This window comes from Marinospirillum perlucidum (assembly GCF_003336805.1).
Lineage (GTDB): Bacteria > Pseudomonadota > Gammaproteobacteria > Pseudomonadales > Halomonadaceae > Marinospirillum > Marinospirillum perlucidum.
The window spans coordinates 401,927-517,269 of the sequence record NZ_QFWJ01000002.1 but is presented as its reverse complement, the minus strand read 5'-3'; the positions used below and the strand labels follow the sequence as shown (position 1 = coordinate 517,269).

The window sequence follows — 115,343 nt, the reverse complement described above, 5'->3', positions numbered from 1 at the left end:
CTAACACCGCAAAACCGGCTGATCGTCCACACCAGCCCCGAGGTCGAAACGGATCAAACCACCACCTGGGTGCCCACTGAATACCGGCTGCAGCAACCCCTGAGCCAGGAGGAGGCCAGCCTGCCAGAAGCTCCGGCTGACCTGCAACTGCAGCTGCCCGAACCCAACCCCTATTTGCCCCGCAATCTGGAGCTTTTAGAGGGAGAGAATCAAACCCGGCCCCAACGCCTGGATACCTCTGCAGGCATACAGGTCTGGCACGGTCTGGATACCAGTTTCGGATTACCCAAGGCCCGTATTCATATCAGCCTGCAGAACCCCCAGGTGCCCGGAGATCTCAATCAACAGCTGCTCAGCCAGCTGGCTGCTCGCTGGCTGGAGGACGAACTGAATACCAAAGGCTATCCGGCACGCCTGGCCGGTCTCAATTACCAGGTGTATGGCCACAGCAAGGGCATTACTCTGGTACTGGGCGGCTATTCCTCAGAACAACAGCGACTGGCCCAAGAACTGGTTACCTCACTACTCACAGGTCAGGTGACAGACGACCAATACCAACGCCTCAGCCAAAGCCTGGAACAGCAACTGCATAATCTGAGCCGCCAGCGCTTGTCCCAGCAACTGGTTCGCCAGCTTTTCCGCAACACCACCAGCCCCAGTTGGACACCCGAAGAGCAGCTAAACAACCTGCAGCAACTCAACAGCCAGGATCTCAAGCATTTTCTGGAGGATTTTACCCAGCAACTGCATTTGCAGGTTCTGGCCTGGGGTAATATCTCCCGCGAACAAACCGGCACCCTGATGCAAATGCTGGATCAGCAACTAGAACCCCGTATCGCCGAGGAACAACTGGAAGATCGTCAGGTTCGTCAGGTGCCGGCCGGCTACTGGAGTCAGGAGCTACACCTGGTGCATAACGACCGGGGCCTGCTTTTCTATATTCAAGGCAGGAATGCCAGCCTGGAAGAGGAAGCCCGCCTGCGTCTGATTAACCAACTGCAAGCCGCCGCTTTTTTCCATGAGCTACGTACCCAGCAACAACTGGGCTATGCGGTTTACAGTCACTTCTTGCCGCTACAGACTCTGCCTGGACTCTTCTACTATATCCAGTCGCCTGCAACAGCTGCCAGCGACCTAGCCTCAGCCATTGAAGCCTTTCTGCGCAGTGATCTGAGGCGGCTGGAAGATCTTTCCGAGCAGGACTTTAGCCAGCATCAACAAAGCCTGGTCAGTCGCCTGACCGAAAAAGACAAGCGACTGGCTCAGCGAGTCGAGGGTTTCTGGAGGGAAATCGGCCTGAAGCGACTGGAATTCGATCGCCAGCAGGCTCTGGCCGAAGTGGTTCAGCAACTATCCCAGGAAGAGATCATCGACTACTACATCCAGATGATGAATGTGGAGATGGGCTTCTACCTCCTGGGCAGCTCGCCGGATCGCCATGAAGGCCTCCTACCCGGCCGTGATGCCAAACCGGATAGCTGGCCCCTTCAGTAGGCTTCCATAAACTGCAGCGGCAGAATGGATTCCACATAAAGCTGCAGCTCCTGGAGAAGAAACATCTGTTGCTCATCCAGGGGCTGCTGGCTCATCTGAATCAATTCCTGCTGCAAGCCCTCCAGTGTCAGGCTGGAGAGTTGGGGTGAATTCATCTTCTGCCAGCGAAATTCATCCCAGCGTTCCCTTTCCGACGAAGTCAGGGTCTCCGGCCAGTTTCTGGCCCGATAGCGAAACAGCATCTCATCCAACCGCGGGTCTTCAAACCCCGGCTGTAGCTCACCCATTTCCTCGGGATGGCTGGCTCGAATCTGGGCCAGCAGCTGCTTGTCGTGATTGGAAAAGAAGGGGCCGGAATAAAGCTGCAGGTCAGGGTCCTGACTCTGCCCCTCGGTACGCGGCTGAAAAACGGCCTGAACCTTTTCTGTCAGGTCACCCAGGGCAACCAGCGCCTGCCAGTGGGCTTCATTCACTGCCAGGTCCATGCCCACACGGTTGGCCAGATGAGGCTCCATCGCCTTGGCGGGCAGAAGAACCGGGCAGCGATTGATGTGTACCACCTTCAGGGGAACACGAGCCAAGCCCTGTGCTTCCAATTCGGCAGCGGGGGTAAAAATTCTTTCCTGCAGCTGCTCACTGGTCAGGTCTGCCAGGGGAGCCGGATCAGCCGAGAGATCAAAAACAATGACGCCATTGGGATTGGTGGGATGCTTGGCCAAGGGCAATACCAAGGCAGCACAGCCCCGGCTGGCTGGATAGCGGCTGGAAATATGCAACAGCGGCTTGGGGTTTTCCAACTGCAACAGAGGGCTGACCTGATGCTTGCTACGCAGCTGCAACAGGTGGTCAAACAAACGCGGCTGCTTGTCTTTCAGCAGGCGTGCCAGAGCAATGGTTGCTCGAACATCAGCCAGGGCATCATGGGCAGCATCGCCATGTTGGATACCATTGGCGGCAGTCAAATCCTCCAGGCGAAAACTGGGCACCCCCTCTTCTTTCATCGGCCAGTTAATGCCTTCAGGGCGCAGGGCATAGGTTGCCCGAACCAGATCTATCAAATCCCAGCGTGAATTGCCGTTTTGCCACTCCCGCGCATAGGGATCAAAAAAATTACGATAAAAGAGATGGCGACTGACTTCATCATCAAAGCGCAGGGAGTTGTAGCCCAAGGAGCAGGTACCCGGCTGGCTCATCAGCTCCTGAATACGCTGGGCAAATTCCGCTTCCGGCAGCCCGTGACGGCTGGCTTCCTGCGGGGTAATACCGGTTACCAGCAAAGCCTGGGGGTGAGGCAGGTAGTCATCGGCCGGCTGGCAGTAAAACATTTGCGGTTCGCCGATTTCATTGAAATCCTGATCAGTGCGTATGGCGGCAAACTGGCAGGGGCGATCACGACGCGGATCGGCACCAAAGGTTTCATAATCGTGCCATAGGAAGGTCGTGTCTTGAGCCTTGGAAGTCATTTTCTACCCTGGTTAATTGGATACTTTGGAGAACTCCTCTTCTGGAAAGGTCACGTTGATTTCCAGTACCGAGATCATATCATGCTGATTAAAATCCACCTGCACCTGGTCGCTGCTGACACTGATATAGCGTCTAACCACATCGACAAGATCCTGCTGCATCCGGGGCAGGAATTCCGGCTGACTCCTGAAACTGCGTTCATGGGCCAACAGGATTTTCAGCCTTTCCTTGGCCGCACTGGCGGATGCAGGTGCGCCCCGCTGGAAAAAACCGGTCAGTTTCATTTCCGTCCTCCAAACATGCGGCTAAAAAAGCCCTGCTTTTCAGGTTCTACGAATTTAAGCGGGCACTCTTCACCCAGCAATCGGGAGACTGCATCCTGATAGGCAATACTCGCCGCTGCGGTGGTTTCGTGAATCACCGGAACCCCTTGATTGGATGCTTTGAGAATCGATTCGGATTCAGGAATCACGCCCACCAGGGGAACCGCCAGGATATCCTGCACATCCTCCAGCGACAGCATCTCGCCTTCCACCACTCGCTGGGTGTTATAACGTGTCAGCAAGAGATGTTCAGCCACTTTGCCACCATTCTTGGCTGCCTGGGTTTTGGCCTGCAGCAGGCCGATGACCCTATCCGTATCTCTGACCGATGAGATTTCCGGGTTGGTGACCAGGATAGCCTCATCGGCAAAATACATGGCCAACTGAGCGCCGCGCTCAATCCCCGCAGGCGAATCACAGAGAATATAATCAAAATCCAGGGTCAGGGCCTGCAGCACCTGCTCGACTCCTTCCAGGGTCAGGGCATCCTTGTCGCGGGTTTGCGAGGCAGGCAGGAGGAAGAGATCATCGGCGCGCTTATCACGGATCAAGGCCTGATGCAGACTGGCTTCTCCCTGAATCACATTGATCAGGTCATAAACCACGCGTCTTTCACAGCCCAGCATCAAATCCAGATTGCGCAGTCCCACATCAAAATCAATCATGACGGTTTTGTAGCCACGCAATGCCAAACCCGTGCCCAGGGAAGCGCAGGTGGTGGTTTTCCCCACGCCGCCCTTGCCGGAGGTAATTACAATAATCTTGGCCAAGTTACTGTCCTTCTTTTTATTGCCGGGACCCTCAAAGCAGATATCAGCCTGCTGGAGTCAATTGACGATACAGGAGTCTTTCCTTCTCCAGCCAGATGGTTACGGCACCCTCTCCGGCTTGAGAATCTCCATTGAAATTGGTTTGATAACTGCCAGCAATGGCGACCAGCTCAGCAGCCAGCTGCAGGGTAAAAATCCGCGCTTGACGATCTCCGTGGATACCGGCCAGAGCCCGCCCACGTAAGGGACCATAAATATGAATCTGGCCGCTGGCCAGGACTTCCGCGCCCGGATTAACACCGCCCAGAATCACCAGATCGCCCTTATCCTGGATGATTTGCTGACCGCTGCGCACGGTTCCTTCGTGCACCTGAGTACGCGCCAGTTCTTCCTGGTTGGCTGCATTGGCAGGCCGTTCCTGGGTATTCAAGGCCATCAGCCCCAACTGTTTGGCGAGGGTCTGCTGCTGGGGGTCAGAAGAACGCACGGCCAGCAGGCGGATATTCAGGCGTTCACATTCACTCTGGAATCCGGCCAGATCAAAGGCCTCCTGCAAATGCCCCAGCTCAATCACCAGAGGAGCCTTACCCAACAGGGCCGAGCCTTCCTGCAAGCGTTTTTCCAGTGCCTTGATCAGCACAGGCACCTGAGCAGTCATGGGCTGCAGCAGAGTCGCAGGCAGGGAGGTGCCTCTCAATTTCAGAGGCAGGGTTACCAGATTCAATCTGGGTTGTGCTGCATCAGCCATAAAACCTCTCCTGACGTGCGACTCTGATTTGCATAAGACTCCTCTATAAAATACTTCACCCTCTGGCGAGAGGCCAATATTTACAGGATTTTTTGTAGGCCACCCTGACCTTCCAGGGCAGCAATTTCTTCCGTCTCCAGCCACTGTTGACTGTCGATGCCCTGCATTTCGGCCAATGCCTGAAGGGCGTGAGCCCAACTGCAGCGGTTAGCCAGTAGTAAACCACTGACATCCAGAGTACCGCCCCGGTTGATATAGCCCAGCGCCCGTGTGGCTTGAGGCCCCAGATCCAGAGGGCGCAGTTGACCCAGAATTGCTTCCGGGCGGGTATGGCAGAGGAAAAGTCGTTTTTCCACCGCAGCAGGAAAGAGGGACTCGACCACGGCAGCAGGAGCCAGGTAATCGGCTTCACGCTGATCACGCGGCTGACGGAAGCGAGCCGGTTCCTGCAAATACACCAGAGAGGCATCCTGCCCCTTGGCTTGCAACCGCTCCCAGGCTTGCCAAGCCTGCTGCAACTGATAAGCACCGATCGCCACCAGTTGCAGGGGTGCCGTGGCTTCCCCGGCCACCAGCAGTCCACCGTCACGAGCCAGCTGCCCGGCCTGTTCGGGAGTCAGCAGTTGGGGCAGGGCGCGCTTGGGAATCACCAGATTAGCAATCTGGCCCTGGTGTTGGTAAACCTCCAAGAGGGCTTCAGCCGCAGAAGCAGCATCCGCCGGAAAGATCACACGGGCAACATCGGCCATTTCACCCAGCAGGGCCTCGGCCAAAGTAGGGTCCTGGTGTGACTGTTCATTTTTACCGTTTTCCCACAGGTGGGAGCTGGAAATCACCGGCAAGGAACGCCAACCCGGCTGCTCACCCTGCTCCAGCTGATGACGCGAAAAGATGATTTCCTGACGCAGGGCACCCAGCATTTTGACGGCAAAGGCTTCATAAGAGACCACCAGATTCAGGCCGCCCTTATTGGCCAATGCCGCGCTGACAACGGCCTCTTCGTTCAAGGCGGTGATCACCGCACCATCCAGGGCTTCATCCTGGGATATTTCCGGTGAAGCCACCCGATGCTTGAGCTTGGCCAGGGTCAGTTTCATATTATTGCTGGAGATTTCATCCGGATTACCCACCCGGACCCGCAGATGTGGGTTGGCCTTGACCAGCGCACAGAAGGCCACGTCCACGGCTTCCATGGGAGAAGCCTTCGTTTGCGAATCCAACTGCGGCGTGGCCGGTATCACAGGCCTTTCTACCTGACGGGCAGCCAGGGGGTGATCCCTTTCCAGTGGCCGCTGCTGTTTTTCATGCTGCTTGAAAACCTGTGCGGCTTTGTGAAGGACTTCAGGCTTCACCCAAAGGCGCGCAGCCCCTTCATTAAAGAGGCGTAGGGAATCGGCATCCTTAGAAGGATTGCCTGGCAACGGAGTACCATGCGCCCGATTGGTGCCTGCACCGGGAAAACCATAACCCTTGGGCGCTTCGGCAATAATATAAGGCAGGCGCGCCGGATACTGGGCCTCACCCTGGGCAATCGCTGCCGCTTCATCATCCAGCCACAGCTCACCCATAATGATGCCCCAGGCAAAAGCGGCCGGATCGCGCCCATCAATGATACTGGGCTGAAAACCATGATGACTCAAATGAGTGGCAAACCAGTCGGCTCCACCTTCCATCACCAGGGTAGAACGCTGATCGATGCGCCGCCCATTGGCAATCATGATCGGCACCACACTGCCGGAATCCTCGGCACGCCACCAAAGGGGAGCCCAGTCACTGCCTCTCTGCTCTTCAAAAGCTCCATCGGACAAGAAAGTCACCAGACGCTCATTTTTTTCACTGGCATGCACATATTGCAGCGCAGTAAAGCCCAGATAACCGCCTTCACTGACAGCCCCGGCCGTATTGACGTTCATGTGGCTACCCAGCGGCGAAGCCGGACGCCCGTCATCCGTCAGAGCATAGGAATAAAAATCCTGAACAAAACGGCTGAGCACTTCTGAATTCCATTCGGGATAGGCTTCGGCATGGCGTTTTTTCTGGTTGCCCAGCAAGAGATTGATGCTGTCGATTGCAGCGACACAATGGCCCTGCTCCATCAGCCAACTACGGGTAAAACCGGTCAACTGATTAGCCAGCATATAGCCCACATAGGCTGGCACCATATTCAGGGAGCCACCTGTGTGCCCCTGGGGGTCCTTCTTGAAATCTTCAGCAGCCAGCGGCTGACCGTCAATGTCGACCCTGCGCGCATAGGTCGCATGCACCACCAGCCAGAGACCCGCGTTAACCAACTGGTCAGCGGCCTTGAGTGCTTCCAGCAGTTCCTTGGAGGAGCCTCCCCGCTGTTCCAGCAAATCCAGCAATTCGGCAATCCGCACCTGGGTTTGCGGCTGATGAACCACCACACCCTGCCCCTCGGCCCAGGCAGCAAAATCAGGATTAGCAGCTCTTAATCTTGCGGCTTCCTGCTCGATATGAGACAGGTCTTCGGGGTGGTTCTGGAAACCCTTGGTCATAAAAACTCCTTGAAAGGCGACAACTTATACTGCGCGACCGGCGGTCTCATCTGTTAGAATGAGGAGTTTTCCCGTCGGGGCAGTTGATTTTTCTTCTAGTCTATTCGTCCTGATTCAGCTTTGCACCTGCTGGCGGAAAGACAACTGACTGAAAAACCGATTTTTATTTTTTATACTTCTTGGTAGCAAGGGCAATCTCAAGTCATGAATTCGCTGTTAGTCCGTATAGCACCGCGCTTTTTCAAACCCACGCTGGCTCATCACAAGCGTAGTATCCGCTTGATGGCCCTGGAAAGGCTGGATTTGAATGACCCTGCCCAACAACAGGAAGCCCTGGCCTGGTTGCAAAAAGAAACCGACGCCTCACTGTTGGAAAAAGCCCTGCCCCAATTTCCCGATCTGCAACCACTGATCGAGCTTTTGCATGACCAGCAACGACTGAGCGCAGAACTGGAAAAAACACTGGTTGCTTTTCTTGGCCAGCAACTGAGCCGTTGGACCCAGCTACAAGAAGAGCAACAGCAGCTTCTCAACAGCCTTCGTCATCCGCAACTGCTGCGCCAATTGATTCAGGAAGCAAAAGCGCTGGAAGTACGCCAGGCTGCCCTCCAGCAATTGGATACCGAAGAAGAGCTATGGCTGGAAATCGCCCTGAGCAACAGCCTGGCCAAGATTCGTCAGGAAGCTGCCCAAGCCATCGTTTCCGAAGCGGCCCTGGAAACCCTGGTCAAGGAAGCCACCGGTGACAAGCGGGTACAACGTCTGGCCCGCGACAAACTCAATGCCCTCAAGGCCAAGGAGCAAGAACTCCAGGATGCCTTGGAACAAAAACAGCGCCTTAGCGAACAACTGGCCCAACTACTGAAAAGCCAGGAACAACAGCTCTTTGCCGCCCGCCTGGAACACCTGCAACGCCAGTGGCAAGATTTGGCCGACTTTACTGCCGCCGACAGCCTGGAAGCAGAATTCAATCGCCTACTGAAACTGGCCCAGGAAGAGGCCCAACGTCTGGCTGCAGAAGAAGCAGAGCGCCAGCGCCAGGAACACGCCCGCCAGCAGGCCGCCGAACTCCAGGAAAAACTGCTGGAAGATCTGCAACAACTGGCAGAAGAAGCCCGCAACGCGGCACCCGACGCCATGGATACTCGAAGCAATCGGGAAGCACTCCAGGAGCGCTGGGAAACCAGCCTGCAGGCCCACCCAGCATCCAAGGCACAGAAAAAGAACTGGCAGACCGCCCTGCAGTTCCTGCAGGAGGTCGAAGCGGCTTGTGAGCGTCTGAGCGAACACCGGCCAGACCTACAGCTTCTTTTGATCGAGCCTGACTGGTCCTCTCAACAGTTGGCTGCAGCCCAGAAACTTCAGCAGAAAATTGCCTGGCCTGCATCGCTAGCGGTCAGCACGGAACTGCAACAGCTTGAGGAACGCCTGCGTCAGGCCCGCCCTCAGGCAGTCAAACCGCGTGAAGCCACCCAGCAACTGGATAGCCAGGCAATTGAAGCCGAATTGAATGAACTCCAGTCGCTGCTGGATGCCGGAAAAACCCGCCCGGCCCAGAAACTCCTGCAAAAACTGCAAGGGCAGCTGGATGCGGTTTCCGAAAAACAGCGCCAACCCTTTGCCCCCCGGCTGAAAAAACTGGCCGCTTTAACGGCAGAACTTAAAGATTGGCAAGGCTTTGTGGCCGCGCCCAAACGCGAAAGCCTGTGCGAGCAGATGGAACAACTGGCTGAAGACCAGAGCATGGAACCCCAGGCCAAGGCCGACCGTATCCAGGCCCTGCAACAGGAGTGGCGTGAACTTGGCTCGGCTGCAGCCAGCAAAGAACTCTGGCAACGCTTCAAGCAGGCTGCCGATCAAGCTTATGAACCCTGCAAAGCCTGGTTTGCCGAACAGGCGCAACAACGCCAGTACAACCAGCAGCAACGCCGCATCATCTGTGAAGAACTGGAAGAACTCAGCCGGGGAGAGCAGCTACTCCAGCTGGATGAAAAGGCACTCGATCAGCTACTGACCAAAATTCACGATGAATGGCACCGCTTCACCCCCGTCAATCGGGCGGATGGCAAGCGCCTGGCAGAACGCTTCCAGCAGGCACTGCAACCCATCAAGGATCAACTGCATCAGCTACGCCAGAAAAATGCCGATGCCAAGCGTCAACTGATTGAAGAAGCCCGACAGCTGCTGGAAGAAGACAACCTCCAGGCCGCCACCCAAAAAAGCAAACAACTGCAGCAGGACTGGCGTCAGCAAGGCCGCGCCCCCGGCAGCCTGGAACACCAACTCTGGAAAGAATTCCGCGCCGCCTGCGATCAGCTCTTCAACAAGCGTGATCAAGAGCGAACTCACCAGCAGCAGGCGCGTCAGGAGCAGTTCCAAGCGGCCCAGCAGCAACTGGAGAGCGCACAGAACCACCTGCAAGCTGGCGAACTGGAAGCAGCCAACCGGCTTTATCAGGAACTGAAACGCATCACTTCCGTACCTCGTGAGGAAAAAGCCACCTGGGAAGAAAACCTCGCCCAGTTCGCCGGGCAACTGCAAGAGCGCAAGCAACAGCAGAAAAATCAGGCCCTGCAGGAACAACTCGCCTCCCGCTGGGAAGCCCTGCCCCAGGATCAGGCAATCACTGACCCAGAATTAGCCCGCAAGCTGGCTATTAATATGGAGACCCTGGCAGGTATCCCGGTGCCTGAAGTCGATCAGGCCCTGAAGATGCAGCTACAGGTGGAAAGGCTCAATGCCGGTATCAAAGGTGAAGCCACGGCCAGTGATCGCCAGGAAGAAGCGCAGGAACTACTCAAGGATTGGGAAGAGAAAATCCAAAGCCGTCAGGGTCAGGAAGCCGAGCGCTTTATTACTGCGCTGCAAAGCCTTTTGCAATAAAAAAAGCAGGCCGGATGGCCTGCTTAAAAAAACAACGAATGATCACCGGGTGATCAGTGCATGAACTGACCACCGTTCGCGGAAATATTGGAGCCGGTGATAAAGCTCGCCTTCTCGTCGGCCAAAAAGACCACGATACGCGCAATATCTTCTGGCTCACCAAAGCGACCCACCGGAATCTGGGCCTTGATGCCCTCACGAATTTCTTCCTTGATCTTCATGATCATGTCCGTGGCGATATAGCCAGGAGAAATAGTATTAACGGTAATGCCCTTCTTGGCGGTTTCCTGAGCCAGCGCCTTGGTAAAGCCATGCATCCCGGCCTTGGCTGCCGAGTAGTTGGTCTGCCCCATCTGGCCTTTTTCAGCATTGATTGAAGAGATATTGATAATACGGCCATAACCTTCGGCCAGCATGTCGTCCAGGCAGTTTTTAGAGGTGTTATAAACACTGTCCAGATTGGTTCTCAAAACGGCATGCCACTTATCCACATCCAGTTTCTTCAGCATACCATCCGCAGTGACACCGGCATTATTGACCAGAACAGAAACCTTGCCAAAATTTTCACGGATTTCAGCCAGGCTGCGACCCACTGAATCAAAATCCGCCACATCGGCATAGCTGATGCCCAGGTCATAACCGGCTTTCTTCTGCTCTTCCTGCCAGGCCTTGGCTTTTTCTTCATTGGAATAACCGGCGACCACCTGATAGCCAGCATCGGCCAGCGCACGACAAATGCCCGTACCTATACCGCCGGTACCACCAGTAACCCAAGCTACTTGCTTATCCATAATTTTCTCCCTCTAGTGTGTTGTACTACTCAAAATTCGGCACTTAGGCCGTTACACAGACGCCCTTTCTTTTCTTTTTGGTCTAGGGCTTATCGTTATTATCCTGTGCCTTAATGACATTAACTTTAAGCCACAGGCTACAGATTAGGCCACTGATTTAAAACAATCTTTAGTAGTGTCTTGACAGGCTCTCAGGAATCGATATAATACGCGCCATCTGATGCGGGGTGGAGCAGCCTGGTAGCTCGTCGGGCTCATAACCCGAAGGTCGTCGGTTCAAATCCGGCCCCCGCTACCAAGATTCTAGAAGGCGAATCAACAACCAAGTTGATTCGCCTTTTTTCGTTTTAGTGTCTATAGACAGAAGCTTTATTGCAACCCAGAGCCAAGATTCTGAAAGTCTCAGCATTTGGCAGAAAAATTATGATGCTGAAATAACCCGCAAAGACCCGGAAGGGTTGTCAGGTTCATTTCCTCGTTAAAAATTACTTAGCACTGTCTACTCTGCCATGAGAGTAGACAGTGCAGATACTATCCCTTAAAGATATGGTCTCGATGATACGCAAGATAGTGCTCATGATCGCTCGTTATCTTTAACCTAGAGTTTTTCTTAACCCCAAGAAGATCAAGAACCTGACGCTCAATAGCGTTAGAGATCAAAATTTTTCCCTTGCCATCAAACGAAATCCAACCTTGATCAAATAGCCGATCTAGGTTTGGAACGAGCAAGAGCCCGTTATAGATATCAAGGCGCTCACGAGGATCTGAGCCTGACCATGGTTTGATATGGGATGCGACCAGCATACTTAGAACATTACAACCAGTCACAGCACAACCTCCCCAGTACTTGATCAGGCGCTTTCTAAACGCGCCCTGGCCAATCCGAGCGAAAGTTAATTGCTCTTTTTCAGTGACCTCAATATTTGGATTCTCAATAATATCGGCGAGATCTCTCTCAACTGACCTTTCTATCGGTACAGTTCCTGTCCCCTCTGTATCATAATCCCACAGCGTAATAACAGCATTACCCCAGTCGGGGGGTGCCTTTACCTCATCGATAATTCGGACACCAAGCTCGCTAGAACATTTTGAAAGCGATTTAGCCAAGTGTACGTTAGCGGAATAGTGGCGACCTGATCCTCGCCCCCCTTCACCGTATTCGTCCACCACCTCCTGGTAAACATCTGGATAACGGCGAGCAAAAAGGTTCACGAAGTGCTTTGTAGTAAAACGATATCCATCAAGGTCTGGCAGCACACCAGCAATGACATTTTGTTCGATCTGTTTCATGCGCATCCTCTCGAAAACAAACCATCAAGTAGCTACCTCAGGCAAGGTTTCAAATTCAGTTAACCGTACGAGATGCTTCTCCTTCTAACGCTTGCAGCATGCCCGCCTACGGAATGGAGCCTAAGGCACAATGTAGTAGACGTTGCCGGGCATGCACTGGTTACACGAAAATCACCACTGGTCCCGCCGCCATTGTTTTTCGGACAAAGCCTCTTCTAGATTGGGCTCTTTCCCCGTACCATCATTTAGGCTCACTATAGTGGCAATGCTCATCGTACCCACCGGTTGCGACTCGTCCGCTTTACGGCTACTCATGAGATGGTGAAGGACTGTTCTCTCAATTCCTGTGGGAAGGTCAGCTTTTACACGCCGCAATATTGGTCTAATGGTATCTAGTACTTCCTGACCATACCCAATGGCTTCTTCGCGGGACGGAATTTTACCTTTATGAACCACCTCGTTTCGAAACTTTATCTGTTTTTGCCGGAGTAGCGGCGGGCTCTCGGAAAAATATTTCAGATAAAGAAAAACAAAGGCTCCAAGTTGACGCTCTGACTGAGACGAAACCATTTTCCAAGATTCAGTGATTGCGCTTTCTTCTAATCCATCTTGAAAAAGGGCGGCCTTAATAAAGAATTCGTAGAACCGTTCGAGGCTTGAGGTAAATGAGGCAACAGCCTCTCGGTAGTAACCGTCAAGAATTGCGTAAGCTCCTAAATCAAAAAGCACCTCGAACTTCTGCTCTTGCAATACCGTTACTGTGGTATGGCCTTTTTCACAGGTGAACTCATAACGCCCGTCGTCTCTAAGCTCTACGTACTTAGGATAAGGCGGATGACTGTTGGCACCCTCACCAAAGGTGCACTTCATGCAAGTAAAAGGTAATCTCAAGTCAGAAACTCCAAATTTTCAGGCGCCCCGCCGTGTAACGCCTCACATCAGCCGACCAAAATGTGAAATGTGATGAGCGATTGTGGCAAGCTGAAAGCAGCCACAAACAAGCAGCGCATTTTGGGTAGGACTGGATGTGATTGTTATGCATGATTATTTTCTGATTGGTATTGATGACATCTGCAACTTATCACTTATACCCAGCTCTGCAAGCCTAGCCACCAATGATTCCTTATGTTGCTCTTCAATATGAGGGCCTAAGTTAACCGAATGAATCAATTTAGGAAGAAAATCTGATAGACCTCTGTAACCAATTGCATTTGCACCAAAAGCGAAAGGAGTGTACTGGGTTATGCCATTTGGATGATCATACAAATAATCAGATCCAGACCATGTTTTGTTAATTGGTATATGTGTAAACAGTCTGTACTCGCCCTCACCATGAAATGATGGATGCTTATGCGACATCAAGAAATCACTAACGGAATAATATATAAGCGACCGCAGCATGGAGCGTTCTAAGTCATCCACTGCTTCCAAATATGCATCAATAACTTGATTGCCAAGTATCTGCAAGCAATCACAGCGATCACCTTGATAACAGACTTTCACAAATCCTGTTTCATAGGCTCCCGCATTGGGTATAAAGTGCCCAAAACAATCCGAAGCCACAGCCAATAGTTTACTATTGAATCTTATTTCTACCCCCGCTGCATTATCACCGTATAATCTCCACATATTCGCATCATCGTGATAGATCGAGAAGCAGGTAGCCATAACTATTTTATTTCTAACGGATGATACGCAATCTTGTGCTTTATCATTGTTTACAGAATTACCCAGCAAGTTATTGATGTCTTGGCGTATTATGCTGGGGAATTCTTTGTACAAAGGATGCTCTATTTCCAAATTATCAGCGCCATCGTTCAGTGCATTAATGGCATACAATAGCTCACTTTTATCATTCATTTTTCTAATATCTGTGAGCCACATAATACAATTTTCAAAGATTTTTATTGCCACTTCACTAGAGCAATAGTGTGACAATCTATCTGGCTGTAGACTTTGATGATTTCTTCTGGCTGCATTAAATGAGTTTTCCATTGCCATATAAAATGGCAAGCCTTGTTGTCTGTCCCTAAATACTTTCAGGGCTTTTTTGTATGGATTAATACTCATATCTATTAGATTTGAATTACGTTACCGTTCACGCATAACATTTTTATTCATAAGCACCCCTCGTTATTTTTAACCTATCGAAGGTGGCATCTGTTCTTAATGCATTGATTTTTTGCTATTAATTTAGCACAAACCTGCTGACTATTTGCCTGTAAAACTGTGCATGCACCCCCTCCTTGTTTGCTTTGCTCACTATCTCCGTAGCTGCTTTTTCAACCCATTGAGTACCTTGGTCTTTTTGGATTTCTCTCCGATCTTTTGCGCATTTCTGGCAGACAAGGTGTGCTGGCTTAGGTTTCTGCTTTTACGCTACCGCCCGAGGGAAGGGGTCAGGGAGGGCCTCGCATCCTGCGGTGGTGGCTGGTTTTTGATGTTTATTATTCCTTTCTATCAAACCCCTCTAAGGCCAGCAAGTAAATCCCGGGCATGGTGGCTTTTGCTTGATTTCCCGCAAGGTTTCGAGATACTGTATATTTGAACAGTGTCTATGTTTTTGGAGATCAGCAGCATGCATGTCAGTTATGTGAGTGAGTCGGGTGACTTCCCGGAAATGCCCTTGCCGCTTTACCTGGAGCGGGTGGCGGCGGGCTTTCCCTCGCCTGCCCAGGATTATGTCGAGCGGGCTTTGGATTTGAATCAGCTACTGGTTAAACATCCAGCATCTACTTTTTTTGTCCGTGCCGAAGGGGATTCCATGGTTGAGGCGGGAATCTTCCCTGATGATCTGCTGGTGGTGGATCGTTCCCTGAATCCTGCTGATGGCGATACGGTGATTGCCGGTTTTAACGGTGAGCTGACGGTCAAGCAGTTGCAGTTGCGCCCTGTGCCGCGCCTTTTGCCTTGCAACCATCGTTATTCGCCCATTGATATTCCCGAAGGCAGTGACTTGGAGATTCTCGGGGTGGTGACCAATGTTATCCACCACATGAGGAAGTAGCCCATGCCGGTGTTTGCCCTGGTGGATTGCAATAATTTCTATGCTTCCTGTGAAAAGCTCTTTCGCCCTGATTTGAAAAACAAGCCGGTGGTGGTGCTTTCCAATAACGATGGCTGTGTGGTGGCGCGCTCGCCGGAAGCCAAGGCTCTGGGTATCAAGATGGCGGTGCCGGTGTTTCAGATTCGGGAGGAACTGGACCGTCATGGCGTGGTGACCTTTTCATCCAATTATGCTTTGTATGCGGATATCTCCCAGCGGGTGATGTCGATTCTGGAAGACCTGGCCCCCAGGGTGGAGGTCTATTCCATTGATGAGGCCTTTCTGGATTTAACCGGTATGCCTGCCAACCCGTCTTTGGAAGGCTTCGGTCAGTTGTTGAGGGCCACCGTCGGCCAGTGGACCGGGATTTCCGTCTGTGTGGGAATTGCCCCGACCAAGACCCTGGCCAAACTGGCCAATCACGCCGCCAAGGCCTGGCCTGCAACAGGCGGGGTGGTGGATTTGACCCGCAAGGAAAGACAGCGCAAGCTGCTGGCCCTTCTGCCGGTGGATGAAGTCTGGGGAATCGGGCGGCGTTTAAAGGCACGCCTGCAAAAGCAGGGCATACACACGGCCCTGGATCTGGCCGATGCTGATCCTCATCAAATACGTCGGCAGTTTTCCGTGGTGGTGGAGAAAACCGTCAGGGAATTGAATGGCACCGCCTGTCTGGGTCTGGAAGAAACCCCGGCGACTAAAAAAGAGATTGTCTGCTCGCGCTCCTTTGGTGAAAGAATCACGGATTTTCAGGCCATGCGCGAAGCGATTAGTGAATATGCCACCCGTGGAGCGGAAAAGCTGCGCGGTGAGCAGCGAACCGCCAAGCAGCTAACGGTATTTATCCGCACCAGCCAGTTTAATAGCCGTGAAGCCCAATACAGCAATGCCGCCACGCTGGAGCTGGTGATTCCCACGGATGATACCCGCAGCCTGATCGAAGCGGCTCATCGGGGCCTGAAAAGCATCTGGAAGGACGGCTATTGCTATGCCAAGGGCGGTATTCTGCTGACCGATTTTTATGATCCCTACACTTTTCAGCCGGAGTTGTTTGATGAAGCCAGGGATAACCCCAAAACCCGGCAACTGATGCAAACCCTGGATCAAATCAACCAGAAGGGCCTGGGGCGGGTTTTCTTTGCCGCCCAGGGCATCCAAAAAGGCTGGAGCATGAAGCGCGATTATCTGTCACCCGCCTATACTACTCGCTGGAGTGATCTACCCAGAGTAAAGTAGTTGTCTGCTTTCCAACCGCTTCTACACAAGGAGGTTTTATGTATATCAAATCCAGAGATCAACAATCCCTTGATCGTGCCTATTTTAATAAGCGGATTCACAGGCTCTACAAGAAGGGTTCAATCCATTTTTACGCCGTTCCCTCCACCCCCAGGTGGCTGCTCACTACCTTTCTGCAACTCGCTGAAATGACTTATGAAGCCTCGTTTAATGAAGATGATTTCAAATACTGGCTGGATACTGCCAAAAGCTTGTATGTGACCGTAGCATCCGACCCCGACAAGAGCTTTCCTGAATTAACCAGAGAGGCGTTGGAACAAGTAAAGGCTGATGTTCATCCAGAAGACGAGGATTACCAGTGCGTTCATATATTACATCATAAAGATGACCTTCCTGAGATAGAGGATTGTGACGACAGCTTCAAAATAGTTTGTGAGCTTTTTCAAGAAGATAGTATTCAACACAGCATGGCTTACTGCCCTACCGGAAAAAACACCGTCTATATGCTGATTACTTCTGTTTAGGAAACCGGCTAACTGGTTACTCCCTGTAGCAGCCTAGGGAGCGAAGATTGCAAGAATCCTGTTCAAGACAACTCTTCTTGCATTGAGCACCCGGACTTTGCAGGCTGGCTGAAGACGGAGGTTTCCAGGTAAAAGGCATCAAAGCCTGCGACCTCTGCAAGGCCCTTTATATTCAGCAATTCCAAATGACAATTTCCAGTGTTTAACAAACCCTCTTGCCGGAAGTCTTGCAAGGTGCGATTGATATGCACGCTGGTCAGCCCAAGAGCGTCTGCCAGAATATTCTGGGTCAGAGGTAAAGACAGATGCTTTTCAACAAGCGCATTGGTACGCCCTAGGCGATGGGCAAGCTCTACCAGAAAGTGGGCCAATTTCTCCCGAGCCGTACGACGACCGAGATTCACCAACCTTTCCAGAAGAATCGCCTGATCCCGGGCAATAATCATGAACATGAGATTGCAGAGTGTCAGTGAGCTGGCAAAGATAGAATCCAGATGCTGCCTGGGAAAGGAACAAAGAACAGCATCCGTGAGCAAGACGACGCTGGTGATGCGCGTCTGAAAGGCAAATTCCCTGAGGCCAATAATATCCCCCGGTACAAACACATCCAGCACCTGGCGGCTGCCGTCCTCCATATCGCGAAAGGAGCAGGCCCAGCCTTTATTTAAAGTAAAAAAACTATCGGACTTATCACCCTGCTGCCACAGGATGGCGTTCTTGCTCCACTCTTGGGGACCTTTCTCCAATGAAAGTAAGAGTTGCTGGTCTTTGTCATCAATGTTTGTGTAAGACTGGAAGTGTTTGATGATGCAACTATCGGCTGGCTGCTCACTCATTACTGGTCCTCATAAGATTGCGCCCTGATTTTTTTCTTGTTGGCGGGGGGGGCAAGGTCCTTACGTTTGCCATCACTTAACCTAGGTTATCTGTCCTTGAAAAACTGCGTGTTAGGGTGCTTTAAAAACACCCAACACGAGGACTTAGAATAATGCAACCGATGACGGATTACTATCCAACCCGGGAGCACTTCATTGAAGAGCGCTTCCCCAGGAAAGAGCCGGTCATTCATTTGGATTCACAAGAGCGTGCCAATGGCCCTCTCAGTGAAGAGGAATTACAGGATTACGAACGCAACGGATTTCTCTCTTTTGAGGGCTACTTTTCTTCCGAGGCAGTCGCGCCTTTCTTTGATGAGCTGGATGACATCGAAAGGGACTCGGCCATGTGTGCCCGAGACCAGGTGATCATGGACCCGAACCAGAAAAAGGTTCGCTCTGTTTTCGATATGCATAAGCTATCCAGCGCCTTTGATCGCATGACTCGCCACCCCCACCTGCTGGCCATGGTTCAGCAACTCCTGGGTAGTGATGTCTATATCCACCAGTCTCGTATCAATGATAAGTCGGGTTTCTGTGGCAAGGGTTTCGAATGGCACTCGGATTTCGAGACCTGGCACAGCGAGGATGGCATGCCTGCCATGAGAGCGGTGAGTGCCTCTATTATGCTCACCGACAACAATGCCTTTAACGGCCCCTTGATGTTGATTCCCGGATCACATCAGGCCTTTATTCCCTGTCCGGGCGAGACACCTGACAATAACTGGACTCAATCCCTGCGCAAGCAGATGGTGGGTGTCCCCTCCCGTGAGGACATTGCTGATCTGGCCAATAGCGGCGGTATTAAGCAGCCAACGGGGCCTGCAGGATCGCTCCTCTTGTTTGAGTGCAACACCCTGCACGCATCCAATGCCAATATGTCGCCTTGGCCCAGATCCAATCTTTTCTTTGTCTACAACAGTGTCGAGAACCGCATGAATAAGCCTTTTTCCGGAAAGGCACCCCGGCCAAGCTTTCTGGCAACCCGGGATAATCCGCCCCCTCTGAAGGCCCACTGCGGCGAAGAACAAGGGGAAACTTTGTTGATTTCTTAAAAAGGAGGTCAGGTTTCACGCAAACCCATCGTTTTGCGAATTCAGTAATCACGATTCATTTCACTATGTTTTTGTAAGGAGATCAGTATGAACTCCATGACAGCAAACAAAAATCTTCTAAGAGCCATGACGCTGGCCGGTGTAACCTCAGCATTGACGCTATCACTGCCCGCCAGTGCACAGATTAAAGACAAGCCGGATGGCAGTTGGGTATCGCTAAGCGGCCAGGTCGCTTCCCACACGCCCAGCGCCTTCACCCTGGATTTTGGAGAGGGCGTCGTCCAAGTCGAAACTGACGACTGGGACTCGATCGGCGATGTCTGGTCTCTTAGCGAGGGTGATCAGGTCACGGTTTACGGTCGTGTTGATGACGGCCTTTACCAAAACAAGAAGATAGAAGCGGGCGGCGTCTACATCGAAGATCGGGATACGCTGGTCACGGCACCTTCTGCAGCGGATGAAGAAGATGCCTTGCCCCCTGTTCACAGCTATCTAGCCGTGCCTGCGGATTATGATGTTCAGGTTGCTGGCACTGTTACCTCGGTAACGGGACGCGAATTCACGATCGATACCGGCGCAAGGATGATCTCGGTCGACACCCTGCAGATGGGCTACAACCCACTGGATGACAAGGGGGTCGTCAGAGTTGAAGAAGGTGATTTTGTCAGCGTTTCAGGGGACCTTGACCTGAACGTGTTCGATGAGAACGAAATTTCCGCTGAAGCCATTATTTCCTTTGATTAAAACCTGATCGGGTGGCAACTGGGCAACACGATTGATCAAGCGTCAAACGCGCCCAGTGCCGCCGAACCCCTTGCTCCAACTCAAATCCCAACCGGCTTGCTACTCCTCGCTCTTTTATTCATCAAGATGGGAAGTCCTGTTGACCCGTTGAAATATCAAATGACGAGTCCACCTAGTCATTAGCAAACCAAAAATCTGCTTAGGAAACCTCTGATTAACTATTGCGCTGCGACCCACATGGATGTGGGAAGTGCAGCGATTCATCAGGAGTGAATCCTGCCTTATGCTGTGTTGATCAGAGGCTCCTTGGAAGCCAAAATATATGGAGTGTTTCATGAGCGAACCGATCAACGAACTGGAAGTTCAGACGCGCGACCTGCTGACTAGCGAGATCAAGAACCATCGCTCCTGGTTTACAGGCTTGGGCATTGTCTTCTTACTACTGGGTGTGGCGGCAGTGACCTTTCCCTGGGTGGCCACCCTCTCTGTGGATATAATCCTCGGCACCCTGTTAATGATCGCTGGCTTGGCTCAAATCTTCCATTCTTTTTCCATACCCCGCTGGCGAGGCACCCTGCTCAGCCTGGGCTTGTCGGGTTTAGGCCTACTCACGGGTATCCTGATGCTGCTGTTTCCTCTGGCAGGGGTTGTCACCCTGACCCTGCTGGTCACGGTTTTTTTCCTTCTATCGGGAACGGCAAAAACCTTTTTTGCATTTCGGATCAGGCCCGCCGTTGGTTGGGGCTGGACTCTGGTGAGCGGCTTGAGTTCACTGGGCCTGGCACTACTCATCCTGTTTCAATTTAATGAGGTGCTTCCCTGGGTGCTCGGCTTACTCCTGGGGATTGATCTTATTATTAGCTCCGTGTGGATGCTGGCTCTGGCCAGCAGTGCCAAGAAGGGGTGAGCCTATGTCCGATTCCTCAGCCAAAAAAGAAACACGCCCCAGGCAGCAGGGCCCAGACACCGAACAGCCGCCTTCTTTTGATCATGAGGCGATATCCCAGCCGCGCTATCGCCGCAGCCAGGCTGAAACCTGCGTTACCGATGTCTCCCGCAACGCTGCGGAAAAAGGCGAGCAGCCCTATACGGTCTGGTCTTCAGAACGTGCTTTTATTCTTTCGACTGCTGCAGCCGGGGTCGGCCTGGGTAATCTTTGGCGTTTCCCCACCCTGGTTGGAGAAAATGGCGGGGGCAGCTTTTTACTCTGTTATGTGATTGCCGTTGTTTTTGTCTCCGTCCCCTTTGCAGCCATAGAGATAGCGGCAGGACGCCGGGCACATGGTTCCACCCTGGCCAGTTTTGGTGGCCTGGGTCGGGGAATGGCACTGATCGGGCTGGCCATCGTGCTGCTGACGCTGATGATTGATAGCTATTATTTTGTGGTCAGCGGCTGGACACTGGGCTATGCCGTGGAAGCGACTCTGGGTGCTGTGCCTGCTTTTGAAACCTTCACCAGTGGTTACGCTTCCATTATCTACTTTCTAATTACCTGCGCCCTGGTCACTCTGGTGCTTTTTTTCGGGATCAGCGGGATAGAGCAGTTTGCACGCGTCATGATGCCTGCTTTGGTTCTAGTCCTGTTGGGGCTTGCTATTTTTGCGCTCAACACGGGGGATGCCCTTCAAGCAGCAGAATTTCTGTTCAACCCCGATTTATCCCAACTTAACGATGATACGGTCTGGCGAGCAGCCTTTGGGCAGGCCTTCTATTCCTTGACCATCGGCCAGGGTTATCTCATCACCTACGGCAGCTATCTTCCTCGCCGGGTTAACGTGGCCCGCTCGGTATTATCCATTGCCACGATTAATTCGATGGTAGCTATACTGGCTGGCCTGGCCATTTTCCCTCTGCTTTTTGCTGCAAATCTGGACCCCACCGGCGGTAGTGACCTGGCCTTCACCGCGCTTCCGGAAGCCTTTGCCAACCAGGGTTGGGGCCGGGTTTTAGCACCCATCTTTTTCTGGTTATTTTTCCTGGCTGCTTTTTCTTCCTGTATCGGCGGCGCCAAGGTCGTTACTGCCGCTATTCGCGAACAGATCTCGCGTTCAGGTTCCAGACTGGCTGTACTCCTGGGACTGGGAGCCATTGCTCTTCTGGGCCTGCCTTCCGCCTTCTCTTACAGTGCTTTGAACTGGCAAATCAACGGCCTGCCGGTGCTTGATTTTGTTGACCGTACCCTGGGCACCAATGCTGTGCTGGGTTTGGCTTTGCTGTCGATCTCGGCTCTAGCCTGGTCCTTGCCCGTGGAACTCTGGCAACGCCAGCTGGGTCTGAGAACCCCTTGGCTCGCCGATTTGATCGTATGGCTTTCAAGATGCCTGCCCTTGGCATTACTGCTGGTTGGGGCCCTGCAGTGGGTTTGATGAACCCGCAGTTTCGCAGCAAAAGAAGCTGTTCAGGTTGAAAAATACTGCGATTACCGAGGATCACTGCCCCCTTCAAAGAGTGGCTTTATTTTTCCTGCAAACTCCAGCCTCCATCCCAGTCAGGGGCCGGGGGCTGGTCTTCCAAAAGGTCCAGCCTTTCCAGGTAAAGCGCATAGAGGCGTATCTGGGGCTGCTCCTTAGCAAGCCGCGCAAAGGCCTTGCGTGCTTCTTGCAAACGAGCACTGCGGAAATAAATCAGGGCCTGATCCAGCGCTTCTATTTCGGCCTCCTGTTGGGAGGTCGCTTCCGATCTCAGGCAGAGCGGCTGATAAACCCGAACCAGATCTCTCTTGCCCTTGACCCTGACCAAATCCAATTCACGCCATAAAAAGTGTTCTGCAGCCAATTCCTGTGTTCGTTGGCCCACCACCAGGGGCACTTGATAGTATTTGGTGGCCCCTTCCAGCCGTGAGCCTAGATTAACGGCATCCCCCAGCACGGTATAGGAACGGCGGTATTCCGATCCCATATCACCAACATTCATCAAGCCGCTGTTGATGCCGATACCGACTTCAATCTGCGGCCAGCCTTCCGCGATAAAAGTCTGATTGAGTTCACGGGTGGTATCCAGAATCTGCAAACCTGCTTTAATGGCGTTGACAGCATGCTCAGCGTCTTTAAGCGGAGCGCCCCAGAAGGCCATGACCAGATCACCGATGTACTTATCAATGGTGCCCCGGTGCTGAAAAATATCCCGCGTAATAGGGGTAAAATAGCGATTGAGCAGGTGTTTTAGCTGGTTGGCTTCCAGGTTTTCAGAAAGCGCCGTAAACCCACGGATATCCGAAAAAAGTACGGTTAGCTCGCGTGATCGCCCTTCAAAGCTGAAAGCATCCGGGTGCTGGCTCATTTCCTCGACCAGCGAAGGCGGAACATATTGGCCAAACATATTGACCAAACGCCGCCGGTTCACTGTTTCCACGAAAAAGCCCCAGGTAAAATTGAAAACGGCCAGCAGCAAAATCATCAACAGGGGGATTGCCAGTGCCAGGACGATTCCTTCAACGGCCCAGAGCCAGCTAACTAGAAGTGTCACGGCTAGCGCACTCAACAAGGCCGACACCACCTGCCCCCAGGGGGATAACCAGGGTAGCAGTAATGCCAGCAGCAACCCGGTTGAACCGGCTAGCAACCAGTTAGCGCCGACAGCCCAGGAAGGCTCGGTCAGAAACTGTTCATCCAGCATGGCTGCAATCAGATTGGCGTGCACCTCCACACCGGGATATACCGAATCCACGGGCGTTGCCCGTAAATCAAACAGACCGGGGGCGGTTGTTCCCACCAGGACCAGCGCACCGGAGAGCGGTGAATCTTCAACTTTACCGGCTAGCAGCTTCCAGGCCGGGACATAGGGAAAACTACCCGCCCCACCACGAAAAGGGATAAGCAACTGACCCGAGCCATCTGTGGGCAAACGCAGACTGCCGCCCAGTTCCAGCGAATCCAACTGCTCTTCACCACCCACGCGCTCGGTGTGCAGTTGTAGTCGCTCAATCAACAGGTATTGGCGCACCATTTCCAACGACAAAGAGGGATAGAGCTGGTCCTCATAACGGGTTACCAGCGGGGCTCGACGCACGACCCCATCACTATCGGTCGCCAGACTAAAAAAACCGCTGCCGATGGCTGCCTCGGCCAATTGGGGTAAAGGTGCGGTATATCCGGCCATGGAAGGCAAAGCCAAATTTTCTATCCGGCCAGGATTTTGTAAATTCAGGGCAGAGGGTAGGGTACCGCTGTGACTGGGGTTCTGGTGACTGAAGATATAGCCGAGAACCACCTCATGATCCGCCAGGGTTTGCGCCAGCAGCCGATCACCGTCATAACGGGGAGCCAGAGCCTGCAATTGTGATCTGAAATCCTGGCTTAACGCAGGTGCTGTTGAATCCAGCTGCTGCTGAATGGCTTCAACCGGGTTGCGTTCAGCTTCGGCAAAGAGCACATCAAACCCGATGATGACTGCGCCTGCTGCATCCATGGCCTTGATCAGTTCTGCGATCTTGCTTCGCGACCAGGGCCAGTGACCCTCTCGCTTCAGCGATTCTTCATCAATATCAACAATAACGATCGGCGTTGTGGCTGTTCCCGGAGAAGCTGGCAGATGCAGCTGCATGCGAAAGTCATAAGTCAGAAGTTCCAGGCGTTCATAGAGACGATCCAGCAGTGGCAGCCAACCGGATTGTGCCAGCATTAAAAATGCACCCAGCAGGAGCCCCAGCAGACTGGCCAGGCGACGGGAAGTAACCGGGTTCAGCATCGGCAAGCTGGGTGTTATTTATTGCGTCCGGGTGGTTCCCGGCCTTCCAGTCCTGGCGGGGTGTCGTTTTCACGGCCAGGTGGGTCCATAGCGCGTCCGGGTGCAGGGTTACCCAAGTCAGGCGCAACATCCGGATTGACTCCCGCAGCAGGCCGATGGCTGCGTCCCGGAGACGACTGCTTCTCCAATCCGGGTGGACGGCCGCTTTCCTGGAAGGCTCGGTTAAAGCTGGCGGGTAAATCTCGCGCATCAATGCTCTGGGGAGCTTGCCCCAGGGCTGCAATCCGGGCTGAATTATGGGTTTCTCCAACACCGAACTCGGCTACCCCGTATTCATTTTCCAGATACAGCTGGCCGGTCAACCCGCGTACATACAGGTTTTGCCCCGCTTGGGTGAAGGCGTAAAACGAAGTCCCCCTCACTCCGATGGTTCCGGCACGGCTTTCAATACGATAACGCTCACCACCGACTGCACCGGTGATGGTTCTCAGTCCTCCTTCGACCAAACGCTTGATATTACTTTCCTCGGCCGCTGTCTCCTCATCTTCACCGGCGTAGTGAAAAGCTTCGATCACTAGTTCACTACCTGCGGATAAGGAGAAAATCTCGCCATCGTTCATGCGTAGCTGCATGCGGGCTTCTTCTGTCGTTCTCAGGGTGTCTCCGAGGTAAACAGGAGAACGCCGCTGCAGATCTCTGGGTGTTTGATCCGGTTGTTGAGCAGTTGCCCCGGCGCTGGCTGCCAGAACCCGGCCAACCTGTGTGGGTTCAGCCACAGCCAGTTGGGCACCTGCCAAAAGGCTGACCACTAGCAACCACAGGCCGGTTCGCTTGATGCTTTGTAATAATCGGTTAGACATGACTTAAAATCCTCTCTGAATGCCTACCCATAGCTGTGTTCGCCGGTAAGCGTAAAAATCGATATTGGAAGCATTGTTGAGCTGCTCAAGTTTTACTTCCAACTCCCAGGCATTCCAGGGCTTGTAGTGGCCGGCCAGACTCAGACGTTGCAGTTCATCCTGGCGGGTGCGTGCAAATGCCCAATGCTCTTCCTGGTAATTCGAGCGGGTCGTGGCCAAGGCCAGGCTTCCTCCCAAGTCTTCCGCTACCCGGTAGCTGATCCGGCTGCTGAATTCCAGATAGTCACGCCCCAGATACTCGTAACCGCCGGTTTCTGCTTGAGTACGACCCCACAGGGGACCCAGGCGCAACTGCCAGCGGGTAGCCAATTGAAACTCCATCTTCATCCCCACCAGGCGACCGCGAAGATCGCGTTCACCCGTGCCACCGTAATCCACCCGATTCATTCGTCCCATGACCAGCAAGCTGGTCGTCTCTTCTACCGGTTTGCGGTAATTAACGCCCAAGGCAAGACGGGTCAGGTCGTTGCCATCATTCCGACTGCTTCTTTGAAAACTGGCGGGAAAAACCAGACGGCCTCCACCGGTAAAAAAAACGGGGGCCAGGGTTAATTCCAGGCCGGTTTCGTTGAAGCTGCTTTTTTGCCGGTGAAGTTTGCGGTTCACTTCGGCGGCTAAAAAAAAGCCACGCTCCCCGGTTGTTACCTGATAATGCTTAACCCCTGCATAAAGGTTGGAGAAATAATCACTTTCCGGGTCCGGCAAGACTTCATTGCTTGCTTGCGGGCTTTGTTGCAAGGCTTCATTATCACTGGTCAAGGCACCGACATTGGAGTCATAACCCAGGTTCCAGCCCAGATAACGATTTGTTGTGCTGCTTCTGACCAGCGTTGCCTCTTCCTGTTCACGCAGGTCGAGCTCGACCAGGTAGCGACGAATACTCTCGAGCATTCGGGGTGACGGGGGCGGGTCCGCCTCAAGAAGCTGCCGGAAGTGCTCACGGGCCAAAGACCAGTTTTGCAATTCCAGGTGTGTCTGGGCCAATTCCATTCTCGGTGCGCTAGCCTGGGGATTGACGATTAGAATCCGCTCAAAGGCAAAAAGAGCCTGATAGAGTTGACCGGATTTCAGGGCGGCCCGGCCGAATGCCTGATCAAATTCGGGATCGCCTGCTTTCGAATCCAGATACCGGCTGCCCAGCAAAAAGGCTTCCTGATACTCTTGTTCAGCATTCAAGCGTTGCATTTCACTCACCACCCCAGCAGCCTGCAAGCTCAGGGGAGCAATACCCAGTAAGAAGACCAAAATGACCAACCCTTTCACGAATAAAGAATGCATAGGCTCCTTGTTGGTTTGGCTTTCATCCATTTAAAGGCTAGGCAGCAGCATGATGCAAAGCAATTTATTAGCAATAAAGTTACAAATTTTATAGCCATTAACATTTAGCAACTCGGTCCAGCGACCAGGGAGCTCTTTTTTATCCCGGTTGAAGAGCCATTTTTATTGCGCCATTTGCAAGCCTTCGCTTCATAAATGCACCTTTATGATGCATTTTGCTTCACCGGACCTGACCCTCTTCAGCCTATCCCGAGCCTGCCATGAACTTCTTCAGGCCTGCAGGCATCGTTTCTCCAGGAGGTTTTTGCTCTTTCTGGTACGGGGCTTGCAATATTCACAGGGCATCACGAGTATTTCTGGTTAGGATGCTGAACAATTTAATGCAATAGAGCGCTAGGGTTCCGGGTCTGTGATCAGGCTGGCTGGTCCGAGAGCACTCAACCTTCTTGCGGAAGGTCACACGGCGGGACAAAAGCCCGGGAGGTTACTGGCACTGGCCAGGAATACTCCTCTAACTGTGACCAACCCGAAGGGGGTTAAAGCATGAAAAAGCTCTTATCTTCTCTATCCGTCCTGGCACTCAGTGCCTCTGTCCTTTCCTCTCCTGTTCATGCACGAACCGATTTCAGCATCTGCTGGTCCATTTATGCCGGTTGGATGCCCTGGGGTTATGCCCAGGAACAAGGCATCGTGCAAAAGTGGGCCGACAAATACGACATCAATATCGATGTTGTCCAGATCAACGATTACATCGAATCCATCAACCAGTATTCCCTGGGCCAGTTTGACGGCTGCACCATGACCAACATGGATGCCCTGACCATTCCTGCTGCCGGTGGTGTGGATTCCACCGCCATGATCGTCGGGGATTTCTCCAACGGTAATGATGGCGTCCTGCTGAAGGGTGAAGACGAACTGGAAGCCATTCGCGGCCAGGAGGTCAATCTGGTCGAACTGAGTGTTTCCCACTACCTGCTGGCTCGTGGCCTGGAAAGCGTAGGCATGAGCGAAAGGGATATCACCGTGGTGAACACCTCGGATGCCGATCTGGTCGCCGCAGCCTCCACACCTTCCGTGACCGCAGTCACCACCTGGAATCCGCTGCTGAACGAGATCCTGTCCATGCCGGAGACCAACCTGGTATTTGATTCCTCGCAGATCCCTGGTGAGATTATCGACCTGCTGGTGGTGAATACCGAAACCCTGGAAGCCTACCCCGAACTGGGGAAAGCCCTGGCCGGTGCCTGGTATGAAACCATGAGCCTGATGAGTTCCGGTGGCGAAGCCGAAGCCGCAGCACGTACCTGGATGGCTGAAGCCTCGGGCACCGACCTGGAAGGCTATGAACTGCAACTGGGTAGCACCGAGATGTTCTATCAGGCCGGTGAAGCGGTCGATTTCACCCTGAGTGAACAACTGCCCGAAACCATGCGTAAGGTCGCCGGTTTCTCCTTCCAGCATGGTCTTCTCGGCGAAGGTGCACCCGATGCCGGTTTTATCGGTATCGAAACTCCCGCCGGTCTCGTGGGTAGCAGCAACAATGTTCAACTGCGCTTCAACCCCGAGTTCATGCAACTGGCTGCTGACGGCGAACTCTAATGAAACGCCTGCTCAATCAACAGCCTTCCACGGCCGGTCGTATGCTCCTGAGCAGTTTGCCCTTTTTGGTCCTGCTGCTGATCTATCTGGTGGCATCCGACCTGCGCCTGGAAGCCAATCCCAGTGATAAGCTCTTGCCGTCTTTCACTCAGATGGGGGAAGCCATCCAGCGCATGGCTTTCGAGCCCAATCGCCGAACCGGAGAATATCTCTTTTGGGTCGACACCTTCAGCAGCCTGCAACGTCTGCTGCTGGGTGTGCTGATTGCTGCTTCCTTCGGCTTGTTGATTGGGCTTTTGACCGGCGCCCTGCCTCTGGTGGGCGCCAGTTTTTCTCCGGTCCTGACGGTGATTTCCCTGATTCCGCCCCTGGCTTTACTGCCGGTGCTCTTTATTGTCTTCGGGCTGGGTGAGGTGGCCAAGGTCGCGCTGATTGCCATCGGCATCACGCCCTTTATCGCCCGGGATATGCAAAAGCGAACCCTGGAAATCCCCCGGGAACAGCTGATCAAGGCCCAGACCCTGGGTGGCAATACCAGCCAGGTTCTGATTCGGGTACTGCTGCCGCAGCTAACCCCTCGCCTGCTGGATGCGGTGCGCCTGTCGCTGGGTACCGGTTGGCTTTTCCTGATTGCTGCCGAAGCCATCGCCTCCACTGAAGGCCTGGGCTATCGCATCTTTCTGGTCCGTCGCTATATGTCCATGGATGTCATCCTGCCCTATGTGGCCTGGATTACCTTTCTGGCATTCCTGCTCGACTGGCTGCTGGTCAGCGTCAATCGCAAACTCTTCCCCTGGCATGGTCACGGAGGTGGCGCATGATTGAAGTACGCAACCTCTGGAAAAACTATGGAGACAAGGTGGTTCTGGAAGGCATTAACGCCCGGGTTGAGGAGGGTGAATTCATTACCCTGGTGGGTGCTTCCGGGTGTGGCAAGAGCACCTTTCTCAAAATGCTGCTGGGTACGGAAACACCCAGTCGCGGGCAACTGCTAATGGATGGCCAGGCCATCAAGGCCGAGCCGGATCGTGACCGGGGCATCGTTTTTCAGCAGTATTCCGTCTTTCCCCACATGACGGTGCTGGACAATGTCATTGCCGCTGAAGGCTTCAAGCAACCCGGCTTTACCGGCCTGCTCTGGGGCAAAAAACGCCGAGAGGCAAGGAAAAAAGCCCAGGTTCTTCTGGAAAAGGTCGGTCTGAGTGCTTCGGCGCAACTCTACCCCCACCAGCTATCCGGGGGCATGCGCCAGCGTCTGGCCATCGCCCAGGCCTTGTTGGGCAAGCCACGCATCCTTCTGCTCGATGAACCCTTCGGTGCCCTGGACCCGGGCATTCGCAAGGATATGCACGAGCTGGTTCTGGATCTCTGGCGTACCGAAAAGCTGACCGTTTTCATGGTCACCCATGATCTGGAAGAAGGCTTTTATCTGGGCACCCGCCTCTGGGTTTTTGACAAGCTGCGTCAGGACCCCCAGGCACCCGATGCCTATGGTGCGGGCATTACCTACGATCTGCCGGTGGGTCAGCCGGATCCCAAAGAACTGGAAACCATTGAAGAAAATCTCAAGGGGTCTACCCATGATTAAATCGATCGAATACACCACGGAAATCAGCCCGGGTGGCCACTGGTCCCTGCGTATGGCCAGAGGCACCTGTTTGCGCCTGACCGATCTTCACGGCAGTGCCAACCTGGGCATGCTCTTTTACAACCCCGAGAATCTGTTGGAAAGATACAACGCCCCGGACACTCTGAAATGCCAGCATACCTTTCGACTCACTCGCGGGCATTGCCTCTATTCCGATATGGGGCGCATTTTTGCCTCCATCACGGAAGACTCCACTCCCGGCCACGACAGTGTTTGCGGCAATACCTCTGCGGCCCTGACCGAAGAACGCTGGGGCCAGCGGGATTACCAGAAGGATCGCAATGCCTGGCTGCAGAATGGTCAGGATGCCTTTTTGGTGGAGCTGGAAAAATACGGCCTGGGCCTGAAGGATCTGGCCTCCAACCTCAATTTCTTCAGCCTGGTGCGCACCGATGAAGCCGGCAAAATGCAGCTGGACACCAGCGCCAGCCAGGCCGGAGACCAGGTCACTCTACGTTTCGAGATGGATACCCTGGTGCTGCTGCATACCTGCCCCCACCCGCTGGACACCAGTGACAGCTACCCGGCCAGCCCGGTCAAACTGGAACTGGGATTGGCCGAGCCGGTCCAGAAAGACGACTACAACCGCAACTTCCGCCCTGAAAATCAGCGCGGTTTCCAGAACAACGCCCTTTATTATCTCGGACGCTGAGGAGATCACCATGCTAACCACGAGTGAGCGCACCCCGGAAACGGCTGTCTTCAGAAAAACCATCGATTCCGGCGATTACTACCTGGGTCGTATCAAGCAGGGACAAACCCTGAGGATTCTGGATCTGGAAGGCAACCAGGCTGCAGATACCCTCTTCTACAATGCCGAAGATCCCCAGGAACGCTACAGTGCCCAGGATACAGTTCAGGCCCAGCAGGCCGTCTACTTGACGACCGGCAGCCGCCTGCTTTCCAACCGACAAAGACCCCTGCTGGAAATCGTTGCCGACACCTGTGGCCGCCATGACACCCTGGGCGGAGCCTGCGCCACGGAAAGCAACACCGTACGCTACGACCTGGAAAAACGCTGCATGCACGCCTGTCGAGACAGCTGGATGCTGGCCATTGCCGAGCAGCCGGAACTGGGACTGACCAAGGCGGACATCGGCCATAACATCAATTTTTTCATGAATGTGCCCGTCACCCCGGAAGGAGGACTGACTTTCGAGGATGGCATTTCCGGAGCCGGTAAATACGTGGAAATGACCGCCTGCATGGATGTCCTGGTGCTGCTGTCCAACTGCCCCCAGTTGAACAACCCCTGCAATGGCTATAACCCCACACCGGTTGAACTCCTGGTCTGGGATCATTGATTCACGACTTCAGTGGACGACCACTGTCGTAACTTCTGGCCGGGACGACCCGCGCAGAGGATTTTCTTATGTTCTCCAAAGTCTTGATTGCCAACCGCGGCGCTATTGCGGTCAGGCTACTGCGTAGTTTTAAAAAACTGGGTATCCAGGCAGTTGCTGTCTATCACGAGCAGGACAGGGACAGCCTGCATGTACAACTGGCGGATGAAGCCTGGTCACTGGGTGACGCCAGTGCTGCAGACACCTATCTTAATGCTGACAAGCTGCTGCAAATCGCCCAGCAAGCAGGCGCAGAAGCCATCCACCCGGGCTATGGTTTTCTAAGTGAAAACGCTGATTTTGTAGCGGCCTGTGAAGCAGCCGGTATCGTCTTTATCGGGCCCACGCCCCAGCAGATTCTTGATTTTGGTCTCAAGCACCAAGCTCGGGCCCTGGCCGAAAAGGCCCAGGTCCCCCTCCTGCCCGGTTCGGGACTTTTAGCTGACCCGGCTGCAGCCCTGCAGGAAGCCGAACGGATTGGCTACCCGGTAATGCTGAAATCCACAGCCGGTGGCGGCGGTATCGGGATGGAAGTCTGCCGCAGCGCCGGGGAGCTGGAAAAGGCATTTGACCGGGTTCGTCGTCTGAGCAGCAATAACTTCTCTGATGGCAGCCTTTTTCTGGAAAAATTTGTAGAGGCTGCCCGCCATATTGAGGTTCAGGTATTTGGCGATGGTCAGGGCCAGGCCCTGGCGCTGGGTGAAAGAGACTGTTCCAGCCAGCGGCGCAACCAGAAGGTCGTCGAGGAATGTCCTGCACCCGGCCTCACAACTGCTGAGCGCCAGCAGCTACATGAAACCGCAGAGCGACTGTTGGCGGCCGTAAACTACCGCAACGCCGGGACCGTGGAATTTATCTACGATGCCCAGAGCGGTGATTTTTATTTTCTGGAAGTAAACACTCGCCTGCAGGTGGAGCATGGCGTCACCGAAGAAGTCTATGGCGTAGATCTGGTGGAATGGATGCTGCGCCTGGCTGCCGGTGAAGATCTGCAACTGGATCAACGTCGTCAGGCCTTGAACCCCCAGGGCCATGCCCTTCAGGTTCGCCTTTATGCCGAAGATCCCTGGCGTAACTTTCAGCCCTGCCCCGGTTTTTTGAGTGACGTTCATTTTCCACACCAGCCAGGTTTAAGGGTCGACACCTGGATCGAAGCTGGTCTGGAAATCCCCTCACTTTTTGATCCCATGTTGGCCAAGGTGATCCAGAAGGGAGAGAATCGTGACCAGGCTCTGGCCTTGCTACTTCAGGCCTTGCAAGCCACACGTCTTTACGGCACGGAAACCAATCTGGACTACCTGCAGGCCCTGCTGCAAGACCCCTGCCTGCAAGCCGGTCAGGTCACCACCGCTTATCTGAACGAGTTTACTTACCAGCCCCAACGTCTGGATGTGCTTCAGGCCGGAACCCTGACCACTCTGCAGGATTATCCCGGCCGCCAGGGTTATTGGGATGTGGGTGTTCCCCCTTCCGGGCCTTTTGACCACTACTCTTTCCGCCTGGGCAACCGGCTTCTGGGCAACCCGGAAACAGCCACCGGGCTGGAAATCACCCTCCAGGGCCCAACCCTGGCTGTTTCCACCGCCTTAGCCGTCGCGGTGACCGGGGCCCAGGTCGAGGTTCTGGTGAATGATCAGCCTCGCTCCTGCTGGGAAATCATCCAATTGCAGGCCGGGGATCGACTCAGCATTGGCCGCATCGAAACCGGCAGTCGCAGCTACCTGTGTGTCGCTGGCGGCCTGGATTGCCCCGAGTACCTGGGCTCCAGCAGCACCTTTACGCTGGGCCAATTTGGTGGCCACAATGGCCGCGCCCTGCGTACCGGCGATGTCTTGCGGTTGAAAAACCCAGGCGCAGAACCACCGGAAAAAAAGGTGCCCGAAGCACTGCGACCCCAGGTGGGTCACGAATGGCGCATCCGGGTAATTTCCGGCCCTCATGGTGCCCCGGATTATTTCACCGACGAGGACATCCAGACCTTTTTTGCCAGCGACTGGGAGGTTCACTACAACTCCAGCCGCACCGGCATTCGTCTGCTCGGCCCCAAACCCCAATGGGCCCGCCCCGATGGCGGTGAGGCAGGCATGCATCCTTCCAACATCCACGATAATGCCTATGCCTATGGCAGTATCGATTTTACCGGCGATATGCCGGTCATTCTGGGACCGGATGGCCCCTCGCTGGGCGGTTTTGTCTGCCCCGCCACGGTGATCACGGCGGATCTGTGGAAGCTGGGTCAGTTGCGGGCCGGAGATCGTCTGCGTTTCCAACCGGTGAGCCTAGAAACCGCTGAACAACTGGAAAAAGCGCAAAAGACAGCCATCACCCAGTTGCAACCTCAAGAAGTCAACTGGTCAGAGACCCAGGATCTTTCGCCCCTGCTGGCCGAATTCCCGGCCGAGGAATTCCGTGATCGCATCCTGGTGCGCGCAGCGGGTGATCACTTCCTGCTGGTGGAATATGGTGAGCAGGAGCTGGATTTGCGGCTGCGCTTTCGTGCCCATGCACTGATGCAAGCACTGCAGCAAGCGGCCTTGCCGGGTATTCGCGAGCTGACCCCCGGCGTGCGCTCCCTGCAGATCCATTTTGATCCTCTGGTGCTGCCACGTGAGCAACTGCTTGAACAACTGCGTCTAACGGAAAAACGCCTGGCCAGCGAACTGGAACATCTGGCCGTGCCTTCACGCACTGTCTGGCTGCCTCTTTCCTGGGATGATGAAGCCTGTCGGCTGGCCATCGAAAAATACAGTCAACTGGTGCGCAAGAATGCGCCCTGGTGCCCGAGCAATCTGGAGTTCATTCGCCGCATTAACGGCCTGGAAAGCCTGGACGAGGTCAAACGCATCCTTTTCGAGGCCTCCTACCTGGTCATGGGCCTGGGCGATGTTTACCTGGGCGCGCCGCTTTCCACACCGCTGGACCCCAGACATCGTCTGGTCACTACCAAATACAACCCGGCACGCACCTGGACGGCGGAAAACTCCGTAGGCATCGGTGGTTCCTACCTCTGTGTCTACGGCATGGAAGGACCCGGCGGCTATCAATTTGTTGGTCGTACCCTGCAGATGTGGAACCGCTATCGCCAGACACGCGAATTCAGCCAGCCCTGGCTGCTGCGCTTTTTCGACCAGCTGCGCTTTTATGAAGTCAGCCATGATGAACTGCAACAGATCCGCAAGGATTTTCCCCAGGGGCGCTACCCACTGAAGATCGAAGAGGGTTCTTTCAGCCTGGCAGATTACCAGGCCTTCCTGGAACAAGAAGCAACGGGCATCCAGGCCTTTACCCAAAAAAGGCAGCAGGCCTTTGATGAAGAACTGGCCCGCTGGCATGCCGATGGCCAGTTCAACTTTGCCGAAGAAGAAGCCGAACCACCCACGCAGGAGGAAGACTGGCCGGAAGGCAGCCTGCTGGCCGATAGTCCTGTTGCTGGCAGTGTCTGGGAACTCTTGAAGCAACCCGGTGACGAGGTTCGGGCCGGGGAAACCCTGATGCTTCTGGAATCCATGAAAATGGAGATTCCCGTGATAGCTGCTGAAGCCGGAATTCTACTGGAACACCGGGTTCAGCCCGGTAGCCGGGTTTCCCCCGGTCAGATCACCAGTATTCTGCAACCCCTGGAAAACCAAGGAGAGCCAAGATGACTAAAAGTCTGACAACCCGAGGCTGGACCCTGCAGGACTGGCAAAATGCCCAGCAGCAAGGCCAGGGGCTGGAGCGGGTGCAAAACCTGTTGAGCTACCTACGCGAAGAACAACAGCAATCAAGCGACCCGGCTTGGCTGTATCTGGCGCCGGAAGAAGCTGTGGAGCAGCAATGGCAAGCGATCGAACAAAGAAAAGCTGCCGGTGAGACCCTGCCGTTATTCGGTGTTCCCTTTGCCATCAAGGATAATATTGATGCGGCTGGCTGGCCCACGACCGCTGCCTGTCCGGCGTTTGCCTATGAAGCAGAAGAGGATGCCGCCGTCGTGGCTGAACTGAAACAGGCCGGTGCCCTGGTCATCGGCAAGACCAATCTGGATCAGTTCGCGACCGGCCTGGTGGGCACCCGTTCTCCCTATGGTGCGGTTCCCAATAGCTTTAATCCGGATTATGTCTCCGGGGGTTCCAGCTCCGGTTCAGCTTCTGTGGTTGCCCGTGGACTGGTTCCCTTTGCCCTGGGAACGGATACCGCCGGTTCCGGCCGGGTGCCAGCAGCCTTCAATAACCTGGTCGGACTCAAACCCACCCGTGGCTGGCTCTCAACCCGCGGGGTGGTGCCCGCCTGCAGAAGTCTGGATTGTGTCTCGGTTTTTGCCCTCACCGTTGAGGATGCCCTGGTGATCACACGTCTGGCGGGTGGCAAACAACCCGACCCCCAGGATCCCTGGTCCAGAGCCCATCCGCAAACCACCCCGGTCGCCTTGCCTGCGCGCCCTCGCCTGGCCATCCCCGACCAGCTGGAGTTTTTTGGCGATCAACAGATGCAGGCTGCCTTCGCCCAAGCTCGTCAGGAGTTGGAGAAACTGGCCGATCTGGTGGAAATTGATTTCTCTGCTTTCAGTGAATTGGCAGCACTTCTTTATCAGGGCCCCTGGGTTGCAGAAAGAACCCATGCCCTGGGTGAACTCCTGGATCAGCCGGAAAAGCTGGACCCCAGCATTTACACCATCATCGCCCAGGGCCGTAATATCTCCGCGGTTGAGTGCTTTGATGGTGAGTACCGGCGCCAGCAGTTAAGCCGTCAAATTCAGCAGCAGCTGCAGCAGGTGGATGCTCTGGTCGTGCCCACCTCGCCCACCCTAAGAACCCTGGAAGAAATGCAGCAGGAACCGCTGGTGTATAACAGTCAGTTTGGCACCTACACCAATTTCACCAATCTGGCTGATCTCAGCGCTCTGGCGCTACCCGCTGGCTTTCGTGAAGATGGTTTGCCGCTGGGGATCACGCTGATATCCACGGCCTGGCAGGACACTGCCCTGGCTGAATTTGGTCAGCGTTGGCAGAGCCATTTGGCCCTGCCCCTGGGGGCTACCGGCCAGCCTTTCCCTGCTCAGCCTCAGGCGCTGAAACCTGTTGCCCCCGAGGCTGTACGTCTGGCCGTAGTAGGTGCTCACCTGACCGGTATGCCTTTGAACTTCCAGTTAAGCAGTCGGGCAGCCCGTCTGGTGGAAACCACGGAAACATCCGCCGAATACCGCCTTTATGCCCTGGCCGGCACCCAACCACCCAAGCCCGGTCTGGTCAAGGTTGATGAAGGGGGAGCCGCAATTCAGGTAGAAGTCTGGGATCTGCCCAAAGCTCTGTTCGGTGCTTTTGTGGAGGAAGTGCCTGCGCCCCTGGGCATCGGCAATCTGACACTGAAAGATGGTCGTCAGGTGAAGGGCTTTATTTGCGAGCCCCAGGCCTTGGAAGAGGCTACGGACATTACCGAATACGGCGGCTGGCGAGCCTATATGCAGAGTCAGACCTAGCCAGCAAAACCCTGCGAATCGAGGAGGCAACCAGCAGCAAGGCTTCAGGCTTTGCTGCTTGACTTGGTGACCACAAAAGGATGAACTGAGCTGACGACCCGAGGAAAAAACATGTTCAGATTAATTTTTGCTCTCGTGATTTTATCCCTGTTCACTCCTGCCAGTCCGGCTTCATCAGGGACTTCAACCAACCCGCTAAGCCCTGACGAAGTAGCGACCCTGGTTGCCAGTATCAATCAAAAGCGCCAGGAGGGCGGTCATTGTGGAAGCCGGGGAGCTTTTGAACCGCAACCCGCCTCAGCCTTGACCCCTTGCTGACTGCAGCAGCTCAAAAGCATTCCAATGACCAAAGGGCTCATGCAACCCTGAGTCACCAGGGGTCGGATGGCTCCAGTTTTGATCAGCGCATCAGCCGCGAAGGCTATCAATGGCAAGCCGCCAGGGAGAATCTGGGTGGCGGCTATTTTGCCAGTGAAGAAGCCCTGGTTCAGGCCTGGATGGATAGCGATGGCCACTGCGCCAACCTCTTGGCTGGAGATGTCACTGAGATGGGGATTGCTGCCAGCCGCAAGGAGGATGGCAGTGGCTACTGGACGCTCAAACTGGCCCGGCCGTTGAACTGAGTCAGATCAAGAGGGCCTTTTGACGCTAAAGCTGGTAGTCAGACCGGCATAGCTGGCACCGCCCAGGCGCGCCAGGGGATTGATTTTCTCGGGGTCGATCAGGTAGCGCCCCTTGTCCTGATCTTCTTGAATGGCATCATCTTCCACATGCATTCGCAGCAGCTCAGCATAGATAATCGCCTGTTTGGCTGGTCCCAGGTAGTGGACTTCGTAAAAACGGGCATGAAATGCAACAGGAACATCGGCCAGACGTGGCAGAGGGCAACCGGGAAAATCCACCAGCTTTTGGCCTTCTAAAAGATTCAGTTCACTCTCCCCATAATCCAGCGTAGCGGCGCTGGCTGTCACCGCTTCGGCTTGAGAAACACTGGGCAGGTGTATGACAAACTCCTGACCTTCAAGAATATTGTGACGGGTATCCTTGGGTTCTTCCGCTGCCTTTTTACCGATCGAGAGCATTACCAGAGGGGGATCGGAACAGAGGGCATTAAAAAAGGAAAAAGGAGCCAGGTTGTAGGAAGGCTCTTCACTGGTGGACCCGGCGTTGGCCGTCAATACCCAAGCAATCGGGCGGGGGATGATGGTCTGGGTCATCAGATGATAGCGGGTATTGGGCTTCAGAGGTGAGAGTTCAATTTCCACAATAGCTCCTCGTCGGCATCAAAAAGGCAGGTTTCGGCCTTGCAAACTTTCCCCCCAAGCTGGCGACACAGCAGCTCAGCGGGATTGCAAGGCAGCCTGCAAGCGAGCAAAGCGCTCGGGGATTTCGTAGGTCAGGTAGGTGGTGGTATCCGGCCAGCCGCGATGAACCAGGACGCGAACCCCGCCCTGTTGCCATTCAAATTCCACCGGCCCTTCTGCGCGACGACCGCTCACACTATCCCAGTCGCCCAGGTCGTCCTGCACCTGTTCGGCGATTTCCCGAACCTGCTCAGTGTCATCCTGGGAGCGGAAAGTAATCTCGGCAATGGCAAACATCTGGTCTTCGGGCGTATAGCCTACAGCCATTTCTGTTGCTCCGGTCCACCAGGGTGCAGGGTTGTAAAGATCATAGGGGTAGGCGCTGACTTCTCTAACCACTTCGACACCGGCAGCCTTGATGGCTTCGCGCAGTTCGCTTCTTTCCGCGTTTTGCAGGGAAAGGCCAAAGAAATCCACAGCCTGGGTGACAGTAACCTGGTGCATCCAGGCTAGCTGATTATCCGGCAACTCAACCTGCAACCAGACACCTTGACGACCGACCAGGGTTACCTTTTCGCCGCGGGGCAGTTGGGTCACCAGAGCCGCATCACCCTGGGGAGCGGCACGGACATTAGCGACAGGGACGGCCACCATCCAGACATTGGAAGCAAAAACCGGGGAAGACAGGGAAAACAAAGCCATAGCCAGCAGTAGATGTACCAGCGCCAGCTGGCGACTGCACTTATACAAAATTTGGCCAGCTAAAGAAAAACCGGCCTGCCTTGGATTCCCATTCATTGATCCTGTCCACCCACTTAATTCTTGTGCAGAAGTGCCAGTTACTTATTTTTCCGGCTGTTTCTGCCCCATTGAATCGGTTATTAGAAAGTCTAACCCTCTGGTCTGTCCCTGAAGAGAGACTGCTAGGATAACCATAGCAGCCAGTAATCCGCAAATACTTAGGTCAATTTATTATACAAGTATTGTAATAGCCACTTTTTATCCCAGGCATCCAGTCAGCAATCCCGTCAGCCTGACATAAAAAAAGCCTGGCAAACGCCAGGCTTTTCCAAATCAAGAACCTGCTGGACGCTAGTCCCAGCTTAACGCACCACCCACCTGATATTCGGTGACGCGTGTCTCAAAAAAGTTCTTTTCTTTGCGCAGATCGATAATTTCCGACATCCAGGGGAAAGGATTGGTCGCGCCGGGGAATTGTTCTTTCAGACCGATCTGAGCCAGACGACGGTTACAGATAAAGTGCAGATACTCTTCCATGATCGCCGCATTCATGCCCAGAACACCACGAGGCATGGTGTCACGTGCATAGGCGATTTCCAGTTCGGTCCCTTCCAGAATCATCTGGGTGACTTCTTCCTGAAATTCCGGTGTCCACAGATGAGGGTTCTCGATCTTGATCTGGTTGATCATGTCGATGCCGAAATTCAGGTGCATGGATTCATCACGCAGAATGTACTGGAACTGTTCAGCCACGCCGGTCATCTTGTTGCGGCGGCCCATGGACAGGATCTGGGAGAAGCCACAATAGAAGAAAACGCCTTCGGTCACCACATAGAAGGCAATCATGTTACGCAGCAGTTCCTGATCGGTTTCCGGTGTGCCCGTCTGGAAAGTGGGCTGGGCAATGGCCTGGGTGTGCTTGAGACTCCAAGCAGATTTGGCCGCCACCGAAGGCACTTCGCGGTACATGTTGAAGACTTCACCTTCATCCATACCCAGGGATTCCACGCAATACTGGTAGGCATGGGTGTGGATGGCTTCTTCAAAGGCTTGGCGCAGCAGATACTGACGGCACTCGGGGTTGGTGATCAGACGATAGATCGCCAGCACCAGATTATTGGCCACCAGGGAATCAGCCGTAGAGAAATAGCCCAGAGAACGCATCACGATCAGACGTTCGTCTTCGGTCAGGCCATCCTGACTTTTCCACAGGGCGATGTCCGCCGTCATGTTAACTTCCTGAGGCATCCAGTGGTTGGCCGTGCCATCCAGGTACTTCTGCCAGGCCCAGTCATACTTGAAGGGCACCAGCTGGTTGAGGTCAGCCCGGGCGTTGATCATCTGTTTGTCATCAACTTCAATCCGCGCGGCGCCCATTTCCAGCTCTTCCAGACCGGCAGCAACATCCAGATCCTTGACTGCTTGGGCAGCGCGGGCGTGCAGATCCCCCTGAGGACGAGGCTGGTACTGCCGGGATTCAGCAGGCGCTTCTTCCACGGCAGGAGCAGGAGCCTCAGCCTGAGGCTGCACCGCTGGCTGAGGTTGTGCAGCAGTCTTTTCTGTTGCTACTGCGGTATCTTCTTCGTAATCGTCCCAACTTAACATGACATCCACCTCGTCTTAATCCGAATTCTTACTGGCAGGCTTCACAGCCCAGATCATCAATATCGCCGCCCCGTGGAACCGACTGGCCGTTGCGCCCTTCCAGGAAGTCATCCAGGCCACGTGGTTCCGGCTGGGGCGCCGGGGCCGGTGTCGGTGCTGCGCTAGAAACGGCATTCAGGTTGCCGCGATCCACGGTGGATTTTTCCACCGAAGTCGCACCCAGCGCTCGCAGGTAATAGGTGGTCTTAAGACCCCGGAACCAGGCCATGCGATAGGTGATATCCAGTTTCTTGCCGGAAACCCCCTTGATATAGAGGTTCAGTGACTGAGCCTGATCGATCCATTTTTGTCGACGGGCTGCAGCATCCACCAGCCATTTTGGCTCCACTTCAAAAGCCGTGGCATAGCGCTGACGGATATCTTCGGGCACCCGTTCGATGGGCTGCAGGGAACCATCGTAGTACTTCAGGTCATTGACCATCACTTCATCCCAAAGCCCTCTTTCTTTTAGATCCTTCACCATATAAGGGTTCACTACCGTGAACTCGCCCGAGAGGTTGGATTTAACGTAGAGGTTCTGGTAAGTCGGCTCAATCGACTGGGAAACACCGCAGATATTGGAAATTGTCGCGGTAGGTGCAATGGCCATGACATTGGAATTGCGCATTCCCTGCTTGATCACCTTCTGACGCAGGGCGTCCCAGTCTTGGGTGCTGGAAGTATCCATTTCCAGATACTTATCACCGCGCTCCTGACGCAGCTTGTCGATGGAATCCAAAGGCAGGATGCCCTGGCTCCACAAGGAGCCTTGATAGGTTTCGTAGCTGCCTCTTTCCGTCGCCAGATCTGAAGAGGCTTCGATAGCAAAGTAGCTCACCAGCTCCATGGAACGGTCAGCGAAGTTCACACCGGCATCCGAGGAGTAAGCAATCCCCTGTTTATAGAGAGCATCCTGGAAGCCCATGATGCCCAGTCCTACAGGACGGTGACGCAGGTTGGAGCGACGCGCCTGGGGAACCGCGTAGTAATTGATATCTACGACGTTATCCAGCATGCGTACCGCTACCCGGACACTCTTCTTGAGCTTGTCGACATCCAGCTCGCCCTGATCGGTAATATGCTGCACCAGGTTGATGGAACCCAGGTTGCACACGGCAATTTCATCTTCACTGGTGTTCAGCGTGATTTCCGTGCACAGGTTGGAAGAGTGAACCACACCCGCATGCTGCTGGGGTGAACGCAGGTTACAAGGGTCCTTGAAGGTGATCCAGGGATGACCTGTTTCAAACAGCATGGATAGCATCTTGCGCCAGAGATCGGCCGCCTTGACGCGTTTGAACAGCTTGATTTCACCAGTACGGGTCTTGTCTTCATAGGCTTCATAAGCTTCTTTGAAGGCAGCGCCAAACAGATCGTGCAGCTCGGGCACATCGTTGGGCGAGAAGAGTGTCCATTCCTGGTCTTCAAATACCCGCTGCATAAACAGGTCGGGTACCCAGTTGGCCGAGTTCATATCGTGCGTACGGCGACGGTCATCACCGGTGTTTTTGCGCAGCTCCAGAAACTCTTCAATATCCAGGTGCCAGGTTTCCAGGTAAGCACAAACAGCGCCCTTACGCTTGCCGCCCTGGTTAACGGCAACCGCCGTATCATTGACCACCTTCAGGAAGGGAACTACACCCTGGCTTTTGCCGTTGGTGCCCTTGATGCGTGAACCCATGGCGCGGATCGGCGTCCAGTCGTTACCCAGACCGCCAGCCCACTTGGACAGCATGGCATTGTCGTGAATGGCGTTATAGATAGCATCCAGATCATCCGGCACCGTGGTCAGATAACAGCTGGAAAGCTGGCTGCGTACCGTACCCGAATTAAACAGGGTCGGTGTGGAGGCCATATAGTCAAACGAGGACAGCAGCTGGTAGAAATCAATGGCTGCACCTTCGCGGTCGTCTTCATTCAAAGCCAGACCCATGGCCACCCGCATGAACATCACCTGAGGCAATTCATAGCGAACTTCTTCATGGTGAATAAAGTAGCGGTCATAGAGGGTTTGCAGGCCCAGATAGGTAAACTGGTTGTCGGCCTGAGGGTTCAGTGCCTGCCCCAGACGGTCCAGGTCAAATTCCGCCAGACGCGGGTCCAGCTGTTCGAACTCAATGCCTTTTTCAATGTAAACCTTGAAGGCTTCCGGATAGAAACGCTTCATGTCTTCCTGAGAAGCTTCTTCAGCCACGCCCAAAAAGGACAGAGCTTCCCGGCGCAGGTTGTCCAGCAACAGACGCGCGGTGACGTAGGTGTAGTCAGGTTCTTTTTCCACCAGGGTACGGGCGGTCATCATCAGGGCAGTGGAAACACCATCCACGGGCACCCCGTCATAAAGGTTTTTGACCGAGTCTTCGACAATCTTCTTGGCATCGACCTGCTGCAGACCGGTGCAGGCTTCCTGAACCAGCATTTCAATGCGACCCAGATCCAGGGGGCGACGCTGGCCATCAGGGTGTTCAACACTGATCGTGGGGTGAGGCTTTACAATACCTTCTTGCTGCGCCGCTCTCAGGCGGGCATGTTCTTCCCGGTAGAGCACATAGGCACGAGCCACTTTTTGTTCACCGGAGCGCATCAGGGCCAGCTCGACCTGATCCTGAATATCTTCAATATGCAGGGTGCCGCCTTCTGGCATGCGGCGCATGAAGGTTTCCATGATCTGCTGGGTCAGCTTGTCCACCAGATCCCGCATACGGCTGGATGCATCGGCACTTTCACCTTCCACTGCAATATAGGCCTTGCGCATGGCAACCGATATTTTGCTGGCATCGAAACCGGCCAGTTCGCCATTGCGTTTGATAACCCTCAGCTTACCGGGCGCGGTTTTTTGTAGATCGCTCGCGGTCGCATCCTCGGCTGTTGCCGCTTGATAATCGCTCGTTTCAGTGCTCATTCTGCCTTGGTCTCTGTCGATGAATAACCCTATAAAAACCCTATATATAGGGCCTCTTTGAAAACGAAGCACAAGATAGTGTTGTTTTGCCGCTTCTGCAAGTGGGTATCCTGTGGACAAAATGTGCAACAAATCCTGCAGCCGATTTTTTGGCTTCAAGGCCCGAAGAAGTTTAGCTTTTTTGTCTTAATGAAATTTTTGTATTAAGTTTTAGGTAGATCATTGAGCAAAATCATCGCCTATGGCCTTTCACCTGGCAGCAATTATGATCCAGGTCTTTCAACCGGCGTCGATTAAGGTATGATGCTAATCAGAACGCCAACTGGGAACTATAAGTGAGAGAGCAAACAGTGGACGCAAACCTATCGCCCCGCATTCTAATTGTTGAAGATGATGCCCGCCTGGCATCGCTGACGAAAGAATATCTTGAAGGCAACGGCTTTCAGATCAGTGTTGAAAGCGATGGTTCCAATGCTGCCGAACGAATTGCCAACGAGAATCCCGACCTGGTTATTCTCGATGTCATGCTTCCCGGCGAAGACGGCTTAAGCATCTGCCGCAAGGTCAAGATGAACAACGAAGTCCCCATCCTGATGCTGACCGCCCGTACTGATGACATGGATCAGGTACTGGGTCTGGAAATGGGAGCGGATGACTATGTCGCCAAACCCGTCCGCCCCCGGGTTCTTCTTGCCCGTATCCGTGCCTTGCTGAGACGCACCGAAACCCAGCCGACAGCCCAACTGGAAACCCAGGAACCAGAAGCTTCACGCCTGGAATTTGGTGATCTGGTCATTGATAGCGCCATGCGCGAAGCCTGGTTGAAAGACGAGAGCATTGATCTGACCAGTGCCGAGTTTGATCTTCTCTGGCTGCTGGCATCCAATGCCGGTCGCGTACTGACCCGTGAAGAAATCTTCACTGCGCTGCGCGGCATCGAATACGACGGCCAGGACCGCTCGATTGATGTGCGGGTTTCCCGTATCCGTCCCAAGGTCGGGGATGACCCCATGCACCCTCGCCGCATCAAGACGGTTCGTAGTAAAGGCTATCTTTTCGTCAAGGAAGTCTAAACCTTGCGCCTGTTTCGCCGACGCCTGGATAATATCTTTCTCAGGGTTTATCTGGGTGTATTTGCTGCCCTGATCAGCATCCTGCTTCTGGGTACGCTGCTGGTCACCCTGGCCAATCAGGTGCGCCTGGAAGCTCATCAGGAAAACCTCTTAAGCGGCCTTTTTGCCAGTCTGACTCAAGAGCAATTCAACACCCCCCAGTCACGTGATCACTGGCTTCAACAATTACGCCAGGAAACAGGGCTGGACCTTCAGCTCGTTCGTGAAAACACACTGGAACTGAGTGGACTGCAAAAAAAACGCCTGAATGAAAGGCGCCTTCTACTGCAAGAACAGCAAAATGGCGATCTCAGGGTTTACTACCCTACCCGCAACCAAGGCTGGCTACTCACCACTGATTTCCAGCAGCTGACTGAACAGCAACTGAGAGCCACTGCACGCCTCTGGTATCACCGCCTGAAGGAAGACAGTGACTTCCAACTACTGCAGGATTACCAATCCCTCTACGCCTATCCTTTGCAGCCTATCGACACCCCTTTTATTGAAGCCCCCGACCTGCAGCAACAAACTTCTGCGCCTGGACAGCTGGTGACCTGGTACCAGGAAAATCCTGCCAGCCTGGTCGGCTACATCCAATTGAATGAAAACCACTGGTTGAAACTAGGACCTGTAGAATTTTTCAATCCCTACCCCTTCCCGCTACTCGGCGGTATTTTCCTGGCTTCCTTTGCTATTCTGGCCATGAGTATCTGGTGGTTCCTGCATGGCTTGGGCGAACGCCTGAGATCTTTGGAAAGAGCCTCCAGTCAACTCGCCGCAGGCAATCTCAAGGCCCGGGTTGCCGAGCAGGAAAAGGATTTTATTGGCAAGCTCGCTGCCGCCTTCAACCACATGGCCGAGCAGATCCAGCGCCTGCTGAGAACCCAGCAGGAAATGATTCATGCGGTTTCCCATGAACTGAGAACACCGGTCGCCCGAATTCGTTTCGGCCTGCAGATGATTGAAGACCTGAGCGAAGAGGAGCGCCCGCATCAGGAACTGGTTCGTCAGGTTCAGGGGATCGACAAGGATATTGATGAGCTGGACACCCTGATTGATGAAATTCTGACCTATGCCCGCCTCGGCCAGGAAAAGCTTCAACTGCAGTTTGTCAATCAGGACGTGGAAGGCTTGCTGGAAGATGTCATCTCCGGTTTTCAGCGGGTTAATCCCGATATGGAACTGCAGCTTTTGATCGAAAACCCCGGCCACTTCACCACTGAAGCAGATCTGGAAGGCCGCTATTTTCAACGCGCTATTCAGAACCTGGTGGGTAATGCCGTTCGCTATGCCCAGGCACGCATCCATATCACCTGCCATCTGGAGGCTGACAATCTGCGCGTGGATGTCGAAGATGACGGCGCCGGCATCCCTGAAGAAGACTGGCAACGTGTCTTCATGCCCTTTTCTCGCCTGGACGACAGTCGTACCCGTAGCTCGGGCGGCTATGGTTTGGGGCTTTCGATTGTGCAGCGGATCATCTATTGGCACCGCGGCAGTGCACTGGTCGATCGCAGCCCTCACCTTGGCGGGGCACGCTTCAGTCTAATCTTCCCCAAATCCCAGGCTGAAAACCTGCCACCTCTGGATATCCCTCCCCAATAGACAGACGCACCACAAAAGAGCCTCGACTGGAAAAAAGCACACTTATAGTGCAATACTTTCTCTAAAGCTGACGGTTAGAAGAGGGTGAATTTCCCCAAGCCTGCTGGACCAACAGGAATTAACCATGTTGGTGCGACTTTTGCATTAAGTTTGCCCAAAACTGCCAAGACGCCCTTTTTCAGAGACTAGCCATTTGAGACCAGCATGAATTCGGCTCCGGAATTGCCACGCCATCTGCTCGAGAATCTGACCACTGCAGTCCTGCTACTGGAGCAGGATTTGCAGCTAATCTACATGAATCCTGCAGCGGAGATGCTCCTGGCAGCCAGTTTGACTCGATTTCGCAATCAACCCATCACCCAGCTTTTCCAGGAACCTGATTCCGGTCTGGATACCCTGGTTCACGCCGCCGACACCGGCCATCCTTACACCAAGCGTGAAGCCCTCTTTCAGCTTCATAACGGCGAAACCATCACCGTGGATTACACGGCATCCCCCATCGCTGAACTGATCAATACCCAGGTCATCCTGGAAGTTTTTCCCCGTGATCGTCAGCTGCGTATTTCCCGTGAAGAAGAGTTGGTTAACAAGCAGGAAACCGTCCGTGCGCTGGTGCGCGGCATGGCCCATGAAATCAAGAATCCACTGGGCGGTATTCGTGGTGCAGCGCAATTACTGGAACGCACTCTGCCCAACCAGGACCTGAAGGATTACACCCAGGTCATTATCAATGAAGCCGACCGCCTGAGAAATCTGGTGGATCGCATGCTCGGCCCCAGACACCTGCCGAGCCTGGAAATGCTCAATATCCATGAAGTGCTGGAAAGGGTCTACACTCTGGCCCAGGCCGAGTTTGGCGAGCAGATCAAGCTGGTTCGCGACTATGATCCCAGTCTGCCGGAATTTCTGGGTGACAAGGAGCAACTGATCCAGGCGGTACTTAATGTGGTACGCAATTCCATGCAAGCCCTGATTGAATCCGGCCAGTCCAACGGCCGCATCCAACTACAAAGCCGGGCCAAGCGCCAGTTCACTCTGGGTGCCGAGCGCCATCGCCTGGTTTGCCAGGTCAAGATTATCGACAACGGCCCGGGCATACCCGAAGGCATGCTGGAAAATATCTTTTATCCCATGGTCAGTGGTCGTGCCGAAGGCACCGGCCTGGGGCTGACCATCGCCCAGGCGGCCCTGCAAAAACACCAGGGATTGATCGAATGCACCAGCCGCCCGGGACACACTGAATTTGTTCTTCTGCTGCCCCTGGATGCCGGGCCTCCGCCAGAAGCGACACCTGAAACAGGAGCTAGCTCATGAGTATCACCAAGGGTCATGTTTGGGTCATCGACGACGACCGCTCCATTCGCTGGGTACTGGAAAAAGCACTGGAGCAGGCCAGCATCCAGGTCACTACCTTTGATCGTGCGGATACGGCTTTAAGGCAACTGGTCCGCCAGGCTCCGGATGTACTGATTACCGACATCCGTATGCCGGGAACCGATGGCCTCGACCTGCTCAAACAAGTCGGCGAACTCTATCCCGCTCTGCCGGTGATCATCATGACCGCCCATTCCGACCTGGAAAGTGCCGTGGCTTCCTACCAGGGGGGTGCTTTCGAGTATCTGCCCAAGCCTTTTGATGTCGATGAAGCCGTTTCTCTGGTGCAAAGAGCCCTGACTCATGCCGAGGAGCAAAAAGCCAAATCGGAGCAGAACAGCAATACCAGCCCGCAAACCCAGGAAAACACCGAGATCATTGGTGAAGCTCCCGCCATGCAGGAGGTATTCCGGGCAATCGGGCGTCTTTCTCATTCCACGATTACCGTTCTGATCAACGGTGAATCCGGTACCGGTAAAGAGCTAGTGGCCCAGGCCCTGCATCAACACAGCCCGCGCTCACGCCATCCTTTTATCGCCCTAAATATGGCGGCCATTCCCAAGGATCTGATTGAGTCGGAACTTTTCGGCCACGAAAAAGGTGCCTTCACCGGGGCCACGGCTCAACGCCAGGGGCGCTTTGAACAGGCCAATGGTGGCACCCTCTTTCTGGATGAAATCGGGGATATGCCTGCTGAAACCCAGACGCGCCTTCTGCGTGTGCTGGCCGATGGCGAGTTCTACCGGGTGGGCGGTCACACCGCAGTCAAGGTGGATGTGCGCATCATCGCCGCTACCCACCAGGATCTGGAACGTCTGGTGGAGGCCGGTGGTTTTCGTGAAGACCTTTTCCACCGTCTGAATGTCATCCGCGTTCACCTGCCTTCACTGAAAGACAGGCGCGAAGACATACCCCGTCTGGCCAAGCATTTCCTGGCCGCAGCAGCCAGTGAACTCAATACCGAAACCAAGCTTCTCAAGCAGGAAACCATCGACTACATGTGTCGGCTGGATTGGCCCGGTAACGTGCGCCAGCTACAAAACACCTGTCGCTGGCTGACCGTCATGGCCTCCGGGCGTGAAGTCCTGGTGGAAGACCTGCCACCGGAACTGCTGGCAAAAACACCCAACCGCATTGCCAGTGACTGGGAAGCCTCGCTCAAATACTGGGCCGAACAGGCACTGATGCGCGGGGAAAGCAATCTACTGGAAAAAGCCATTCCGGCCTTTGAAAGCATCATGATTCATGCTGCCCTCAAGCACACCGGCGGGCGTAAGCGGGATGCGGCCGAGCTGCTGGGCTGGGGCCGTAACACCCTGACCCGCAAGCTGAAGGAACTGGGTATCAAGAGCGCCCAGGATGATGAGGAACACTAGGCGGGGCTTCTACTTGCAAGCAGGGCTCGATCACGGGAAGGTGCTATAATCGGCTGGCACAGAGGAGTTCTCCATGCCGGATATAGCACTTTACCAACCCGAAATTCCGCCCAACACGGGTAACATCATCCGTCTGGCCGCCAATACCGGCTTTCGCCTGCATCTGATCGAACCCCTGGGTTTTGTTCTGGATGACAAGCGTTTACGCCGCGCCGGATTGGATTACCACGAATGGGCCAGCATCACCCTGCACACCAGCATGGAGGATCTGCTCGACAGTGTGCAGCCCGGACGCCTTCTGGCCCTGACCACCAAGGGCAGTCAGCCTTACCACCAGATTGAATACCGTGACGATGACCTCCTCCTGTTTGGCCCGGAAACTCGCGGACTCCCTGCCAGTCTTCTCGACACCCTGCCAGGTGAACAAAAAATCCGTATCCCCATGCTGCCCGGGAGTCGCAGCCTCAATCTATCCAATGCAGCAGCCCTGATCGTCTATGAAGCCTGGCGGCAACTCGACTTCAAGGGTGCCCAGCTGACGGCCAGCCCCAACCAGTAAACAGGACACCCGACCGATCAGCCTGCTAGAATTGTTTTTTTGCAGCCAGTAGCGATTCTGATGAAATCCCTTCTTTCCCGACTTAACGAGCGCCAGCTAGAAGCTGTCCAGCAGGTCACCAGCCCCTTACTGGTGCTTGCCGGTGCCGGTTCCGGTAAAACCAGCGTCATTACCACCAAGATTGCCTATCTGATTCGCAATCAGGGCATGGCCGCGCGCAATATCTGTGCAGTCACCTTCACCAATAAGGCCGCCCGGGAAATGCGTGAAAGGGTCGGGCGCATGCTCAGTCGTGAAGAAGCCAAGGGGCTAACCGTCTCGACCTTCCATTCCCTGGGTCTGGATATTATTCGCAAAGAGGTCAAACACCTGGGTTATAAAAGCGGTTTTTCCCTGTTTGACAGTGAAGATACCAAGGCCTTGCTGCGTGACCTGATGCACAAGGATGCCCAGGTTGATGCGGAGGTGATCAACCAGGTCCAGCATTTGATTTCCAACTGGAAAAACGACCTGCTGGAACCCGGTGTTGCCCTCTCGCATGCCGAAGATGAATCCGAACAGCTGGCTGCCCAGGTGTATGAAAGCTATAACCGCCACCTGCGGGCCTACAACGCTGTTGATTTTGATGACCTGATCCGCCTGCCTGTACTTCTTTTCCAGCAACATCCCGAGGTGCTGGAAAAATGGCAACAGCGTCTGCACTACCTGCTGGTGGATGAATACCAGGACACCAATATCAGCCAGTACCGGCTGGTTAAATACCTGACGGACCTGCGCAAAACCTTTACCGTGGTGGGCGATGACGACCAGTCCATCTATGCTTGGCGAGGTGCCCGCCCGGAAAACCTCAATCAGCTGAGTCAGGATTTTGCCAACCTGAAGATCATCAAACTGGAACAAAATTACCGTTCCACCGGTCGTATTCTCAAGGTCGCCAACCAGCTGATCGCCAATAATCCCCATCTGCACGAAAAAAGCCTTTGGAGTCAGCTGGGTTTTGGCGACCCCATTCAAATTATCGAATGTGCCAGCGAAGATGCCGAAGCCGAGCGTATTGCCGGTGAAATCATGACTCGCAAGCTCAAGGAAAACCGCCACTGGAAGGATTTTGCCATCCTCTATCGCGGCAATTTCCAGGCACGCATTGTTGAAATCAAGCTCCAGGCCCTGCAGATCCCCTACAAAATCAGCGGTGGCACCAGCTTTTTTGCGCGCAATGAAATCAAGGACATCATGGCCTATCTGCGCCTGCTGATTAATCCGGCCGATGACAATGCCTTCTTGCGCATCATCAACATCCCCCGCCGGGAAATCGGGCCAGCCATCCTGGAAAAACTCGCTCTTTATGCCAAGGATCGTGAAACCAGCCTCTTTGCTGCCTGCCATGAAATGGGGCTGGAACAATACCTCAACGAACGCCAGGTCGAGCGCCTGCGTCGTTTTACTCACTGGCTGGACGGCATTATCCGCCGCTGTGAAACCGATGACCCCATCGCAGCCATCAGCGAAATGATCCGTGACATGGATTACGAAGCCTGGCTCTACCAGAATGCCAGCTCACCCACTGTCGCCGAACGCCGCTATGCCAATATCTGGACGTTGCTGGAGTCCCTGGCCGAAACCCTCAAGCGGATGCAGGAAGACAACCCGGATGCCACCATCAAGGAGGCCATCGCACGTCTGGTGTTAAGGGATTTGCTGGAGCAACAGGAAGAGGAAGACGATTCGGACAAGGTTCAGCTTTTAACCCTGCATGCTTCCAAGGGTCTGGAGTTTCCCCAGGTCTTTTTGATGGGCATGGAAGAAGAACTGCTGCCGCATCGTAATTCCATCGAAGCAGACACCATCGAAGAAGAAAGACGCCTGGCTTATGTCGGCATTACCCGGGCCCAGGAAAAACTGACCCTCACCCTGGCTCGCCAGCGTAAAACCTACGGCGAATTGCTCAATTCCACGCCCAGCCGTTTTCTCGATGAACTGCCCGAAGATGACCTGGACTGGCACGGAAAGAAAGGCAGCCCCAAGGAATCGGCAGAAGACAAGCGGCAGAGAAACCAAAGCCGCGCCAGTGCCCTGCGTGAACTGCTGAAAAACTGACGAGCAGGCACAAAAAAACCCTGGGCCAAAGCACCAGGGTTTTTTTAGGGGCGATCAACTTACTGGCTGGCTTCAACCAGGAATTCAACCGCATTCATGATTTCTTCATCGGAAGCGTTGCTGCCACCGCGGGGAGGCATGGCACCCAGGCCATTGATAACACTGGAAGCCAGCTCATCCATGGACTTGTTCAGGCGATCAGACCAGGCCGCAGCATCACCCTTCTTGGGAGCACCTGCAGCGCCAGTGTCATGACAGGCAGCACAAACAGCGGAATAGACTTCATCACCGGAGCGAGCAGGACCGGAAGCCTCAGCAACAGCGGCACCGCCACAATCCATGCCTTCCAGGCAGAGTTCACCGGCTGGCTTCAGACGCTCAGCAATTTCTTCAGCAGAGCCTGTGGTTGCCTGAGCCTGCAGGGCCAGCAAAGCACCCAAACCAAAAACTGCCGCCGCCAGAATGCGGGTAACCTGAATTCTTTGTTTCACTCTCACCACCTCTAGTAGTCTGGATTTCAGGCCAACCGGATACGGCTCGCAAGCCTTTGCCGAGCACAGCCTGTTTGTTTTTACTTCATAACTGAAAATTGGTAGTGGAATTATACCCAAGAAAGCCAGGCTGCGTAACCATTTGTACTAATACCTTAGGCAGGCTGTGACTATTTACCGCAAAGCCGGGCCGGAAAAATCAGTGCAAATTGCGTATTTCACCCGGGGTTTTGCCGTAATAACGTTGAAAGGCATGAGCCAGGGAGCTTTGGCTGGCAAACCCGACTTCCTCGGCAATCACCGACATGGACAAGCGGGTTTCCCTGAGCAGATCCTGGGCTCTTTCCAGACGAGCCTGAGTCAAATACTGGGCAGGCGTGGTGCCTGTTGCCTCGCGAAAAAGGGCATGAAAATGTCCCGGACTGACGCAGGCCACCTCGGCCAGACGGGCAACCGGCAGGGGTTCAGCCAGATGCTGCTGGATATAGACTTCCAGACTGACTAGATCCAGGCGTCCCTTAGGAGCCGGCAAGGCCTTGGGTTGTTCGAAAAGACGCTGATACAAGCTGCCCAAAAACACCTTGGACATGCCTTCCACGGCATCCCGGGATTCCTCCCAAAGACGCTGCTCCTTTTCCAGAAAACCCAACAAGAGGCGCAAGCTGGCATCCGCCGTGAAATAGCGGGGGCGGTCAAACAGTCTTTCCAATTCCTGCTGGGCGGTATGCAGGGGGAAATCCATGACGACATGGTGATTTTTGCCCAAGCCTTCATAGAAATGAATCTCTCCGGCGGGAACCAGGCAGCCGTGCATGGCATCCACCCGTCCACCGTAGCCGGCAATCTCAAATTCGGCACTTCCGGAAAGCGCAATGACCAGCTGATGGTAATCATGGTCATGATGCAGACAACGGGTCGGCAAGGGAAAACTGCGTATTCGGGCTTGCATGTTTTTTACCTGATCGAGGCTGTTATCAGAGTCTGGAACAAAAGCTTCTGAGTTTCAATCAAGACAAACAGGGCTGCGCCAACCAAACTTGTCCACAAGGTTAAAAATAAAACACCGGAGCGACTTTATGTCCTATAGCCATCCTCTCCATCAACAGAATACCAGCGAGCATATGAGTGCTGCCCAGCTGTTGAATCCCGATCTGCAAAACCAGCAGCTGGCCGACATTTTCGCCGATCTCAGCCAGCATTACATGGTTGATGAAGACAGCTTCATGGAAGAACTGGTCAAGGTTCTCGACCATCATCCCGAAGATTTCCAGCGTCTGGCCACGCAAACAGCAGAATTGGTTCGTGAAGTTCGCAGCCAGGGCGATGCCATCGATAGCATTGATCGCCTGCTGCAGCAATACAGCCTGGACACCCAGGAGGGCGTGTTGCTGATGTGCCTGGCCGAAGCCCTGTTGCGCATTCCCGATTCGCGCACTGCCGAGGACCTGATTCGTGACAAGCTATCGATTGCTGACTGGAAACGTCACCTGGGGCAAAGCGATTCCCTGCTGGTCAATGCTTCCACCTGGGGATTGATGCTGACCGGCCGTGTAGTAGGCGTGGACAAGCGTGACAACAAACCGGTTCCTGTGCTTAATCGCCTGGTCAGCCGTCTGGGTGAACCCGTGGTTCGTCAGGTAATGTCCCAGTCCATGAAACTCATGGGCCACCAGTTTGTTCTGGGGCGTACCCTTCCCGAAGCCCTGAAAAACGGCAAGCCCCTGTTCAAAAAAGGCTACACCTACTCCTTTGATATGCTAGGCGAAGCGGCACGTACCGCAGCTGATGCCCAGCGCTACTTTGATGCCTACCTGAATGCCATCGAACTGGTCGGTGAAGCGGATACGGGCATTACCGGTGAAGCACCCGCCCCCTCAGTCTCCATCAAGCTGTCCGCCCTGCATCCGCGTTACGAGCGCGGCAAAAGAGAAAGAATTCTGCAGGAATTGACAGCCAGCCTGAGCAAACTGGTTCAGCGTGCCCGGGAGCTGGATGTTGCTCTGACACTGGATGCCGAAGAAGCGGATCGCCTGGAGCTCTCCCTGGAAGTTTTCGAGCGGGTTTACCGCGATCAGAACAAGGGTTGGGGCAAGCTGGGTCTGGTTGTTCAAGCCTATGCCAAACGTGCACTGCCCACCTTGCATTGGCTGACCCGCCTTTCCCAGGAGCAGGGCGACGAGATCCCGGTACGCCTGGTTAAAGGGGCCTACTGGGACACTGAAATCAAACATGCCCAGGTGCTGGGACTGGGCGGGTATCCCGTTTTCACCCGCAAGGCCAACACCGATGTGGCCTATCTGGCCTGTGCTCGCTTCCTCCTCTCTGAAGCGACTCGTGGCCGGATCTTCCCCCAGTTTGCCACCCACAATGCCCATACCCTGACTTGCCTCTTGGATATGGCCGGTGACCGCCCCATTGAATTCCAACGCCTGTACGGCATGGGTGAAGCTCTTTACAACCAGGCGCTCAAACGTGCACCTCAAGGCACCTACTGCCGTATCTATGCCCCTGTGGGTGCTCACAAGGATCTACTGCCTTATCTGGTCAGACGCCTGCTGGAAAATGGTGCCAACTCTTCCTTTGTTCACCAACTCGTGGATGAGCGCGTACCCGTGGAAGGCCTCTGCCGCCACCCGCTCGAGCAACTGGCCAACAAGAAAACCTATCGCAACCCACAGATACCCCTGCCACTGGATATCTATGGTGCCAACCGTAAAAACTCCAAAGGTGTAAGCTTAATGATCAACAGCCAACTAGAACCGCTTCTGGACTCCATTCACGCCTGGGATCAACATCAGTGGAAGGGAGCACCTCTGCTGGGTTCCCAGCTGGAAGGTGACACCCAACTGACCCAGACCATTACCAGTCCTTTTGATCGCAACCAGCAGGTGGGTGAAATTCAATGGGCCACACCTGAACAAGCCAAGGCAGCACTGGATGTGGCAGAGAAGGCTTTCCATGACTGGAATCAGGTGGCTGTCGAAGAAAGAGCGGCCCTGCTGCGCAAGATCGGCGACACCCTGGAAGACAACCTGCCCGAACTGATGGCTCTGTGTGCCCGGGAAGCCGGTAAGCAACTGGCCGATGGGGTCGCCGAAATCCGTGAAGCCGTGGATTTTTGTCGCTACTACGCCCTCCAGGCAGAAAAACTCTTTGGCGAAACCAGTGTTCTACCCGGACCCACCGGCGAATCCAACGAACTCTATCTGACTGGTCGCGGCATTTTCGTTGCCATCAGCCCCTGGAACTTCCCGGTCGCCATCTTTCTCGGCCAGATCATGGCCGCCACTGTTTCCGGCAACAGTGTAGTCGCCAAGCCAGCTGAACAAACTTCCCTGGTTGCCTGCCGCTGTGTTGAACTCATGTATGAAGCCGGTTTGCCGCGTGATGTCGTGCAGCTCCTGCCCGGTCTGGGCAAGGATCTGGGGCCAGTGCTGACCTCGGACCCACGCGTCACCGGGGTCGCCTTTACCGGTTCCACAGAAACCGCACAGATCATCAACCGCAGCCTGGCTGCCCGTGATAAAGCGCCTCTGGCTGCCCTGGTCGCTGAGACCGGTGGTCAAAACGCCATGATCGTTGATTCCACGGCCTTACCTGAGCAGGTGGTTGCCGATGTAGTGGAATCCTCTTTCACAAGTGCTGGTCAAAGGTGTTCTGCACTGCGTGTACTATATTTGCAGGAAGATATTGCTGACAAAGTCATGGATATCCTTTCTGGAGCCATGCAGGAGCTGAAACTGGGCGATCCTCGTGATCCCGCCACGGACGTTGGCCCGGTGATTGATGAAGCTGCCCGCAACAACCTTCAGGCCCATGTCGAGCGCTTTCGTAGTGAAGGCCGTATCCTGGCAGAAACCCAGGTCCCTGAAGAACTGCAGGCCAAGGGGGTATTTGTTGCTCCAGTGGCTATCCAGTTGAACAGTCTGGATGAGCTGGAAAGAGAACAGTTTGGCCCGATCCTGCATGTTATTCGCTTTAAATCCACGGAGCTGGATGCTGTTATCGACAATATCAATCAGAGCGGCTATGGCCTGACTTTTGGCATCCAGAGCCGTAATGAAAGTTTTGCCGATTACATCGACAGCAAGGTAAGAGTCGGCAATGTTTATGTAAACCGCAACATGATCGGTGCGGTTGTTGGTGTCCAGCCCTTTGGCGGTATGGGGCTATCAGGTACAGGGCCCAAAGCAGGCGGGCCCCACTACCTTCTGCGCTTTGCTACTGAGCGCACACGTACGATCAATACCGCTGCTATAGGTGGCAATGCCAGTTTGCTTGCTCAATCTGACGAGGATGCAAGTGAATAATGGCATTACGTGAATAGCAGTCGTGTTTTTATAGCGCCCTTGTAATGATTACATCGGCGCTTCTTTAAATGGACTACTGCTATTCATTCCATAACGCGTTATACAAAAACAAGCCAAAAGGTGAGTCTATGATTGAAAGCAGTTCCGCAGTCGGCTGGACCTTCATCGTCTATATAGCGGTGATCATGGGTATCGGTTGGATTGCCTACCAAAGAACACAGAATCTTTCTGACTATATTCTGGGTGGCCGCGCTCTGGGTCCCTGGAGTTCAGCGCTTTCCGCCGGTGCATCAGACATGTCCGGCTGGTTGCTTCTGGGTCTGCCCGGTGCTGCCTACGCATCCGGCCTGAGTGCCAGCTGGATTGCTGTAGGCCTTCTGGCCGGGACCTGGTTGAACTGGTTATTTATGGCTCCGCGCCTGCGCCTTTACAGCTTTAAAGCCAGTGACTCCCTGACCCTGCCTGAATTTCTGGAGCAGCGTTTCCGCGACAAGACCAATATGCTGCGCGTGGTCTCTGCCCTGTTTATTCTTCTGTTTTTCCTTTTCTACACCTCTTCCGGTCTGGTTGCTGGTGGCAAGCTCTTTGAAACCGTCTTCAACCTCGACTACAAGCTGGCAGTCGTACTCGGCACCCTGGCTGTAGTCTCCTACACCATGTTCGGTGGTTTTCTGGCGGTCTCCTGGACGGATCTGTTGCAAGGTTTGATGATGGCTGCAGCTCTGGCCATCGTTCCTCTTTGGGCCATGGGCGAACTGGGCGGGATGAATGCCACTTTCTCCAGTATCCGTGACCTCAACCCCAACCTTTTAACCTGGTTCAGTGATGAGACAGGCACTGCCCTTAGCTTTATCGGTATCGTCAGTTCCCTGGCCTGGGGCCTGGGCTACTTTGGTCAGCCTCATATTCTGGCCCGTTTTGCTGCCATCTCTTCTGCCGACCGTATTCCTGCTGCACGTCGTATCGCCGTTTCCTGGACAGCACTGACACTCTTCTGTGCCATGCTGATCGGTCTGATTGGTACCGTTTTCCTGAGTAACGGCCTGGGTGATGGTGAAACCGTCTTTATGGTGATGGTCAACGCCCTCTTCCACCCAGTGATTGCTGGTATCCTGCTGGCAGCCATTCTGGCTGCGGTCATGTCCACTGCCGATTCTCAGCTGCTGGTGTCCTCTTCTGCCCTGACTGAAGACTTCTACAAGTCGATCTTCCGCAAGGATGCCGACCAGAAAGAACTGGTCAAAATCGGTCGCATTGCCGTTATTCTGATTGCCCTGGCGGCCATGCTGCTGGCTCTGAATGATGACAGCACGGTTCTGGATCTGGTCTCCTACGCCTGGGCCGGTTTTGGTGCCACCTTTGGTCCGGTTCTGTTGTTGGCTCTTTTCTGGAAGCGCGCTACAGCACTGGGTGCCATGGCGGGTATCGTCATTGGCGGGGTCACCGTGGTGGTCTGGGCCAATATGACCGGGGGCATCTTCGATCTTTATGAAATCGTACCCGGCTTTATTCTGGCAGCCATTGCCATGATTGTTATGAGCAATATTAGTCCCGAACCCGATGCCGAAATTCTGGAAGAATTCGATGCTGTCGTGGAAGAAGGACGTCGTAAGTAAATAAGTGTCAGGGGTCAGGGATGACCCTTCCTATCAGAAATGCCACAAAATCCTGCATAGCTTTCGCATCTAGCTCCCCTGACAACATTAAATTACTATTTTTAATTAAAACCTGCCTCTGATCTACCTGAAATCAGTGATACCAAAACGCCTAAATACCCCTACCATGGAAGGGCGTATTCGCGGCCCCCGGGCCTTGAGTGGCAATTTGCCCACCAGTCAAGCGCAATGCTAATATTCATCAATTATTAAAATGATTTAACGCTCTATTACATAAATAAAACATAGTTTAAATAAAACAGAGAGTTAGATCTTTATCGAGTGAGTCAAAGGGATGAGTCGGATCAACAGACAGATCTGTTATTGCATGTTTGCTGAAGGTTACCCTGTCAGGCAATGGCTGATCTGTATCTGGCTACCTGGTTTTTTTCTACTGTTATTGGCTCCTTCGCTACCAGCCGAAGAACTTCCCCTACCTGATCAAGTGCGTCCCGGTGCCCAACGTCCCGAAGCGGCAACCCCTCGTATCCCACCCCAGCCGCCCGGTGCTCTGCTGGAAATACCGCCGCTGGTAGAGAGACCCTTTGCCGCTGATGCAGGTGGAAAGGTCCAGGTCGAAAAATTTGTTTTGACCGGTGCCAACAACCACCCAGAAGCGGACATCTGGGTAAGCGAAATGGAAGAACGGCTGGAGACAGCACGTCAGGAAAGGCCCGAGGGCTTCACCATCGGCCAGTTGGAAGCTGCCGCTGCCAGAGTGACCAATTACTACCGTGCACGCGGTCTAATTCTGGCCAAGGCCGTCGTCCCCGTGCAAACGGTTGAGGATGGGCTAGTCACTATCCAGGTGATCGAAGGCAAACTGGGGCAGGTTTTGGGAGAAGGCAATGAACTCTATGCCACTTCCACTTTAACCAAGGCTTTCAGTGATCTGCTTGGAAAGCCGGTTAGCCAGGCAGAAGCCGAATCCGGTCTCTTGATTCTGACCGATTATCCGGGGCTTGCTGCCTTCGGGATGTTTCAACCCGGCAAGGAAGTTGGCGAGGCCGATCTCCTGATACGCGTTCCCAATGAAGATCGCTTCAATGCTGACCTGCGTCTGGATAATCATGGTTCCGAAACCACGGGTGAATTTCGTACCCGCGGTAGTTTCCACTGGAATAATATCACCGGGAATGCTGATCGCCTTTCGACCACCCTGCAGCAAAGCTTCGAGCCGGATAACAGCCGTTACCTGGCCCTTAATTATCAGCTCATCATCAATCGTCTCTACCAGGCTAGAGCGGATATCAGCTACAACACCTTTGATGTTGGCGGAGAATTTGCCAATCTCAATATATCCGGTGAATCCAGTCAGGCGGGGCTTTCGGGCGAGCGCATCTGGATTCGCAGCCGTGAGCGCAATCTATCAACCAGCACCGAACTACGCCTGCGCGAAGCCATTACCGAGCGCAATGGTGAATCCAGTAATCGGGATCGCTTGACCCTGCTTAAATTAAGCGTCAGCTATGACTCCGTGGATACCCGCTTTGGCGGGTTGAATTATGCCGGTCTGGAGGTCAGCCAGGGGTTCAATGATCTTCTGGGAGCCATGGGGGATTCTGCCAGCGCCTACGAGCTGGATCGTGGCGAAAGACCCAGCCGCCAAGCGGGAACACGTAAAAATGGGCAGCTACCCTATGCCGAAGGCGAATTTACCAAAATCCTGGGTTTTTATTCACGCCTGCAGAACCTGACCAGCAACTCCTCCTTGCTGGTACGCACGGAGCTGCAATACTCGCCGGATCTTTTGGTGCCCATGGAACAGTATGCAGTCGGTGGTGCCGATCATTTACGCGGTTTTCCATCATCCTGGACCCTCTATGATTCCGGTGCTCTGCTATCCTTAGAGTATATCCTTCAGGCACCTTTCATCGGCGACATCCAGGCCTACCAGGAATGGCGCTGGCGGGATTTACTGCAGTTTACCTTTTTTTATGATCTGGCCTATGGCGAGAAAAATGACCCCCAACCCAGCGAGATTCAAGGTGCTTACCAATTGGCCAGCCTGGGTTTAGGGGCCCGATTCAATTTACCCAACCAGCTAAGCTCACGCTTGCAGTTGGCTTTTCCGGTAACGGACGAGAGCGATCCCGATGAAGAAGCGAGCAGCCAAGTCTGGCTCGACATCGCCTATCATTTCTGAGCTGCACCGTTTAGCTCCGACCGCCCTGGCCACTGCTCTGCTGGCCCTGGGGGGTACACCCCTGCACGCTGCTCCAACAGGGGGCAAGATCACCGGTGGCCAGGGCAGTATCAACCAAAGCGGATCGACAACAGAAATCCATCAGAACTCCTCGCGTCTTGCTGTGGAGTGGGGCAGTTTTAATGTTGCCGAGAATGAAAGGGTTCACTTCAATCAGCCTTCTTCCAGCTCTTTTGTTTACAACCAGATACTGGATGCCAATGCCAGTGTCGTTCGCGGTCAAATTCAGGCCAACGGCAATGTCATTCTGGTCAATCCGAATGGGCTTTATTTCACCGAAACCGCCACGCTGAGTGTGGGTTCCCTGATCGCATCGGGCCATCAACTCTCCGTCGATGACTTTATGCAGGGCTATCTGGAATTTGAGCGCCAGGAGGGCACCAGCGGGCGGGTGGTAAATCGTGGCAGCATCCATGCAGCCACGGGGGGCAGCATCACCCTCTTGGGTTCCAGTGTTGAGAACAGCGGCCAGATTGTTGCCCAAGCTGGTCGCATCAACCTGGCCGTCGGTGAGCGCATCGCAGTCGATTTTGATGGCGATGGCCTGATGCGTTTTTCCGTTGATCAGGAATTACTGGATAATATTGATGGCCTGGAAGAGGCCCTCACCAACTCGGGTGAACTGAGTGCCCAAGGCGGCAGCATCCATCTGGAAGGCCGGGTCGCTCAGGAAATTTTTTCCCGTGTCGTCAATAACGAAGGCATCGTCCGTGCAGGCCGGATTGATAACAGTGGCGGTGAAATTCGACTGGTCGGCAGCGGCGGCAGTGATAGCTCCATCATCAATACCGGCCAGGTCGATGCCTCGGCCCAGGATGAAGCCAGCCAGGGTGGCCAGATTACTCTGGAGGCTCTGGATTCCACCCTGTTAATCAGCGACCAGAGTCAGCTGGATGCCTCTTCTTCAAGCCAGTCCGGCGGCCAGATCCATCTGCTGGGCCAGAATATTGCCTTGTCCGGTAGCACCCAGGTGGATGTCAGCGGCGCTAGCGGAGGCGGGGAAATCCTGGTGGGTGGTGATTACCAGGGTCTGAATCCGGATATTGCCAATGCCGACAAGGTAATCGTCACCAGTGGGGTGCAGCTCAACGCCGACGCGACCGATCAAGGCGATGGTGGACGCATCATTACCTGGGCTGATGATTGGACGCGTTTTTCCGGCAGCTTAACTGCCCGGGGCGGTGATCAGGGCGGTGATGGCGGTTTTGCCGAAGTGTCCGGCAAAATGAACCTGGCCTATTCCGGCAGTGCCGATCTGAGAGCACCTGAGGGCAAGACAGGGACGCTATTGCTGGATCCCAGAGATATTAATATAGTTGCCACGATTCCAGATCCGTTACCCGCTGATGGACAAGACACAACTAGTACGAATATTGATTTCATTACGGATGCTGGAAAAGATTATTATATTCTCAATAGCACCATCAACAGCCAAACAGCCGATGTCATTTTGCAAGCTACCAATAACATCACCCAAGACGCTGCAGCGGCAATCAATATTACCAATGCTGGCACTGGCATTACTTTGCAGGCTGGCAACAACATCAATATCCAGGGCGGCATTACCACCAATGGCGGCCATATCCATCTGGAAGCCCACTCGCCTGCGACAACACAAGGCACTACTGGCTCCTTGACCGTTGGCTCTGCCGGAGATGCCAATTCAGGTCTTAGCAGCAATGGCGGCAGCATTACTCTAATAGCCAAAGATTTCACTTTCAATCAAGGCATGAATGCTGGTACAGGCAATATCAATGTTGCTAACACCAGCGGTGGCCTTGCAATCAGTGAAGGAATAACGTCCAGTGCAAATATCGCTCAATTCACAACCAGTGGAATTCTCACTTTAGGAGAGGCCACCACTGCCGGGAATTCCACGCTCAAAGCAAGCAGTATCTCACTTGCCAACAATGTTATTTATGCTCCGAATAATGCTGGCATTAACACTATCAAGATCAGCAGCGACGGTAATTTATCCCTTGGCAATAGCAGCAGTATTAATACAAATGCGAGCAACCTGATTCTCGACATTAGTGGTGATATTACCAGAGCCAACACCAATACAGGCAGCATCAAAGGAAACAGTGTTGTGCTGGACGTCGGCGGTTCTCTTGGCACTTCTGGCAGAAGCCTGCTCACCGAAACAAACAATCTGGTCATTAATAGTGGCAATCAGGGCTGGGTTGACAACAAAGCTAACACGACTAGTGATACAACAACGCTAGCCGGTTCTGTAACCAATGGCCTGACCCTGGTTCAGAGCCAGGGTCACTTGAATGTAGGTGAGTTAACCCTTGCCGGAACGACTTATACTGGCCTCACTCACACCGGCACAAATCCTGTTTCTCTATCTACTACCGGTGTCGATACTGATATTACAGTCTCTAAGTCTCTGGTGGCTAATGGCAATATCACGCTGAATGCCACCAGAAATATCAGCAGCGTCAGTGGTGGAAACGTCACTTCTACAGGTGCTGGCAACAGTATCTCACTGAGTGGTAACACACTCTCTCTTGACTCTGATTTAACGGCTAGTGATGGCAATATCCTACTCACTGCCACTGACGCACTCAACCTGAACAGCGGAACCGTAACCGCTAATGCAGCTGGCCGATTTATTAATTTGACTGCCAACAGTATTGCACAAGCAGCAGCCCATGGAGGCCTGGTATCCAAAGGTTTGCGTCTGAATTCTGCTGCCACAGGTGACCTGAATCTTCACAGCAACGCCAACCTGATTGAAACCCTGGCAGCCAACATTACCGGTACTGGCAGCAATCTCAGCTTGAAAAATAACCAAGCGCTATCTATCGGCACAGTGGACAGCTTGGCTGGCATCACGACTGACAGTGGCAACCTTGTCCTTGGTGTGAATGGGGTATTGACTACCAATGCCAATATCACCAACAGTAATTCCGGCAGCAACATCCACCTGAAAGCTTCTTCTTTTAGCCTTCTGACAGGGGAAATATCCACCACCAATGGTGGACTGCGCATGGAGGCCATGAGTAACACAGATGGCAGTGGTGCAATCAACCAGGATGGTGGTCATGGCGGTATCACTGCTTCTTCATTGCTGATTATCCTTGCAGGCAACGGAACCAATCGAAGCGTTAACTTAGGCAGTAGCGGCAACAGTATTGGTCGTCTGGCAGGTCGGCATGAGGAAGATAGTACAAACAGCATTGGTGATTTCAATCTAAAAAACAATGCAGAACTCACTGTTGATACGCTTGATGCAGGTGGAACTCTTGGTAATATCAATGGGCTAATCGCCAACAACATCACCATTGGTATCACTGGGGATGGTAACCACTTGAATGTCGCTCAGGCACTGGATGCAGGTACCGGTGATCTAAAACTGTCAACGGCTACCAATGCCAATATCACCGGTACCGGCCTGCTCTCTGGTAATAATGTCATTGTTGAAGCCGGAGCCGCGATTGGCACGGGTACCAGCAACCGGCTGACTCTTGATGCTACCAACCTGACTCTGGTCGCTGGTGGCGGCAATGTTTGGGCCGCATCGCAGACCTCGGCGACGACCCTGGCCGGCACAGCAACTGGTAGCTTTGATCTCACCCAGGCAGGTGGTGCTTTGACGATTGGTGCAACCAGCCGCTTGGATGCTTCCACGTTGAACGGCGTTTCTGCAACCGGCATTACCCTCGCCGTCACGGGTGACGCCAACCATCTGACCGTCAATCAAGTGGTGAATGCCGGTACCGGTGATCTAAAACTGTCAACGGCTACTAATGCCAATATCACCGGTACCGGCCTGCTCTCTGGTAATAATGTCATTGTTGAAGCCGGAGCCGCGATTGGCACGGATACCAGCAACCGGCTGACTCTTGATGCTACCAACCTGACTCTGGTCGCTGGTGGCGGTAATGTTTGGGCTGCATCGCAGACCTCGGCGACGACCCTGGCCGGTACAGCAACCGGTACCTTTGATCTCACCCAGGCAGGTGGTGCCTTGACTGTTGGTTCTGGAGCCGATTCTAGCGGCACTGCAGTTGACGGTATTAATGCAACCGGCATTACTCTCGCCGTCACGGGTGACGCCAACCATCTGGCTATCAATCAAGCGGTGAATGCAGGTACCGGTGATCTAAAACTGTCAACGGCTACTAATGCCAATATCACCGGTACCGGCCTGCTCTCTGGTAATAATGTCATTGTTGAGGCCGGAGCCGCGATTGGCACGGATACCAGCAACCGGCTGACTCTTGATGCTACCAACCTGACTCTGGTCGCTGGTGGCGGTAATGTTTGGGCTGCATCGCAGACCTCGGCGACGACCCTGGCCGGTACAGCAACCGGTACCTTTGATCTCACCCAGGCAGGTGGTGCTTTGACGATTGGCGCAACCAGCCGCCTGGATGCTTCCACGTTGAACGGCGTTTCTGCAACCGGTATAACACTGGCTGTTTCAGGTGATGGCAATCACCTGAATGTGAATCAGGCACTCAATGCTAATGCCGGTGACCTGAAACTTTCTACTGGTGCGAATGGTAATATCACAAGCACCAGTACAGGCTCCTTATCTGGCCGAGGCATCTATCTGAATGCCACCGGCAGTATTGGAGCCAGTGGCAGCCGCATTACCACCCACACCAACAACCTGATTGTCACCAGTGACAATGAAGCCTGGATTGACAGCAGTGCAACCAGCAGTACCGACACCACTCTGGTGGCCGGGTCGGCCACCAATGGCTTTGATCTCTCGCAGAGCCTGGGGCATTTGTCGGTAGGCTCTGTGGCCGCAGGTGGCACAACTGTCGCTGGCATTACTGGCTCTTCGACGATCTCACTGGCAACCACTGAAGCGGCCCGTAACTTAACGGTTAGTGAAGCAATTACTTCCACCGGAACAATCAATCTGACAGCAACCAGCAACATGACTGGTGCGGGCTTACTTACTGGCGACAGCGTCATTGCAGAAGCCGGGACTGACTTGGGCAGCTCTTCTCAGCGTCTCATGACTGCCGCTGGGAACGTGTATATCAGTGCAGGTGGCGATACCTGGATTGACTCCACCAAGGCCAGCACCACCCTGGCCGGTGATATCACTGGGGCACTGGATTTACTGCATAAAGGTGATCTGAGTGTGGGCACTGTGAATAGTATCGCTGGCCTGACAGTGAACAGTGCCACTCTTGATATTAATGCGGGTACTGCAAACGGTCACCTGAATATCAATGAAAACCTGAGTGTTGCAACAAGCCTGTCACTGAATAGCGAAGGAACCCTGACCACTGCTGCCATCAAAACTCTGGAGTTAACCGGCACTGGCACTCTAGCGATTACTGCCGCCTCACTGACGAACAGCGGAGCCATTCAGGCCAACGCAGCCAATGCCCAGATCAATATCACTGCACCCGCTATCACTCTGAATACCGGCAGCAGCCTGTCCACCAATGGCACCGATGGGCAGATCACTTTCAATCTTGGAGCTGCTTCGGCCACTTTGGGTGGAACCGATGCAGTTACCAACTACCTGATTGCTGATGAGCTGGCTTTAATCACCACTGACCGAGTTAATTTTTCGACCGACAAGGCTGCCAGCAACAACCTGGTCATCGAAAGCCTTGCTGCCACCAACTTCAGTCACCTGAACCTGGATGCTTATCAAGTCACCGGTGCTGGTGTCATCACCAGCCTTGATCAGTTAACAGTTAACACAGCCCAACTGATTGATCTGACTGGAGCCAATAACATTGCTTTAGTCAGTCTGACCAACACTGGCATGGCTGCTGACTCAACGATTACTTACACCAGTACTGCGGCTTCTTTAAACGTCACCGCTTCAACAGCCAGCAGCAGTGTGGCTACTGGCAACAACGCCATCCGGATTGATGCCACTTCCGGTGTGCTGACGGTGAGTGATACCGGCATCACAGCAGCCAGCGGCAATATCGAATTACGCTCAGATCTTCAGATCACCACAACCGTTGCAGGTACAATTAATGCGGGAACCAACCGCGTTATTCTGGCCACATCGGATGTAACCAAAGCCATTCATCTGGGTGGCACCGCTACAGCAGGTCGTTTGGATATTGCGGATGATCTGACTGGAAAAATCACCACGGGCACCCTGCAAATCGGTCGCTCGGGTATGAGTGGCACTATTCAGGTGGAGGGGGCTTTCAGCCGAACGGGTGATCTGGCCTTGAATGTAGGAACCGGCTCTATCCTCAATGCAGCAGGTACGTCTCGTTTAGCCGCGACCGGCAGCCTGACACTGAATGCGGACACCATCGGCAGCAGTACGGAGTCTTTGAGAATCAAGGCTGGTTCTCTCAGTGGTACAGCAAGCGGCTCCCTGTATATCAACCATGCCGGCAATCTGACTTTGGGTGGGGGGGGAGCCAGTTTGTCTGCCGGGGATGGCAAAACCCTGTCCGTCACCACCGTCACTGACAGTGACGAAGGCAATCTGATTTTAGGTGATGCCGTCAGCGTTGGTGGAACTGGCACCCTGATTCTAAATGCGGCGGGCTCCATCACTAGCACAGCAGCGGATGATATTGCTTCGGCCAATACAATTCAGCTGAGCGCTGGTACTGACCTGGGAACCTCCACTCAGCGTTTGATGGTTAAAGCCAACCAGTTGAATCTATCTGGCACCGATGGAAAAAATGCCTGGCTGGGTACAGAAAGACTCAGTGGAACTGACCCCGTCACTTTGACTGCCAATATGAACGGCAGCAGCCTTGATATCCTACATAAGGACAGTGACCTGCAGGTTAATACGCTGGCTGATGCCGCCACCCTGAATCTGGAAAATAATAACAGCCTGATTCTGGCTACGGACATTACTACAACAGGCAACCAGACTTACCAGGGTGTTGTAACCCTGGCTAATGGGGATCGCACCCTGACCACTACGAACAGCAATATCAGCTTTGCTTCCACCATGGATGGTAGCCAGACCCTGACTCTGGCTGCGGGAACCGGAACGGCCAGCTTCACTGGTCATGTCGGTGGCACGACCAACCTCAACAGCCTGGATGTAACGGCAGGCAGTATCTCCTTGGGTGGAAACGTGACCACCACGGGTACCCAGACTTATAACGGCACACTGACACTAGCCGGAGCCAATGGTTCGACTCAAACACTGACCGCTACAACTGTCAGTTTTGATGGCAGTCTCAATGGCACGACTGCCAGTGAGCAGAGTCTGATCATTTCCGGGGCAGCCAGCTTTACTGGTGACCTGGGTGCAACAACGGGCCTGGGATCACTTGAAATAACTGGAGCTAGCACCCTGGCAGGTACTGCCGGAAAAACCCATCACCTGAAAGCAGGCACAGTGACCCTGGGTGGTGGTGTTAATGCCTCCAGCGCAGGGCAGCAAAGCCTGTTGATAACAGGGAATGCTGTCCTGAGCGATAATCTGGGTAGCACAACTCAATTGGACAGCCTGGAAATCACCGGTACAGCCAGTCTGGCAGGTAATATTACCACCCAGGGTAGCCAGACCTACACAGGCCAGGTCACCCTGGCGGGTACAGCAGCAGGCACTAGAATTCTAACTGCGGATGCCGGACAGTTGATCAGTATGACTGGCGGCCTGACCGGTGATGGTCGCAGCCTAGAGGTCAACCAAGCCAACTGGTCGCTGGGCAGTTCCGGTGCCAGCGGCCTGCTCAATTTAAATGTTGATGGCACCACGTCCCTATATGCAAGCAGTGTGACGACCTCTGGCTATCAAACCTATGCCGACACCCTGACACTGCATGCCAGTGGCGATACCAGCTTGGCATCAGGTGATAATCAGAACCTCAGCTTTGCTGCTATTAGTACTGCTGATACAACCCAGAGAAACCTGCTTCTTGCCACAGGCACATCAGGCACTTCTAGTAGCTGGGCTGATATCAGCTTCTCCGGGCAGCTTACGGGACTAACGGACCTGACTGTACAGCATGCCAACAATGTCGATTTCAATGCTACTGGAACGACAACGCTGGCCGGTGCCTTAACTCAAAGCACCGGAAGTGGCAGCACCTCTTTCCAGGGCGACTTAACCGCCGACACCCTCAGTCTTCAAACCGGTACAGTGGTATTAGCCGACAATAAAACGCTCACAGTTACTGATGGAAAAACGCTGGAAGTCTATGCTGACAACCTGACCTTTGGTGCCGCTTCTGAATTGAATGCAGGTAGTGGCCAGGTGACTTTGGCACCCCTGACGACCACCAACAGTCTACTTGTCTGCTCAAGTGCATCTTCATCCTGCACCGGCATTTTTGATTCCGTCTATGATTTAGGCAGCCTGGCAGTAACAGCAAGCAGTATCCAAATCGGCCGAAGTACGCATGAAGGTAATATTTCACTCAAGACACTGAGTACCAGCTTTGATGTCACTCTGGAAAACGCTGCCACTCACCAGATCTCGGTCCTTGGAAACTACACCGGCCAAAACCTGACGTTAAATTCGAATGGTGGCAGCATCTCGCTCGGTGCAGATATAACCACCACCGGTAACCAAACCTATTCCGGAGCAGTGGTGCTTAACTCAGCGGCTCAACTTACCGCTGAGAATAACAGCAGTGTTCTTCAAACAATTACCTTTAATGGCACCCTGAATTCTCAGGCCACTCAAGCCTATGGTCTCACCCTGATTGGCAATACCAGCTTTAATGACCAGGTAGGTGCTGCCACTGACGGTGCTTTGGGTGCCTTAGCCATCAACAGTTCCGGTTCTTTAACATTGGCGGATGGCTTTAGTATTCAAGCAGCCAGCCTCAGTGCTACAGGCACTACCTCCTTGGGTGGTAACATCACCACCAGCGGCGATCAGACTTACACCGGGGCCATCACCCTGACCGGCTCTTCTGCTACGCGCACTCTGACTGCAGGTGCCGGTCAATTGATTACCGCCACGGGCGGCATCACGGGTGGCAGCAACAGTCTGGTGATTCAAACTGCTGACTTCCAACTGGATAGCACCGCTAGCGGTCTGAATAGCTTCACCACTGCTGGCACGGCAACCCTGAATGCTGATCTCACCTCAACCGGGGCTCAGAGTTATCAGAATCTGGTCCTGAATGCAGCGCTCAGTGGCTCTTCGGTCAGCGTAGCCGGAACAACTTCGCTGGGCGGCAATGTCACCACCAGCGGTGATCAGACTTACACCGGGGCCATCACCCTGACCGGCACCTCCGCTACGCGCACTCTGACTGCAGGTGCAGGTCAATTGATTACCGCCACAGGCGGCATCACGGGTGGCAGCAACAGTCTGGTGATTCAAACTGCTGACTTCCAACTGGATAGCACCGCTAGCGGTCTGAATAGCTTCACCGCTGCTGGCACAGCGACCCTGAATGCTGATCTCACCTCAACCGGGGCTCAGAGTTATCAGAATCTGGTCCTGAATGCCGCACTTAGTGGCTCTTCGCTCAGTGTGGCCGGAACAACTTCGCTGGGCGGCAATGTCACCACCAGCGGTGATCAGACTTACACCGGGGCCATCACCCTGACCGGCACCTCCGCTACGCGCACTCTGACTGCAGGTGCAGGTCAATTGATTACCGCCACAGGCGGCATCACGGGTGGCAGCAACAGTCTGGTGATTCAAACTGCTGACTTCCAACTGGATAGCACCGCTAGCGGTCTGAATAGCTTCACCGCTGCTGGCACAGCGACCCTGAATGCTGATCTCACCTCAACCGGGGCTCAGAGTTATCAGAATCTGGTCCTGAATGCCGCACTTAGTGGCTCTTCGCTCAGTGTGGCCGGAACAACTTCGCTGGGCGGCAATGTCACCACCAGCGGTGATCAGACTTACACCGGGGCCATCACCCTGACCGGCTCTTCTGCCACGCGTACCCTGACTGCAGGTGCCGGACAATTGATTACCGCCACGGGCGGCATCACCGGCGGTGGCAACAGTCTGGTGATTCAAAATGCTGACTTCCAACTGGATAGCACCACTAGCGGTCTGAACACCTTCACCGCTGCTGGCACGGCGACCCTGAATGCTGATCTCACCTCAAACGGAGCTCAGAGTTATCAGAATCTGGTCCTGAACGCTGCACTCAGTGGCTCTTCGCTCAGTGTGGCCGGAACGACTTCGCTGGGCGGCAATGTCACCACCAGCGGTGATCAGACTTACACCGGCGCCATCACCCTAACCGGCACCTCCGCCACACGTACGCTGACGGCGGGGGCTGGTCAGCTAGTCACTGTTTCTGGCGGGATAACGGGTGGCAGCAATAGCCTGGTGATTCAAACTGCTAACTTCCAACTGGGTAGCGCTGCCAGTGGTCTGAATAGTTTCACCACTGCTGGCACGGCGACCCTGAATGCTGACCTCACCTCTACCGGAGCTCAGAGTTATCAGAACCTGGTCCTGAACGCCGCACTCAGTGCTTCTTCGCTCAGCGTGGCCGGTACGACTTCGCTGGGGGGTGATGTCACCACCAGCGGTGATCAGACTTACACCGGCGCCATCACTCTGACCGGTTCCTCCGCCACACGCACGCTGACTGCCGATGCCAGTCAATTGATTACCGCCACGGGCGGCATCACTGGCGGTGGCAACAGCCTGGTGATTCAAAATGCTGACTTCCAACTGGATAGCACCGCTAGCGGTCTGAATAGCTTCACCACTGCTGGCACGGCAACCCTGAATGCTGATCTCACCTCAACCGGGGCTCAGAGTTATCAGAATCTGGTCCTGAATGCAGCGCTCAGTGGCTCTTCGCTCAGTGTGGCCGGAACGACTTCGCTGGGCGGCAATGTCACCACCAGCGGCAGTCAGACCTATTCAGGAGCAGTGACTCTAACGAGTGACCTGCAATTAAAAACGACCAATAACAATATCACCTTTGAATCAACGCTGGATGGTGCCTACTTTCTGACCCTTGACGCAGGAACAGCCGCTGTCGCTTTTCAAGGCAATGTTGGTGCCTCAACACCGTTAACAGGTTTAGACATCACAGCAGGTACGGTCAACCTGACTACCAGTCTGGCCTTAAATGGCAGTCTGGCCTTGACGGGTGACTTAACCCTCACAGGCAACACCCAGATCAACACCAACAACAATAGCCTGACTCTTGGCTCTGCAGTTTCCGGCCAAGGTTATAGCCTGGAACTTCTGGCTGGCACTGGGGATATTTCCCTGCAAGCAGCTAGCAATCTGTCAGCACTCACTCTGACCTCTGCCAACAACATCAACTTGAATGGTAATCTGCAGATCAATAGCGGGGGCGCCTTCGAAATCACCTCAGCGTCAGGACTAACCCAACTGGCCGGATCCACCCAAATCACTGCAGAAACCATCAGAATTAATTCAGCCAGCCTGCAATTTGGTCACCAGAGCAGTCTGGATGCTTCCGCCGTGGATTCCGGCTCCATTTATTTATATACGGATACCTTTACAGCACTGGGAGATTTAACCGTCTCGGCGGGCAGTGTATCCGGTGTTGCCTCGCTCAGTTCTCAAAACACCAGTGCCACCCTCTTGGTTTGCCTAACTGGGGATTGTGATACTACTGGACTGACTAGCCCGGCTGTTTACACCCTGACCAGCAGCATTACGGTGGATGCCAGCCAGGTTCATATAGGTAGCCAGGAAACAGGTAAAGAACATCAAGGCAACATTATTCTGCGCAACCTCACGCTGCCTTTCGATTTAGAAGTCACTACCCAAGGAAGTGGCAAAACGCTCACTGTTGATGGTGGTTACGATAGCAGTAGTGGCAGTGGAAGCAACACGGGTGCACTGACACTCAATACGGCCAGTGATGGGCAGATAGTGGTAGCAGGCGATATCACCACGCATAAAGATTTGATATTGGCCAATGCCGTCCAGATTAATCAAACAGCCAGCTTAAAGAGCAATCAGGGCAAGATCCACTTCCAGTCAACTGTGGATGGCCAAACTGCAGGCAGCCAAAGCCTTAGCCTCCAGGCCAGTAATGGCAATATCCTTCTTGATGGAGCCCTGGGTAGCACTCAGAGCCTGGCCGGTTTAACCCTGGTCAGTGCCGTTGACTCCCAACTGAATAGCATCTCCGTAACAGGAGCACTGACTCAACAAGCGGGAACAGGCACAACCACTTTTAGTGGTAGCTTGAGCGCTGGCAGTATCAGCCTGGACGTGTCCAGCCTGGCTCTGAATGGTATCAATCTCGACACCAGTGCCTCCAACGGCAACATCAGTCTCTCCATTGATGAGGGGCTGGACACCGGCACGGGCACGACTATTGATGCAGGCACAGGCAGTGTTCAACTATCATCCTCGAACACAGCCAACACCCTGGAAATTTGTAGTGACACCAGCTGCTTAGCGGCTGGCACCCATGATACTCAGTATGATCTTGGCGATCTTTCCATTACCGCAGGGAATATCCTTTTTGGCCGCAGTAGCCACACCGGTAATATTTATATTCAGGAGCTGGCTTTTGACTATGCCTTGGGAGTCAACACCACCGGTAACATCTATGTTCAAGGTGCCCTGGATGGAACCATCAATTCCAGCGGTTCCCTATCTTTGAATGCAGGCTCCAGTGGCAATATCTATCTGCAAGGCAATATCACCACGAGTGGTAGTCAAAACTACCAAAGCCTTGTCCAACTGACCGGTGGTAATTACACCCTCACCACCAGCAACCAGGCCATCACTTTTGCTAATGCGATTCAAGGCAACAGCAATAACCTGACCCTGAATACAGGCGCGGGAAATCTTAGCCTGCAGGCAGCCAGCCTGAACGACCTGACCCTGAGCAATGCGGGCAATGCCAGCTTTAATGGCACACTCAGTCTATCCGGTGCTTTTGTCCAGAATGCAGGTTCTGGTAATACACATTTTCTGGAAACAGCAACAGCTTCTTCTTTTGAAATCAATGCCACCACTATCACGCTGGATTCAGGCAAGTCCCTGTCCACTTCGGCCACCAATGGTGACATTCAGCTGTTTACCGACAACCTAGCGATCTCGGGCCTTCTTGATGCGGGAACGGGTGGTATCACCCTGGCGCCTTTGGTAGACAGCCGTGAGCTATTTGTATGTAGCGGCAGCTGTACAACCGATAGCAATTACGACAGCAGTGATCCCAACCATGCACTCTACAATATCGGTGGCGATTTTTCGTATACTGCCGGTTCTTTTGCCATAGGCAAACCCTCGCAAACCGGTGACATCACCCTTTATCAATTTGAACCGGCTTTCGATCTTTCCCTGGCCACGACGGGCAGCATCAATATTAGTGGCCAGTTCACCAGTGACCACAGTCTTTCTCTGGATGGCGGAACAAGCATCAACATCAGTCACGACATTACCACTAAAGGCGACCAGTATTACAAAGGTGCCGTGGTTCTGATGGATCCCGATTCTTCGACCAGCACAGCAGGAATCAGCCTTACCTCCTCATCCGGAAGTATTACTTTTGATGCCACCCTGGATAGTGGGACAGATAGTATTTCAGGTATCGACTCGGGTAACAGTTTTGGTCTGACCCTAGATGCTGCAACCGAGGTGGTTTTCAATAATGCTGTGAGTGCCAATGCCAGTCTGGCCAAGCTGAACTATTTGAACGTCACCAGCAGTAGCCCAATTAAAATCAATGCGGATATAGAAACACTGCAGCAACAAAGCTATTCCGGTCAGGTGACTTTGACTGGAAATCGCCAATTAACGGCAGGCAGTGGTCAACTGATCAGTATGAATGCAGGCCTGAATGGAGGTTCTGCAAATCTGACCATCAGTAATGCCAATTGGTCGCTAGGCTCGGCGGGTGCTACCGACCTGGGTAATTTAAACATTGATACAGGCATCAGTACCCTCAGCGGCAATATCACTACTTCAGGTACGCAAAATTACCAGGGCGGCATCACTCTCAATCAGGATGCGCAGCTGTCCACAACAAATAGTGCCATCACTTTTGGTGGCAGTATCAGTGGTAGCTATGCGCTTACATTGGATTCAGGAACCGCCACCCAGGTACTGGATCAAAGCATTAATCTGCAGAGCCTTACCGTCAATAGTGATACCACTACTCTCAGCACTGATGTGACCACCACAGGTGCACAAACCTATCAGGGCGCCGTGACTCTCTCGGGTATCCGCAACCTCAGCGCCAGTCAAACCACTTTTGCCAACACCCTGACCGGCGATGATAGCAATCTGACGCTGAGCGGTAATGCTGTGCTCAGCGGGGCTGTTACCAATATTCAGAATTTAACCGTCACCGGCTCATCCAGTTTAAGTGCCGATATCACCACCTCTGGCACGCAGGATTTCCAAGGAGCAGTAACCCTGACTGGTAGCCGTAATCTGACTGCCACTCAGACTACTTTCGGCAGTACCCTGAGCGGTGACGGTAGTGATCTGACCCTGACCGGTAATGCTGTGCTCAGCGGGGCTGTTACCAACATTCAAAATCTGACGGTCACCGGCACCAGCAGCTTGAACGCTAATGTTACAACCACCGGTACGCAGGATTATCAAGGCGCAGCAACACTGACGGGCACGCGTAGCCTGAGCGCCAGCCAAACCACTTTCGACAGCACCCTGACCGGTGACGGTAACGATCTGACCCTGACTGGCAATGCCGTGCTGAATGCAGCTGTCACTAATATTCAGAACCTGACGGTTACCGGAACCAGCAGCTTGAATGCCGATGTCACCACCTCCGGTAGCCAAGACTATCAGGGGGCGGCCACCCTCACGGGCGCTCGCAACTTGAGCGGCACGCAAACCACTTTCAGCAGTACCCTGTCGGGCGATGGCAGCAATCTGACGCTGAATGGTAACGCTGTGCTAAGCGGAGCTGTTAGCAGCATCCAGAATCTAACAGTCACCGGTACCAGCAGCTTAAATGCCGAGGTCACCACCTCGGGCACTCAGGAGTACCAGGGGGCAGTAGCGCTAACGGGTAGCCGTAATTTAACTGCCACCCAAACCACTTTTGCCAGCACCCTGACCGGTGACGGTAGCGATCTGACCCTGACTGGCAATGCCGTGCTGAATGGAGCTGTCAGCAGTATCCATAACCTGACCATTACCGGCACCAGCAGCTTGAATGCCAATGTCACCACTTCCGGCACGCAGGATTACCAAGGGGCAGCTACACTGACTGGCACACGTAATCTGAGCGCCACCCAAACCACTTTCGGCAGCACCCTGACGAGCGACGGCAGCAATTTAACACTGACTGGTAATGCCGTGCTGAATGGAGCTGTCAGCAGTATCCAGAACCTCACCATTACCGGCACCAGCAGCTTGAATGCCAATGTCACCACTTCCGGCACTCAGAATTACCAGGGAGCGGCAACCCTGACGGCCACACGTAACCTGACGGCCACCCAAACCACCTTCAATAGCACCTTGACCGGTGATGGCAATGATCTGACGTTGACTAGCAATGCCGTCCTCCAAGGGGCTGTTAGCAATATCCAGAATCTAACAGTGACCGGCACCTCGAATTTAAGTGCCAATGTCACCACCACCGGCACCCAAGACTATCAGAGCGCCGCCATCCTCAATGGCAGTCTGACTCTCCAGGCCGGACAAATCGATTTTAATAGCACTCTGAACGGCAACGGCTATCAACTCACTCTCAATTCCGGTAGTGGCGATATAACTGCGCTTGCCAGCTGGAGCCAAATCAGCAACCTGACCATCACCCAGGCTCGCAACGTCAGCCTTAAAGATACTACGCTGACCGGCACCTTCCGCCAGAATAGTGGCAGCGGCAACTTACAAGTGGATGGGACCCTCCAGGCTCAATATATTGATGTGTCCAGCTCAGCGGCTGAATTAACGGCTTCATCTCAGGTCGTGGCGACAGGCAGTGACACCTCTTCGCAAAAAGCCATCGAAGCCTATATTGATAGCCTGACTCTGGGAACAGCGAGCGAACTAAGAACCGATAATGGCAGCTTCCTGTTGGCTCCTTACACCAGTAGCAACAGCTTTGCTGTCTCCCAAGGCAGCTGGACCGGTCATGGAGCGGATCTGCACTATGATCTCAATAATCTCAATATCAGTACCCAATCCTTGATTCTGGGACATAGTGGTCAAGCTGGCAAACTTCACCTGAACAGCCTGAATGCCAGCTATGATCTGACTTTTGCCAGCGCTGGAGGCATCGAGCTTTACGGTAATATCACCACGCTAAATTACGATCAAAGCTACCAGAACCAGGTCAACATCAACAGCAATCTGACCCTGAATCTGGGCAGCAGCGGCGATCTGACTTTTTCTGATGCCCTAACCGGCAATGCTGATTTGACTCTGCAACAAGCCCGTAATGTTCAGCTGCAGACAGTCAATCTCAACGGTCTTTTCCAGCTCAACCAAGCAACGGCCACGACCCAAGTCAGTAGTAACATGACGGCCAACTCAATAGAATTGAACTCGGCGGCACTGACTTTTGCCAGTGGCGTTACTCTGGATACCTCGACCACTAATGGCAATATCGAGCTCTTCACCGACAGTTTCACGGCTCAAGGGCAACTGACTGTCAATGCCGGCAGTGGGCGCGCGCAATTGGCTGCGCAGGATACCAGTAAAGACATCTACGTCTGTATGACCGACTGTCCGTCTGATGCCAGCAAGGTGGTTTATCAACTGAACCAGAAGATTCAGGTTACAGCCGCTCAGGTCAGAATTGGCAGCCAGGAAGCCGGATCCCGTCACCAGGGTGCAATCTATTTGCAACGCCTGCCCTTTACCTTCGATCTGGAAGTAACCACCGATGGCAGTATCCAGGTGGATGCCTTTAATGGCAGCCTGGATCTAAACGGCTTAACCCTGGATGGTGAAAGCATCCTGCTGCAGGGCGATGGTGATGATCAACTGACCGGTTATTCCACCACGGCCAACCAGTGGATTCTGAACAGCAGTAATAGCGGCACTCTGAATAATACCAACTTCACCATTACCGGTAGCGGTTCAGCGAATACAGCCAGTTTCTCCGGCTTTACTCAACTGGTTGGTGGCGATGTTGATGACAGCTTTACCTTGACCGCCACGGGACGGATTGGTAGCCAAATCCAGGGGGGCACAGGTCGTAATACGCTGGATATCTCAGCAACCAATACAGCCCTTACACTTGAGGTTGGTAAGGATTTTACCGGCATACAACAAGTAACCGGTCAGGGCGACAACCTCAAAGGCAGTAGCAGTAACGCCAACGCCTGGTCACTTAATAGTGCCAATGCAGGAACTTTGACCACTGGAAGTGAAACTATCAGCTTCTCAGGCATGAACCAACTGGTCAGCGGTACTGCCGACAACACCTTCACTTCAACCGGGGTATATACCGGTAATATCCTGTTGGAAACCAATAACAGTAGCTGGGATTACACGGCGGGCAAGGCCCTGACACTGGGTAAGGTTTTGGGAACAGGCAGCTTGACGATAGCAGCCCCGGCCAGCGGCACTGGCTCAACCCTGAGCCTAAGTGCTAGTGATCTGGTACTCACAGGCTTCACCGAACATACGGGAACGCTTTTCATCGGCGGGCGGGTGACTCCAGCCAATTTACCACTTAATAGCTCCACCAGCGTCACCGTGAATACCAACCGTCTGGTCATTGATGACGAAGTTAATGTCAGCAGCCACCTGGTTTTCCTTGCAGCGGATATTGAGATCAACACAGACACCATCACCAGCACTCAAGGCAGTGCCAGCTTCCTGGCCACTGGTAGCCTCTGTAATGGCTGTGAGGCTTCGCTAACGGGCGAAGGTAACCTGAAAATCAATACACCAACCACTGTCACTGCAACCGAAGGCCGGGTTATTGCTGCAGGCGGCATCATCAATTCCGAGGATCTGCGCCTGGATTTCAACGGCGGTGATTTTGAGCTGGCGGTTAGTGCCAACCAACAGGAAACCTCCCAGCCCAACCAGGCTTCCAATGCCCAGGGTGTGACTCTGAGCGCTGCCACCCAGGCCTTTATACAAGCCCTGGATCTGGAACTGGTCAGTGTCTCGGTCAGCTTTACCAATCCGGCTGCTGCAGTTCTGGGCGTCAGAGCTATAGAAGTAATCGACCTGGCACTCTTTGAAGAAGATCTCACTCTCTTTGGTCGTTTAGGCGAGGGGGTTGCCCTGGACTTTGCCCAGTGCGAAGAAGTGGAAGGCTGTACTCCCAATGTTACTGTAGAAGAGCTAAATGCTTCTATCAGCCAACTGGATCTTCGTATCCAGCAACTGGAAGCTGAACTGGATGCGACGGAAGACCCGGAGCGCCGCAAACAAATCCAGGAACTCTTAACCCAATACCAGGCCCAGAAAGAAGAATTCCTGGCTTATCGCGAAGACCTTCAGGACTTCACCGGCTTTGAAGAGCAGTTGGCCAATGAACTAGGTGGCGAAGATGAGATCGACATGGAAGCCATCGAACGCGAAGTTAAAATCATCGAAACTATTTATACCCGGGTACAGTTTCTGGAAAGCCTGCAATTCAATGAAGAACGCCGGGCCGAGTTTGCACAAAGAACCGGCATGGACCTGACCGAAGAAAGACTGGAAGCAATTATTGAAAGCACTATGAAAGCAGCACAAAGAACCGAGGCGATCATTGAACGCATGCTGGATGGAGAATAAAGTGAAGCACCGGTTTCCCTTGTTGCTGCTCCTGCTGAGTCTGTTTTTTCTACCCCGGCTTCAAGCAGAAAGTGATCGCCTGGAGCTAGTAGCAGAAGAAACGGTTCCAGGTACGCAAGAACAGCCACAGGAAGGTGAAGAAGAAAAAGCAGAACGACAATTCAATCTTCTCGCAGCCGATCCTGAAGACATGACCCCTGAACAACTGGAAGAGGAAATCCAGCTGTTGAAAAACCTTCAGGCGGGCATGCAGCTAACCCTGGCAGCCTGCGAAGATGAGCCTCACTGCGTGACCGCCTTCACAGATCAGGAAATAGAACGCATAACCACCGAGATCCAACTGCTCACTGAAGCACTGGAGAACAAAGAAAGCAGGTATGATGGGCTGATTTCACAGTTGCAGGAAGTCGGTCAGACTTACGCTCGTCTGAGAAGCGATTTTCAGGCCATCGCAGCCCGCATTGACAGGGAAAGCCTGGAAGGCAACTGGGCGGACCAGTTTGTCTTTGATGATTTTGATATAGGACCTGACGTCCCCTATCCCAATGAACACGTTACACTCAATATGTTTGAAGATGCTCACAAGCCGCTGCCCATTGAGTAGCAGCCATTTGATTAAAGGTGATGAACACTATGGCTCTTTTTACCAAAACTAAAAAAATGTCCATCATGTTTGCCGATATCTGCGGCAGTACCCGACTCTATGACACCCTGGGAGACGAAACCGCGCGCAAAATCATTGCGGACACCCTGGCATTGTTGACCGAGTCGGTAAAACGCTTTCAGGGCACGGTGATCAAAACCATCGGGGATGAAATCATGTGCACCTTCCCGGATGCCGAATCCGGTCTCAAGGCCGGGGTGGATATGCAGGAAAGCCTGGAAGATGCCAATGACGAGGGCTTTGCCGAGGTTCCTGTCAGCATCCGCGTAGGTTTCCATTACGGTCCGGCTATCATGGAAGACGGCGATGTTCATGGCGATGCCGTCAATGTAGCTGCACGCATGGCTTCTCAGGCCAAGGCGGATCAGATCATCACTACGAGCGAAACCTCCAAGGTTCTCTCACCGGCGCTTCAGGAAGACATGCAGTTTGTTGACTATGCCCCAATTAAAGGCAAAGGCACCGTAGAGATTGTCAAATTTCAGTGGAAAGAAGACGATGCCACCCAGATGTCGGCAGATATCCCCAATGCCCTGGCAACCCTGGGAGAGACTTCCGAACTGACCCTGCAATACAAGGATGCCCAGATCAGTTTGAACAGTGAGCGCGAAATTGCAGTCCTGGGTCGCAGCGCCACCTGTGATCTGGCAGTCAAGGAAAGCCTGGCTTCTCGCAAGCACATCACCATCGAACTGCGCCGCGATAAATTCTTCCTGATCGATCAAAGCACCAATGGCACCTACATCCAGCAAGCGGATGGCAGTGAAGCCTTTGTTCGTCGTGAAGAAGTCCCCTTGATCGGTGAAGGCAAAATCAGCCTGGGTCGGGCTTTCAACGACAACCCTCAGGAACTGGTCAGTTTCTCTTATAGCAATAGCTGAAAAGGATAGGGATGATGAGTGCAGAAATAGCAAGTGCCCTGGCTAGTTCCAGCGGCAAGACCCACCGAGGCCATGTGCGCCCGGTTAATGAAGATGCTTTTCTGGATCGCTGTCAGGAGGGACTCTGGCTGGTTGCTGATGGCATGGGCGGGCATGATGCTGGTGATGTTGCCAGTCGTATGATCGTGGAGAGTTTGAAGGGGCTGGAACTGCAACCCACACTGGCCGAACGCCTGGATCAAATCGAAGATGCCCTGGACCAGGTCAATGAGCATCTGCTTCACCGTAGTATCCAGGACGATGGTAAAAAACATATTATTGGCAGCACCCTGGCACTTCTGGTGATTGAAAATGCCCAACTGGGTGCGCTCCTCTGGGCTGGAGACAGCCGTATTTATCGCCTTCGCTACGACCAACTCAACCAGTTGACTGTTGATCACTCCCAGGTAGAAACCTATGTACGCCAGGGCATTATCAGCCGTGAAGAAGCACGCTCTCATCCGGACCGCAACATCATCACCCGGGCCGTGGGCAGTCATGAAGAGCTCTATCTGGAAGCGGATTTATGCGAACTTAGTCAGAAGGACCGTTTTCTGATTTGCAGTGATGGCTTGACCCGCCATCTGGAAGACCGGGAAATCGCAGAAATTCTGCAAAAAGGTACGCCTGATGAAGCCAGTCAAGCCTTGATTGACCTGACTCTCGAGCGCGGCGCCAAGGATAATGTCACTGTTATTGTTATTGATATTAACTAGGGGTCGGTAAACTCATCATGGTGAATCTGCAAAAAACTCTGGAATCCCTGGCAGCCAATGAAATTGCCATTCCAGAAGTACAGGTAATGATTCAAAGCCTGCTGCAAAAACGTCAGCTCAGCACCCGTGAGCTGCAGGAGGCTTTGAATCAAGCCGTACAACAAGGGCAGATTTCACCACAGCAGGCAGACCGACTTAATCTGGCCGCCCCGGATTTCCCTGACACTGATGGTGAAGAGGACGAAGAAGTCACCCAGATTGCCTATCCTGCAGCCTCCTCTATGGTTGCCGATGAAGATGAGGATGCGACCCAGATCGCTTACCCCCCTTCCGGCCTGGATACGGCCTCGGGTGCAGAAGAAGACGAAGAAGCCACGCAAATTGCCTATCCTCAAGCTTCAGCCACGTCTGATGATGACGAAGATGCCACCATTATTGCTACGCCACCGCCCGGGGCCACTCCTCCGGCAGAGGAAGAGGATGAAGATGCCACGGTTATAGCCACCCCACCCAGTGGCCACCCAGGCCAACCGGAAGAGAGCTCGGATGACGAAGATGAAGATGCTACGGTTATCGCTACGCCTGCCCAGGATGTAGACACCCAGCTGACGGTAATGGCTGAAGACCAGCCGAGCAGCACCTTCTCATCCCGAACCTCGGGGTCGATGACCAGCAGCACCTACAGCACCACCAACACCTCACAAAGATCCTGGGATCTGCCGGGGGCCTCCTCCTCCCAGCTGAAAAAACTGGGGCCGGGTTCCATCATCAAGGACCGCTTTATTCTCGATAAGGTCCTGGGTGCCGGGGGTATGGGTAAGGTGTTCCAGGCGCGTGACCTGCTCAAAGTGGAAGCCAAGGACAGCAACCCCTACGTGGCGATGAAGGTTCTGACCGAAGACTTCAAAGCCCATCCCCAGGCTTTTGTGGCCCTGCAGCGTGAAGCCAGTCGCCAACAGAAGCTAGCCCACCCCAACATTGCCACTGTTTACGATTTTGACCGTATCGGCATGACCGGCACCCAGGTTTTCATCACCATGGAACTGCTGGTGGGGAAACCCCTGGATACCTTTATCCGTAAGGTGGTGCGTCCCAAGGGTGGTCTTCCCTTCGAGGAGGCCTTCCCGCTGATCGAGCAGTTGGGTGCTGCTCTGTCCTACGCTCACCAGCGCAATATTGTGCACTCGGATTTTAAACCGGGGAACGCCTTCCTCTGTGATGACGGAACGGTAAAAACTCTTGACTTCGGTATCGCCCGAGCGGTTAACGCCGGGGCCGATGAGCAAAAAGAAAAAGAGGAAGAAGAGGGCAATCAGGATGATTTTGATGCCGGGGACCTGGGTGCTCTGACACCGGCCTATGCTTCCCTGGAAATGCTGCAGGGCAAAGACCCTTCCACTCAGGATGATCTCTATGCCCTGGCGGTTGTTGCCTATGAGCTACTCACCGGCTATCACCCTTTCAACAAGAAATCGGCACTCAAGGCCCAGGAAGCCAAGCTGGTGCCCGCGCCCATCAAGGGGCTGAAAAAGCGCCAGATGAAGGGGTTGATTCGCGGACTGGCGTTCGAAAAAGAAGATCGTACCGCGACCGTTGAGAAATTTCTGGAAGAGCTGGAAGGTAAAGCCAACTGGCACAAGAATCCCTGGGTGCTGGGCACCGCCTTCTCGGTGATTCTCGGGGTAGCCGCTTACAACCCCCTGCTAAGCTACCTGGATAAACTCCATGTCGACCGCTTGATCGAAAGGGTGGAAACCCAACAGCCCGAAAAGATTGAAGAAGTCATCACCACCCTGCCCAGCCTGGAAGTGAATGCTCGCAACCGGATTACAGATACTACGCGGGACATCCTTCAGGGCTATCTGGAAGAACTCATGGAAGCCGCAGTCAAGGTTGATGAACAGCGCTACAATTTTGACCAGGCCGAAAACGAACTGGCACGCATGGAGCAGCTCTACCCGGATTCAGCAGCAGCCATCGGTCTTAGTAATCAGCTGGAGTTGGAACGCAACCGCTACCTGCATCAACTCAACCAGCGACTCAATCTAGCTCTGGAGGCTGATAACCTGCTACCCGGAGCCGAACGCCCGGAAAGTATCAGTGAAATCCTGTCCTTGATCATTGCCGTGGACCCGGACCACCAACTATTGGAAGACCCCAGGATTCCCGATGCCTATGGTACGGCTGCCCAGGAAGCCATTAACCTGGATGCACTCCAAAGCGCACGCACCTACCTGGATGTGGGCCTTGCCCGCATGCCCGATGATATCGGGCTGATCAATACCCAGGACCGCTGGGAGCTGGCTCATCGCGAGCAGGAAAAACGCCTAAATCTGGAACATCTGCAGGAAACCTTCACCACTCAAGCGGCCGGCTTCGATTCCCTGGATGCCTATCTGGAAGCCAAGCCCACGCTCCTGCAACTGGCTCGCCTCTCCCCCGACAATCAGGCACTTTATATTCTCGGTGACCAGGTAACTCCTTTATTGATGGAAGCCGATGACCGCGAGCTACTCAAAGAACATGCTGATCTCTGGCTGGCCCTCGGTCAGGCCTATTTTCTGGTTAACCAGGGACAGGCGCCCACCAGCCAGGAGTTGACCGATCAGATCAGCGGACTGCTTGAAAATCCTGAATTCACCCAGGAATGGGAGCAGCAAATCAAACAAAGCCTGGATTGGCTGGATGTCAGTCCGGGTGTGGATAACTCAAGCCGTCAGCAGCAGAGAAACCGGATCGCAGCGGCCTATGAACAAAGAAGCCGCGAACTGGAAAGCAGTCAGCGCTACAACCTGGCCCTATCGATACTGGATCGGGCCGATGCTCTGGGATTGGTAACCCCCCAGCTGCAAACAGCAGAAAGCGAAATCCAGCAAAATTACCAGACTTTTCTTAGCGAGCGTGAAGAAGCCGCTCGCCTGGCCCGCATCGAGGGCATGAAAAATACCCTTTTGGTTGAAGCGGATGCCCGCGAAATGGATGCCGCCGAAGAAACCCTCAGCCAGCTGCGTGATTATCTGGGTGATGATGACCCCTTCCTGACCATAACCGCAGCCGATGCTCTGGCCGAAGCCTATCTGGAAGTCACCAATCGACTCGGTAATGATCGGCTTTATCATGAAGCGGTCAAAATGGCGGAACGCGGCCTCAAGGTGGCGCCCAATGATCTGCAGCTACAAAACGCACAGGAAAACTACCTGGTTGAAGGCAATATCCAGGATCTGAATCAGATTTTTGCCGAAGGCACCCACTTTGATACCCCGGCAGCAGAAACTCAGCTCAATCAGATACGCACCTTTGCTCCGGAACGCTATACCGAGCTGGAACGCCAGTACACCAACCTGCTGGTCGAAAAAATTCTTGAAGTTGCCGATACAGGTACTCGCAGACAAGCCGAAAGCCTGGCTACCCGTGCCAGCATTCTCTTCCCGGATAACAGCCGCCTGGCACGCCTGCGCGCTGACCTAGCCCCACCGCCCTGGGCTCAGGGAAGAACCGCCCGAGCGGCCCTGAGCACTGGACGTCTGACCGAGGCCCAGGGGCTTTTACAGGCATCCCAGGAACGCCTGCCCGAGCATCCTGAAGTCCTGGATTTTGCCAGAGATCTCAGAGGACGCATCCAGGAAGCAGAAGCCACCTTTGCCCGTTTTGAGACCCAACTGGAAGAAAAGAATTTCGAACAGGCCCGTAGCCTTCTGGGGGAAGCCCGCCAACTCTGGTCGGATAACAATGACTATCGGGCAGCCATAGCCCGCCTGAGCGAAGAAATGGCCGCTCAACGTTGGCAGGGGCAGATTCTCCAGCGGGATATGGATATCCGTTCCCTGCAGGCTTCGAATGAAATCACTGGCGCCGATGTGGCTGGCCAACCCTGGGAACCCCTGCAGAGCAGTCGTCCCTGTACCGAAGAGCTGGCCAGTTACGGGCGGCGTGCCCGGGCCATCTGTTTTGACATGCTCCACCAGCAGGTTCGCGGTCCTCTCTTGGTGGTGGTCCCGGGCAGGGCACAACAGCCGGGCTTTGCCATCAGTAAATACGAGATTTCCAACGAGGACTACAACAAATACTGCTTTTTGAGTGGCCAGTGCCCGGTTCAGGAAAACCAGGACCAGGATCTTCCTCGTACCGATCTTTCCCTACAGGAAATCGAGCAGTATCTTGCCTGGCTGTCTGAACGTACCGGGCAGACTTATCGGCTGCCTTCCCGAAACGAATGGCTTTATGCCGCGTCTGCCCAAGGCCAACAACCACCGCGGGATTACAACTGCCGGGTGCGCCTGGGTGGCGATATTCTCAAAGGCGATCAGTTAAACCAGGTTTCCACCGGCCATCAAAACGGCTGGGGACTACAAAACTTTATCGGCAATGTTCAGGAGTTGGCCCGCGATGATAACCGCCTGCTGGCGTTGGGTGGTGCCTATCAGGACCCCCATGCCGAATGCAGCCTGGATTTTGCGCGCGAACACTCGGGATCGGCCGATGGCGTCACCGGCTTCCGGTTGCTTCGAGAAGAAGTGCTTCCACGGCAGTTGCAGAGTGCACAAGCCGAAACCAATCAGTGAGAACAGAGACTTCAGTCATGCAAACTAATTTAAAAAACCTGTCTCGCCAATATGCCAACGGACTGCTGACCAAAACAGACTACCGTCAGGCCCGAGCTGAGCTCATCGACAAGGCGCAGGATAATGACCATACCCAACCCCAGGTCACGGTTCCCCAATCAGACTCGGATGACGAAGACTCGGATGATGAGGAACCTGCTTCACATCCGGCCAGCAACCCGGGAACGCCTGGTCCAGTTCGCCCAGCTGCTGACCAGACAACTGCCCCGCAGAAGTCTCCGAACAAAGTGGTCCTGCTCGGCGGGCTGCTAGCCCTCCTGCTGGTGGCAGTCGCTGGCTACTTTTATTGGCAAACCCGCTAGTTATTCACCTCGCCATTGCGGCGGACGTTTTTCTACAAAGGCGCAAATCCCTTCCTGGGCATCCAGGGTCTGCAGGTTTTTCGCCATCACTTCACTGGTATAGGCGTAGGCTTCACTCAGCGGCATTTCCAGCTGGCGATAGAAGGCTTCCTTACCAATTGCCAGGGTCTTGGGAGATTTACTGGCAATCAATTTCGCCAGGGCCAGAGTCGAATCTTCCAGCTCTTCTTCACCGACCACCTGATTGACCAATCCCAGTTGCTCAGCTTTTTGGGCAGAAATCATTTCCCCGGTCAGTAGCATTTCCATGGCTGCCTTGCGACTAACATTGCGGGTCAAAGCCACCATGGGGGTAGAGCAGAACAAACCGATGTTCACGCCCGGTGTCGCAAAACGGGCTTTATCTGATGCAACAGCCAGGTCACAGGAAGCCACCAACTGGCAACCCGCTGCAGTAGCCACCCCGGCCACCTGGGCAATCACCGGCTTGGGCAGGCGTACCAACTGCTGCATAACCCGACTGCACTGGTTAAACAAATCCAGCTGAGCCTGGTGATCATCAAACTGGCCTTTCACCTCTTTGAGATTATGACCCGCACAAAAAACATGACCTTCGGCAGCCAGAATCACGACTCTCACCGAGTCCAGGGCTGCCACTTCTTCCAGGCGCTTTTCCAGAGCATCCAGCATGGCAACAGAAAGGCTATTGCGGGCTTCGGGATGATTCAATTTCAACAGACCAACGCCCTGCCCCAGATCAGTCAGGCTCACCAGGTTTGCAGTTGAGTCAGACATGCTATCCTCCAGTATTATTATTCACTTGTAATATAAGGAAAGAAAAAAATGAGCACTAACCCTCAGGATATCCTGCGTGAAGCCAAAAACCTAGCCATCGTTGGTGTATCCGACAAACCCGATCGTGCCAGCTACAAGGTAGCGGCCTATCTCAAAGAGGCGGGCTACACTATTTTTCCTGTGAACCCTCGTCTGCAAGAGGTTCTGGGACTCACCTGCTACCCCAGCCTAGACGCTATTCCCGAACCCGTGGATCTGGTCGATATTTTCCGTAAGTCCGAAGATTGCCTGCCGATTGCCGAAGAAGCCGTTAGAATCGGGGCCAAGGGGATCTGGCTACAACTGGGCATCAGTAATTCCGAGTGCCGCCAGCTGGCCGAAAAAGAAGGTCTGGATTATGTGGAAGATCGCTGTACCAAGATCGAACATGGTCAACTGAACCAAAGCTGATTGCAGTAGAGCAGCAGGGGCAGGGTCAGCATCGCCGCCAGGGTCTGGGCTGTAATTATCGTGGCCATCAGGGGGGCATCCCCGCCCAGCTGCCGGGCCAGAATATAGGCACTGGTAGCTGTGGGCATGGCCGCAAAGAGCACCAGTACCGACTGGGCCTGGGTATCCAGACCCAACAGCTGACTGATCAGCATGGCCGCCAAGGGCATGACCAGCAGTTTCAGCAAAGAACTGGCCACGACCGGACGCCCCGCTCCTTCCAGGGCCTGCAGATTAAGCGCCACGCCCACCGCCAAAAGCCCCAGGGGCAGGGCCGCCCTGGCCAGTAGTTCCATGACCGGCTCACTCCAGCCCGGCAAGCCGATCCCACTGACATTCAAGAGTAACCCCAGCAAACATGCCAGGATCAACGGGTTTTTAGCCAAGGCCAGCAGGGTCGTTTTTACAGAAGAGCGTTGATCCCCGGCATAGAGCGCAAAAATCAGCACACACAGAAGATTCAACAGGGGAATCATCAGGGCCATAATAACCGCAGCCAGAGCCAGCCCCAGACTGCCCAGAAGTTCAGCAGAGGTGGCCAGGGCTACATAGGTATTAAATCTCAAGGCCCCCTGGAAAACCGAGGTGAAAGCAGCAGCATCTGCTGCAATCCAGGTTCTTAACAACCAGGTCAGTAGGAGCATCAGCAAGATGAGCAGGAGAACCGCCAGCAGCAGACGACCCACGTCCAGTCCGGTAAAATCGGCGGTAGCCAGACGAGCAATCAACATCGCCGGAAACAACAGGAAATAAACCAGGCGTTCCAGATGTGGCCAGAAGTCAGGAGAAGGAAATCGCAAGCGCTGCAGGACAACACCCAGCAATAAAACGATAAAAACCGGACCCAGCGCATGGATAAGAGCAAGCATTGCGGTAAAATCCTTCCAGTAATTATTCCAATAAAACAATGCGGCATCGAGCCACAGGCCAAGATTTCGATAAGTTTGCTAAGCTCAGGCGACCCGCAAGCTCAGGAAGCATGATGAAGCCAGACAGCCCCAGGTCCAAGCGCCACTATCCCCTCAATATTTTCATACTGGTCACCCTTTTGGCCATCCTCTTGGCCATCTGGTATGTCAGCGACTACCTGGGTAGCAGCCAAACCGGTGAAGTCGACTGGTATCAAGCCAACCCCTGTCAGCTGCCTGAAGAAACCTGCCAGGCAACGTTGGAAGACCAACACCAGTTGGTGTTTGACCTCAACAGTGACCAGCCGACACCGCTGGAACCCCTGCCCGTGCGTGTAGAACTCAAGGGTTATACGGAAGAAGAACTTCAGGAGCTAACGCTGGAGTTGGATCTGCAGGGGCGGGATATGTACATGGGCTACAACCGCACCCCGATGGAATACCAGGGTGAAGGTGTATTTACCGCGGCCCCTCTTCTAGGTATCTGCACCGATGACATCATGATCTGGCGAGCCAGCGTCCTTATCCATCCGGATTGGGGCACCAGCTACGGCAGCTATTTTGATTTTACCGTGGTTCAGAAGGACTTCCGTTAAGCAGCTGTTGCCAAAGGCTGCGCAGCGCCTGCACCTGCTCGCCTTCACGGGTATCAAATTCATCCCCACCATAACCCCACCAATCCCAACAGGTTTTGGGATTGGCCAGGGTGGCTTCTATCTGGGGGAAGACCAGCATCAGGTTGCGGGCATCGGCCTGCTGTAGATAACCACTCTGCTGAATAAAGTCAGTACCCACTTTTTCTGCAGCCTGTTCACAGCCATGTAAAACCAGTTGCAGACCACAGGCTGCCGGATCAGCTTCACAGGCGGGCGGCAAGTAATAATAGCCCTGATCCGCCAAACCTTTAACATCTTCATTGAACGGCTTTTGACTAAAGCTTTTCAGCTCGGCTTGGGGCTGGGCAGCAACGGTTTCTTGCAAAGGTGCATCCAGATAATCCAGGCTTTCACCAGCCCCGGAAAAACCACAGGCATTAACAAAAGGCGCTGCTGTCTCTGAGCAATCCACGCCCTGATCCAGGGTAGGAAAGCCGTGCCCGGCCGCTTCAACCTGAGTCAACTTCAAGCCTTCACCGACCAGCGGCTGGTAAAAATCCACCAGGGCCTGGGTGACTTCGGCTTCAATCAGTGGGTCCTGACCGGCCTGGTAGATAAACACAGGGCGTTCCTGTAACCGGCTCAAATCACCCAGCTGCTCTTCTGCAGCGGCCTCTTCAGCCAGCTCTCTCAAGGCTTCAGCATCGGGTGCCCCGCGGTTGGTTTTCATGCAGGTCAGGATGGCAGTATTCACCCCCTCACGAGCACAGCCATAGGGGCCGGCAGCAAAAATACCGATACCCTGAACTTCCTCGGGCCAGGCCAGAAAAAGCTGCTGCGCCATATAGCCTCCCGAAGACAGACCACTGACATAAAACCGCTGGTTATCCAGATCCAGAACCGGCAACTGGGGTTCCTGGCTCTCGTCACCTGCACAGGCTGCCAGCAAAACCAGAGGCAGCAACAGCACGAGTTTGATTTGATTCCTGATAGCAAGCATGGCCCTTTCCCCTGTTATAAAAATGCTTCCAAAACCCGGTTCAACCAGCGCCAGCCCAGTTCAGAACAGGCCAGTCGGTCTTGATCCTGAGTCCACAGCCCCTGGGCGCGCAAGACTTCCAGATGAGACTGCAGGTCCTCAAGTTCCAGACCGGTTCGCTGCGGGTAGAGGTTTTTTTCCACGCCCTGGCGTAAACGCAGGGCATTCATCATAAATTCGACCGGACGCTGGTCTTCACTCACTTTTTCAGTGCCCGCCAGAAAATCACGGCCTTCCAGCATTCGTGACAAGTAGGCTTGCGGCTGACGGGTCTTCCAGCGTCTTTCAATCAGCAAACCGCCCGGCTCTTCCTTACTGGTTCGGGTCAGTTTGCCGTGGGCACCGGCTCCCAGTCCCAGGTAATCTCCAAACTGCCAGTAATTGAGATTGTGCCGGGCTTCCTGGCCCGGCTGGGCAAAGGCCGAGACTTCATAGTTGTCAAAACCGGCTGCAGCCAGAAAGGCATTGCCCGCATCCTGAATCGCCACCAGATGATCTTCATCGGGTAACACCGGCGGTTTGCGGAAAAATTCGGTGTTCGGCTCCAGTGTCAGCTGATACCAGGACAGGTGCTGGGGTTTTAGTGCCAGAGCCTGTTCCAGATCAGCCAGGGCCGCATCCGGCGTTTGACCTGGCAGCCCATGCATCAGATCCAGATTAAAATTATCAAAGCCGGCATCTCTGGCTGCTTCTGCTGCGCGTATAGCTTCATCACCCTGGTGAATACGGCCCAAAGCCTTGAGTTGAGGCGTAGCGAAAGACTGCACACCGATCGAAAGGCGATTAATACCTAACTGGCGGTAAGCTTGGAAACGCCCTGTTTCCAGGGTGCCGGGATTGGCCTCCAGAGTAATTTCACAAGTAGGCGTCAATTGCAGACGCTGCTTCAGGCCCTGAAAAAAGGTGGCATAACCTTCTGGCGAAATCAGACTAGGCGTACCGCCGCCAAAAAAGATGGAAACCAGGGGGCGTCCAGCTATTTCCGGCCAAGCCCGCAATTCATGATCAAGATCAGCCAGCAGTGCCTGGATATAATCCCTTTCTGTCGCCGCATCCAAGCGGGCAGTTTCGCCCTGGCTCAGGCTGTGGGAATTGAAATCACAATAGGGACACTTGCGCACACACCAGGGCAGGTGAACATAGAGCGACAGAGGCAGAGGGGTCACTGGTTAAACCTGGCCTTGAGCGCCTGCAGCAATTCCTGGCTGGCTCTGCCGCGGTGAGAAAGACGATTCTTCTCGGCCTTATCCAGTTCTGCCGCAGTTTTACCCAGATCCGGCAACCAGAAGAGGGGATCATAGCCAAACCCGCCTTCACCTCGGGGAGCTTCCAGCACCCGCCCTTCCCAACTGGCCTGGACGATCACCGGCGTGGGATCTTCGGCATGGCGCAGAAAAGCCAGGACACACCAGTAGCGAGCGGTTCGCTTTTCTTCAGACACTCCCTTGAGGGCATCCAGCAAACGGGCATTATTGTCGGCATCACTACTGCCCGGACCGGCATAGCGCGCAGAATAGATGCCCGGAGCGCCCTTGAGGGCATCGACTTCAATGCCGGAATCATCCGCCAGGGCGGCAAAGCCGGTGGCCTCGGCAGCGTTACGTGCCTTGATCAAGGCATTTTCGACAAAAGTCAGGCCGGTTTCTTCGGCTTCCTGGACCTGATGGGTGGACTGGGGTTCCACCTGCCAACCCAGGGGAGACAGCAGGGTGGTGAATTCTTTCAGCTTGCCAGCATTACCGCTGGCCAGTATCAAACGACTCATGCCTTACTCCCCACTCAGACGGGCAACAAAATCCAGACTCTCCAGCGGTTGCCCGGCAAAGTTCACACTCAGATTAAAGCGCAGGGAATCTTCTTCACGGTAACGAAACACGGCCACATAGGAGTAACCCCGATCCTGGCCGACTTCCAGTTCGCGAAACGCCAAGCCATTGGCTTGCCCCACCAGATTGCCCACCTGCCCGGATACCCGCGCACGAACCGGTTCACTGGCGCCGGAGGCCAGCTGCTTGCGAACTGTCACCCGCACTAGGCCAAAACCACGACTACGGGTGATGCCATAACCCTGGGCGACCTGAGCATCCAGAAAGCTGGTCGGCAGGACATCATAATAGATGCGATAGTCGCCAGCTTCACGTACTCCGCGATTGCTATCAGCCCAGAGCGGCAGAGCCAAACCGGCCAAAACCACCATCAGCACCAGGGCTTGAGTTTTTCTAAGCATATCCACTCCTTTAACGACTGATTCGATAGACAGCCACTTCGCCGAAAAGATTCGGCCAGAGATTGGCTTTCCAGTTGCCTTCATAGGCCAGATTGCCTACCGCGCGATCCAGAATCTTGATGTTTTTCTGGGCACAAAGGGCCTCGAAATCCTTGAAGGTAATCAAGTGGATATTGGGGGTGTCATACCACTGGTAGGGCAGTGTCTTGGAAACCGGCAGGCGACCCCGAAAAGCCAAAAACAGGCGGCAGCGCCAGTGGGCAAAGTTGGGGAAGGTCACGATGGCCTCCCGCCCGACCCTTAGCATTTCATCCAGCGCCAGATCCTGGCGTCGCAGAACCTGCAGCGCCTGAGTCATGATAACGGTGTCATAGCTATCATCAGCAAAGTTTTTCAGGCCCCGGTTCAAATCCTGCTCAATAACATCCACGCCACGGCTGATGCAGGCAGTGATCTTTTCCGGATCGATTTCCAGGCCATAACCGCGCACCCCCTTTTCGTGCTCCAGGTAGTGCAGCAGGGTGCCATCCCCGCAGGCCAGATCCAGCACATGAGCTGAAGGCTGAATCCAGTTGGCGATAATCGCAAGTTCCTGGCGCATCAGTTCACCTCCCCGGTTACAGCTTCATCGGCAACTCTTTGCATATAGGCCGAAAAAACAGCCTGATAGCGCTCATCGGGAATCAGGAAGGCATCATGCCCGTGCGGGGATTTAATGCGCGCATAGCTGACCCTTTTTTGTGCCGCCGTCAAAGCATCCACCAGCTCTTCCGAGCGCTTGGGCGAAAAACGCCAGTCGGTGGTAAAGCTAACCACCAGAAAACGACACTGGGCCTTGCCCAAAGCCTTGACCAGATCGCCATCATAATCACTGGCCGGGTCGAAATAATCCAGGGCCTTGGTCATCAACAGATAGGTGTTGGCATCAAAGCTTTCCGAAAAGGTATCCCCCTGATAGCGCAGGTAGGATTCCACCTCAAAATCCACGTCATAGCCAAAATTAAGCTGATCCTTGCGCAGGTCGCGACCAAATTTCTGACCCATGGAATGCTCGGAGAGGTAGGTAATATGCCCCACCATCCGCGCCAGGCGTAAACCATAACGGGGAATAACACCGGCTTCCTGGTAGCGTCCCTCATGAAACTCGGGATCGGTGCGAATCGCCTGACGCGCCACCTCATTAAAACCGATATTCTGCGCGGTTAGCTTGGAGGTACTGGCGATAATCACGGCATGACGCAGCCGCTGGGGGTAGCGTAGCGACCATTCCAGCACCTGCATACCGCCCAAACTGCCTCCTACCACGGCTGCCCACTGCTTGATCCCCAAGCGATCAGCCAGCAGTGCCTGGGAGTCCACCCAGTCGGCTACGGTCAAGACTGGAAAATCCGGGCCAAAAGGCTGTCCGCTTTCCGGATTGATGGAAGAAGGCCCGGTGGAACCATGACAGCCGCCCAGGTTATTCAACGAAACCACAAAAAAGCGGTTGGTATCGATCGGCTTGCCCGGACCGATATAGCTATCCCACCAGCCCGGCTTACGATCTTCGGCTGAGTGATAACCCGCGGCATGATGATGTCCGGACAGAGCATGGCAAATCAGTACGGCATTACTGGCATCGGTATTCAGCTCGCCGTAGGTTTCCACCATCAGCTGCCAGTTGCTCAGGTGGGAGCCGCCTTCCAGAGCCAGCGGTTGATCGAATGCGAAGACTTGGGGCGTTACCAGACCTACCGAATCAGCCGGAAAATCAGCGGCGGAGGCAGTCGTACTAGTCATGGTCGGAGTATGTCCTTGCAGAGGTCAGGGCGAAGTGCCGGAATTTGGAAACCTGTAACTGAGGAAACCTAGGATTAACGACTGAGCTGCGACCCACTTGGACGTGGGAAGTGCTGCAATTCATCAGAAATGAATTCAGCCCTAAACTTCGCTCATTACCTTGATCGGAGGTCCCCAAAGTTCCTCGGGTTTTAATTGGGCAATAATCTAACATATTCCGTCTGCCAGGAGTTAATCGTCAGAGGGATTGGTTTACCTGAAAAAACTGCTCAGCTATAATAGGGGATTAACTTTTTCTTCCTTCCCTACATCCCAGATTCGCAGGTCATCTATGCTACGTATCGTTGAAGAAGCGCTTACCTTCGATGATGTTCTTTTGGTTCCTGGCTACACTGACATCCTGCCAAAAGACGTCTCCCTCAAAACTCGCCTGAGCCGCAATATTGAGCTGAACATGCCCCTGATCTCATCCGCCATGGATACGGTGACCGAGGGACGCCTGGCAATCGCCATGGCCCAGGAAGGGGGAATGGGCATTATCCACAAGAACATGACCATTGCCCAGCAGGCAGCGGAAGTTCGCAAGGTTAAAAAGCACGAAAGCGTAGTGGTCAAGGACCCGGTCACCGTGGCCCCTGCCACCAAGATCCACGAACTGCTGGAAATGGCTCGGGATTATGGTTTCTCCGGCTTCCCCGTAGTGGATGAAGGCAAGCTGGTCGGCATCGTAACCGGACGCGACCTGCGTGTTAAGCCTCATGCTGGTGACACGGTTGAAGCCATCATGACACCCCAGGACAAGCTGGTCACTGCACTGGAAAACACCCCGCTTGAAGACATCAAGGCACGCCTTTACGAGCACCGCATCGAGAAGATGCTACTGGTCGATAACGACTTTCATCTGCGCGGTCTGGTTACCTTCCGGGATGTGGAAAAAGCCAAGACCTACCCCATGGCGGCAAAAGATGAAAACGGCAGCCTGAGAGTCGGTGCTGCTGTCGGCACCGGACCCGAGACCCCCGAGCGCGTCAAGGCACTGGTTGAAGCCGGTGTCGATGTCATCGTTGTGGATACCGCTCACGGCCATTCCATTGGCGTCATCAACCGCGTGGCCTGGATCAAGGAGAACTTCCCCCAGGTTGACGTAATCGGCGGCAATATTGCCACAGCCGAAGCGGCCGTTGCCCTGGTGGAAGCCGGTGCTGATGCGGTCAAGGTCGGTATCGGTCCCGGTTCCATTTGTACCACCCGCATCGTGGCCGGTGTTGGTGTACCCCAGATTTCTGCCGTTGCCAATGTCGCCGACGCTCTTAAACCCTATAACATCCCCTTGATTGCCGATGGCGGCGTACGCTTCTCCGGCGATCTGGCCAAGGCGATTGTGGCCGGTGCTCACGTGGTGATGGTGGGCGGCCTGCTGGCCGGTACCGAAGAAGCCCCCGGTGAAGTTGAACTCTACCAGGGCCGGACCTACAAGGCTTACCGTGGCATGGGCTCCATCGGTGCCATGGGTCAGTCCGAAGGCTCTTCCGACCGCTACTTTCAGGATAAGGATGCGGGCGTCGAGAAACTGGTTCCCGAAGGTATTGAAGGCCGGGTTCCCTACAAGGGTGCCATGAGTGCCATCGTGCATCAGCTGATGGGCGGTCTGCGCGCCTCCATGGGCTACACCGGCTGTGCTGATATCGAAACCATGCGCACCAAGCCCAGTTTCTCCAAGATTTCCAATGCCGGCATGCGTGAATCCCATGTTCACGATGTTCAGATCACCAAGGAAGCACCCAACTACCGGGTCAGCTAACAGGACAACGCATGCAAGACATTCACGCTTACAAAATCCTGATTCTGGACTTCGGCTCCCAGTACACTCAGCTGATAGCCCGCCGGGTTCGCGAAATCGGCGTCTATTGTGAAATCCGTCCCTTTGACCTGGGCGATGAAGCCGTTCGCGAATTCAACCCCCAGGGCATTATCCTGGCAGGCGGCCCGGAATCCGTTCCCGAAGCCGGTTCCCCCAGAGCACCGGAAAGTGTTTTCAATCTGGGTGTTCCCGTACTCGGCATCTGCTATGGCATGCAAACCATGGCTGCTCAGCTAGGCGGTTCGGTCCAGGGCTCCAAGGTTCATGAATTCGGTTACGCCCAGATTCAACTGGAAGCAGAAAGCGGCCTCTTCAAGGGCATCAAGGATCACGTCGCCGACAATGGCCAGGCCCTGCTGGATGTGTGGATGAGCCACGGCGACAAGGTTGACTCCCTGCCGCCCGAATTTGTCATCACTGCCTCCACACCCAGCTGCCCCATTGCCGCCATGGCCTGGGAAGACAAGAAATTCTACGGTGTTCAGTTCCACCCGGAAGTCACCCACACCCTGCAAGGCAAACGGATTCTGGAACACTTCCTGCTCAACATCTGCCAGTGCAAAGCGCTCTGGACCCCGGCCCAGATTATTGAAGACCAGGTTGCCCGGGTTCGTGAACAGGTAGGCGATCGCAAGGTGTTGCTGGGATTGTCCGGCGGCGTGGATTCTTCAGTAGTCGCTGCCCTGCTGCATCAGGCCATCGGCGACCAGCTCACCTGCGTATTTGTCGATAACGGTCTTTTACGCAAGGATGAAGGCGAGCAGGTCATGGAGATGTTTGCCCGCAATATGGGGGTGAAGGTCATCCGGGCTGATGCCGAGAAACTCTTCCTCGACCGTCTGGAAGGTGTGGATGATCCCGAAGCCAAGCGCAAGATCATCGGCAACACCTTTATCGATGTCTTTGATGCAGAAGCCAGCAAACTCAAGGATGTGGATTTCCTTGCCCAGGGAACCATCTACCCTGATGTCATCGAATCCGCCGCCTCCAAGACCGGCAAGGCTCATGTGATCAAGTCGCACCACAACGTCGGTGGTCTGCCTGACACCATGCGCATGGAGCTGGTTGAACCCCTGCGCGAACTCTTCAAGGACGAGGTCAGGAAAATCGGCCTGGAACTGGGCCTGCCCTATGACATGGTCTATCGCCATCCTTTCCCCGGCCCCGGCCTGGGCGTGCGCATCCTGGGTCAGGTCAAGAAGGAATATGCCGACATCCTGCGTGAAGCCGATGCCATCTTTATTCACGAACTGCGTGAAGCTGGCTGGTACGACAAGACCAGTCAGGCCTTTGCCATCTTCCTGCCGGTCAAGTCCGTCGGCGTGGTAGGTGATGGCCGCCGTTACGAGTGGGTCATTGCGCTAAGAGCCGTGGAAACCATCGACTTCATGACGGCGCGCTGGGCGCATCTGCCCTATGAGCTGCTGGAGAAGGTTTCCAACCGCATCATCAATGAACTGCCCGGTGTTTCCCGCGTCACCTACGATGTTTCCTCCAAGCCACCGGCTACCATTGAGTGGGAATAAGGTGAAAAGCCTCTGGAGCTGTCTGCTGGCAGGCTGGTTAGTAGTATTTTCCGGCCTTGCTGTCAGCAGCTCCGGCGAGGATTTTGTCGACCCGCTGCAGCACCGCATCACACTGATCAAATCTCGCCTGATGATGACTCGCGAGCACCAGGCCATCTTTCCAGACCAAGCCATTAATCAAAGCTCTGCCGTTGCAGCAACCCGCCTGATTGATGCCATGCAGTTTTCCCTCTGCCCTCTGGATGATGCCCGCGAACAGATTCGTCTGCACCGCATAGAGACCTTTGGTATCTTCCTGCGCCTGATTGCCATGAGCGAAGAGGTCAGCCTGGATATCCCCGAGCAGCTTCCCGGCAACCAAACCGCCGGACTCCTCCTTCTGCGTGCCTGTCAGCAGGGCCGCCACGAGCGTCTCCTGGAAGCAGCCTTGGAGCTGGTGGATGCCAAGAAAACCTGAATACTACATGCACCGGGCGCTGGAACTGGCCCAGGAAGCAGCCCGCCTGGGTGAAGTTCCCGTGGGTGCTGTAGTTGTGGATAGGGAAGGCAAGATCATCGGCCGGGGCTTTAATGCCTGCATCAGTGAACAGGATGCTTCAGCTCATGCTGAAGTTCAGGCTATCCGCGCTGCGGGTAAAACAGTCGGCAACTACCGACTCAACGGCTGCAGCCTCTATGTCACCCTGGAACCCTGCACCCAGTGCATCGGCACTCTCATCCATGCCCGCATAGACAAACTCTACTACGGTGCCAAGGAGCCACGCACAGGAGCAGTTGCTTCCGTCTGCAATCTGCCCGCCCAACCCTGGTTCAATCATCGCCTGGAAGTGGAAGGCGGCCTGCTCAAATCAGCCTGCAAAAAGCTACTGGATGATTTTTTTCAGGCTAGAAGGAAGAATCAGGATACCGACACCTGATCATAGGGCTCTTCGTTTTCACTGATGGCAAATTCCTTGGTGGCCTTGACCTGTCGAAAGGATGAACCCTGTAAGTCCGTTTCACCAATAATGCAGTTACGTCCGCATTCCTTGGCAGCATAGAGAGCCCGGTCCGCGCGCACCATTAACTGCTCTACACCTTCTTCCGGCTGATAGCTGGCAATGCCGACGGAAGCCGTCAAACGCAGGCTGGGGTGATCATCACCAACGTCCACCACCAGCTTCTCGATATCTGCCCTCAAGCGCTCAGCAATTCTCAGAGCTTCCTGTTCGGCGGTCTGGGAAAGAACCACGACAAATTCTTCCCCACCAATCCGGGCCACATAGTCCACCTCACGCAGGCTATTGCGGATTTCCGCGGCCACTTCGACCAGGACCTGGTCGCCGACACCATGACCATAGTTATCATTAATCTGCTTGAAGAAATCCAGATCCACAAAACCAATGGAAAAATGATAGCCACCCCGGTCACTCAAGCCTTTCTGGCGACGCAGAATACGCATCAGATGGCGGCGGTTATAGAGCCCGGTCAGCTCGTCGGTGACAGCCAGCTCCTCGATACGCTGCATGGCCTGAGCCAGGTGCTCATTGCGCTTTTTTAGCGCCAAACGCAGGCCTCCAATCTCAGCCCCAAGCAGGCTGGTACCAATGACTGCCAGAAAGAACACCAGGCCTGTCAGGATCTCTCTGGACCAGTGGACTTCCAGAGGACTGAACAACACCTGGGCCATGACCGAAAGTGAGTAGGCTGCAAAAAGAATCATTGATAGAAGTGGCAGGCGGTTCGGTTGGAAGCGAAACACCGAAAACAGCATGATCAGAAGCAGGTTGATCACCAGTAGACTCCGAATCTCGGGAGCGGCATACATGGCATAGCTGCCAATAGCCAAATGCCAGCCAATCTGCAGGCTGGTCAGACTGGGATCAGAAAAGTTCAGGTTGCGGGAAGAATGGATCAACCAGGGAAAGAGGCAGTGACCCAGACCCGTGGCGAGTAAAAAACCGGCAATTTCGCCCGCCGTCCAGTACACATAACCAAGATACCAAGCCACAAGCAGTACCAAGCTAGTAGCTGCGCCAGCGCCGCTGGCCATTAGAGAGCGGCGGAGACGTAACTTCTGAGCCACTTGTTGCGAGTCCGCTTGCGATGCCTGAGATTCCATCTCCTTGATCACCTCTTGATACCGGTATGCCTCCAGACCTCTAGCAAAGCCAGTCCGTTCTTGTCATTAACGAGGAGTAACAAAAATTCAATCTAAGAGGTTACTCAAGTAAAAGCAAACCCTTTTAACCAAACACCCACAGACTCCACACAAGTACACAGACAAATCAGCGCTTATCATGCAATATCGGGGCATATATCATATTTTTTACATTTGGTGACCTGACACGGAAATATATGGCAACAAAAAGGAACTTAACCCCCAGCCAGCTATCTCAAGCAATGCAAGGGAGAGAATGCAGAGAGCCTTGGCCCCGGGCTAGAATCCGGGGCCTTTTTCATAATTGCCTCTCCAGCGGAGAAATCTGATCTTGAAAGCAACCGCCCCCATGACGTTTGCCCAACAACTACTGAACTGGTTTGAAAAACACGGCCGCAAAAGCCTGCCCTGGCAGCAGAATCCCACCCCCTACCGGGTCTGGGTATCAGAAATCATGCTGCAACAAACCCAGGTAACGACGGTTAAGGATTACTACCAGCGTTTTATGCAGCGTTTTCCCGAACTGGAAAATCTGGCTGAAGCACCCGAAGATGAAGTCCTGGGGCTCTGGGCGGGGCTGGGTTACTACACCCGCGCACGCAATCTGCACGCCTGTGCCCGCTGCGTTGCCAGCGAATTTGACGGTCAGTTTCCCACCCAGGACCCGGAAGCCATGCGCAGCCTGCCTGGCATTGGCCCCTCCACGGCTCACGCTATCATCGCCCTCAGCAGCAACCAGCGCGCGGTGATTCTGGATGGCAACGTCAAAAGAGTTCTGGCCCGTTACTTTGCCGTTCAAGGCTGGCCGGGCAAGAGCGCCATCAACCGCCAGCTCTGGCAATATGCTGATGAGGTCACACCACCGAACCGGGCTGCCGACTATACCCAGGCCATTATGGATTTGGGAGCCACCCTCTGCACACCGCGCAACCCGCAATGTAACCGCTGCCCGGTCGCAGAAGGCTGCCTGGCACTCAGTCTTGATTTAACCGATCAACTGCCCACCCCCAAACCCAAAAAACAGCTGCCGCAAAAAGAACGGCATTTTTTGCTGCTGCATAATCAGGATCGGGAAGTACTGCTCTACAAACGCCCTTCAGAAGGCCTCTGGGGCGGTCTCTGGAGCCTTCCCGAATTCCCCGATTCCCAGGCATTGAAAAACTGGTTGCAGGCCGCCTGCCCCCCTGCCAGGCTGATTCAAGACCCTTTGCCTGGGCTACGTCATAGTTTCAGTCATTACCATCTGCAGCTGATACCCTGGGTGGCTTATCTCGACCAGGCACCACAAATACACGAAGAGGCCGCAACCTATACCCCTTCCCTGGCCACAACTGCTACCCTCTGGTACAACCCTGAACAAAATCCCGATCTGGGTCTTGCCACCCCGATCAAACGACTTTTACAAGGATTCCAACAATGAGCACGACTGTTTTCTGCCGTAAATACCAAAAAGAACTGCCTGCTCTGGCCCAACCCCCCATGCCGGGTCCCAAGGGTGAAGAGTTGATGAAAAGTGTTTCCCGGGATGCCTGGCAAGCCTGGCTGGAACATCAAACCCGCCTGATCAATGAAAAACATCTGAAAGTCTTTGAGCCGGAAACCCGCCAATATTTGCTCGAACAGATGGAGAAATTCCTCGATAACCAGGAAACCGATCAGGCTGAAGGCTATGTGCCACCTGAAAACACCTAAGCAACTGAACAAAAAATAAAAACTTTTTAAAAAAGCGCTTGACGAAAGCCTTCGAGATCTATTTAATATGCACCCGTTGGCCAGATAGCTCAGTTGGTAGAGCAAGGGATTGAAAATCCCTGTGTCGGCGGTTCGATTCCGCCTCTGGCCACCACTTTTAGGATGTTCTGCTGGGGTATAGCCAAGTGGTAAGGCACCTGGTTTTGGTCCAGGCATTCGGGAGTTCGAATCTCTCTACCCCAGCCATCTTAAAGACTTGCCGACATAGCTCAGTTGGTAGAGCAACTGACTTGTAATCAGTAGGTCCCGGGTTCGACTCCTGGTGTCGGCACCATTAAGGCTCTGTTTATCAGAGCTTTTTTTGTGCCCAAAGTAAACACCCCGCTTTAATCTCCCAATCTTTACTTTATCTTCCTCGGATGAGGAATTAGTCTCCTTTTTACCTGTCACATTTCATGTGTCACTAATATAAAAAGGAGTCTCCATGTCTTATACCATCAATACCCTGATTACCGACAGCAGCTTTGCAGACACCGATACCCGCACCCGCGAGGCTCTGGCCGAAAAAGGCTTTGGTGTACTGACTGAAATCGATGTTCAGGCCACCATGAAAAACAAGCTCGACAAGGAGATGTCCGGTTACCGCATTCTGGGTGCTTGCAACCCGCAAATGGCCTGGGAAGCCATAGGTCTTGAGCCCAAGGTCGGTGCCATGCTGCCCTGCAATGTTCTGATCCGGGAGACCCCTCAGGGCATAGAAGTCAGCGCGATTGATCCTGTAGCCTCCATGCAAGCCATTGATAACGCCCATTTGAAGGAAGTGGCTGCCCAGGTTCGGGAATTGCTTCGAGAAGCCATCGGCAGCATCTGAAATCCTTCCTACCACCCCCTGCTTTCTTTAGGTCCGGCCACAGCCGGGCCTTGATTCGCATCAAGCCTTCCTCTTTTTATTGCTTTATCTAGCACCTCTGCACTAGAAACAATTGGAAATAGTGCGCAACATTAAGTAACATTGCGTTGTATGCGACCAACCAGCAAGCAGCTTTTACCAGACGCCTCTTATTGTAATTTGCTGACAGTCGCCCGGACTCCACCTCACTTCTGGCTAGTTGGTCGACTGAGATGCAAAGGATCTTCAAACATTTAATCCTCTCTGGCTTGTTGCTGATCTGCCTGGATACCTGGGCACAGCCGGTTCATATTTTTCATCAGCCAGACGTTCGCCTCACACGCTTCACCATCGAACATTATGTAGATACCAGCCAGACCCAGGATTTTGCCAGCATTCAGCAGCAGAACTTCACTGAAGGCCCCAACCGCATTTCTCTGGGCACCGATTCCAAAACCACCTGGTCACGCATTCATCTGCAAAACCAGACAGGGCAAAAGCTGAATCTTTCCCTTCATCATCCCTATGCCTACCACAATCGCGCCCTGGCTTTTTATGAAGTGGAAAACGGCAACCTCCTGAATAGGCAGCACCTGGATCTCGAAACGGCCAGCAACAGCCCCCTGATGTTTCGCGGCAGTGCTGTTTACGAGTTTGAACTGGAAGAAGGTGCCAGCAAGACACTCTATGTGAAAAACGTTTCCTTTTCTCACCAGTGGTTCAGTCTGCTGGTCCTGGACCAAAACAATTCGCGCCGTGAGCTGATAGGTACGCATAACGATATCGCCCTGATGGTTGGTATTCTCCTGGCTCTGGTGATTTTCAACTTTCTGCTTTACTACTCTTCCAGCCAGAAAGAAAACATCTACTATTCGGCTTATCTGGTTTCCGGTGCGATCTGGATTGCTCTGTCTTACGGTTTTTTTGCCAACCAGTTCAACCTCTACGGTGCTCAGCTACTGCCCCTGCATTTGTCCTTGATGACCATGCCCATGTTTCTGATTCTCTTTATGATGAGAGTCTTTGAAACGCCTCAGCAATATCCGCTTGAGCACCGCTTCCTGCAGTTTATTCTTCTGCTTCTGGTACTGGATTTATGCTACGGCCTTTTTGATATTCTTGGTGCCCTTAAACCCGCCAGCAGCCTGGCTGCCTTGATGATGCTGATTTCCCTGTCAGTCAGCATTTCCATCTACCGCAAAGGAAATCCACTGGCCAAATACTTTCTGATCGGCCACAGCTTTTTTGTACTCTTCAGCGGTCTGGCTGTTCTCTTTTACAAGGGCATTATCGAATTCAACTACATCACCAGCCACGGAGTGGGTATCGGCATTATGCTGGAAGCCCTGATGCTGGCTTTTGTACTCGCCCATCGCATCAAGATTCTCGAAGCCATCAAAGCCTCGCAAGAAGACCTTAAGCATCAGGCCGCAACCGACCCCCTCACACAACTCTATAATCGCCGACACTTTTTCACCCAGGGCGATTTCATGCAAAACCAGCCGGGCAAAAACAACCAGCCCTTGTCCTTGCTGATTCTGGATATCGATCATTTCAAGCAGATCAATGATACCCACGGCCACCCCTTGGGCGACCAGGTGATTATCCTGCTAGCCAACACCCTCAAAAATCTCAGCCGAGAAAAGGATCTGGCGGCCCGTTTTGGCGGTGAAGAGTTTGTCCTTCTTCTGCCCGCCTGCAACCTTTCACAAGCAGGTGAGTTTGCCCAAAGACTGCGTAAAGCCGTGGCAGACCTGCGTCTACCTCTAGCCGACCACCAAGAAATCAATTTCACCATCAGCATCGGCGTGGCCCAGGTGGCTCAGGAAGAAACCCTGGAAGCCTCACTACAAAGAGCTGACAGGGCGCTCTACCAGGCCAAAAACAGAGGGCGTAACTGCGTTTGCCTGGCCGAAACATCGCAACGCCCCAGCAAAAGCAACTGTGGTGTAAGGCTCAGTGGTAACTGAACAATCACTTCTGTTTACCTGATCGCCAGGACTTCATCACAGCATCGAAGGTCGTCTTTGCCCTCTAGCCGCTTTGTCTGATAATGATTAGCTAACAGCTAATGCAAAGTCCTGACAGGAGCGGCCGAATGAGCAGTCTATTAATCAACGCTGACATGGGCGAAAGCTTTGGCCCCTGGGTCATGGGTATGGATGAACATGTCATGCCTCACGTGGATCTGGCCAATGTTGCCTGTGGTTTTCATGCCTCCGATCCGCATGTGATCCGGCGTACAGTACGTCTGGCCAAGGCTCATGAAGTCAGGGTGGGCGCACACCCCTCCTATCCGGATCTGGTCGGCTTTGGCCGCCGCTCCCTGGCCTGTTCACCGGCTGAAGTAGAAGATCTGTTGCTTTATCAGTTAGGCGCGCTGGCTGGCATCTGTCGTGCCGAGGCCACCGATATCCACTACGTCAAACCTCACGGGGCTCTCTACAACGACATGATTCGTGATCCCGAGTTGTTTGCTGCCGTGGTCAAGGCCGTCAAGGATTTTGATCCCGGCCTCCCCCTGATGACCATGGCGGCCTGTGATACTTCCACCCAACAGGAGATCGCCGATAACCTGGGCATACGTCTCTGGTTTGAGGCCTTTGCCGATCGCGCCTACGACAACCAGGGCCGCCTGGTCTCCCGGCAAACCCCCGGTGCGGTACATGAAGACCCCCAGATCATTCTGGAACAGGCCATTAAAATTGCTCGTGGCGAACCCCTGACCTCTATCGACGGTCAGCCCATCACCCTGAAAGCCGATACCCTCTGCGTTCATGGTGACAACAATGAATCCATCGCCGCCATTCAATCCATTCGTGAAGCCCTGCTAGCCCTGAGGCCCCCTCATGACTGAAACCCGGCTCCCGATGCAACCCCGGCTGGAATCCGCAGGACTGGATGCCTGGATTCTACGCCTGTTTGACCGGATTGATGAAACTAATCTGCCCTGGCTGACCGCCTTGACCCACGATTGTGAGGTGGCTCTGGGCGATGCCCTGGTGGATCTGGTGCCCTCCTACACTACTCTGCTGGTGGTTTTTGATCCTTTGAAGCTGTCTCCGCAAGCAGCCAGACAGCAACTGGAAGTCGTGATCAGCCGCCTGCAACCCGAGGACACCCTGACTCCTGGTCGCAGCCATGAACTACCCACCTACTACCACCCCAGTGTGGGACCGGATCTGGAAAGAGTCGCCCAGCATACCGGCTTGAGCGTGGATGCAGTTATTGCCTGCCACAGTGAAAAAAGTTACCGGGTTTTTGCCCTGGGCTTTGCACCGGGTTTTGCCTTTATGGGGCTGGCCGACCCGCAAATAGAATGCCCACGTTTTGATACGCCCCGCCAACGCGTGCCGGTGGGCAGTGTTGCCCTGGCTGCTCGCCAAACTGCAGCCTATCCCGCTGCCACACCCGGTGGCTGGAATCTGCTGGGACGAACCAGCGCCCGTCTTTTTGACCGCGACCGGGAAGGTTTCAGCCTGCTTCAGGTGGGTGATGAAGTGCGTTTTCTGGCGGTGGATCGGGAAGAATTTGTACGCCTGGGCGGGGATCTCACCCCGGTGGAGGCCAAGCTATGACGCTGCCAAAGAGCACTGCTGCAATCCGAGTACAACAAGCCGGCCCCCTGACACTCTTGCAGGATCAGGGCCGTTTTGGCTGCCGTCATCTGGGAGTCACCCAGGGGGGAGCAGCTGATCTCTATTCCTGGGCCTGGGCCAACTATCTGGCCGGTAATAGCTGGGGTGCAGCCTGCCTGGAAATCACCCTGGGCGGCCTGCAACTGGTGGCCGAAAAGGATCTGGTCATCGCCGTCACCGGTGCAGATCTGGGTGCCACCCTGGATCAAAAACCTCTGCCGCTTTGGCAGCAAGTGGTCTGGAAAGAAGGACAAACCCTGGCCTTTGCCACGCCGTTAAGCGGATTACGTGCCTATCTGGCCATTCAGGGCGGCCTGGCAGCCGAGCCGGTGCTGGACAGTGTCGCCTGCGTCAGCCGTGAGCAGCTGGGCGGTTTGGATGGCCGGGGCAACAAACTGGCTCAGGGGGATCGACTGGCAGTCCACGCCCAGACTTCAAAGCCACAAGAGCGTCCCCATCAAGCACCGGAAGACGCCCGCCTGGATTTTAGCCAGACCCCGGTGCTGGAACTTTTGCCCGGTGCGCAAATAGGCGAATTCACTGGTCGTAGCCTCTATGCCGCTTTCAACAGTCGCTGGAGAGTAGATAATCGTGCTGATCGTATGGGAGTTCGCTTGACCGGCCCCCGGCTTGATTGCCGGATCACCTCCATGATCTCCGAAGGCATCAACCTGGGTAGCGTTCAGGTGCCTCCTGATGGTCAGCCCATAGCACTCCTCAATGATCGCCAAACCATCGGCGGCTACCCTCGCCTGGGTGCGCTCACGCCACTATCCGCTTCCAGACTGGCACAATGCCTGCCCGGCCAGGAAGTGCAACTCAAAGCTCGGGGTAGTGGCCCGCTACTGGAAAAACACCGGCGATTCCTGGAATTCTTTAGTAATTAATCAGGACTGAAACAAAGAGGGGTGGAGTCAGCCAAGCGAGACTCAGTCGATTGCTGTGCGGTTACGTCCCTGCGTCTTGGCTTGATAAAGCAGCTTGTCAGTGCGGGAGAACAACTGCTCAAAGGTCTCGTCAGGCTGCTGGGCGGTACTGGCACCAAAGCTGGCGGTCAGCTTGACCTGATGAGGCAAACACAGAGCCTGGGTAGCCTCACGGATGCGTTCAGCCAAAGCATAGGCTGAAGACAGATCGCTATCCGGCAGGATAACGGCGAACTCCTCACCGCCCATGCGCACAGCGACATCCTGCTCTCTAATCTCTTTAACCAACATCCCGGCAAAAGCCTTGAGGACAGCATCACCCGTGGGGTGACCGTAGGTATCGTTAATCTGTTTAAAGTGGTCCAGATCGATCAGCACCAGCCCCAGGCTACCACCATTGCGATGCACCCTGGCCAATTCCTGCTCGGCAAGCTGATACATGCGGCGGCGGTTGTAGAGGCCGGTGAGCGTATCCGTCTGACTTTGATGCAGTAAGGCGTCTTTCTGTTGATGAATACGCAACAGTGCCAGCATCAAGATCCCCACCACCAGCACCACCAACAACAGCAAACTCAAAACAGCCACGGATAGCCACTGCATCAGCTGACGCTGGTCGGCCGAGGCCAGGTGCAGCATCTCGTTGAGTTCGCTATAGGCCCAGGCAAGATTCTGCTCAAGCACCGTTCCCTGACGGAAAAGCTCGGCTTTAACCGCTTCATCCAGTGCCTCGTTCTCACCTGTCTGCAGCGGCTCCAGCATCACTGCCAGTGAACTCTCGGCCCTGACAATTTCTTCAAAAGGAGCCGTATAATCGGCCGCATATAAATCACTTTGGCTCAGTGAATGGAGAACAGTTCTCGCCCGCCGCTCGATGCTCTTGAGTATGCCCTGAAGCTGATAAAGGTGGTGCTCTTCCCCTTCTTTGCGCAGAGTATCCAACGCCAGGTGCAACTCGGAGACACTGGCCTGAGCCCGGATCACATCGGTCACCATGGAGGTATAATCAGCCCCCACATGGCGCTCGGCTTCTTTCAGGTAGTAGGCCGTCGCCAGTCCACAGACCAGCAACAACAACACAAAGGCAGCGGCGAGCCACCCTTGTAGCTGTTTACCCGACATCAGCATCATTGCACCTGGATTTGCCTTAGCGCCCAGATCCAGCGAGTAATGGAAGCAGAACCATCCAGTGCCGCCTCAGCATCCTCCGGCACAATCAACATAAAGGGCCCCAGATCCTCCTGCGGTACCGGCTCACCATCCAAACGCGTCACCAGCAGGTAGGACTTTTCCTGACGATCTTCTGCGGTAAGAAAAGTGGTATAGCCATCTTCAGCGATAAACCTCACGCGGCCTGCTTCATCCAGACCCTGGCTGGCCAGGAAATCATCCAGCCAGACCCCGGCAAAGGTGCCCTCCGGACCTTCAGGATGCTGCATCGTCACTTCGTACAATCCGAGAGATTCAATCTCGCTCAGGCTAAGCGATTGACGCTCTCCGCCCTTGGTAAGCACCAGCGCTTGGGGCGCTTCAGCCCAGGCGGCGGAAAGGTGACCCAACAACAAGAAGCCAACCAGCAGAAAAAAGGCTGGTTGCCACCACAAAGTAAAACGCTGATGCATGTGAATCTCCTTAGTAAGAATCTTGGGCCGGGGGCGCCACTAGACTGAATTTGAATCACCGCGCTGCTCTGAATCGCATTCATGCAGCATCAAACTCTAAGTGTCTGCGAAATGTAAGAAAGAGTAAACATGCATTGCAGTTCAGTCCACCAGAAGTGGCGCAAAAAAGCGGCCTTTATAGCACTCAGGTCAAAAATCGAACCTTTTACCAAAAGTGTTAGCCGCTACCTTCAATACACCCTTGAGATATGCCATTTCAGGAATTAGCTGAAATCGGCCGGATCATAATTAGCAGGCCAAAGAATATACGGGCCATGTCGCCCTTTGCAGTTTCTGGCTCCCAGATTTTCTGCATCCAGGGTGGCAAAAAAAACTCCGTCTTTTTCGTAGGCATAGCCTAAACGAGCGGATTGCATTAAGAGTTCCTGAGTGGTCAAGCCCAGTGCCTTGGCCAGCTTGGAGGAAGTGAGCAAGGCTGGTTTTTCTTCGGGTTTAATAGGTGGTTCAATTAACCCATACCGCCCCCAAACATCCGGTTTTATGGGTTGGTGTAACCGAGCCAAACGCCTGCCAATTTCTTCCAGGTCGGTCTTGGCCAGAGCTTGCCCGGTCATAACTCGCCCTAAAGCACGAAAGGTGGTGCCTACACGCAACCCAACTTTCTCTTTAGCCTCAAGAACACGATCCGGTCGGCAAAAATTTTCAAAACCTTTTTTTGGCTTGGTTAAAGGTGCTTTGTAATCAACAAGAACAAAATGTCGGATTTCCAGAGCCGAATAACCACAAGCTTCTAAAGCCTTACGCACGCTTGATTCATGTCTTTGAGACTGGCGAAGAGGTGACGGTATTTCATATTTCTTCCCTCCTCGCCAAGTCCAGCAGGTGCCATCAGCATCCACCTTCAAACCAGACTTAAAACTTTTGGTTTCAAACAGGGAAACGATTCCGTAAACACTAATCGCAAGGTGGTCGATTTGTGACACATCACCATCCATGTCCAAGCGTAAATCATTGAGTAGAACCGCATGCGGATGATCGCGGTACTCCTTACCCAGCAACCAGGCCACCTGCTTTTCAGTCGATAAACCGGCCCTACGATTTTTAATTTCACCAAGGACCTTGTTATGAATAGCAGGATTAGTCGTTTCGGTATGTTCAGCCAGCCTTTCAAGACTCGTTAACGTTGATTGAAGGCTATCGGTTTCCTTGATAATGGTCATCGTCCCTCCCTGGGAGTCAAATTCACAAAAAAAGCAGCGCTCAACCTACTGATAATTTTGCTGCCTGCTTCCACATAAAATTCGGCATAGGTTCTATGCCATTGGCAAGTTGAGTATTACTAAAACTGTCAGCCCAATCAGCTAGGCCAGTGGCGGAAAAATTTGAGATTTTGCAAATTTCCCTACACCTTCCTCTAAACCTGTTGCATATTCAGCCAGTTACAGGCTGGCACTTCCCTAGCTGTAGTAATCAGAACCCGCTTGGCCCTGTTCGGATAGAAGCTTCAAAATCAGCAGGGCAAAGGTTTTTTGTTTGCTTTCGCTTTCCAGCACTTCCATGGACAGTTTTTCGTGATCGGTCATCGAGTCCAGCACCAGGTCGGTCAGGCGTTTAGGAAACAAACCATGCATCACTTGCTCTCTGGAATGATTATTGACCTGAGCCATTACGGCCTCGTCGCGACGTACACGATCTGCAATACCATTGGCAAAATGCAGCTGATCTTCGTCCGAGACTTCCGCACCGAAAAGATCATTCAGGGTTTCGATGATTTCAGAAAGTCGCTTTTTTTCCGGATCATGGGCTTTGCCGGATCCCATCTCTGTCACCGGGTCCAGCACATAGTCCCCTTCATCCTCGGCCAGTTTGAGTTCGTGTTCTTTTCGTTTGGTGATTCGGTAATGCGTCAGCTGCAGCTCCGTGATATCCAGCTCGTCATCATCCAGTGCTTCCTGGCGCAGCAACGGTAGCAGGTGTTTGGCGAAAACACACAACTGCTCCAGTTCCGTATCATCAAAGAAAACTATCTGAGCCATGAACTCATAGGCCCGCACAAAGCTACCCAGGTTCTTCTTGAACAGATCCAATTGATCCAGACCTAAACCTATCTCCTTAAGCGTGGCCTCTGCTTGCTTCAAACCATGATCATTGCCCTCTTTCTCAGTCTGGCGTCTTGCGTTCTCCGCATCCTTGCGTTCATCACGTAGCAATTTATAGCGCTGGTTGAAGCGTTGTTGGGCAGGCTTGCAGTAATAGCTTAATTGTGAGGAGGGGGCTTTGGGGTCAAAGAAGGCTCGGGCAAAGCCTTCCACTTCGTTCCAGTGGTAAATCTGTTCGCTATCCAGCGCATCCTGCAGGTCATAGACCACCTGAGTCTCGGACACCCCACTCAATTCCGCCTTGTTGTAGTAAGGCAGGAAGGATTCCAGAATGTCGCTGGCGTCATTCACAAAATCCAGAACAAAGGTTTCCTTGCCGGGGAATAAGCGGTTCAACCGGGATAGGGTTTGCACACATTCCACGCCCTTGAGCTTCTTGTCCACGTACATGGCGCAGAGCTTGGGCTGGTCAAAACCTGTCTGGTACTTGTTGGCCACCAACATCACATTAAAATCGTCAGTATCCAGCGCCTTGGCATGATCGCGCCCGTTAAGACCCGGATTGAGCAGACTGCTGGTTTCCGTTACTTCTTCAGGCAACACCCCATCTGGTGGCAAGCTGCCCGAGAAGGCCACCAAGGGATGCACATCTCTATAGCCTCGCTCCTTGATGTACTCAAGCATCGCCAGTTGATAACGGACTGCTTCCTGGCGGCTGGAAGTCACCACCATGGCTTTTGCCTGACCATCCAGTAGATGGCGCACATTTTCCCGGAAGTGCTCAACAATCACCTCCACCTTCTGATTGATGTTGTAGGGATGCAGCCGCACCCACTTGGCTAGCTTGGTACGGGCTTTCTTGGAGTCCACCTTTTCGTCTTCGCCATCCGGGTGAGCCAGCCTCCAGGCCACTGCATAGGTGGTGTACCGCCTCAGCACATCCAGAATGAACCCTTCCTCAATGGCCTGGCGCATGGAATACACATGGAAGGGCTCAGGCTTGTTGGTGTCACTCGGCAGTTGCGAAGGATCAGGCACACGACCAAACAATTCCAGCGTCTTGCCCTTGGGCGTCGCCGTGAAGGCATAGTAGCTGATCGTCTGGCTGGGTTTGCGGGAGGCAACCGCCGCGTCCAGCAACTCTTCAGCACTGATCTCTTCGCCATCTGGCAAATCACCACCGAGTAGGGCCTTCAGCTTGGTTGCAGAAGAGCCGGTCTGGGAAGAGTGTGCCTCGTCAGCAATCACTGCGTACCGACCTGAAGCCAGTTGCGGGTGTTTATCCAGGGCATCAAAAAGTGCCGGAAAGGTCTGAATGGTGACGATGATAATACGGGTCTTTTCGGCCAGCGCCTCCGCCAGTTGCTCGGATTTGCTCTGGTTACCGATATCCCGGGTAATGGGCCGAACCACACCCTGAGCGTGTTCAAACTGGTAGATGGTGTCCTGTAACTGGCTGTCCAACACGGTTCGGTCAGTCACCACAATGATGGAGCTGAACAGCTTCTGGCCATCCTCAGCGTACAGCTGAGCTAGCTGGTGTGCCGACCAGGCAATGGAGTTGGATTTGCCCGACCCCGCACTGTGCTGAATCAGGTAACGATGACCGGCACCCTCTTCCTTGGTGGTCTGAACCAGTTGGTTCACCACATCCCACTGGTGGTAACGGGGGAAGATCAGGGTTTCCTTGGTTTTGCGGTTACCGTAAAAGTCTTCTTCGGTTTTCTTTTCCAAATGCAGGAAGCGGCCAATCACCTTGAGCCAGGCATCCTTCTGGAGCACCTTCCGCCACAGATAATCCGTGGCATAACGGTTTTCATCATCCGCTCTGGGATTACCGGCACCCCCGTCTTCCGTGCCCCGATTGAACGGCAGAAAGAAGGTATCCTGGCCATTCAGGCGAGTGGTCATGGCCACCTCGTCCTGGCTCACGGCAAAGTGAACCAGTGCGCCTCGTTTGAAGGTCAGCAGGGGTTCGGGCTTACGAGTGACCGGATCTTTTACCGGGCGGTCTTTTTTGTACTGGCGCTTGGCGTTCTCAACGGTTTGCTTGAACTCGCTCTTCAACTCCAGTGTGGCGGTGGGAATACCGTTCACAAACAACACCAGATCCAGACGTGGATTGTAGCTGCCGGTTCGGGCATGGGGTGAGTAGGACACCTCTTCCACCACCCGCAAACGGTTGGCGACATAACGGCGTTTGCTGTCCGGGTTCATGCCATGGTCTGGCTTGAAGCTGCAGAGGTCAATCTTTACCCCCGGCACTTTGAAACCATGGCGAAGCACATCCAGCGTGCCCTTTTTCTCCAGCGCACGAATCGTCTTTTGCACCAACACCTTCTCAGGGTTCTGCGGGTTGCTCTGGCAAAACTTCTCCCAACGGTCCGGCCAGGCTTCCTGAAAGTAGGCCACCAGGTCTTCGGTATAGACCGCGTTGATGGGGTCGTAACCCGATGCTTGACCGACCAGCCAATCCTGGCTTTTCAAATCGGCAAGGATATCGTTCTGGAAGAATTTTTCGCGGCTGTCTGCCATGACTGCTCCTGGTAAAAGGGGTCCTGTTAACGTGCGCTGGGCTTCAATGTTTAATCGTCTGACTCTATGGCGGGCGTTTGTGCCTCCACCATGGCGCTTTGCCAATCACCATAAGTCTTGCGGCTGGTTTTCTCCAGCCAGGTGGTCCGGCCATTGGCCGGCCGACCAGAGACCACTGCAGCGGCAGCACTGGGGCTGGAGAACATCTGGTCTTGGGAGAAGACCACCTCGCCGGACTCATTGGAAACCAACACACCGTCTTCAGTCAGTTGCTGGTACAACGGCTGGTAGCTGGCGTAACTACTGTTACTGACCCAATGGTTCCGGGCTTTGCTGCCAGCCAGCACCACAAAATCGCCATCCACTTCCTCGGCTTCGGCGGCAATGCCGTACTTGGACAGTTCCATAGTAAAACGGGCTGAGGTTTGCGGAGCATCGCGACTGTCACGCTGCGCCTCAACTAGCTTCTGGCTATCCCGCAGGAAATCAAAACCCAACACCGGTAAAACGGTACGAACCTGCTCAATGAAGAACGCCATATCCGCCTGGTCTGACTCCGGCAGGATGGTGTAATCGTGGGCCGTGTTGTTCACCAAACCGCAACGACCGGATTGTTTGGCCAGGGCGATCAGCTGGCTTTCCAGGTACTTCACATGGGCTTTGGTCAGGTTCTGGTCCTTGCTGGTCACCAGACACACCTTTTCCCAGAAGTCCTTCCCACCTTGGGACTCTGGCCGGTTGTGCTGCTTCAATCGCTTGGCCACATCGTCCGACTCGCCAATGTAAACCAGTGGCCGCATGGCGTTGTCCGGGTCTGGCCCTACCAGAAAATAAATACCGGTGCGGGCACACTCGGGGCGTTTCACCAGATTGGTGAGTTTGGAACGTGGGCCGGTCAACGTGTGGCCCGTCCAGTTCATGATCTCGGCGGTGAGCAAACCATTGGGTGTGCCGTCCACCAGGAACAAACGCATACTGCGACCCTGGTTCATACGGTGGCCTCCATGCCGGTTTGGCGAACTTCCTCATCGTAGGCGCTTTCATCGGCGGGTGGTTGCCAGTCGCGGACATCGATTTTGCCGGTGACGGCGGCGGAGATGAGGGCGGAACGGCGTTCAGCTAAGAAATTGACAGCTTGATTAGCCTCAGAAATCAAAGCCTCCATACCGTTTAACTTCTCAGCCAACACTTTTGCAATCGATTCTTGGTCTACCAGCGGCGGTACCGCTACTACCAACTCTCTAATATCTTCAAGGCTCAGCTGAACTTTGGTTCCACCGTAACCAGAGCCCAATAATTGCTCTTTAGCAGCGTCGCCGAGAATAAAATATGCCAGCCAATCCGGATGACAGCGACTTTTGTCCGGTCTCGCGAGGGCAACATGTTGACTCACATATCCTCCCTCTACCGATTGATCTGCCGCACAGACAGAACCAAGGTCTGCAGTAATGGAAACGAGTATATCGCCAGCTTTGATCTTTGCTCGGCCGCCTTCAGATGACTCAGGTGGACTGACATGTTGGACTGATTCCAGCTTTGGGCGTATGGAATCCCGGGTGAGATTGGCAATTCGGAAGAACAGGTAACCCGCATCTGAATAATATTCAGCCCATCCGCGAGATCCACTCGTTACAAACTCAAGAAGAAACTTCGCAGGCATTACACGCCAATGCGCCGGCACCTCACCAAGCCACTCCACCCCGGAGTCCTTCATCGGCACATCCGGATCCAGCCCCTTGGTCACCGCATGGGAAATCACCGCCTGGCGTTTTTCCTGTAGCAACTCAATCAGGCGTTCCTGTTCGTGGATCAGGGCGTCGATTTTGGCGGTTTCATGGTCCAGGAAGCGGGCGATTTGGGTTTGCTCAAATAGCGGGGGACGCGGACATAAAATGTTACCCAGCATTTCAAGGTTGAGCCCATCTCTTAAGTCACCGCCTGCAAGGTTACGAATATTTTGATAATTGGCCTTTAGCCACCAGAAAAGCTATCTCTCCGAACCTGGCTGCGACGGGACGATAGCAGCCATTGATTGATTACATGTGGACTCTATGGTGAGCTGTGCAACCGTACCCTTCGTCTTTCCCTGTCCAGCCAATGCCACAACTAATCCACCTGCAGGAATCCACTTCGCGCTACTATTTCGAAACGCCTCAACGGTAATTAAGGCTGAGGGTTTAGTTATTTCAGACTGGTTAACGCTGCCCGAGTTTAACCACGGTATTGAACCGTTCTCCCAAAACTCGACGTTCCTCTTATCCGGGGTACCTCCAGCATAGATGCTGGATATCCAACGCAAAGGAGCTATTCCCCAGTAAGATGGCAGGGAATCAAACCAAAAAGAGCCAATCTGCCGGTAGCTTTCGTATACAGGAAAACTCATGCAGACAACTCCTCAATCATCTGCTTAACTCCATCGGTGCGCTTCTTCAGTCCCGCATAAACAAGAACCAAGAGCCAGACGTTAATGGTTTTCATGGCTCGCCTCCACCGATGTTTTCCAAATGGGCATTGCTCGCCAACCCGAGGGAAAGCCCATCTTCGAGGTTTCAATTTGGTGTTTGTCCAGTAAAGCGATCAGTCGCTCTGCCCAGTGGCTCCCAGGGCTGATCACGCTCAGCAAATGCACGAGCATAACCAGGGTGTTGTAGATGTTTCGGGTTCGGGTTGTGCTCATATTGGCTTTCAGCCCGGTGGGTTTTGTCCTGGGCAGCGGCATGGTGACCGTCAGTTTGCGA

At 54.0% G+C, this 115,343-nt stretch carries 82 protein-coding genes, 4 tRNA genes and 1 riboswitch (2 of these 87 running past the window's edge); of the genes, 50 read left to right on the top strand and 36 right to left on the bottom strand.

Features of this window, described 5'->3' with window-relative positions; all coding sequences use genetic code 11:
- A protein-coding gene (locus DFK18_RS04805; RefSeq protein WP_114417071.1) for an insulinase family protein crosses the window boundary here: on the top strand, nucleotides 1–1,494 show its 3' portion. 1,353 nt of this gene lie to the left of the window's left edge; 1,494 of the gene's 2,847 nt are visible here — the last part of the coding sequence; the start codon falls outside the window, past its left edge; the stop codon is at nucleotides 1,492–1,494.
- Here DFK18_RS04805 and sbcB read toward each other — a convergent pair.
- The 5 genes from sbcB to DFK18_RS04780 all read right to left on the bottom strand — a co-directional run bounded on the left by sbcB (nucleotide 1,488) and on the right by DFK18_RS04780 (nucleotide 7,315).
- Nucleotides 1,488–2,957, bottom strand: a complete 1,470-nt coding sequence (gene sbcB, locus DFK18_RS04800) for an exodeoxyribonuclease I (RefSeq protein WP_114417070.1) — start codon at nucleotides 2,955–2,957, stop codon at nucleotides 1,488–1,490. The genes DFK18_RS04805 and sbcB overlap by 7 nt on opposite strands.
- Nucleotides 2,958–2,969: 12 nt before the next feature.
- A complete protein-coding gene (minE, locus tag DFK18_RS04795) occupies nucleotides 2,970–3,242 on the bottom strand; it encodes a cell division topological specificity factor MinE (protein WP_114417069.1) in 273 nt (90 codons plus the stop codon).
- The gene (gene minD / locus DFK18_RS04790) at nucleotides 3,239–4,051 is read right to left on the bottom strand and encodes a septum site-determining protein MinD (RefSeq protein WP_114417068.1); all 813 of its coding nucleotides are present in this window, start codon (nucleotides 4,049–4,051) and stop codon (nucleotides 3,239–3,241) included. The genes minE and minD overlap by 4 nt, the downstream gene beginning before the upstream one ends.
- Nucleotides 4,052–4,094: 43 nt before the next feature.
- Nucleotides 4,095–4,799: a septum site-determining protein MinC gene (gene minC / locus DFK18_RS04785; RefSeq protein WP_114417067.1), complete on the bottom strand. Its 705-nt coding sequence runs from the start codon at nucleotides 4,797–4,799 to the stop codon at nucleotides 4,095–4,097.
- An 80-nt stretch (nucleotides 4,800–4,879) separates the two neighbouring features.
- The gene (locus tag DFK18_RS04780; RefSeq protein WP_114417066.1) at nucleotides 4,880–7,315 is read right to left on the bottom strand and encodes a phosphoketolase family protein; all 2,436 of its coding nucleotides are present in this window, start codon (nucleotides 7,313–7,315) and stop codon (nucleotides 4,880–4,882) included.
- Nucleotides 7,316–7,519: 204 nt separating this feature from the next.
- Here DFK18_RS04780 and DFK18_RS04775 point away from each other — a divergent pair, with 204 nt between their 5' ends.
- Complete coding sequence (locus DFK18_RS04775) at nucleotides 7,520–10,198, top strand: DUF349 domain-containing protein (protein ID WP_114417065.1); 2,679 nt, start codon at nucleotides 7,520–7,522, stop codon at nucleotides 10,196–10,198.
- A 53-nt stretch (nucleotides 10,199–10,251) separates the two neighbouring features.
- On the opposite strand, the gene phbB is transcribed toward DFK18_RS04775, so the two are convergent.
- Entirely contained in the window at nucleotides 10,252–10,989 is a 738-nt protein-coding gene (gene phbB / locus DFK18_RS04770; RefSeq protein WP_114417064.1) for an acetoacetyl-CoA reductase, read from the bottom strand.
- Between the two features lie 221 nt (nucleotides 10,990–11,210).
- Here phbB and DFK18_RS04765 point away from each other — a divergent pair.
- Nucleotides 11,211–11,287 (top strand) — tRNA-Met (locus tag DFK18_RS04765).
- Between the two features lie 233 nt (nucleotides 11,288–11,520).
- Here the strand turns inward: DFK18_RS04765 and DFK18_RS04760 are convergent.
- The 3 genes from DFK18_RS04760 to DFK18_RS04750 form a co-directional block, all read right to left on the bottom strand.
- Nucleotides 11,521–12,279, bottom strand: a complete 759-nt coding sequence (locus DFK18_RS04760) for an HNH endonuclease (protein WP_162299692.1) — start codon at nucleotides 12,277–12,279, stop codon at nucleotides 11,521–11,523.
- A 171-nt stretch (nucleotides 12,280–12,450) separates the two neighbouring features.
- Entirely contained in the window at nucleotides 12,451–13,170 is a 720-nt protein-coding gene (locus DFK18_RS04755; protein ID WP_218563898.1) for a hypothetical protein, read from the bottom strand.
- 153 nt (nucleotides 13,171–13,323) lie between these two features.
- Nucleotides 13,324–14,349, bottom strand: a complete 1,026-nt coding sequence (locus DFK18_RS04750; RefSeq protein ID WP_114417061.1) for a DUF2971 domain-containing protein — start codon at nucleotides 14,347–14,349, stop codon at nucleotides 13,324–13,326.
- 508 nt (nucleotides 14,350–14,857) lie between these two features.
- On the opposite strand from DFK18_RS04750, the gene umuD reads away from it, so the two are divergent.
- From umuD to DFK18_RS04735, 3 genes are read left to right on the top strand one after another with little or no spacing between them, the layout of a single operon-like run.
- Nucleotides 14,858–15,286 carry a translesion error-prone DNA polymerase V autoproteolytic subunit gene (gene umuD / locus DFK18_RS04745; RefSeq protein ID WP_114417093.1) on the top strand — a complete coding sequence of 143 codons (429 nt, stop codon included), beginning with the start codon at nucleotides 14,858–14,860 and terminating at the stop codon, nucleotides 15,284–15,286.
- A 3-nt stretch (nucleotides 15,287–15,289) separates the two neighbouring features.
- The gene (gene umuC, locus DFK18_RS04740) at nucleotides 15,290–16,558 is read left to right on the top strand and encodes a translesion error-prone DNA polymerase V subunit UmuC (RefSeq protein ID WP_114417060.1); all 1,269 of its coding nucleotides are present in this window, start codon (nucleotides 15,290–15,292) and stop codon (nucleotides 16,556–16,558) included.
- A 38-nt stretch (nucleotides 16,559–16,596) separates the two neighbouring features.
- Nucleotides 16,597–17,082: a hypothetical protein gene (locus DFK18_RS04735; RefSeq protein WP_114417059.1), complete on the top strand. Its 486-nt coding sequence runs from the start codon at nucleotides 16,597–16,599 to the stop codon at nucleotides 17,080–17,082.
- Nucleotides 17,083–17,144: 62 nt separating this feature from the next.
- On the opposite strand, the gene DFK18_RS04730 is transcribed toward DFK18_RS04735, so the two are convergent.
- A complete protein-coding gene (locus DFK18_RS04730; protein ID WP_114417058.1) occupies nucleotides 17,145–17,918 on the bottom strand; it encodes a Crp/Fnr family transcriptional regulator in 774 nt (257 codons plus the stop codon).
- 152 nt (nucleotides 17,919–18,070) lie between these two features.
- Here DFK18_RS04730 and thpD point away from each other — a divergent pair, with 152 nt between their 5' ends.
- The 4 genes from thpD (at nucleotide 18,071) to DFK18_RS04710 (ending at nucleotide 22,122) form a co-directional block, all read left to right on the top strand.
- Nucleotides 18,071–19,012 (top strand): ectoine hydroxylase, encoded by a 942-nt coding sequence (thpD, locus tag DFK18_RS04725; RefSeq protein ID WP_114417057.1) that lies wholly within the window; start codon nucleotides 18,071–18,073, stop codon nucleotides 19,010–19,012.
- A gap of 96 nt (nucleotides 19,013–19,108) precedes the next feature.
- Complete coding sequence (locus tag DFK18_RS04720; RefSeq protein WP_162299691.1) at nucleotides 19,109–19,756, top strand: hypothetical protein; 648 nt, start codon at nucleotides 19,109–19,111, stop codon at nucleotides 19,754–19,756.
- A gap of 334 nt (nucleotides 19,757–20,090) precedes the next feature.
- Nucleotides 20,091–20,663, top strand: coding sequence for a DUF308 domain-containing protein (locus tag DFK18_RS04715; protein WP_162299690.1), 573 nt, complete (start codon nucleotides 20,091–20,093; stop codon nucleotides 20,661–20,663).
- Nucleotides 20,664–20,667: 4 nt separating this feature from the next.
- Nucleotides 20,668–22,122: a sodium-dependent transporter gene (locus DFK18_RS04710; protein WP_162299689.1), complete on the top strand. Its 1,455-nt coding sequence runs from the start codon at nucleotides 20,668–20,670 to the stop codon at nucleotides 22,120–22,122.
- Between the two features lie 88 nt (nucleotides 22,123–22,210).
- On the opposite strand, the gene DFK18_RS04705 is transcribed toward DFK18_RS04710, so the two are convergent.
- From DFK18_RS04705 to DFK18_RS04695, 3 genes are read right to left on the bottom strand one after another with little or no spacing between them, the layout of a single operon-like run.
- Nucleotides 22,211–24,442, bottom strand: a complete 2,232-nt coding sequence (locus DFK18_RS04705; protein WP_218563897.1) for a CHASE2 domain-containing protein — start codon at nucleotides 24,440–24,442, stop codon at nucleotides 22,211–22,213.
- 14 nt (nucleotides 24,443–24,456) lie between these two features.
- Nucleotides 24,457–25,302, bottom strand: coding sequence for a FecR family protein (locus DFK18_RS04700; protein ID WP_114417053.1), 846 nt, complete (start codon nucleotides 25,300–25,302; stop codon nucleotides 24,457–24,459).
- A gap of 3 nt (nucleotides 25,303–25,305) precedes the next feature.
- Nucleotides 25,306–26,640 carry a tetratricopeptide repeat protein gene (locus DFK18_RS04695; RefSeq protein ID WP_162299688.1) on the bottom strand — a complete coding sequence of 445 codons (1,335 nt, stop codon included), beginning with the start codon at nucleotides 26,638–26,640 and terminating at the stop codon, nucleotides 25,306–25,308.
- A gap of 382 nt (nucleotides 26,641–27,022) precedes the next feature.
- Nucleotides 27,023–27,125: riboswitch (guanidine-I (ykkC/yxkD leader) on the top strand.
- Between the two features lie 58 nt (nucleotides 27,126–27,183).
- Here DFK18_RS04695 and DFK18_RS04690 point away from each other — a divergent pair.
- The 9 genes from DFK18_RS04690 to DFK18_RS04650 all read left to right on the top strand — a co-directional run bounded on the left by DFK18_RS04690 (nucleotide 27,184) and on the right by DFK18_RS04650 (nucleotide 37,308).
- Nucleotides 27,184–28,239: a putative urea ABC transporter substrate-binding protein gene (locus tag DFK18_RS04690; protein WP_114417051.1), complete on the top strand. Its 1,056-nt coding sequence runs from the start codon at nucleotides 27,184–27,186 to the stop codon at nucleotides 28,237–28,239.
- The gene (locus DFK18_RS04685) at nucleotides 28,239–29,060 is read left to right on the top strand and encodes an ABC transporter permease (RefSeq protein ID WP_114417050.1); all 822 of its coding nucleotides are present in this window, start codon (nucleotides 28,239–28,241) and stop codon (nucleotides 29,058–29,060) included. Before DFK18_RS04690 ends, DFK18_RS04685 begins: the two co-directional genes overlap by 1 nt.
- Complete coding sequence (locus tag DFK18_RS04680; RefSeq protein WP_114417049.1) at nucleotides 29,057–29,827, top strand: ABC transporter ATP-binding protein; 771 nt, start codon at nucleotides 29,057–29,059, stop codon at nucleotides 29,825–29,827. The genes DFK18_RS04685 and DFK18_RS04680 overlap by 4 nt, the downstream gene beginning before the upstream one ends.
- Nucleotides 29,820–30,539, top strand: a complete 720-nt coding sequence (locus DFK18_RS04675) for an urea amidolyase associated protein UAAP1 (RefSeq protein ID WP_114417048.1) — start codon at nucleotides 29,820–29,822, stop codon at nucleotides 30,537–30,539. The genes DFK18_RS04680 and DFK18_RS04675 overlap by 8 nt, the downstream gene beginning before the upstream one ends.
- Nucleotides 30,540–30,549: 10 nt before the next feature.
- A complete protein-coding gene (locus DFK18_RS04670) occupies nucleotides 30,550–31,191 on the top strand; it encodes an urea amidolyase associated protein UAAP2 (protein ID WP_114417047.1) in 642 nt (213 codons plus the stop codon).
- A 68-nt stretch (nucleotides 31,192–31,259) separates the two neighbouring features.
- Nucleotides 31,260–34,874 carry an urea carboxylase gene (gene uca / locus DFK18_RS04665; RefSeq protein WP_114417046.1) on the top strand — a complete coding sequence of 1,205 codons (3,615 nt, stop codon included), beginning with the start codon at nucleotides 31,260–31,262 and terminating at the stop codon, nucleotides 34,872–34,874.
- Nucleotides 34,871–36,685, top strand: coding sequence for an allophanate hydrolase (atzF, locus tag DFK18_RS04660; RefSeq protein ID WP_114417045.1), 1,815 nt, complete (start codon nucleotides 34,871–34,873; stop codon nucleotides 36,683–36,685). The genes uca and atzF overlap by 4 nt, the downstream gene beginning before the upstream one ends.
- Before the next feature lie 111 nt (nucleotides 36,686–36,796).
- Nucleotides 36,797–37,003 (top strand): hypothetical protein, encoded by a 207-nt coding sequence (locus DFK18_RS04655; RefSeq protein ID WP_114417044.1) that lies wholly within the window; start codon nucleotides 36,797–36,799, stop codon nucleotides 37,001–37,003.
- Nucleotides 36,997–37,308 (top strand): CAP domain-containing protein, encoded by a 312-nt coding sequence (locus DFK18_RS04650; RefSeq protein WP_114417043.1) that lies wholly within the window; start codon nucleotides 36,997–36,999, stop codon nucleotides 37,306–37,308. Before DFK18_RS04655 ends, DFK18_RS04650 begins: the two co-directional genes overlap by 7 nt.
- 6 nt (nucleotides 37,309–37,314) lie before the next feature.
- Here DFK18_RS04650 and DFK18_RS04645 read toward each other — a convergent pair whose 3' ends face one another.
- From DFK18_RS04645 to DFK18_RS04630, 4 genes are all read right to left on the bottom strand, one after another.
- Nucleotides 37,315–37,950 (bottom strand): flavin reductase family protein, encoded by a 636-nt coding sequence (locus DFK18_RS04645; protein ID WP_114417042.1) that lies wholly within the window; start codon nucleotides 37,948–37,950, stop codon nucleotides 37,315–37,317.
- A 75-nt stretch (nucleotides 37,951–38,025) separates the two neighbouring features.
- Nucleotides 38,026–38,739 carry an SH3 domain-containing protein gene (locus DFK18_RS04640; RefSeq protein WP_162299687.1) on the bottom strand — a complete coding sequence of 238 codons (714 nt, stop codon included), beginning with the start codon at nucleotides 38,737–38,739 and terminating at the stop codon, nucleotides 38,026–38,028.
- Between the two features lie 342 nt (nucleotides 38,740–39,081).
- Nucleotides 39,082–40,335 (bottom strand): ribonucleotide-diphosphate reductase subunit beta, encoded by a 1,254-nt coding sequence (locus DFK18_RS04635; protein ID WP_114417040.1) that lies wholly within the window; start codon nucleotides 40,333–40,335, stop codon nucleotides 39,082–39,084.
- 28 nt (nucleotides 40,336–40,363) lie between these two features.
- Nucleotides 40,364–43,273: a ribonucleoside-diphosphate reductase subunit alpha gene (locus DFK18_RS04630; RefSeq protein ID WP_114417039.1), complete on the bottom strand. Its 2,910-nt coding sequence runs from the start codon at nucleotides 43,271–43,273 to the stop codon at nucleotides 40,364–40,366.
- 350 nt (nucleotides 43,274–43,623) lie between these two features.
- On the opposite strand from DFK18_RS04630, the gene DFK18_RS04625 reads away from it, so the two are divergent.
- The 6 genes from DFK18_RS04625 (at nucleotide 43,624) to rep (ending at nucleotide 51,396) form a co-directional block, all read left to right on the top strand.
- Nucleotides 43,624–44,346: a response regulator gene (locus DFK18_RS04625; protein WP_114417038.1), complete on the top strand. Its 723-nt coding sequence runs from the start codon at nucleotides 43,624–43,626 to the stop codon at nucleotides 44,344–44,346.
- A 3-nt stretch (nucleotides 44,347–44,349) separates the two neighbouring features.
- Complete coding sequence (locus tag DFK18_RS04620) at nucleotides 44,350–45,990, top strand: ATP-binding protein (protein ID WP_114417037.1); 1,641 nt, start codon at nucleotides 44,350–44,352, stop codon at nucleotides 45,988–45,990.
- Nucleotides 45,991–46,194: 204 nt separating this feature from the next.
- Nucleotides 46,195–47,304 (top strand): nitrogen regulation protein NR(II), encoded by a 1,110-nt coding sequence (glnL, locus tag DFK18_RS04615; protein ID WP_114417036.1) that lies wholly within the window; start codon nucleotides 46,195–46,197, stop codon nucleotides 47,302–47,304.
- Nucleotides 47,301–48,740 carry a nitrogen regulation protein NR(I) gene (gene ntrC, locus DFK18_RS04610; RefSeq protein ID WP_114417035.1) on the top strand — a complete coding sequence of 480 codons (1,440 nt, stop codon included), beginning with the start codon at nucleotides 47,301–47,303 and terminating at the stop codon, nucleotides 48,738–48,740. Before glnL ends, ntrC begins: the two co-directional genes overlap by 4 nt.
- Nucleotides 48,741–48,813: 73 nt before the next feature.
- Entirely contained in the window at nucleotides 48,814–49,299 is a 486-nt protein-coding gene (gene trmL / locus DFK18_RS04605) for a tRNA (uridine(34)/cytosine(34)/5-carboxymethylaminomethyluridine(34)-2'-O)-methyltransferase TrmL (RefSeq protein WP_114417034.1), read from the top strand.
- A 60-nt stretch (nucleotides 49,300–49,359) separates the two neighbouring features.
- Nucleotides 49,360–51,396, top strand: a complete 2,037-nt coding sequence (gene rep, locus DFK18_RS04600) for a DNA helicase Rep (RefSeq protein WP_114417033.1) — start codon at nucleotides 49,360–49,362, stop codon at nucleotides 51,394–51,396.
- Between the two features lie 59 nt (nucleotides 51,397–51,455).
- On the opposite strand, the gene DFK18_RS04595 is transcribed toward rep, so the two are convergent.
- The gene (locus tag DFK18_RS04595; protein ID WP_245944331.1) at nucleotides 51,456–51,887 is read right to left on the bottom strand and encodes a c-type cytochrome; all 432 of its coding nucleotides are present in this window, start codon (nucleotides 51,885–51,887) and stop codon (nucleotides 51,456–51,458) included.
- Between the two features lie 199 nt (nucleotides 51,888–52,086).
- On the bottom strand, nucleotides 52,087–52,836 hold the full coding sequence (locus DFK18_RS04590) for an AraC family transcriptional regulator (protein WP_114417032.1): 750 nt from the start codon (nucleotides 52,834–52,836) through the stop codon (nucleotides 52,087–52,089).
- Between the two features lie 127 nt (nucleotides 52,837–52,963).
- Here DFK18_RS04590 and putA point away from each other — a divergent pair, with 127 nt between their 5' ends.
- From putA to DFK18_RS04545, 9 genes are all read left to right on the top strand, one after another.
- Nucleotides 52,964–56,197: a bifunctional proline dehydrogenase/L-glutamate gamma-semialdehyde dehydrogenase PutA gene (gene putA / locus DFK18_RS04585; RefSeq protein WP_425451585.1), complete on the top strand. Its 3,234-nt coding sequence runs from the start codon at nucleotides 52,964–52,966 to the stop codon at nucleotides 56,195–56,197.
- A gap of 128 nt (nucleotides 56,198–56,325) precedes the next feature.
- Nucleotides 56,326–57,813 (top strand): sodium/proline symporter PutP, encoded by a 1,488-nt coding sequence (putP, locus tag DFK18_RS04580; protein WP_114417031.1) that lies wholly within the window; start codon nucleotides 56,326–56,328, stop codon nucleotides 57,811–57,813.
- A gap of 367 nt (nucleotides 57,814–58,180) precedes the next feature.
- On the top strand, nucleotides 58,181–59,998 hold the full coding sequence (locus tag DFK18_RS04575; RefSeq protein ID WP_162299686.1) for a ShlB/FhaC/HecB family hemolysin secretion/activation protein: 1,818 nt from the start codon (nucleotides 58,181–58,183) through the stop codon (nucleotides 59,996–59,998).
- Nucleotides 59,949–78,623, top strand: coding sequence for a beta strand repeat-containing protein (locus tag DFK18_RS04570; RefSeq protein WP_114417029.1), 18,675 nt, complete (start codon nucleotides 59,949–59,951; stop codon nucleotides 78,621–78,623). Before DFK18_RS04575 ends, DFK18_RS04570 begins: the two co-directional genes overlap by 50 nt.
- Before the next feature lies 1 nt (nucleotide 78,624).
- A complete protein-coding gene (locus DFK18_RS04565) occupies nucleotides 78,625–79,227 on the top strand; it encodes a hypothetical protein (protein ID WP_114417028.1) in 603 nt (200 codons plus the stop codon).
- A gap of 29 nt (nucleotides 79,228–79,256) precedes the next feature.
- Nucleotides 79,257–80,168 (top strand): adenylate/guanylate cyclase domain-containing protein, encoded by a 912-nt coding sequence (locus DFK18_RS04560; protein WP_162299685.1) that lies wholly within the window; start codon nucleotides 79,257–79,259, stop codon nucleotides 80,166–80,168.
- A gap of 14 nt (nucleotides 80,169–80,182) precedes the next feature.
- On the top strand, nucleotides 80,183–80,923 hold the full coding sequence (locus DFK18_RS04555) for a PP2C family protein-serine/threonine phosphatase (RefSeq protein ID WP_162299684.1): 741 nt from the start codon (nucleotides 80,183–80,185) through the stop codon (nucleotides 80,921–80,923).
- Between the two features lie 17 nt (nucleotides 80,924–80,940).
- Entirely contained in the window at nucleotides 80,941–85,485 is a 4,545-nt protein-coding gene (locus DFK18_RS04550) for a bifunctional serine/threonine-protein kinase/formylglycine-generating enzyme family protein (RefSeq protein WP_114417025.1), read from the top strand.
- A 17-nt stretch (nucleotides 85,486–85,502) separates the two neighbouring features.
- Nucleotides 85,503–85,847 (top strand): hypothetical protein, encoded by a 345-nt coding sequence (locus DFK18_RS04545; RefSeq protein ID WP_114417024.1) that lies wholly within the window; start codon nucleotides 85,503–85,505, stop codon nucleotides 85,845–85,847.
- Here the strand turns inward: DFK18_RS04545 and DFK18_RS04540 are convergent, their stop codons facing one another.
- A complete protein-coding gene (locus tag DFK18_RS04540) occupies nucleotides 85,848–86,642 on the bottom strand; it encodes an enoyl-CoA hydratase (protein WP_114417023.1) in 795 nt (264 codons plus the stop codon).
- 48 nt (nucleotides 86,643–86,690) lie between these two features.
- Here DFK18_RS04540 and DFK18_RS04535 point away from each other — a divergent pair, with 48 nt between their 5' ends.
- The gene (locus DFK18_RS04535; RefSeq protein WP_114417022.1) at nucleotides 86,691–87,092 is read left to right on the top strand and encodes a CoA-binding protein; all 402 of its coding nucleotides are present in this window, start codon (nucleotides 86,691–86,693) and stop codon (nucleotides 87,090–87,092) included.
- Here DFK18_RS04535 and DFK18_RS04530 read toward each other — a convergent pair.
- The gene (locus DFK18_RS04530; RefSeq protein ID WP_114417021.1) at nucleotides 87,074–88,000 is read right to left on the bottom strand and encodes an AEC family transporter; all 927 of its coding nucleotides are present in this window, start codon (nucleotides 87,998–88,000) and stop codon (nucleotides 87,074–87,076) included. The two genes, DFK18_RS04535 and DFK18_RS04530, sit on opposite strands and share 19 nt — an antisense overlap.
- A 113-nt stretch (nucleotides 88,001–88,113) precedes the next feature.
- Here DFK18_RS04530 and DFK18_RS04525 point away from each other — a divergent pair, with 113 nt between their 5' ends.
- The gene (locus DFK18_RS04525) at nucleotides 88,114–88,635 is read left to right on the top strand and encodes a hypothetical protein (RefSeq protein WP_114417020.1); all 522 of its coding nucleotides are present in this window, start codon (nucleotides 88,114–88,116) and stop codon (nucleotides 88,633–88,635) included.
- Here the strand turns inward: DFK18_RS04525 and DFK18_RS04520 are convergent.
- Genes DFK18_RS04520 through metX form a run of 6 tightly spaced genes read right to left on the bottom strand, consistent with a single transcriptional unit; the run spans nucleotide 88,607 to nucleotide 93,680 of the window.
- On the bottom strand, nucleotides 88,607–89,635 hold the full coding sequence (locus DFK18_RS04520; protein ID WP_114417019.1) for an extracellular catalytic domain type 2 short-chain-length polyhydroxyalkanoate depolymerase: 1,029 nt from the start codon (nucleotides 89,633–89,635) through the stop codon (nucleotides 88,607–88,609). The two genes, DFK18_RS04525 and DFK18_RS04520, sit on opposite strands and share 29 nt — an antisense overlap.
- Before the next feature lie 14 nt (nucleotides 89,636–89,649).
- Nucleotides 89,650–90,840 (bottom strand): radical SAM family heme chaperone HemW, encoded by a 1,191-nt coding sequence (hemW, locus tag DFK18_RS04515; protein ID WP_245944330.1) that lies wholly within the window; start codon nucleotides 90,838–90,840, stop codon nucleotides 89,650–89,652.
- Nucleotides 90,837–91,439, bottom strand: a complete 603-nt coding sequence (gene rdgB / locus DFK18_RS04510; RefSeq protein WP_114417018.1) for an RdgB/HAM1 family non-canonical purine NTP pyrophosphatase — start codon at nucleotides 91,437–91,439, stop codon at nucleotides 90,837–90,839. The genes hemW and rdgB overlap by 4 nt, the downstream gene beginning before the upstream one ends.
- A gap of 3 nt (nucleotides 91,440–91,442) precedes the next feature.
- Nucleotides 91,443–91,901, bottom strand: coding sequence for a DUF4426 domain-containing protein (locus DFK18_RS04505; RefSeq protein WP_162299683.1), 459 nt, complete (start codon nucleotides 91,899–91,901; stop codon nucleotides 91,443–91,445).
- A gap of 10 nt (nucleotides 91,902–91,911) precedes the next feature.
- Nucleotides 91,912–92,502, bottom strand: coding sequence for a methionine biosynthesis protein MetW (gene metW / locus DFK18_RS04500; RefSeq protein ID WP_114417016.1), 591 nt, complete (start codon nucleotides 92,500–92,502; stop codon nucleotides 91,912–91,914).
- Complete coding sequence (gene metX / locus DFK18_RS04495; RefSeq protein WP_114417015.1) at nucleotides 92,502–93,680, bottom strand: homoserine O-succinyltransferase MetX; 1,179 nt, start codon at nucleotides 93,678–93,680, stop codon at nucleotides 92,502–92,504. The genes metW and metX overlap by 1 nt, the downstream gene beginning before the upstream one ends.
- 331 nt (nucleotides 93,681–94,011) lie before the next feature.
- On the opposite strand from metX, the gene guaB reads away from it, so the two are divergent.
- Genes guaB through tadA form a run of 4 tightly spaced genes read left to right on the top strand, consistent with a single transcriptional unit; the run spans nucleotide 94,012 to nucleotide 97,984 of the window.
- A complete protein-coding gene (gene guaB, locus DFK18_RS04490; protein WP_114417014.1) occupies nucleotides 94,012–95,481 on the top strand; it encodes an IMP dehydrogenase in 1,470 nt (489 codons plus the stop codon).
- A gap of 11 nt (nucleotides 95,482–95,492) precedes the next feature.
- Nucleotides 95,493–97,067, top strand: a complete 1,575-nt coding sequence (guaA, locus tag DFK18_RS04485; RefSeq protein WP_114417013.1) for a glutamine-hydrolyzing GMP synthase — start codon at nucleotides 95,493–95,495, stop codon at nucleotides 97,065–97,067.
- Between the two features lies 1 nt (nucleotide 97,068).
- Entirely contained in the window at nucleotides 97,069–97,524 is a 456-nt protein-coding gene (locus tag DFK18_RS04480; protein ID WP_114417012.1) for a hypothetical protein, read from the top strand.
- On the top strand, nucleotides 97,508–97,984 hold the full coding sequence (gene tadA, locus DFK18_RS04475; RefSeq protein WP_245944329.1) for a tRNA adenosine(34) deaminase TadA: 477 nt from the start codon (nucleotides 97,508–97,510) through the stop codon (nucleotides 97,982–97,984). Before DFK18_RS04480 ends, tadA begins: the two co-directional genes overlap by 17 nt.
- Here the strand turns inward: tadA and DFK18_RS04470 are convergent.
- Nucleotides 97,966–99,057 carry a GGDEF domain-containing protein gene (locus DFK18_RS04470; protein ID WP_162299682.1) on the bottom strand — a complete coding sequence of 364 codons (1,092 nt, stop codon included), beginning with the start codon at nucleotides 99,055–99,057 and terminating at the stop codon, nucleotides 97,966–97,968. The two genes, tadA and DFK18_RS04470, sit on opposite strands and share 19 nt — an antisense overlap.
- A 481-nt stretch (nucleotides 99,058–99,538) precedes the next feature.
- Between DFK18_RS04470 and mutY the strand changes: the two genes are divergently transcribed.
- The 10 genes from mutY (at nucleotide 99,539) to DFK18_RS04420 (ending at nucleotide 106,313) form a co-directional block, all read left to right on the top strand.
- On the top strand, nucleotides 99,539–100,627 hold the full coding sequence (gene mutY / locus DFK18_RS04465; RefSeq protein WP_245944328.1) for an A/G-specific adenine glycosylase: 1,089 nt from the start codon (nucleotides 99,539–99,541) through the stop codon (nucleotides 100,625–100,627).
- Nucleotides 100,624–100,899 (top strand): oxidative damage protection protein, encoded by a 276-nt coding sequence (locus tag DFK18_RS04460; RefSeq protein WP_114417008.1) that lies wholly within the window; start codon nucleotides 100,624–100,626, stop codon nucleotides 100,897–100,899. Before mutY ends, DFK18_RS04460 begins: the two co-directional genes overlap by 4 nt.
- Before the next feature lie 78 nt (nucleotides 100,900–100,977).
- Nucleotides 100,978–101,053: transfer RNA gene (locus DFK18_RS04455), tRNA-Phe, on the top strand.
- Between the two features lie 17 nt (nucleotides 101,054–101,070).
- Nucleotides 101,071–101,145, top strand: a tRNA-Gln gene (locus DFK18_RS04450).
- 12 nt (nucleotides 101,146–101,157) lie between these two features.
- Nucleotides 101,158–101,233 (top strand) — tRNA-Thr (locus DFK18_RS04445).
- Nucleotides 101,234–101,383: 150 nt separating this feature from the next.
- The gene (locus DFK18_RS04440; RefSeq protein ID WP_114417007.1) at nucleotides 101,384–101,770 is read left to right on the top strand and encodes a DUF302 domain-containing protein; all 387 of its coding nucleotides are present in this window, start codon (nucleotides 101,384–101,386) and stop codon (nucleotides 101,768–101,770) included.
- A 251-nt stretch (nucleotides 101,771–102,021) separates the two neighbouring features.
- Nucleotides 102,022–103,758 (top strand): sensor domain-containing diguanylate cyclase, encoded by a 1,737-nt coding sequence (locus DFK18_RS04435; protein ID WP_114417006.1) that lies wholly within the window; start codon nucleotides 102,022–102,024, stop codon nucleotides 103,756–103,758.
- A gap of 128 nt (nucleotides 103,759–103,886) precedes the next feature.
- Nucleotides 103,887–104,645, top strand: a complete 759-nt coding sequence (locus DFK18_RS04430) for a 5-oxoprolinase subunit PxpA (RefSeq protein WP_114417005.1) — start codon at nucleotides 103,887–103,889, stop codon at nucleotides 104,643–104,645.
- Nucleotides 104,638–105,366, top strand: coding sequence for a 5-oxoprolinase subunit B family protein (locus DFK18_RS04425; RefSeq protein ID WP_245944327.1), 729 nt, complete (start codon nucleotides 104,638–104,640; stop codon nucleotides 105,364–105,366). Before DFK18_RS04430 ends, DFK18_RS04425 begins: the two co-directional genes overlap by 8 nt.
- Nucleotides 105,363–106,313: a 5-oxoprolinase subunit C family protein gene (locus DFK18_RS04420; protein WP_114417004.1), complete on the top strand. Its 951-nt coding sequence runs from the start codon at nucleotides 105,363–105,365 to the stop codon at nucleotides 106,311–106,313. The genes DFK18_RS04425 and DFK18_RS04420 overlap by 4 nt, the downstream gene beginning before the upstream one ends.
- A 42-nt stretch (nucleotides 106,314–106,355) precedes the next feature.
- Here DFK18_RS04420 and DFK18_RS04415 read toward each other — a convergent pair whose 3' ends face one another.
- The 8 genes from DFK18_RS04415 to DFK18_RS04380 all read right to left on the bottom strand — a co-directional run.
- The gene (locus DFK18_RS04415; protein WP_162299681.1) at nucleotides 106,356–107,477 is read right to left on the bottom strand and encodes a GGDEF domain-containing protein; all 1,122 of its coding nucleotides are present in this window, start codon (nucleotides 107,475–107,477) and stop codon (nucleotides 106,356–106,358) included.
- Nucleotides 107,477–107,971, bottom strand: a complete 495-nt coding sequence (locus DFK18_RS04410) for a molybdopterin-dependent oxidoreductase (protein ID WP_114417002.1) — start codon at nucleotides 107,969–107,971, stop codon at nucleotides 107,477–107,479. Before DFK18_RS04410 ends, DFK18_RS04415 begins: the two co-directional genes overlap by 1 nt.
- 263 nt (nucleotides 107,972–108,234) lie before the next feature.
- The gene (locus DFK18_RS04405) at nucleotides 108,235–109,191 is read right to left on the bottom strand and encodes a nuclease-related domain-containing protein (RefSeq protein WP_114417001.1); all 957 of its coding nucleotides are present in this window, start codon (nucleotides 109,189–109,191) and stop codon (nucleotides 108,235–108,237) included.
- A 237-nt stretch (nucleotides 109,192–109,428) separates the two neighbouring features.
- Nucleotides 109,429–112,605 carry a type I restriction endonuclease subunit R gene (locus DFK18_RS04400; protein ID WP_114417000.1) on the bottom strand — a complete coding sequence of 1,059 codons (3,177 nt, stop codon included), beginning with the start codon at nucleotides 112,603–112,605 and terminating at the stop codon, nucleotides 109,429–109,431.
- Nucleotides 112,606–112,655: 50 nt separating this feature from the next.
- Nucleotides 112,656–113,525, bottom strand: a complete 870-nt coding sequence (locus tag DFK18_RS04395; protein ID WP_245944326.1) for a GIY-YIG nuclease family protein — start codon at nucleotides 113,523–113,525, stop codon at nucleotides 112,656–112,658.
- A 68-nt stretch (nucleotides 113,526–113,593) separates the two neighbouring features.
- Nucleotides 113,594–114,511: a restriction endonuclease subunit S gene (locus DFK18_RS04390; RefSeq protein WP_114416998.1), complete on the bottom strand. Its 918-nt coding sequence runs from the start codon at nucleotides 114,509–114,511 to the stop codon at nucleotides 113,594–113,596.
- Nucleotides 114,512–114,592: 81 nt separating this feature from the next.
- On the bottom strand, nucleotides 114,593–114,988 hold the full coding sequence (locus tag DFK18_RS14815) for a restriction endonuclease subunit S (protein WP_114416997.1): 396 nt from the start codon (nucleotides 114,986–114,988) through the stop codon (nucleotides 114,593–114,595).
- An 81-nt stretch (nucleotides 114,989–115,069) separates the two neighbouring features.
- Nucleotides 115,070–115,343: the end of an Abi family protein gene (locus DFK18_RS04380; RefSeq protein WP_114416996.1), read on the bottom strand. 644 nt of this gene lie beyond the right edge of the window; 274 of the gene's 918 nt are visible here — the last part of the coding sequence; the start codon falls outside the window, past its right edge; the stop codon is at nucleotides 115,070–115,072.

Bases quoted from the DNA above. Each gene is read 5' to 3' on its own strand.
- sbcB (WP_114417070.1), bottom strand. From the start codon at position 2,957: ATGACTTCCAAGGCTCAAGACACGACCTTCCTATGGCACGATTATGAA.
- minE (WP_114417069.1), bottom strand. From the start codon at position 3,242: ATGAAACTGACCGGTTTTTTCCAGCGGGGCGCACCTGCATCCGCCAGT.
- minC (WP_114417067.1), bottom strand. From the start codon at position 4,799: ATGGCTGATGCAGCACAACCCAGATTGAATCTGGTAACCCTGCCTCTG.
- DFK18_RS04780 (WP_114417066.1), bottom strand. From the start codon at position 7,315: ATGACCAAGGGTTTCCAGAACCACCCCGAAGACCTGTCTCATATCGAG.
- DFK18_RS04775 (WP_114417065.1), top strand. From the start codon at position 7,520: ATGAATTCGCTGTTAGTCCGTATAGCACCGCGCTTTTTCAAACCCACG.
- phbB (WP_114417064.1), bottom strand. From the start codon at position 10,989: ATGGATAAGCAAGTAGCTTGGGTTACTGGTGGTACCGGCGGTATAGGT.
- DFK18_RS04760 (WP_162299692.1), bottom strand. From the start codon at position 12,279: ATGAAACAGATCGAACAAAATGTCATTGCTGGTGTGCTGCCAGACCTT.
- DFK18_RS04750 (WP_114417061.1), bottom strand. From the start codon at position 14,349: ATGAGTATTAATCCATACAAAAAAGCCCTGAAAGTATTTAGGGACAGA.
- umuD (WP_114417093.1), top strand. From the start codon at position 14,858: ATGCATGTCAGTTATGTGAGTGAGTCGGGTGACTTCCCGGAAATGCCC.
- umuC (WP_114417060.1), top strand. From the start codon at position 15,290: ATGCCGGTGTTTGCCCTGGTGGATTGCAATAATTTCTATGCTTCCTGT.
- DFK18_RS04735 (WP_114417059.1), top strand. From the start codon at position 16,597: ATGTATATCAAATCCAGAGATCAACAATCCCTTGATCGTGCCTATTTT.
- DFK18_RS04730 (WP_114417058.1), bottom strand. From the start codon at position 17,918: ATGAGTGAGCAGCCAGCCGATAGTTGCATCATCAAACACTTCCAGTCT.
- thpD (WP_114417057.1), top strand. From the start codon at position 18,071: ATGCAACCGATGACGGATTACTATCCAACCCGGGAGCACTTCATTGAA.
- DFK18_RS04720 (WP_162299691.1), top strand. From the start codon at position 19,109: ATGACAGCAAACAAAAATCTTCTAAGAGCCATGACGCTGGCCGGTGTA.
- DFK18_RS04715 (WP_162299690.1), top strand. From the start codon at position 20,091: ATGAGCGAACCGATCAACGAACTGGAAGTTCAGACGCGCGACCTGCTG.
- DFK18_RS04710 (WP_162299689.1), top strand. From the start codon at position 20,668: ATGTCCGATTCCTCAGCCAAAAAAGAAACACGCCCCAGGCAGCAGGGC.
- DFK18_RS04705 (WP_218563897.1), bottom strand. From the start codon at position 24,442: ATGCTGAACCCGGTTACTTCCCGTCGCCTGGCCAGTCTGCTGGGGCTC.
- DFK18_RS04700 (WP_114417053.1), bottom strand. From the start codon at position 25,302: ATGTCTAACCGATTATTACAAAGCATCAAGCGAACCGGCCTGTGGTTG.
- DFK18_RS04695 (WP_162299688.1), bottom strand. From the start codon at position 26,640: ATGCATTCTTTATTCGTGAAAGGGTTGGTCATTTTGGTCTTCTTACTG.
- DFK18_RS04690 (WP_114417051.1), top strand. From the start codon at position 27,184: ATGAAAAAGCTCTTATCTTCTCTATCCGTCCTGGCACTCAGTGCCTCT.
- DFK18_RS04685 (WP_114417050.1), top strand. From the start codon at position 28,239: ATGAAACGCCTGCTCAATCAACAGCCTTCCACGGCCGGTCGTATGCTC.
- DFK18_RS04680 (WP_114417049.1), top strand. From the start codon at position 29,057: ATGATTGAAGTACGCAACCTCTGGAAAAACTATGGAGACAAGGTGGTT.
- DFK18_RS04675 (WP_114417048.1), top strand. From the start codon at position 29,820: ATGATTAAATCGATCGAATACACCACGGAAATCAGCCCGGGTGGCCAC.
- DFK18_RS04670 (WP_114417047.1), top strand. From the start codon at position 30,550: ATGCTAACCACGAGTGAGCGCACCCCGGAAACGGCTGTCTTCAGAAAA.
- uca (WP_114417046.1), top strand. From the start codon at position 31,260: ATGTTCTCCAAAGTCTTGATTGCCAACCGCGGCGCTATTGCGGTCAGG.
- atzF (WP_114417045.1), top strand. From the start codon at position 34,871: ATGACTAAAAGTCTGACAACCCGAGGCTGGACCCTGCAGGACTGGCAA.
- DFK18_RS04655 (WP_114417044.1), top strand. From the start codon at position 36,797: ATGTTCAGATTAATTTTTGCTCTCGTGATTTTATCCCTGTTCACTCCT.
- DFK18_RS04635 (WP_114417040.1), bottom strand. From the start codon at position 40,335: ATGTTAAGTTGGGACGATTACGAAGAAGATACCGCAGTAGCAACAGAA.
- DFK18_RS04630 (WP_114417039.1), bottom strand. From the start codon at position 43,273: ATGAGCACTGAAACGAGCGATTATCAAGCGGCAACAGCCGAGGATGCG.
- glnL (WP_114417036.1), top strand. From the start codon at position 46,195: ATGAATTCGGCTCCGGAATTGCCACGCCATCTGCTCGAGAATCTGACC.
- ntrC (WP_114417035.1), top strand. From the start codon at position 47,301: ATGAGTATCACCAAGGGTCATGTTTGGGTCATCGACGACGACCGCTCC.
- trmL (WP_114417034.1), top strand. From the start codon at position 48,814: ATGCCGGATATAGCACTTTACCAACCCGAAATTCCGCCCAACACGGGT.
- rep (WP_114417033.1), top strand. From the start codon at position 49,360: ATGAAATCCCTTCTTTCCCGACTTAACGAGCGCCAGCTAGAAGCTGTC.
- DFK18_RS04590 (WP_114417032.1), bottom strand. From the start codon at position 52,836: ATGCAAGCCCGAATACGCAGTTTTCCCTTGCCGACCCGTTGTCTGCAT.
- putA (WP_425451585.1), top strand. From the start codon at position 52,964: ATGTCCTATAGCCATCCTCTCCATCAACAGAATACCAGCGAGCATATG.
- putP (WP_114417031.1), top strand. From the start codon at position 56,326: ATGATTGAAAGCAGTTCCGCAGTCGGCTGGACCTTCATCGTCTATATA.
- DFK18_RS04575 (WP_162299686.1), top strand. From the start codon at position 58,181: ATGTTTGCTGAAGGTTACCCTGTCAGGCAATGGCTGATCTGTATCTGG.
- DFK18_RS04570 (WP_114417029.1), top strand. From the start codon at position 59,949: ATGAAGAAGCGAGCAGCCAAGTCTGGCTCGACATCGCCTATCATTTCT.
- DFK18_RS04560 (WP_162299685.1), top strand. From the start codon at position 79,257: ATGGCTCTTTTTACCAAAACTAAAAAAATGTCCATCATGTTTGCCGAT.
- DFK18_RS04555 (WP_162299684.1), top strand. From the start codon at position 80,183: ATGAGTGCAGAAATAGCAAGTGCCCTGGCTAGTTCCAGCGGCAAGACC.
- DFK18_RS04550 (WP_114417025.1), top strand. From the start codon at position 80,941: ATGGTGAATCTGCAAAAAACTCTGGAATCCCTGGCAGCCAATGAAATT.
- DFK18_RS04545 (WP_114417024.1), top strand. From the start codon at position 85,503: ATGCAAACTAATTTAAAAAACCTGTCTCGCCAATATGCCAACGGACTG.
- DFK18_RS04540 (WP_114417023.1), bottom strand. From the start codon at position 86,642: ATGTCTGACTCAACTGCAAACCTGGTGAGCCTGACTGATCTGGGGCAG.
- DFK18_RS04535 (WP_114417022.1), top strand. From the start codon at position 86,691: ATGAGCACTAACCCTCAGGATATCCTGCGTGAAGCCAAAAACCTAGCC.
- DFK18_RS04530 (WP_114417021.1), bottom strand. From the start codon at position 88,000: ATGCTTGCTCTTATCCATGCGCTGGGTCCGGTTTTTATCGTTTTATTG.
- DFK18_RS04525 (WP_114417020.1), top strand. From the start codon at position 88,114: ATGAAGCCAGACAGCCCCAGGTCCAAGCGCCACTATCCCCTCAATATT.
- DFK18_RS04520 (WP_114417019.1), bottom strand. From the start codon at position 89,635: ATGCTTGCTATCAGGAATCAAATCAAACTCGTGCTGTTGCTGCCTCTG.
- rdgB (WP_114417018.1), bottom strand. From the start codon at position 91,439: ATGAGTCGTTTGATACTGGCCAGCGGTAATGCTGGCAAGCTGAAAGAA.
- DFK18_RS04505 (WP_162299683.1), bottom strand. From the start codon at position 91,901: ATGCTTAGAAAAACTCAAGCCCTGGTGCTGATGGTGGTTTTGGCCGGT.
- metW (WP_114417016.1), bottom strand. From the start codon at position 92,502: ATGCGCCAGGAACTTGCGATTATCGCCAACTGGATTCAGCCTTCAGCT.
- metX (WP_114417015.1), bottom strand. From the start codon at position 93,680: ATGACTAGTACGACTGCCTCCGCCGCTGATTTTCCGGCTGATTCGGTA.
- guaB (WP_114417014.1), top strand. From the start codon at position 94,012: ATGCTACGTATCGTTGAAGAAGCGCTTACCTTCGATGATGTTCTTTTG.
- guaA (WP_114417013.1), top strand. From the start codon at position 95,493: ATGCAAGACATTCACGCTTACAAAATCCTGATTCTGGACTTCGGCTCC.
- tadA (WP_245944329.1), top strand. From the start codon at position 97,508: ATGCCAAGAAAACCTGAATACTACATGCACCGGGCGCTGGAACTGGCC.
- DFK18_RS04460 (WP_114417008.1), top strand. From the start codon at position 100,624: ATGAGCACGACTGTTTTCTGCCGTAAATACCAAAAAGAACTGCCTGCT.
- DFK18_RS04440 (WP_114417007.1), top strand. From the start codon at position 101,384: ATGTCTTATACCATCAATACCCTGATTACCGACAGCAGCTTTGCAGAC.
- DFK18_RS04435 (WP_114417006.1), top strand. From the start codon at position 102,022: ATGCAAAGGATCTTCAAACATTTAATCCTCTCTGGCTTGTTGCTGATC.
- DFK18_RS04430 (WP_114417005.1), top strand. From the start codon at position 103,887: ATGAGCAGTCTATTAATCAACGCTGACATGGGCGAAAGCTTTGGCCCC.
- DFK18_RS04425 (WP_245944327.1), top strand. From the start codon at position 104,638: ATGACTGAAACCCGGCTCCCGATGCAACCCCGGCTGGAATCCGCAGGA.
- DFK18_RS04420 (WP_114417004.1), top strand. From the start codon at position 105,363: ATGACGCTGCCAAAGAGCACTGCTGCAATCCGAGTACAACAAGCCGGC.
- DFK18_RS04415 (WP_162299681.1), bottom strand. From the start codon at position 107,477: ATGCTGATGTCGGGTAAACAGCTACAAGGGTGGCTCGCCGCTGCCTTT.
- DFK18_RS04410 (WP_114417002.1), bottom strand. From the start codon at position 107,971: ATGCATCAGCGTTTTACTTTGTGGTGGCAACCAGCCTTTTTTCTGCTG.
- DFK18_RS04405 (WP_114417001.1), bottom strand. From the start codon at position 109,191: ATGACCATTATCAAGGAAACCGATAGCCTTCAATCAACGTTAACGAGT.
- DFK18_RS04400 (WP_114417000.1), bottom strand. From the start codon at position 112,605: ATGGCAGACAGCCGCGAAAAATTCTTCCAGAACGATATCCTTGCCGAT.
- DFK18_RS04395 (WP_245944326.1), bottom strand. From the start codon at position 113,525: ATGAACTGGACGGGCCACACGTTGACCGGCCCACGTTCCAAACTCACC.
- DFK18_RS04390 (WP_114416998.1), bottom strand. From the start codon at position 114,511: ATGCTGGGTAACATTTTATGTCCGCGTCCCCCGCTATTTGAGCAAACC.
- DFK18_RS14815 (WP_114416997.1), bottom strand. From the start codon at position 114,988: ATGAGTTTTCCTGTATACGAAAGCTACCGGCAGATTGGCTCTTTTTGG.